The 115,343-nt window shown below is 71.7% G+C and carries 96 protein-coding genes and 3 pseudogenes (1 of these 99 running past the window's edge); 65 read left to right on the forward strand and 34 right to left on the reverse strand.

All coding sequences use genetic code 11. The features are described 5' to 3' along the window. Nucleotides 1–255: 255 nt before the first annotated feature. Complete coding sequence (locus ACGFH9_RS18300) at nucleotides 256–528, reverse strand: hypothetical protein (protein ID WP_393220486.1); 273 nt, start codon at nucleotides 526–528, stop codon at nucleotides 256–258. 428 nt (nucleotides 529–956) lie between these two features. Here ACGFH9_RS18300 and ACGFH9_RS18305 point away from each other — a divergent pair, with 428 nt between their 5' ends. Genes ACGFH9_RS18305 through ACGFH9_RS18335 form a run of 7 tightly spaced genes read left to right on the forward strand, consistent with a single transcriptional unit; the run spans nucleotide 957 to nucleotide 9,761 of the window. Next, nucleotides 957–2,495, forward strand: a complete 1,539-nt coding sequence (locus ACGFH9_RS18305) for an aldehyde dehydrogenase family protein (protein WP_393220489.1) — start codon at nucleotides 957–959, stop codon at nucleotides 2,493–2,495. Continuing rightward, nucleotides 2,492–3,622 (forward strand): acyl-CoA dehydrogenase, encoded by a 1,131-nt coding sequence (locus ACGFH9_RS18310; protein ID WP_393220492.1) that lies wholly within the window; start codon nucleotides 2,492–2,494, stop codon nucleotides 3,620–3,622. Before ACGFH9_RS18305 ends, ACGFH9_RS18310 begins: the two co-directional genes overlap by 4 nt. An 8-nt stretch (nucleotides 3,623–3,630) precedes the next feature. Continuing rightward, nucleotides 3,631–4,911: an aspartate aminotransferase family protein gene (locus ACGFH9_RS18315; protein WP_393220495.1), complete on the forward strand. Its 1,281-nt coding sequence runs from the start codon at nucleotides 3,631–3,633 to the stop codon at nucleotides 4,909–4,911. Nucleotide 4,912: 1 nt separating this feature from the next. After that, a complete protein-coding gene (locus ACGFH9_RS18320; protein WP_393220497.1) occupies nucleotides 4,913–5,401 on the forward strand; it encodes a type II toxin-antitoxin system RatA family toxin in 489 nt (162 codons plus the stop codon). Between the two features lie 2 nt (nucleotides 5,402–5,403). Further along, nucleotides 5,404–5,916 (forward strand): hypothetical protein, encoded by a 513-nt coding sequence (locus ACGFH9_RS18325; RefSeq protein WP_393220499.1) that lies wholly within the window; start codon nucleotides 5,404–5,406, stop codon nucleotides 5,914–5,916. After that, nucleotides 5,916–8,747, forward strand: a complete 2,832-nt coding sequence (locus ACGFH9_RS18330) for an FAD-dependent oxidoreductase (protein WP_393220502.1) — start codon at nucleotides 5,916–5,918, stop codon at nucleotides 8,745–8,747. The genes ACGFH9_RS18325 and ACGFH9_RS18330 overlap by 1 nt, the downstream gene beginning before the upstream one ends. A gap of 18 nt (nucleotides 8,748–8,765) precedes the next feature. Continuing rightward, complete coding sequence (locus ACGFH9_RS18335) at nucleotides 8,766–9,761, forward strand: bifunctional lysylphosphatidylglycerol flippase/synthetase MprF (protein WP_393220504.1); 996 nt, start codon at nucleotides 8,766–8,768, stop codon at nucleotides 9,759–9,761. Nucleotides 9,762–9,828: 67 nt separating this feature from the next. On the opposite strand, the gene ACGFH9_RS18340 is transcribed toward ACGFH9_RS18335, so the two are convergent. After that, on the reverse strand, nucleotides 9,829–11,688 hold the full coding sequence (locus ACGFH9_RS18340; protein WP_393220507.1) for a bifunctional metallophosphatase/5'-nucleotidase: 1,860 nt from the start codon (nucleotides 11,686–11,688) through the stop codon (nucleotides 9,829–9,831). A 126-nt stretch (nucleotides 11,689–11,814) separates the two neighbouring features. After that, nucleotides 11,815–11,964, reverse strand: a complete 150-nt coding sequence (locus tag ACGFH9_RS18345; RefSeq protein ID WP_393220510.1) for a hypothetical protein — start codon at nucleotides 11,962–11,964, stop codon at nucleotides 11,815–11,817. Between the two features lie 336 nt (nucleotides 11,965–12,300). Here ACGFH9_RS18345 and ACGFH9_RS18350 point away from each other — a divergent pair. The 3 genes and pseudogenes from ACGFH9_RS18350 to ACGFH9_RS18360 all read left to right on the forward strand — a co-directional run. Further along, nucleotides 12,301–12,429 (forward strand): annotated as a pseudogene (locus tag ACGFH9_RS18350) (Fe-Mn family superoxide dismutase); the annotation flags it as partial. A 382-nt stretch (nucleotides 12,430–12,811) separates the two neighbouring features. Continuing rightward, nucleotides 12,812–13,195: a hypothetical protein gene (locus ACGFH9_RS18355; RefSeq protein ID WP_393220512.1), complete on the forward strand. Its 384-nt coding sequence runs from the start codon at nucleotides 12,812–12,814 to the stop codon at nucleotides 13,193–13,195. Nucleotides 13,196–13,242: 47 nt separating this feature from the next. Then, a complete protein-coding gene (locus ACGFH9_RS18360) occupies nucleotides 13,243–13,389 on the forward strand; it encodes a hypothetical protein (protein ID WP_393220515.1) in 147 nt (48 codons plus the stop codon). Nucleotides 13,390–13,447: 58 nt separating this feature from the next. Here ACGFH9_RS18360 and ACGFH9_RS18365 read toward each other — a convergent pair whose 3' ends face one another. Together ACGFH9_RS18365 and ACGFH9_RS18370 are read right to left on the reverse strand one after the other, a co-directional pair. After that, the gene (locus ACGFH9_RS18365) at nucleotides 13,448–14,947 is read right to left on the reverse strand and encodes an FAD-dependent monooxygenase (RefSeq protein WP_393220518.1); all 1,500 of its coding nucleotides are present in this window, start codon (nucleotides 14,945–14,947) and stop codon (nucleotides 13,448–13,450) included. Nucleotides 14,948–15,068: 121 nt separating this feature from the next. Then, entirely contained in the window at nucleotides 15,069–15,689 is a 621-nt protein-coding gene (locus ACGFH9_RS18370; RefSeq protein WP_393220521.1) for a TetR family transcriptional regulator, read from the reverse strand. Between the two features lie 149 nt (nucleotides 15,690–15,838). Between ACGFH9_RS18370 and ACGFH9_RS18375 the strand changes: the two genes are divergently transcribed. Both ACGFH9_RS18375 and ACGFH9_RS18380 read left to right on the forward strand, forming a co-directional pair. Then, nucleotides 15,839–16,270: a hypothetical protein gene (locus ACGFH9_RS18375; RefSeq protein ID WP_393220524.1), complete on the forward strand. Its 432-nt coding sequence runs from the start codon at nucleotides 15,839–15,841 to the stop codon at nucleotides 16,268–16,270. A gap of 148 nt (nucleotides 16,271–16,418) precedes the next feature. After that, entirely contained in the window at nucleotides 16,419–17,372 is a 954-nt protein-coding gene (locus tag ACGFH9_RS18380) for a cyclase family protein (RefSeq protein ID WP_393220526.1), read from the forward strand. A gap of 84 nt (nucleotides 17,373–17,456) precedes the next feature. Here ACGFH9_RS18380 and ACGFH9_RS18385 read toward each other — a convergent pair whose 3' ends face one another. Both ACGFH9_RS18385 and ACGFH9_RS18390 read right to left on the reverse strand, forming a co-directional pair. Further along, nucleotides 17,457–18,896, reverse strand: coding sequence for a tetratricopeptide repeat protein (locus ACGFH9_RS18385; RefSeq protein WP_393220528.1), 1,440 nt, complete (start codon nucleotides 18,894–18,896; stop codon nucleotides 17,457–17,459). Nucleotides 18,897–18,919: 23 nt separating this feature from the next. Further along, nucleotides 18,920–19,690 (reverse strand): helix-turn-helix domain-containing protein, encoded by a 771-nt coding sequence (locus tag ACGFH9_RS18390; protein WP_393220532.1) that lies wholly within the window; start codon nucleotides 19,688–19,690, stop codon nucleotides 18,920–18,922. 186 nt (nucleotides 19,691–19,876) lie between these two features. On the opposite strand from ACGFH9_RS18390, the gene ACGFH9_RS18395 reads away from it, so the two are divergent. Both ACGFH9_RS18395 and ACGFH9_RS18400 read left to right on the forward strand, forming a co-directional pair. Next, entirely contained in the window at nucleotides 19,877–20,587 is a 711-nt protein-coding gene (locus ACGFH9_RS18395) for a ThuA domain-containing protein (protein WP_393220535.1), read from the forward strand. Continuing rightward, nucleotides 20,557–21,660 carry a Gfo/Idh/MocA family protein gene (locus ACGFH9_RS18400; protein ID WP_393220538.1) on the forward strand — a complete coding sequence of 368 codons (1,104 nt, stop codon included), beginning with the start codon at nucleotides 20,557–20,559 and terminating at the stop codon, nucleotides 21,658–21,660. The genes ACGFH9_RS18395 and ACGFH9_RS18400 overlap by 31 nt, the downstream gene beginning before the upstream one ends. Before the next feature lie 18 nt (nucleotides 21,661–21,678). On the opposite strand, the pseudogene ACGFH9_RS18405 reads toward ACGFH9_RS18400, so the two are convergent. Then, a pseudogene (locus ACGFH9_RS18405) lies at nucleotides 21,679–22,410 on the reverse strand (NAD(P)-dependent alcohol dehydrogenase). Between the two features lie 102 nt (nucleotides 22,411–22,512). Here ACGFH9_RS18405 and ACGFH9_RS18410 point away from each other — a divergent pair. The 6 genes from ACGFH9_RS18410 (at nucleotide 22,513) to ACGFH9_RS18435 (ending at nucleotide 31,279) form a co-directional block, all read left to right on the forward strand. Next, on the forward strand, nucleotides 22,513–23,229 hold the full coding sequence (locus ACGFH9_RS18410) for a TetR/AcrR family transcriptional regulator (protein WP_393220540.1): 717 nt from the start codon (nucleotides 22,513–22,515) through the stop codon (nucleotides 23,227–23,229). A 113-nt stretch (nucleotides 23,230–23,342) separates the two neighbouring features. Further along, a complete protein-coding gene (locus ACGFH9_RS18415) occupies nucleotides 23,343–24,797 on the forward strand; it encodes an alkaline phosphatase PhoX (RefSeq protein ID WP_393220543.1) in 1,455 nt (484 codons plus the stop codon). Between the two features lie 216 nt (nucleotides 24,798–25,013). Continuing rightward, entirely contained in the window at nucleotides 25,014–27,590 is a 2,577-nt protein-coding gene (gene lanKC / locus ACGFH9_RS18420; RefSeq protein ID WP_393220547.1) for a class III lanthionine synthetase LanKC, read from the forward strand. Between the two features lie 5 nt (nucleotides 27,591–27,595). Further along, nucleotides 27,596–27,715: a SapB/AmfS family lanthipeptide gene (locus ACGFH9_RS18425; protein WP_013734295.1), complete on the forward strand. Its 120-nt coding sequence runs from the start codon at nucleotides 27,596–27,598 to the stop codon at nucleotides 27,713–27,715. A gap of 76 nt (nucleotides 27,716–27,791) precedes the next feature. Beyond that, nucleotides 27,792–29,522: an ABC transporter ATP-binding protein gene (locus ACGFH9_RS18430; RefSeq protein ID WP_393220550.1), complete on the forward strand. Its 1,731-nt coding sequence runs from the start codon at nucleotides 27,792–27,794 to the stop codon at nucleotides 29,520–29,522. After that, nucleotides 29,519–31,279 carry an ATP-binding cassette domain-containing protein gene (locus ACGFH9_RS18435; protein WP_393220554.1) on the forward strand — a complete coding sequence of 587 codons (1,761 nt, stop codon included), beginning with the start codon at nucleotides 29,519–29,521 and terminating at the stop codon, nucleotides 31,277–31,279. Before ACGFH9_RS18430 ends, ACGFH9_RS18435 begins: the two co-directional genes overlap by 4 nt. A gap of 10 nt (nucleotides 31,280–31,289) precedes the next feature. Here the strand turns inward: ACGFH9_RS18435 and ACGFH9_RS18440 are convergent, their stop codons facing one another. The 3 genes from ACGFH9_RS18440 to ACGFH9_RS18450 all read right to left on the reverse strand — a co-directional run bounded on the left by ACGFH9_RS18440 (nucleotide 31,290) and on the right by ACGFH9_RS18450 (nucleotide 33,970). Further along, on the reverse strand, nucleotides 31,290–31,874 hold the full coding sequence (locus ACGFH9_RS18440; RefSeq protein ID WP_393220556.1) for a response regulator transcription factor: 585 nt from the start codon (nucleotides 31,872–31,874) through the stop codon (nucleotides 31,290–31,292). A 120-nt stretch (nucleotides 31,875–31,994) separates the two neighbouring features. Then, nucleotides 31,995–32,600 (reverse strand): response regulator transcription factor, encoded by a 606-nt coding sequence (locus tag ACGFH9_RS18445; RefSeq protein ID WP_393220558.1) that lies wholly within the window; start codon nucleotides 32,598–32,600, stop codon nucleotides 31,995–31,997. 203 nt (nucleotides 32,601–32,803) lie between these two features. Next, complete coding sequence (locus ACGFH9_RS18450) at nucleotides 32,804–33,970, reverse strand: hypothetical protein (RefSeq protein ID WP_393220561.1); 1,167 nt, start codon at nucleotides 33,968–33,970, stop codon at nucleotides 32,804–32,806. Between the two features lie 264 nt (nucleotides 33,971–34,234). Here ACGFH9_RS18450 and ACGFH9_RS18455 point away from each other — a divergent pair, with 264 nt between their 5' ends. Both ACGFH9_RS18455 and ACGFH9_RS18460 read left to right on the forward strand, forming a co-directional pair. Then, nucleotides 34,235–34,399, forward strand: coding sequence for a hypothetical protein (locus tag ACGFH9_RS18455; RefSeq protein ID WP_393220563.1), 165 nt, complete (start codon nucleotides 34,235–34,237; stop codon nucleotides 34,397–34,399). 273 nt (nucleotides 34,400–34,672) lie between these two features. Beyond that, entirely contained in the window at nucleotides 34,673–36,268 is a 1,596-nt protein-coding gene (locus tag ACGFH9_RS18460) for a hypothetical protein (protein WP_393220566.1), read from the forward strand. 69 nt (nucleotides 36,269–36,337) lie between these two features. Here ACGFH9_RS18460 and ACGFH9_RS18465 read toward each other — a convergent pair whose 3' ends face one another. Together ACGFH9_RS18465 and ACGFH9_RS18470 are read right to left on the reverse strand one after the other, a co-directional pair. Continuing rightward, nucleotides 36,338–37,423, reverse strand: a complete 1,086-nt coding sequence (locus ACGFH9_RS18465) for a hypothetical protein (RefSeq protein ID WP_393220568.1) — start codon at nucleotides 37,421–37,423, stop codon at nucleotides 36,338–36,340. A gap of 175 nt (nucleotides 37,424–37,598) precedes the next feature. Then, complete coding sequence (locus ACGFH9_RS18470; RefSeq protein ID WP_393220571.1) at nucleotides 37,599–39,137, reverse strand: DUF1996 domain-containing protein; 1,539 nt, start codon at nucleotides 39,135–39,137, stop codon at nucleotides 37,599–37,601. 268 nt (nucleotides 39,138–39,405) lie between these two features. Between ACGFH9_RS18470 and ACGFH9_RS18475 the strand changes: the two genes are divergently transcribed. The 20 genes and pseudogenes from ACGFH9_RS18475 to ACGFH9_RS18570 all read left to right on the forward strand — a co-directional run bounded on the left by ACGFH9_RS18475 (nucleotide 39,406) and on the right by ACGFH9_RS18570 (nucleotide 54,431). Next, on the forward strand, nucleotides 39,406–40,047 hold the full coding sequence (locus ACGFH9_RS18475) for a TMEM175 family protein (RefSeq protein ID WP_393220573.1): 642 nt from the start codon (nucleotides 39,406–39,408) through the stop codon (nucleotides 40,045–40,047). 152 nt (nucleotides 40,048–40,199) lie between these two features. Next, on the forward strand, nucleotides 40,200–40,580 hold the full coding sequence (locus ACGFH9_RS18480) for a DUF6069 family protein (protein ID WP_393220576.1): 381 nt from the start codon (nucleotides 40,200–40,202) through the stop codon (nucleotides 40,578–40,580). A gap of 76 nt (nucleotides 40,581–40,656) precedes the next feature. Then, nucleotides 40,657–41,010, forward strand: coding sequence for a YciI family protein (locus ACGFH9_RS18485; RefSeq protein ID WP_393220578.1), 354 nt, complete (start codon nucleotides 40,657–40,659; stop codon nucleotides 41,008–41,010). A 20-nt stretch (nucleotides 41,011–41,030) separates the two neighbouring features. Continuing rightward, nucleotides 41,031–42,230 (forward strand): RNA polymerase sigma factor, encoded by a 1,200-nt coding sequence (locus ACGFH9_RS18490; protein ID WP_393220581.1) that lies wholly within the window; start codon nucleotides 41,031–41,033, stop codon nucleotides 42,228–42,230. After that, the gene (locus tag ACGFH9_RS18495) at nucleotides 42,227–42,805 is read left to right on the forward strand and encodes a dihydrofolate reductase family protein (protein WP_393220584.1); all 579 of its coding nucleotides are present in this window, start codon (nucleotides 42,227–42,229) and stop codon (nucleotides 42,803–42,805) included. The genes ACGFH9_RS18490 and ACGFH9_RS18495 overlap by 4 nt, the downstream gene beginning before the upstream one ends. Nucleotides 42,806–42,923: 118 nt before the next feature. After that, on the forward strand, nucleotides 42,924–43,847 hold the full coding sequence (locus ACGFH9_RS18500) for an NBR1-Ig-like domain-containing protein (protein ID WP_393220587.1): 924 nt from the start codon (nucleotides 42,924–42,926) through the stop codon (nucleotides 43,845–43,847). A gap of 175 nt (nucleotides 43,848–44,022) precedes the next feature. Further along, on the forward strand, nucleotides 44,023–44,880 hold the full coding sequence (locus tag ACGFH9_RS18505; RefSeq protein WP_393220590.1) for a peptidoglycan-binding protein: 858 nt from the start codon (nucleotides 44,023–44,025) through the stop codon (nucleotides 44,878–44,880). A gap of 39 nt (nucleotides 44,881–44,919) precedes the next feature. Continuing rightward, nucleotides 44,920–45,693: a peptidase inhibitor family I36 protein gene (locus tag ACGFH9_RS18510; protein ID WP_393220593.1), complete on the forward strand. Its 774-nt coding sequence runs from the start codon at nucleotides 44,920–44,922 to the stop codon at nucleotides 45,691–45,693. Beyond that, nucleotides 45,671–45,823, forward strand: coding sequence for a hypothetical protein (locus ACGFH9_RS18515; RefSeq protein ID WP_393220596.1), 153 nt, complete (start codon nucleotides 45,671–45,673; stop codon nucleotides 45,821–45,823). The genes ACGFH9_RS18510 and ACGFH9_RS18515 overlap by 23 nt, the downstream gene beginning before the upstream one ends. Before the next feature lie 183 nt (nucleotides 45,824–46,006). Further along, on the forward strand, nucleotides 46,007–46,795 hold the full coding sequence (locus ACGFH9_RS18520) for an ABC transporter ATP-binding protein (RefSeq protein WP_393220600.1): 789 nt from the start codon (nucleotides 46,007–46,009) through the stop codon (nucleotides 46,793–46,795). After that, nucleotides 46,792–47,517 carry an ABC transporter ATP-binding protein gene (locus tag ACGFH9_RS18525; RefSeq protein ID WP_393220603.1) on the forward strand — a complete coding sequence of 242 codons (726 nt, stop codon included), beginning with the start codon at nucleotides 46,792–46,794 and terminating at the stop codon, nucleotides 47,515–47,517. The genes ACGFH9_RS18520 and ACGFH9_RS18525 overlap by 4 nt, the downstream gene beginning before the upstream one ends. A gap of 40 nt (nucleotides 47,518–47,557) precedes the next feature. Continuing rightward, nucleotides 47,558–48,439: a branched-chain amino acid ABC transporter permease gene (locus tag ACGFH9_RS18530; protein ID WP_393220606.1), complete on the forward strand. Its 882-nt coding sequence runs from the start codon at nucleotides 47,558–47,560 to the stop codon at nucleotides 48,437–48,439. Beyond that, a complete protein-coding gene (locus tag ACGFH9_RS18535; RefSeq protein WP_393220609.1) occupies nucleotides 48,436–49,494 on the forward strand; it encodes a branched-chain amino acid ABC transporter permease in 1,059 nt (352 codons plus the stop codon). The genes ACGFH9_RS18530 and ACGFH9_RS18535 overlap by 4 nt, the downstream gene beginning before the upstream one ends. A gap of 73 nt (nucleotides 49,495–49,567) precedes the next feature. Continuing rightward, on the forward strand, nucleotides 49,568–50,821 hold the full coding sequence (locus tag ACGFH9_RS18540; protein ID WP_393220611.1) for an ABC transporter substrate-binding protein: 1,254 nt from the start codon (nucleotides 49,568–49,570) through the stop codon (nucleotides 50,819–50,821). Nucleotides 50,822–50,836: 15 nt separating this feature from the next. After that, a complete protein-coding gene (locus tag ACGFH9_RS18545) occupies nucleotides 50,837–51,937 on the forward strand; it encodes a DUF2855 family protein (RefSeq protein WP_393220614.1) in 1,101 nt (366 codons plus the stop codon). Beyond that, nucleotides 51,930–53,246, forward strand: a complete 1,317-nt coding sequence (locus ACGFH9_RS18550; RefSeq protein ID WP_393220616.1) for a glycosyltransferase — start codon at nucleotides 51,930–51,932, stop codon at nucleotides 53,244–53,246. The genes ACGFH9_RS18545 and ACGFH9_RS18550 overlap by 8 nt, the downstream gene beginning before the upstream one ends. 134 nt (nucleotides 53,247–53,380) lie before the next feature. Beyond that, nucleotides 53,381–53,542, forward strand: a complete 162-nt coding sequence (locus ACGFH9_RS18555; protein ID WP_393220619.1) for a hypothetical protein — start codon at nucleotides 53,381–53,383, stop codon at nucleotides 53,540–53,542. Nucleotides 53,543–53,590: 48 nt separating this feature from the next. Next, on the forward strand, nucleotides 53,591–53,710 hold the full coding sequence (locus tag ACGFH9_RS18560; RefSeq protein ID WP_393220745.1) for a hypothetical protein: 120 nt from the start codon (nucleotides 53,591–53,593) through the stop codon (nucleotides 53,708–53,710). Continuing rightward, nucleotides 53,659–54,021 (forward strand): annotated as a pseudogene (locus ACGFH9_RS18565) (allophanate hydrolase); the annotation flags it as partial. The gene ACGFH9_RS18560 and the pseudogene ACGFH9_RS18565, both read left to right, overlap by 52 nt. 89 nt (nucleotides 54,022–54,110) lie before the next feature. Beyond that, nucleotides 54,111–54,431 (forward strand): AtzH-like domain-containing protein, encoded by a 321-nt coding sequence (locus ACGFH9_RS18570; RefSeq protein ID WP_393220747.1) that lies wholly within the window; start codon nucleotides 54,111–54,113, stop codon nucleotides 54,429–54,431. Between the two features lie 61 nt (nucleotides 54,432–54,492). Here the strand turns inward: ACGFH9_RS18570 and ACGFH9_RS18575 are convergent, their stop codons facing one another. Both ACGFH9_RS18575 and ACGFH9_RS18580 read right to left on the reverse strand, forming a co-directional pair. Continuing rightward, entirely contained in the window at nucleotides 54,493–54,774 is a 282-nt protein-coding gene (locus ACGFH9_RS18575) for a hypothetical protein (protein WP_355243600.1), read from the reverse strand. Nucleotides 54,775–54,786: 12 nt separating this feature from the next. Next, nucleotides 54,787–55,611 (reverse strand): hypothetical protein, encoded by an 825-nt coding sequence (locus ACGFH9_RS18580; protein WP_393220622.1) that lies wholly within the window; start codon nucleotides 55,609–55,611, stop codon nucleotides 54,787–54,789. A gap of 623 nt (nucleotides 55,612–56,234) precedes the next feature. Here ACGFH9_RS18580 and ACGFH9_RS18585 point away from each other — a divergent pair. The 3 genes from ACGFH9_RS18585 (at nucleotide 56,235) to ACGFH9_RS18595 (ending at nucleotide 60,779) form a co-directional block, all read left to right on the forward strand. Next, on the forward strand, nucleotides 56,235–57,698 hold the full coding sequence (locus ACGFH9_RS18585; RefSeq protein ID WP_393220625.1) for an endo-1,4-beta-xylanase: 1,464 nt from the start codon (nucleotides 56,235–56,237) through the stop codon (nucleotides 57,696–57,698). 171 nt (nucleotides 57,699–57,869) lie between these two features. Further along, on the forward strand, nucleotides 57,870–59,660 hold the full coding sequence (locus ACGFH9_RS18590) for a hypothetical protein (protein ID WP_393220627.1): 1,791 nt from the start codon (nucleotides 57,870–57,872) through the stop codon (nucleotides 59,658–59,660). 45 nt (nucleotides 59,661–59,705) lie between these two features. Continuing rightward, nucleotides 59,706–60,779, forward strand: a complete 1,074-nt coding sequence (locus ACGFH9_RS18595) for a glycosyltransferase family 2 protein (RefSeq protein ID WP_393220630.1) — start codon at nucleotides 59,706–59,708, stop codon at nucleotides 60,777–60,779. Nucleotides 60,780–60,796: 17 nt separating this feature from the next. Here ACGFH9_RS18595 and ACGFH9_RS18600 read toward each other — a convergent pair whose 3' ends face one another. Continuing rightward, complete coding sequence (locus tag ACGFH9_RS18600; RefSeq protein ID WP_393220633.1) at nucleotides 60,797–61,729, reverse strand: hypothetical protein; 933 nt, start codon at nucleotides 61,727–61,729, stop codon at nucleotides 60,797–60,799. 150 nt (nucleotides 61,730–61,879) lie between these two features. Further along, complete coding sequence (locus ACGFH9_RS18605; RefSeq protein WP_393220636.1) at nucleotides 61,880–63,622, reverse strand: cellulose binding domain-containing protein; 1,743 nt, start codon at nucleotides 63,620–63,622, stop codon at nucleotides 61,880–61,882. An 807-nt stretch (nucleotides 63,623–64,429) separates the two neighbouring features. On the opposite strand from ACGFH9_RS18605, the gene ACGFH9_RS18610 reads away from it, so the two are divergent. The 7 genes from ACGFH9_RS18610 (at nucleotide 64,430) to ACGFH9_RS18640 (ending at nucleotide 73,944) form a co-directional block, all read left to right on the forward strand. Continuing rightward, on the forward strand, nucleotides 64,430–65,998 hold the full coding sequence (locus ACGFH9_RS18610) for a polysaccharide lyase family 1 protein (protein ID WP_393220639.1): 1,569 nt from the start codon (nucleotides 64,430–64,432) through the stop codon (nucleotides 65,996–65,998). A gap of 150 nt (nucleotides 65,999–66,148) precedes the next feature. Next, nucleotides 66,149–66,838 carry a TMEM175 family protein gene (locus tag ACGFH9_RS18615; RefSeq protein ID WP_393220642.1) on the forward strand — a complete coding sequence of 230 codons (690 nt, stop codon included), beginning with the start codon at nucleotides 66,149–66,151 and terminating at the stop codon, nucleotides 66,836–66,838. Nucleotides 66,839–66,921: 83 nt separating this feature from the next. Then, on the forward strand, nucleotides 66,922–67,680 hold the full coding sequence (locus ACGFH9_RS18620; protein ID WP_393220645.1) for a GNAT family N-acetyltransferase: 759 nt from the start codon (nucleotides 66,922–66,924) through the stop codon (nucleotides 67,678–67,680). A 748-nt stretch (nucleotides 67,681–68,428) separates the two neighbouring features. After that, a complete protein-coding gene (locus ACGFH9_RS18625; RefSeq protein WP_393220647.1) occupies nucleotides 68,429–68,824 on the forward strand; it encodes a MarR family winged helix-turn-helix transcriptional regulator in 396 nt (131 codons plus the stop codon). 98 nt (nucleotides 68,825–68,922) lie between these two features. Continuing rightward, nucleotides 68,923–70,113, forward strand: a complete 1,191-nt coding sequence (locus ACGFH9_RS18630; RefSeq protein ID WP_393220650.1) for an MFS transporter — start codon at nucleotides 68,923–68,925, stop codon at nucleotides 70,111–70,113. Nucleotides 70,114–70,153: 40 nt separating this feature from the next. Next, nucleotides 70,154–70,633, forward strand: coding sequence for a VOC family protein (locus ACGFH9_RS18635; protein ID WP_393220654.1), 480 nt, complete (start codon nucleotides 70,154–70,156; stop codon nucleotides 70,631–70,633). Nucleotides 70,634–70,944: 311 nt separating this feature from the next. Then, entirely contained in the window at nucleotides 70,945–73,944 is a 3,000-nt protein-coding gene (locus ACGFH9_RS18640) for a glycoside hydrolase N-terminal domain-containing protein (RefSeq protein WP_393220657.1), read from the forward strand. Nucleotides 73,945–73,979: 35 nt separating this feature from the next. On the opposite strand, the gene ACGFH9_RS18645 is transcribed toward ACGFH9_RS18640, so the two are convergent. After that, entirely contained in the window at nucleotides 73,980–74,585 is a 606-nt protein-coding gene (locus ACGFH9_RS18645) for a response regulator (RefSeq protein WP_393220750.1), read from the reverse strand. Here ACGFH9_RS18645 and ACGFH9_RS18650 point away from each other — a divergent pair. Next, nucleotides 74,532–74,993: a multicopper oxidase domain-containing protein gene (locus ACGFH9_RS18650; RefSeq protein WP_393220659.1), complete on the forward strand. Its 462-nt coding sequence runs from the start codon at nucleotides 74,532–74,534 to the stop codon at nucleotides 74,991–74,993. The two genes, ACGFH9_RS18645 and ACGFH9_RS18650, sit on opposite strands and share 54 nt — an antisense overlap. A gap of 73 nt (nucleotides 74,994–75,066) precedes the next feature. Here ACGFH9_RS18650 and ACGFH9_RS18655 read toward each other — a convergent pair whose 3' ends face one another. Beyond that, complete coding sequence (locus tag ACGFH9_RS18655) at nucleotides 75,067–76,107, reverse strand: glycoside hydrolase family 11 protein (protein ID WP_393220662.1); 1,041 nt, start codon at nucleotides 76,105–76,107, stop codon at nucleotides 75,067–75,069. Between the two features lie 41 nt (nucleotides 76,108–76,148). Between ACGFH9_RS18655 and ACGFH9_RS18660 the strand changes: the two genes are divergently transcribed. The 4 genes from ACGFH9_RS18660 (at nucleotide 76,149) to ACGFH9_RS18675 (ending at nucleotide 80,119) form a co-directional block, all read left to right on the forward strand. After that, a complete protein-coding gene (locus ACGFH9_RS18660; RefSeq protein ID WP_393220665.1) occupies nucleotides 76,149–76,280 on the forward strand; it encodes a hypothetical protein in 132 nt (43 codons plus the stop codon). A gap of 312 nt (nucleotides 76,281–76,592) precedes the next feature. Next, the gene (locus tag ACGFH9_RS18665) at nucleotides 76,593–77,048 is read left to right on the forward strand and encodes a Fur family transcriptional regulator (RefSeq protein WP_355240227.1); all 456 of its coding nucleotides are present in this window, start codon (nucleotides 76,593–76,595) and stop codon (nucleotides 77,046–77,048) included. Beyond that, on the forward strand, nucleotides 77,045–79,321 hold the full coding sequence (gene katG, locus ACGFH9_RS18670) for a catalase/peroxidase HPI (RefSeq protein WP_393220668.1): 2,277 nt from the start codon (nucleotides 77,045–77,047) through the stop codon (nucleotides 79,319–79,321). Before ACGFH9_RS18665 ends, katG begins: the two co-directional genes overlap by 4 nt. A 183-nt stretch (nucleotides 79,322–79,504) precedes the next feature. Next, nucleotides 79,505–80,119 (forward strand): dihydrofolate reductase family protein, encoded by a 615-nt coding sequence (locus ACGFH9_RS18675; RefSeq protein ID WP_393220671.1) that lies wholly within the window; start codon nucleotides 79,505–79,507, stop codon nucleotides 80,117–80,119. Between the two features lie 68 nt (nucleotides 80,120–80,187). Here ACGFH9_RS18675 and ACGFH9_RS18680 read toward each other — a convergent pair whose 3' ends face one another. Next, nucleotides 80,188–81,513, reverse strand: a complete 1,326-nt coding sequence (locus tag ACGFH9_RS18680; RefSeq protein ID WP_393220673.1) for a PHB depolymerase family esterase — start codon at nucleotides 81,511–81,513, stop codon at nucleotides 80,188–80,190. 278 nt (nucleotides 81,514–81,791) lie between these two features. Here ACGFH9_RS18680 and ACGFH9_RS18685 point away from each other — a divergent pair, with 278 nt between their 5' ends. Both ACGFH9_RS18685 and ACGFH9_RS18690 read left to right on the forward strand, forming a co-directional pair. After that, nucleotides 81,792–82,784 (forward strand): PaaX family transcriptional regulator C-terminal domain-containing protein, encoded by a 993-nt coding sequence (locus ACGFH9_RS18685; protein WP_393220676.1) that lies wholly within the window; start codon nucleotides 81,792–81,794, stop codon nucleotides 82,782–82,784. Nucleotides 82,785–82,858: 74 nt separating this feature from the next. Then, nucleotides 82,859–83,677 (forward strand): SAM-dependent methyltransferase, encoded by an 819-nt coding sequence (locus ACGFH9_RS18690; protein WP_393220678.1) that lies wholly within the window; start codon nucleotides 82,859–82,861, stop codon nucleotides 83,675–83,677. A gap of 37 nt (nucleotides 83,678–83,714) precedes the next feature. Here ACGFH9_RS18690 and ACGFH9_RS18695 read toward each other — a convergent pair whose 3' ends face one another. The 3 genes from ACGFH9_RS18695 to ACGFH9_RS18705 all read right to left on the reverse strand — a co-directional run bounded on the left by ACGFH9_RS18695 (nucleotide 83,715) and on the right by ACGFH9_RS18705 (nucleotide 86,319). Further along, nucleotides 83,715–84,086 carry an ArsR/SmtB family transcription factor gene (locus tag ACGFH9_RS18695; protein ID WP_393220682.1) on the reverse strand — a complete coding sequence of 124 codons (372 nt, stop codon included), beginning with the start codon at nucleotides 84,084–84,086 and terminating at the stop codon, nucleotides 83,715–83,717. 174 nt (nucleotides 84,087–84,260) lie between these two features. After that, nucleotides 84,261–85,307: a polysaccharide deacetylase family protein gene (locus tag ACGFH9_RS18700; protein WP_393220684.1), complete on the reverse strand. Its 1,047-nt coding sequence runs from the start codon at nucleotides 85,305–85,307 to the stop codon at nucleotides 84,261–84,263. Nucleotides 85,308–86,169: 862 nt separating this feature from the next. Beyond that, nucleotides 86,170–86,319 carry a hypothetical protein gene (locus ACGFH9_RS18705; protein ID WP_393220686.1) on the reverse strand — a complete coding sequence of 50 codons (150 nt, stop codon included), beginning with the start codon at nucleotides 86,317–86,319 and terminating at the stop codon, nucleotides 86,170–86,172. A 33-nt stretch (nucleotides 86,320–86,352) separates the two neighbouring features. Here ACGFH9_RS18705 and ACGFH9_RS18710 point away from each other — a divergent pair, with 33 nt between their 5' ends. Next, entirely contained in the window at nucleotides 86,353–86,742 is a 390-nt protein-coding gene (locus ACGFH9_RS18710; RefSeq protein ID WP_393220689.1) for a PQQ-dependent sugar dehydrogenase, read from the forward strand. 242 nt (nucleotides 86,743–86,984) lie between these two features. Then, complete coding sequence (locus tag ACGFH9_RS18715) at nucleotides 86,985–88,058, forward strand: glycerophosphodiester phosphodiesterase family protein (protein WP_393220692.1); 1,074 nt, start codon at nucleotides 86,985–86,987, stop codon at nucleotides 88,056–88,058. Nucleotides 88,059–88,340: 282 nt separating this feature from the next. On the opposite strand, the gene ACGFH9_RS18720 is transcribed toward ACGFH9_RS18715, so the two are convergent. Continuing rightward, the gene (locus tag ACGFH9_RS18720; protein WP_393220694.1) at nucleotides 88,341–90,650 is read right to left on the reverse strand and encodes a BTAD domain-containing putative transcriptional regulator; all 2,310 of its coding nucleotides are present in this window, start codon (nucleotides 90,648–90,650) and stop codon (nucleotides 88,341–88,343) included. 297 nt (nucleotides 90,651–90,947) lie between these two features. On the opposite strand from ACGFH9_RS18720, the gene ACGFH9_RS18725 reads away from it, so the two are divergent. From ACGFH9_RS18725 to ACGFH9_RS18740, 4 genes are read left to right on the forward strand one after another with little or no spacing between them, the layout of a single operon-like run. Then, the gene (locus ACGFH9_RS18725; RefSeq protein WP_393220697.1) at nucleotides 90,948–93,440 is read left to right on the forward strand and encodes an amino acid adenylation domain-containing protein; all 2,493 of its coding nucleotides are present in this window, start codon (nucleotides 90,948–90,950) and stop codon (nucleotides 93,438–93,440) included. Beyond that, complete coding sequence (locus tag ACGFH9_RS18730; protein WP_393220700.1) at nucleotides 93,437–96,724, forward strand: amino acid adenylation domain-containing protein; 3,288 nt, start codon at nucleotides 93,437–93,439, stop codon at nucleotides 96,722–96,724. Before ACGFH9_RS18725 ends, ACGFH9_RS18730 begins: the two co-directional genes overlap by 4 nt. Next, a complete protein-coding gene (locus tag ACGFH9_RS18735) occupies nucleotides 96,721–99,795 on the forward strand; it encodes a type I polyketide synthase (protein WP_393220702.1) in 3,075 nt (1,024 codons plus the stop codon). Before ACGFH9_RS18730 ends, ACGFH9_RS18735 begins: the two co-directional genes overlap by 4 nt. After that, complete coding sequence (locus ACGFH9_RS18740; RefSeq protein WP_355622536.1) at nucleotides 99,788–99,979, forward strand: MbtH family NRPS accessory protein; 192 nt, start codon at nucleotides 99,788–99,790, stop codon at nucleotides 99,977–99,979. Before ACGFH9_RS18735 ends, ACGFH9_RS18740 begins: the two co-directional genes overlap by 8 nt. A gap of 307 nt (nucleotides 99,980–100,286) precedes the next feature. Here ACGFH9_RS18740 and ACGFH9_RS18745 read toward each other — a convergent pair whose 3' ends face one another. The 10 genes in view from ACGFH9_RS18745 to ACGFH9_RS18790 are tightly spaced (at most 36 nt apart) and all read right to left on the reverse strand, a layout consistent with a single transcriptional unit that may run on beyond the window. After that, nucleotides 100,287–101,489 carry a 2-oxo acid dehydrogenase subunit E2 gene (locus ACGFH9_RS18745; RefSeq protein WP_393220705.1) on the reverse strand — a complete coding sequence of 401 codons (1,203 nt, stop codon included), beginning with the start codon at nucleotides 101,487–101,489 and terminating at the stop codon, nucleotides 100,287–100,289. After that, nucleotides 101,482–102,495 carry an alpha-ketoacid dehydrogenase subunit beta gene (locus ACGFH9_RS18750; protein WP_393220708.1) on the reverse strand — a complete coding sequence of 338 codons (1,014 nt, stop codon included), beginning with the start codon at nucleotides 102,493–102,495 and terminating at the stop codon, nucleotides 101,482–101,484. Before ACGFH9_RS18750 ends, ACGFH9_RS18745 begins: the two co-directional genes overlap by 8 nt. Beyond that, a complete protein-coding gene (locus ACGFH9_RS18755; RefSeq protein WP_355622524.1) occupies nucleotides 102,488–103,426 on the reverse strand; it encodes a thiamine pyrophosphate-dependent dehydrogenase E1 component subunit alpha in 939 nt (312 codons plus the stop codon). The genes ACGFH9_RS18750 and ACGFH9_RS18755 overlap by 8 nt, the downstream gene beginning before the upstream one ends. Next, nucleotides 103,423–103,671 carry an acyl carrier protein gene (locus ACGFH9_RS18760; protein ID WP_355240153.1) on the reverse strand — a complete coding sequence of 83 codons (249 nt, stop codon included), beginning with the start codon at nucleotides 103,669–103,671 and terminating at the stop codon, nucleotides 103,423–103,425. Before ACGFH9_RS18760 ends, ACGFH9_RS18755 begins: the two co-directional genes overlap by 4 nt. Continuing rightward, nucleotides 103,664–105,544, reverse strand: a complete 1,881-nt coding sequence (locus tag ACGFH9_RS18765; protein WP_393220712.1) for an HAD-IIIC family phosphatase — start codon at nucleotides 105,542–105,544, stop codon at nucleotides 103,664–103,666. The genes ACGFH9_RS18760 and ACGFH9_RS18765 overlap by 8 nt, the downstream gene beginning before the upstream one ends. Nucleotides 105,545–105,580: 36 nt before the next feature. Next, entirely contained in the window at nucleotides 105,581–106,609 is a 1,029-nt protein-coding gene (locus ACGFH9_RS18770; RefSeq protein WP_393220715.1) for a 3-oxoacyl-ACP synthase III family protein, read from the reverse strand. Beyond that, nucleotides 106,606–108,252 (reverse strand): hypothetical protein, encoded by a 1,647-nt coding sequence (locus tag ACGFH9_RS18775; protein WP_393220718.1) that lies wholly within the window; start codon nucleotides 108,250–108,252, stop codon nucleotides 106,606–106,608. Before ACGFH9_RS18775 ends, ACGFH9_RS18770 begins: the two co-directional genes overlap by 4 nt. Beyond that, complete coding sequence (locus tag ACGFH9_RS18780; RefSeq protein ID WP_393220720.1) at nucleotides 108,249–108,479, reverse strand: acyl carrier protein; 231 nt, start codon at nucleotides 108,477–108,479, stop codon at nucleotides 108,249–108,251. Before ACGFH9_RS18780 ends, ACGFH9_RS18775 begins: the two co-directional genes overlap by 4 nt. Further along, nucleotides 108,476–109,864 (reverse strand): MFS transporter, encoded by a 1,389-nt coding sequence (locus tag ACGFH9_RS18785; protein WP_393220723.1) that lies wholly within the window; start codon nucleotides 109,862–109,864, stop codon nucleotides 108,476–108,478. Before ACGFH9_RS18785 ends, ACGFH9_RS18780 begins: the two co-directional genes overlap by 4 nt. An 11-nt stretch (nucleotides 109,865–109,875) precedes the next feature. Continuing rightward, nucleotides 109,876–115,343: the 3' portion of a condensation domain-containing protein gene (locus ACGFH9_RS18790; protein WP_393220726.1), read on the reverse strand. The gene runs 1,171 nt beyond the window's last position; the window shows 5,468 of its 6,639 coding nt (coding positions 1,172–6,639); its start codon lies off the right edge, out of view — the gene reads right to left on this strand; its stop codon occupies nucleotides 109,876–109,878.

Raw genomic sequence — 115,343 nt, forward strand, 5'->3', positions numbered from 1 at the left:
ATTCCTGCGCCTGGCCTGCGCTCTCATCTGCTACCGCCGCGCCGACCGACTCAACCTGTTGACCAGCAACAAACCCAACTGACACACGGTCTTAGGTCACCTGGCTGGGGGCGGATGCGGTGATAAGCGGTATACCTCAGAGTCATATTCATACCTCTGAGGTATACCGGTCACCAGCACATCGCCACGGCGGGCAGCCACATCGGCACGGCGCACAGCCACAGCGGACGACCAGCGCCGTCCGGTCGAGCCGGGCTACGGCCGCTCGCGTGGCAGATCGGCGCGTGCCTGACCGTCGCGTGCCTGACCGGCGGCGGCGTTACCGGCCGGGAGCCGGTAGGCGGCGAAGAAGACCGTCAGTCCCACCACGACGGTGACTGCCAGCAGAGCGTTCTCCGCGACGCTGTCCACGATCGGCATCGCCTCCGCGTGGGCCAGGTGGTACAGCAGGTGTGGCGTGTTCGCGACGACCGACGCGGCCGCTGCGGCGAGGCACAACTCCCGCACCGGCCGCGCGGCCGCGCCCACCCGAGGACCACCGCCAACGCCAGGTAGGCGTAACCCAGATCGGACAGCAGGTGCCCGTTGTACGGGCCACCGGCGGCCACCCACCCCGCGCCGAACGGGAACCAGTCGAAGAACCACCGTGGCGCCACGGCCGCCGGCACGCCGAGGGCGAGCATCTGCGCCGCCAGTAGAGATGAGCCGATCCGAATCCACCGCATGGGGCTCTTCCTCTGCGCTTCTGCCTCGTCTGTCGGCATCTTGCCTCTGCTCAAAGGTTCGTTGACACCCTTCAACGTGGGCATCTATGGTTCGACCGTTCCTCGGCCAATGAATTAGTAGCACAGACTCGCTCACGGGAGGGGGCTGAGACGTTGCGATCGTACGGGTCCTTCATCGCAGGTCAGGACGTTGCAGCGGACAAGTGGGTACATTGCCTGCGCGCCTCGGCGGTGCTCGACGACATGCTGCCCCAGCTCTCTCTCAAGCGTGACCTGGACCGCGGCCGGCGCCACGACGGCGACGACCACCCGAGCGTCCTGGCCCGCTGTGCGGTGGCCGACGACGCCGTGGTCGAGCGGGCCATCCAGGCCGCCGCGGCGGCGGCGCCCGTCTGGGGCGCGATGCCGCTTCAGGTACGGCTCCAGGTGGTGCACCGGCTGCACCAGGAGCTGCGCCGGCGGCACGACGAGGTGGTGGAAGTCCTCGTCCACGAGGGCCACCCCCGCGCGCTCGCCGAGTGGGAGCTGGCCGGCTGCCTGCACGGCACCAGCCCCGAGACGATCGGGCTGTGCGCCGAGCAGATGCACCGGGAGTACGAGGACGCGAACCGGCGCCTGCTGGTGGTCCGCAAGCCGGACGGCGTCGTGGCGCTGAGCCCACCGCAGAACGCGGCGGCGGTCAACTCGCTGCTCGGCGTGCCCGCGCTCGCGGCCGGCAACGCGCTCGTCGTCAAGGCGCCGCGCGGGAGCCCCTACGGCGTGATGTACGTGTTGCGCGAGATCGTGGCGCCGATCCTCGACGAGGTCGGTGCCCCACCCGGCACCCTGAACGTCGTCTGTGGCCCGCCCAAGCGGATCCTCGACCAGTTCCTGGCCAGCCCGCTCGTCGATGACATCTTCTACTTCGGCAGCAGTGAGCTCGGCATCCCGCTCGGTGAGGACGCGGTACGCCGGGGCAAGAAGCCGATTCTGGAGCTGGCCGGCAACGACGGCTGCGTGGTGTGGCACGACGCGGATCTCGACCGTGCCGCCGAGGCGCTCACCGAGAGCTTCTTCGGGTCCGGGCAGATCTGCATGGTGCCCAACTACGTGGTGGCCCACCCGGCCATCGCGGACCGCCTGCTGGCCCGCCTGATCAGCCACGCCCGCAAGATCCGGCCCGGTCATCCCGAGGACCCGGACGTCCTGCTGTCGCCGGTGCTCAAGAGCGACCAGTTCAACCGGTACGTCGAGCAGGCCACCGAGAACGGCGCCGAGGTGCTCGCCGGCGGCAACCGGATGGAGCTGGACGGCTCGATCTCGTCCACCGGGGTGTTCGTCGAGCCGACAGTCCTGCGGGTCGACGGCCTGGCCGGGGCCCGGGCGGTGTGGGCGGTGGCCCGGGAGACCTTCTTCCCGCTACTGCCGGTGGTGGTGCCTGACCCGGACCACGGCGACGGCCTGCTCGACGATGTCATCGACTTCCTCAACGCCAACGAGTACGCCCTGCGTAACTCCGTCTGGACCGGCGACGACTCCACCGTCGAGCAGTTCGTCGCGCGGGTGCACAACGGCGGCCTGCTCAAGATCAATGATTCGCACATCGGCTTCGTTCCGTACCTGTCCACCCACGGCGGTGCCGGCCTGACCGGCGGCCCGCTGGGCGAGAGCAACTATCCGATGCTGCGTACGTCGCACCTACAGGGGATCAGCATCGGCCGCGACGTCCAACCACGGCGGGCGGCGCTCGCCTCCCCGCTACGTGCCGAGCAGGAGGGTCTGGCCGCATGAGTTTCCTCGATACCGAGCGGGATACCTGTGAGGCGTTGCTTCCAGGCCTGCTCAAGAGGCTGGGCGAGTTTCCGCTGATGGAGCTGGAACGTCGGGGCGGCCCGGGTGTCGCCCTCTTCCGGGAGGCCGGGGGCGCGGGTCTGGTGGTGCCCAAGACGTACCACGGGCTCGGTGCCTCCGCGCTCCAGGCCGTGCGGGTCACCCGCGCCCTGGCCGCCCAGGCGCCGTCACTGGCGGTCGCCACCACGATGCACCAGTTCTCGGTCGCCGGCCTGGTGGCTCTGGCCAGGGCGAACGTGGGATTCGAGTGGATGCTGCTGGAGGCGGTCGCCACCGACCGCCGGTTGGTCGCGTCCGGCTTCGCCGAGGGGCACGCCGGTCGCGGCATCCTGACGCCCACCATGACGGCCCGGCGGGACGGCAAGAACTGGCGGGTCACCGGTGCGAAGCGGCCGTGCAGCCTCTCCGCGTCGATGGACCTGCTGACCGCGAGCGTCGCCGTGCCCACCGAGGACGGCGGTACCCGCCTGGGTGTGGCGCTCATCCCGGCGGAGTCGCCGGGCATCACGATCGAGCCCTTCTGGGCGTCGTCGGTGCTCACCGGCGCCGAGTCCGACGCCGTGCTGCTCGACGACGTCGAGGTGCACCCAGACCTGTTCGTCTACCCGGAGGTCGCGCTCGACGGCCAGCTCGACGACCTGCAGACCGTCGGGTTCGTCTGGTTCCAGCTCCTGGTGACCGCGTGCTACCTGGGAGTGGCGTCGGCGCTGGTGGAGCGCGCGATCACGAGCGGCCGGGGGCCAATCACCGAACGGGCGGACGTCGCGACCGCCGTGCAGGGCGCGGCGATCATGTTGGACGGCGCGGCACGGAGCCTCGACGACGGCGACGGCGGCAACGACGCTCTCGGCCGGGCGCTCGTGGTGCGGTTCGCCGCAGCCAACGCGATCGCCACCGCCGTACGGGGCGCGGTGGATCTGCTCGGTGGGATGGCGTTCATCTCCTCGCCCGAGGTGGCCTACCTCTCCGCCGCGTCGCACGCGGTCGCCTTCCACCCGCCGTCGCGCGTGAGCGCCGCCGCGGAACTGACGGCCTGGTTCGACGGCCAGCCGCTCGTGGTGAGCTAGGGGGAGTGGTGACCAGCAGCGTAGAGACCGATCACCAGGTCCGGGACCAGGTCCGGAACAACTACCGACGGTTCCTGTCCCGGGGCCGCGCCAAGCTCGGCGACATGTTCGGCGGACACGTCGAGGTCGGTTCCGAGGGCGCGTGGGTATACACGTCGGACGGCGACCGTTTCCTCAACGTGGGTGGGTACGGCGTGTTCCTCCACGGTGCCCGGCATCCGGCCGTGGTCGCCGCCGTCATCGCGCAGATCCAGCGCCATCCGATAGCGACCCGGATGATGCTGGAGCCGTCGGTGGCCGACGCCGCGGCGGCGCTCGTCGCGGTGGCGCCTCCCGGCCTCACCCGGGTGCACTTCGCGGGCTCCGGCGCGGAGGCGGTGGAGGCGGCCATCAAGATGGCGCGTGTCCAGGGCCGGCGCAGGCTCGTCTCGACGGTGGGCGGCTACCACGGCAAGACCATGGGAGCCCTGTCCGTCACCGGGCAGGATCTCTACCAGCGACCCTTCCGTCCGCTGTTGCCGGACGCCACCCACGTCCCGTACGGGGACGCCGAGGCGCTGGGCGTCGTGCTGGCCGACGGACCGCCCGCCTGCGTGATCATGGAGCCGGTGCAGGGTGAGGGCGGGGTGGTGATCCCACCGCCCGGCTACCTGCGCGAGGTGTCCCGACTGTGCCGGGAGCACGGCGCGATCCTGGTGCTCGACGAGATCCTGACCGGCGTCGGCCGTCTCGGTCACTGGTGGGGCGCCCTCCGCGAGGGCGTGACACCGGACGTGCTGCTGGCCGGCAAGAGCCTGTCCGGCGGCATCGTGCCGGTCTCCGCCGTGGTCGCCACCGCCGAGGCTTTCCAGGCCTTCGACAAGGACCCGTTCCTGCACACGTCGACCTTCTCCGGCGCGCCGATCGCGATGGCCGCCACCCGCGCGGCGATCGGGGCCGTCACCGAGGAGGGGCTGGTCGACCGCGCGGCGACGCTCGGCGCCGAGTTGTTGGCCCGCCTGCGGGCGGTGACCGCCGGGTACCCGCACCTCGTGCGCGAGGTACGCGGCGTCGGGCTGCTGATCGGCGTGGAGTTCGCCGGCCCGGGGCTGGCGGGCGAGGCGATCCTCGAACTCCTCAACGCCCGGGTGATCGTGAACCACTCGCTGAACGCCAGCGCGGTGCTGCGCCTCACTCCACCCGCGGTGCTCTCCGGCGACGAGGTCGCCCTCCTGGTCGACGCGTTCGACGGCGCGCTGCGCACGCTCGGCCACCGCTATCCGACAGCAGACCGGCTGGGGGTCCACTGACATGCGACGGGTCGAGATTCAGGCGTTCCTACCTGGTGGGGACGGCTCCACGGTGTTCGACCAACTGGTCGACTTCGAACGTTATCCGCAGCTGGTCGACGTGGTCCAGGCCGTGACGGTGCAGACGCCGGCAGGCGAGCGACGGGTCGTCAGCTCGTGGGAGGTCCTGTTCCGCAACGGCATCCTCGCCTGGACCGAGGCCGACGAACTGGACCGCGACCGTCTCTCGATCGAGTTCGACCAGATCGACGGTGACTTCGACGAGTTCTCCGGCGCCTGGACGCTGCGCCAGGACCCGGACGGGGTGGCGATGACGTTCGTGGCGAGTTTCGACTTCGGCGTGCCCAGCCTCGCCAGCATCATCGACCCGGTCGCCGAGCGGGTGCTCACCGAGACGATCCACCACGTTCTTCGTGGATTGTTCCCGGCGGTCGTCATCCCGGACGGCGTCCTGGCGACCGCGGCGGCGGGCGTCATCGGGAAGGACTGACGATGGACCAGCAGAACACGTTCGACACGCCGACGACCGCCCGACTGCACCGCGCGGAGTACTTCGCGGGGCTCGCGCTGGCGAGCGGCGTCTTCATCGCGCACTGGGGCGAGATCCGGTGGCTGCCGGCGATCGGCCTGTTCCTCTACATCGACCTGATCGGTTACATCCCCGGCGCGATCGCCTACCACCGCAGCCCAGACGGGCGGATTCCGAAGGCCTACTACGTTCTCTACAACAGCATGCACAGCCTGCTCAGCGCCGGCTTGGTGGTGGCGCTGTGGGCCTGGCTGATCGGGCCCGAGTGGGCGCTGCTGGCCGTACCGATCCACCTCTTCGGTGACCGTTCGCTCTTCGGCAACCAGCTCAAGCCCTTCGGTGTGCCGTTCGAGCCCAAGCGCCTGCCCGCCTTCGACGCGCTGCTGCGCGAGGTGACCGGCCGTCCGTCGCCGTCGCGTGTCGCCGACGTACCGGCTGGCGCGCCGGCCACGTCGAGACCGACCTCGGTGGTCTGATGAGCCGGCCGGGCTCCGCGCCGAGCGGTTGGCAGCGTGACGATCCACGGGTCGCACGTCAGCCCGCCCTCGCCGGCGACGACGAGGCGTCCGTCGTGATCGTCGGTGGTGGGCTGGCCGGGCTCGCGCTGGCCTACCACCTGACGAACCACCTGCCCGCGAGCGACATCCTGGTGCTGGAGGCCACCGAGGTCGGCGCGGGCGCGAGCGGGCACAGCACGGGCATCGTCGGCCCCGGGGTCGGCGGCCCGATCACCAAGCTGGTCAAACGGTACGGGCGGGACCAGGCCCGGAACATGTTCGCCGCCACGCTCGACGGGATCGCCGCGCTGCGGCGGCTGGCCCGGACACTGCCCGACGGCTGCGAGCTGACCGAGGGTTTCCAACTCTTGGCGGCGTCGGCACCCGCACACGCCGGGTCGCTTCGTCGCCAGGCGCAGACCCTGGCCGACCTCGGCTTCGACGCCTCCTACCTGGACCGCGACGCCACCATCGGACGGTTGGGCAGCGTCCGCTACCACGGCGCGTTGTGCTATCCCGACGTGGCGCTGATCAACCCGTGGCTGCTGGTCCAGGCACTCCGGGCGGCGCTGCTCACGGCCGGGGTGCGCATCGCCGAGAACACGCCGGTCACCGCGATCACCGGCGGAGACCCGGTCACGGTGACGGCCGGCGGACATCGGGTACGCGCCAGACGCCTCGCCCTGACCACCGACGGGTTCACCACCGGGCTGGGACTGTTCAGCCGCAACGTCGCGGTGATCCGTACCCATGTCCTGCGCACCGAACCTGTGCCCGCCCACCTGCTCGCGCAGACCGGCTGGGACGGACGCGGCGCCGCCATCGACAGCCGCTCGTTCTTCAACTACCTGCGGATGACCGCACGCGGCCGGCTGCTGTTCGGCGGTGGTCCCGCCCTGCTGGAGCCGCGCGTGGACGAGCGTGGCATCGCCGCGGTGCGGGACCGGCTGGTACGCGAACTCGCCGCGACCTTCCCGGCGCTGGCGGACGTGCCGGTCAGCGACTTCTGGTCCGGCGCCACGGCATCCACGTTCGACCGGCTGCCCATCGTCGGTCCGGTGCCGGGCCAGCCGGGCGTGTGGTTCGCCGGCGCGTGGTGCGGACACGGCCTGGCTCTCTCCGCGCTCACGGCCGAGCTGCTCGCCCCCCGGCTGGCTGACGGCTCGAAGCCGGAGGCGGTCGACCCGATTGCGCCGCTGCCCGAGCTGCCCTGGCTGCGCAGCAGCGCGGGCCTCATGCCGACGGGTCGGGTCGGCAACCTGCTGCTGGCCGGCTACCTACGCGGACTGGACGCGGCCGACAAGATCGCCCCCGCCCGCCCAACTCCCACGACGTCGGCCGGGCCGACGCCGGCCGCCGGGCCCACCCGGCCGTCGGCCGCTGCGACAGCGTCGCCGGTAGGTACGGCCGAGGTGCCGCCTGCCCTGGACGTCGAGCTGCCCGCCCCGGTCGCGGGGCCGCCGGCGGCGGTCACGGGCGGCTCGGTCGTGGCCGGGAACCGTGCAGAGGAGCAGCAGGTCGACGTCGTGATCGTCGGGGCGCGGGTGGCGGGCTCGGCGCTGGCCGCTCGGCTCGCGGCGGCCGGCTTGTCGGTGGCGGTGTTCGACCGCGGTGACCTGCCCGCGCCGACCCTGTCCACGCACATCCTGCACGGCACCGAGGACCTGCGCGTCGAGGGCGTGTACGACACCGTCGTCGGGCTCGGTGTGCCGCCGCTGCACGACGTCCGGGTCCGGTTGGACGACGTGCAGCTGCACTTCCGCCACCCCGACGACCCCGGGTTGTGTCCGCCGCGGGACGTCCTCGACCAGGTCCTGCTGGACCGGGCGGTCGCCGCCGGCGCCAAGACCTCCACCGGCGCCGCCGTCGTCGGTCTGCGACGCGGCTCCGACGGCACGGTGAACGGCGTGACAGTCCAGCGCGCCGACGGGTCGGTCCGGGACGTGTCGGCACGGCTGGTGATCGGCGCGGACGGCCGCAACTCGTCGGTGGCCCGCTGGGTGGGCGCCCGGCAGTACCTCACCGCGCGCAGCGAACGAGCCCTGCTCTGGCGGTACTTCACCGGCGTCCGGATTCCGCCGGCGCTGCTGTGGCACCGCATCGGGGTGCACATCGTCTCGATCCTGCCGACCGGCCCCGAGGACTTCGTGGTCATCGCACAACCGCCGGAACGCCTACAGGGCGAGCTGGCGGGTCGTGACGTGGCCGGGTTCCTGCGCCACGTGGGATCGGTCAGCCCAGAAGTGGCCCACCTCGCGGCCTCCGCCGAGCCGGTGGGGAACCTCAACCGGGTGGTGCGCTACCCGTGCTTCTTCCGGCAGCCGTTCGGGCCGGGCTGGGCTCTGGTGGGCGACGCCGGGCACGCCAAGGACGCCACCCTGGGTCACGGCATCAACGACGCGCTGCGCAACGCGCGTGGACTCGCGGCGGTGCTCACGGCGCACTGGGAGCGACCAGCGGCGCTGTCGTCGGGGCTGGCCCGGTGGGCCCGCGACCGGGACCGGGCCGAACTGCCGAACTACTGGTACGGCCAGGACATCGGTCGGGGCGGCAGGGTCACCGCGATGGAGCACGCGTTCCTCGCCGGCCTTCGGCGCGACCCACGGGCCGTGGGCCGCCTCGACGACGTGATGGGCGACCGGCTCGACGCGGACCGCCTGCTCACCCTGCCCCGGCTGGTGGGTGCCGTCACCCACCGGATCACCGGCGGCGAATCCGCCTCGACCGTCGGCCGCGAGGCCGTCGACCTTGTCCAGCTCGCGTGGGCGCGCCGACGCGCGGCGACCCGCCACGCTCCGTCCGCTCCCTGACCGGTGGAGGTCGCTGCTGTGGAACCGTTGACCGCCCTGGACGTCCTGCGCCGGCACGGGCAGCATTCCAGCGCCGCGCTGGCCCTGAACAGGGACACGCGGCACTTCACCGTGCCCGGCCTCGACGGGTTCATCGCGTACCGGCCGGCCGGCCGGCGGCACGCCGTGCAGCAGGGCAGCGTGCATGCCGACCCGGACGACCGCAAGCGGCTGCTCGGCGCCTTCCACGGCTGGGCCGCGCAGGAGGGTCGCCGGCTGTGCGCGATCCAGCTCACCCCGGACGACCTCGACCTGTACGCCGAGTTCGGTTACCAACTCAGTCAACTCGGTGCCGCGTACTCGATCGACCTGGACAGCTTCACGCTGCGCGGCCGTAAGTTCGAGAAGGTCCGCAACAAGTTGGCCCGTTCCCGGCGGGCCGGGATCACCGTCGTGGAGGCCGGCCGGGACGTGCCGTACGACGCGGCGCTCACCGCCCGCCTGGACGCGATGGACGCCCGCTGGCTCGCCGACAAGGGCCGGCACGTCAAGCAGATCGAGTTCCTGGTCGGTGAACGTGCCCGCCAGGACGACCCCGTGCGCCGGCTGTTCCTCGCGCTGTCCGACGGTGAGCCGGTGGCGTACGTGTCGTACTCCCCGGCGTTCGGCCGGGAGGGCGGATGGCTGTACGACATCACGCGCCGCGAGCCGGACGCGCCTCCCGGCGCGGTCGACCTGGCGTTCGTGGTCGCGTTGCAGCGCTTTGAGGCCGAGGGGGTGCGGTGGCTGCACCTGGGCCTCACGCCGTTCCGGGAGCTGTCGGCCGCACACCAGCCGGCGTGTGGCAGCCACCGGAGCACCGACCGGTTGGTCCGGTTCATCGCCGAGCACGGTGACTGGATCTACCCGGCCCGCAGTCAGGCCGAGTTCAAGGAGAAGTGGCAGCCGAGGGTGACGCCCGAGTACGTCGGCTTTCATCCGAGCGTGTCCCTGCGTACCGTCTGGCGGTTGCTGCGGCTGACCCGGGCGGTGTGACGCCCCGACGGTCGTCTCCGGAAGCCGCGCGGGCCTTCCGGAGACGACCGTTCGTCTCAGCCTCGCGTCACTCGACGGTCAGGCGGACGCGCCGCCGGCGGGCCGCGACGAGCGCGACGACGCCGGCCAGCAACAGGAGGATGCCGGCGCCGGCGATCGTGAGGGCCTTGACGCCGGTGATCGGCAGGCCGGGACCGCCGGCCCCGCCACCGTTGCCCGTGCCGCCGCTGGGACCGGCGGTGGGGCTGCCGCTGGGACCGCCGCTGGGACCGCCGCCGACTGGAGCGCCCGGCTGGTCGACGGTGTACGCGCGCTCCACCGTGTCGGCCGTGACCGGGGACTTCGCCCGGAAGTAGTCGACAAGCACGGTGAGGTCGTTGTCGCCGGTCGCGAGTGGGTCGACACCGCCGGCGAGGGCTGTGAAGTTGTCGCCGCCCGAGGCCAGGAACGAGTTGACCGTCACCCGGTAGGTGCCCTTCGGGTCGATGACCGTGCCGTTGAGAAAGATGCGGTCGGCGACGACCCGGTTGCCGGCGGGACCGTTCGGGTCGTAGACGTAGCTGAAGCCCTTCGAGACACCCAGGTGGAGGAAGGGCCGCGACGCGCCCGCCGGTTGCCACTGCTGCTCCAGTGTCTCCTTGATCTCCGCACCGGTGTACGTCTTCGTGATCACGTCGTTGGCGAAGGGCTGGACGGTGGCGGCGTCGGCGAAGGTGACCGTGCCGTCGGGACGCTTGACGAAGTCGGCGCGCAGGCCGCCCGGGTTCATGAAGGCGATCTGCGCGCCACCCCGGTTGGCGGCGCGGGTGCCCTCCAACTGGACGTCCGCGACGAAGTTGCCGAGGGTCGACTCGTTGCCACGGTCCTCGACGCCCTCGGCGGTGACGGCGCGCTTGATGTCGGCGGTGATCTCGCCGATCTTCACCTTGCCCTGCACGTCGGCCTCGGCCTTGGTGTCGGCGACGAACTGCGTGACCGCCGGGTCCGCCGGGTAGTCCTTGATCGGAAGGACCGCGCCCTCGGCGGCCGTCACCTTGCCGTCGGCGATGGTGAGCTTGACCTGGTCCAGCGCGTCCCCGTACCGGCCGGTCTGCAGGACGAGCCGCTTGTGCCCCAGGTTCGGGACGTCGTACGCGCAGTTGTACGGGACGTGGGTGTGACCCGAGATGATCACGTTGATGTCGGCGCTGGCACCGGTCACGATCTTGCCGAAGGGAGTGGTCGGGTCCGCCACGGCTGCGCAGGCGGCGGCGTCCGTGCCGCTGGCCTCCGAGCCCTCGTGCACGAGGAGCACGACCGCGTCCACGTCGTCGTCGGCCTTCAGCTTCGCCGCGACGCGGTTCGCCTCGGCGGTCGGGTCCTTGAAGGTCAGGCCCGGGATGCCGGCCGGTGACACCAGCGACGGCGTCTCCAGGGTGACCGCGCCGACGACGCCGATGCGGACGCCGCCGACCGTCAGCACGGTGGACTCCGCCAGGCGGCCGGGAGCGGCCTCGGTGCCCCGGTACACGTTCGCGGCCAGGTACGGGAAGCCGGCGCGGGGGATGACCCGGTCGTTGAGGTCGTCGAACCCGCGGTCGAGTTCGTGGTTGCCGATGCTCGACGCGTCGACGCCGATCATCTTCAGGAAGTCGATCGTCGGCTCGTCCTTCTGCACGAGCGAGATGAACGGGGACGCGCCGATGCTGTCACCAGCCGACATGACCAGCGTGTTGTCGTTTTCCGCCCGCAACTGCTTGATCATGCCGGCCATCTGGGCGGCGCCGCCGACTCCCGCCGTGGGCGCCTCCAGACGGCCGTGGAAGTCGTTGAAACCGAGGATCTGCACCTCGGTCGGCGCGGCCTGCGCCGGGGCCGGCGCGGTGCCCAGCACGACGAGTGTCGCCGCGGCCGTGGCCAGTGCCGCGCGGATGGGAAGGGAACGCAACTGATACTCCTCATCAAACCATCGGTGGAAGCGCCGTCCGGGCGCCCCGAAGGAGACTGCTTGATCTTCGCGCTCATGGTCAGGCATGTTTGTGAATGGCGAGTAACGTAGCCGGTCACGCGACGATCAGGTAATTTCCGGCGCTGAGCGTCGCTCGTGCAGAGCGGGCCAGACCCGGTCGGCGGTCAGTGGCAGATCGGTGAAGCGGACGCCGGTCGCGTCGCGCAGAGCGTTCGCCAGCGCCGCGGCGACCGGGTTGAACGGGCTCTCGCTCATCGACGTCGCGCCCAGCGACCCGACGGCGTCGCAGCTGGCGAAGCCGTCCCCGCCTCTGCCGTCCCCGTCGGTCCGGACGCCGGCCCGACGAAGGCCGCGCCACCCGAGCCGCCACGAGCCCGGCCAAGCCAGCGGCCACCACGGCGCAGGCGCCCGCGACCACGGCGGCCCTGACGTCGGCCGTGACGCCCGCGCCCACCCGCTTCGGCCCGGGCGGACCTGGCGGCGGGGGATACCCATGCCGGCGTCGCTGCCGCTGGTGACCGCCACGTCGTGACGTCCCCTGGGCGGTGACCGCCTCCTTGTTACAAGATAATGTCAATAGCCATAACTAGGCAGCACGCGTACTACCTGCAGTACCGCAACGTGCGTCCGGACTACGTGGACCGGCTGTGGAACCTGGTGAACTGGACCGACGTGATCTGGCGTTTCGACGCCGCCCGCGCCGCCACTCCGAAGATCTGACCCGGCGTGAGTGGGTAAACCCCCGAGGCGGCCGAGATCGTGCAGCGCGCTGCCGGGGTCATCGCCGCGAAGCATCGCGGTGACCTCGCGGGCGCGGAGGCGTTGATGTCGGCGTTCGGCTCCGAGCAGGCCCGTACCCTCGGCTTCTACCTGCTGGCGGACCTGGCGTACCTGTCGAGGACCGGGCGGCGATCTTCGACCGCTTCGTGCGGGGACGTGCCGCCCACACCCGTCGTGCCGACTACGCCCCCTCATCGCTCCACAGTGAGCCGTTCCGCTCACGAGCCGTCCGAGATTGATCGCCGGATGTCGTTTGGACCGGAGAGGTCCGTGGGTATCAGCCCGCCGGCTGATCGTCCAATCGACGGAGACCCTCGTGATAATGGCCCTGCTGCTCGACCTCGCCAACATCGTCGGCGGCTTCCTGCTCGCCATCGCCGTGCTGCGGATGCTGCCGCGCGTCGGTGACGACCTCGGCCGCCTCGCCGGGCGGGTCGCGCCGATCGCGTGGGTGGTCGGCCTCGTGGCGCTCGTGACCGGCGGTTACTACCTCATCGTGCACCTGGTCTCCGGCCCCCGGGTGTTCCACTTCGAGGTGGTCGGGATCGGTGTCGGCCTGGCCCTGTTGTGGGGCCGTCTGACCGGTCGTCGGTCGTCGGGCGTCGAGCAGTCGGACGGCGCGACCGGAGTCCGTCTGTTGCTCGCGATCTTCGGCCTGATCGCGATCGTCGTCGGCATCCAGGGGCTCTTCACCCCGGACGGCTGATCGTTTTCCCCTTCACCCCGCAACCCCCCCTGAATGAGGAGACCTCCATGTCCGCCCAGGCATTTCTCTACATCATCGCCGTCATCCTGATCGTGCTCGCCGCCCTGCCCCTGCCCACCCGGGGCATCTCGTTCGCGCTCCTGGGCGCTGCCTGCGCGTTGCTCGCCTACTCCTGGCCGGTGATCACCAACTGACCCCTGCGTTGTCGACAGCCGGTGGCCGGGAGCGCGAGGCGTTCCCGGCCACCTCTGGTCAGAGCGGCCGGCCGAAGTGGCGCGTGAGCGCGGCGCGCAGCGTGTCGGCGTCCCCGTCGGACCAGGCGACGAAGCAGTCGGGGCGTACGAGCAGCGCGGTCGCGGTCGTGCCCTCCAGGTGAGCGGTGACCACGTCCACCCGGTCCCGCCACGGCGCGGCGACCCCGGCCCAGGTGCCCGTGGAGTCCAGCAGCAACGGCCGGGCGGTGCGGGTCAGCTCGGCGAGGCGTACGACACCCTGGTCGCCGCGTACGACCACGTCGGGGGCGGACCGGCCGGCCATCTCCTCGGCCGGGTCGGCGGGGTAGCGGATGTCCGCTCCGGACATCAGTGCCGCGATGTGCCCGGTCACCTCCGGTATCCGCAGCAGCTCGGCGAAGAGTTCCCGCAGGCCGGTGATCTCGTCACCGGGGCTGATGAGCGCCGACTGTGCCCGGGTGGACATGACGACCCGTTCGGCGACCGGGCGGCGCTCTGTCTCGTACGTGTCGAGCAGGTCCTCCGGTGCCCAGCCGCGCACGGTGGCGGCGAGTTTCCACCCCAGGTTCACCGCATCCTGAAGGCCCAGGTTGAGGCCGGGGCCGCCGATCGCGGGGTGCACGTGCGCGGCGTCGCCGACCAGCAGCACCCGGCCGGCGCGGTAGCGGGCGGCGATCCGGGTGTTGCCGCCGCTCAGCCGGCGGAGCAGGCCCGGCCCGTCCGGGGGGCCGAGGGGAAGGTCGACACCGAGCACCCGGGTGACGCTGGCGCGCAGCTCCGCCAGGGTCATCGCGGTCTCGTCGCTCGTCGACGCGTCGGGCCACTCCGTGGTGCTGACCAGCGCCGGGCGACCAGGGAACGGTGCCCAGGCGATCACGCCGCAGGGGGTACGGGTGTGCTGGAACGGCGGCACGACGCCGTAGCCGGGGGCGAGCAGGCCACCGGTCCCGGGGTCGAGGGAGGACGCCGGGACGGTCACGGTGGCCGTGCGGGAGACCGACCGGTCGTTGGTGACGCCGGGGAACTCGATGCCGGCGATGCGGCGTACCACGCTGCGGCCGCCGTCCGCGCCGACGAGGAAGCGGGCGGTGAGCTGCGTACCGTCGGCGAGGTCGACCTCGACCGCGTCGGGCCGTTGGCGCAGGTCGACGACCTCGTGGCCACGGCGCACGTCGACACCGAGTTCGGCGGCGCGGGCGGCGAGGGTGGCTTCGAGCTGGGCCTGCGGTACGCCGAGCACGTAGTGCGGGTTGTCCGCGAGCACCGTGAGGTCCAGCGGGAACGCGCCGAAGGTGAAGGCGGGTTGCGGGGTCGGCGGGGTGTTCTCGCCGGTGAGTCGCGCATACAGGCCGCGCCGGTCGAGGAGGCGGACGACCTGGCCGACGAGGCCGTTGGCGCGGGGCTCGCCTCCCGGCGTCGATTGGCGTTCGAGGACGACGGGGTGGACGCCGGCGAGGGCCAGCTCGCAGGCGAGCATGAGGCCGTTCGGGCCGGCGCCGACGATGAGGACGTCGATCACGGTCGTGATCCCTTCGCGGCGTGCGTCATCGCCACGGCGGGCGCGGCGGACGACCGGCCCGCCGCGGGGTGTGACGCGGCGGAGGAGATGGGTGAGCGGTGCCCTGGTCGGGGCCGGGATGTCAGCGCGGTGGCGCGGGAAGGCCGGCGGCGACCCGGGCGAAGGCGTCGGTGATGAGGTTTTCGATCGGGGTGGGCGGGTCAGCGCTGGCTAGGTAGTGCTGCATGGCGACGGCGACGGCCGCGCTGGCGGCGGCCGCGACGAGCCTCGGGTACATGTCGGTGGCGAGGTCGGTCCCGGTGCGCTCGGCGACCGCGGCGGCCAACTCGGCCTCGGCGGTCGCGACGGCGCGCAGTCGCTCGCCCTGGAGGGCGGGCTCGGCGAGCATGGTGCGGACGCCGGCCACCCACTGGGCGTGCGCGGGGGAGGGCATCGCCTCGACCTCGGGGCCGCGCGTGAACTGCTCCAGCGCGGCCTGGGTGAGCGCCTGCCACAAGGGCTCGTCGGCGGGGCGTTCGCGCAGCGCGGCGGCGGTGCGCAGGCTGCGGTCGAGGTGGCGCGAGGCGATCGCCTCGGCCTTGCTGGAGAAGTAGTTGTTGAAGGTACGTGGGGAGACGCCGGCCGCCTCGGCGATGTCCTCGACGCGGACGTTGTCGTAGCCGCGCTCGGCGGTGAGGTGGATGGCGGCCCAGCCGAGTGCCGCCCGTGTCTCGGCCTTCTTGCGCTCCCGCAGCCCCGTCATGCCACCACGCTAGCACTTCTTGCGTGACCCGCAAAGATGCGCGCTCCGCAAAAACTCTGCCGTTGCCTCGTGTTCCGCGTCGCGTCGATCGGGGTCGATAGGGTGCGCTGGTCGCCGTCGACGGCGGTCATCCGTGCGAAGGGGAGTCGATGTCGAGGACAACGCACCGCCCAGCCCGCGCCCTCGGTGCTCTCGCCGCGGCTGTCGTGCTGGTGGTGGCCCTGCTGCCGGCCACGCCGGCGATCGCCGCGACCACGGCGTTCAGGGCGGCGACACTGAACACCTACAACGGGCTGAGTCAGGCCGACTTCGCGCACGACCTGAACCTGATCGCGTCCCGGGCGGACCTCGTCGGTCTCAACGAGGTCGGCAACCGCAAGGACTTCCTGGAGAGCTGGGCCGCCGACAACGGCTGGTGGCTGTACGCGCCCGGCGGCACCAACCAGGCCGGCGAACGTCGACTTCAGCGCCGACCGCGGCTACGCGTACGAGAAGTTCCCGTGGCGGGTCTTCGAGGCCAACGAGCTGCCGCTACGTCTACTTCTGGAAGCGGCTGTCCGAGTACCAGCTCATGTGGATGACCGGCTACGACATCGTCGGTGGCACCGCGTCCGACCACAACGGCGTCGTCGCCACGTTCACCATCCAGAGCTGACGCGTCGGCTCACCGTGGCCCCCGGGATACCCTGCCCGGGGTGCCCCGACGGCCTGGATGGAGGAGCCGAAACGATGACGGCAGAGCGGACGTTGCCGACGCAGGAGGACGTGCTCGGATACTTCGACACGCTGTCGAACTGGGGCCGCTGGGGCGAGGACGACGAGCGCGGCACGCTCAACCACGTCACCGACGACGTCCGGCTGGCGGCAGCGCGGGCCGTGCGTCACGGCAGGAGCGTGTCCTGCGCGTGGGAGGTCGCCGTACCGGGGGAGATGGAGCGGTCCACGACCGTGTGCCCGTACGCCGTGGACATGCCGGGCGCCGAGAACATGCCGGCCGCCTTCCACGCCGACCGGCGCTGGGGCTTCTCGACCGAGCGACTCGGCATCACGTACCACGGCAACACCATCACCCACCTCGATTCGCCGTGCCACCTGTTCTGGGACGGCACGCTGTACAACGGGCGGTCGCACTCGGTGGTCGACGAGGTGACGGGCTCGGCGTGGGCGGCCGTCACGGCGGCGCCGGACGGCATCGTCACCCGCGGTGTCCTGCTGGACGTCGCCCGGGCCCGCGACGTGCCCTGGTGGGAACCGGGGCAGGGCGTGTTCCCCGCCGACCTCGAGGAGGCCGAGCGCCGCCAGGGCGTGCGGGTGCGTGCCGGCGACGCGGTGCTCCTGCGGACCGGCCATGGCCGATTCCGGCGCGAGGGTCGCGAGGCCAGCGGCTTCGCGCAGACCGGCTGGCACGCGTCCTGCCTGCCGTGGCTGCACGAGCGCGGCGTCGCGCTGATCGGCGCCGACTCCCCGCAGGACGTCCAGCCGTCGGGGTACGACGGCGTGTTGATGCCCGTGCACGCCGTCGGCCTCGTCGCGATGGGTCTGTGGATGCTCGACAACTGTGACCTGGAGGCGTGCGCGGCGACCGCCGCCGAGCTGGGTCAGTGGGACTTCCAGCTCGCCGTCGCCCCGGTCCGCTTCGTCGGCACGTCCGGCAGCCCGGTCAACCCGATCGCCACGTTCTGACCGGAACGCGGGACGACCGCCCCGGCCGGAGCCGGGACGGTCGTTGGCCGAACACCCCCGATGTGACGTGCGCCCCGCGCGTACTCAGCGTGCTGACGCGAGCTTGGCGTCGAGCGCGTCGGTGTCGGCCTCCCCGAGCGAGACGAGGATGTCCCGCGCCTGCTCCCAGGCCACGCGGGCCGACGCGGCGTCGCCGGCGGCCAGGTGAGCGTCGCCGAGGCTGACCAACGCGTCCGCCTCCAACCGGCGGTGACCGATCTCGCGGCGCAGGCGGACCGCGTGCCCGAAGCAGGTGACCGTCTCGGTGAACGCGTCGAGCTGGAGGTGCGCCTGCCCGAGGCTGGCCCAGGTGATCGCCTGGCCGAGCACGTTCTCCACCGACGTGAACAGGGCCAACGCCTGCTCACAGCTCTCGATCGCGGCGTGGTGGTCGCCGAGTTGGCCCTGGGACCAGCCCACCGCGTTGAGCGCGAAGGCCTGGCCGGTGACGTGGCCGGCCTGCCGGTGCAGGCGCAGCGCCTCCCGGGCGTGGCCGAGGGCCAGCTCCGGCTCGCCCGTCTGGTCGCGGATCCACCCGAGGTTCAGTTCGACGCGGGCCTGGCCGGCGAGGTCACCCAACCGCCGGTACCGGTCGTACGCCGACTCCAGGTGGCGCTGCGCGTCGGCGTACTGGTGCAGCGCGATGTCGGCGAAGCCGAGCATCCCGTGGGCGTACGCCTCGGCCCGCTCGTCGGCCAGCCGGACCGCCGCCGACAACGCCGCCTGCAAACTGCTGGTCCAGTCCTCCCAGTAGCCGCCCTGGTTGAGGTAGGTGGTGATCGCCCAGGCGAGGTGGCACGTGTGGCGGTCGAAGCCGTGGTCGGCGGCCAGCCGCAGCGCCGAGAGCAGCACCGGGTGCTCGTCGGTGAACCACGCCATCGCCGCGTCCCGGTCGGCCAGTGGCACCGGCGCGACACCGGGCCCCGGCGGGTCGACCGGCAGCCGGTCCCGCTGCGAGTAGAGCAGTTCGTCGGCGGCGTACGCGACGGCGAGGTAGTGGTCGAGCAGCCGGGTGCGGGCGGCGTGGCGGTTCGCCGCGCTTTCCTCGGTCGCGGTCAACTCGGCGGCGTACGCGCGCAGCAGATCGTGGTACGTGAACCGGCCGGGGCGATGTTCGCTGAGCAGGTGTGCCCGGGTCAGCTCGGTCAGGTGACGCTGGGCCTGCGCGGGCATGATCCCGGCGAGACTGGCCGCCGCCGGGACGGCGAAGTCCGGGCCGGGATGCACACTCAGCAACCGGAACAGCCGAGCGGTGTCCTCGTCGAGGGTCCGGTACGACCAGGACATGACCAGCCGCAGGTCGGTGACGGGTTCGCCGCCGTCGAAGGCGTCCAGGCGTCCGGCCTCCGGGCGCAGGTGCGCCGCCAGGTCCACCAAGCGGAATTCGCCGTGGATCGCCGCCCGGGCGGCCACGACGGAGAGCGCCAGAGGCAGTCCGGCGGACGCGCCGACGATGGCGTCGACGGCGTCGGGCTCGGCTGTCACCCGCTCCGCGCCGAGGCGTCGGGTCAGCAGTTCGCGGGACTCGTCCCCCGACCGTCCAGGGTGACCGGGTGGGCGCCGTTGACGCTGACCAGCCCCAGGAACTGGTGCCGACTGGTGACGAGGACGAAGCAGCCCGGCGCTCCCGGCAGCAGTGGGCGTACCTGGTCGGCGTCGCCGGCATTGTCCAGGACGACGAGCACCCGTCGGCCGGCCAGCAGGCTCCGGTACCGGGCGACCTGCTCGTCCAGCCCGGTCGGCGGACGGCCCACCGGTCCTGCGAGGGCGTTGACGAACCCGGCGAGCGCCGTGCTCAGGCCGAGCGGGACGCCGCCCGGGTCGAAGCCGCGCAGGTTGACGTAGAGCTGGCCGTCCGGAAAGTACGCGGCGACGCGGTGTGCCCAGTGCACCGCGAGCGATGTCTTGCCCACCCCGGCGGTGCCGGAGACGATCGCGAGTCCCATCGCGGTCGGCTGGTCCACCGCCCGGGCCAGGATCTCGTCGAGACGGGCCAGCGCGCCGTCGCGACCGACGAAGCCGAACCCGTCCGCCGGCAACTGCGCCGGAACACCGTTCGGCGGGGGCGGGGTGGGCGCTCCGGCGAGGAAGCGGTCGCGCCGGGACCCCTGAAGGCCGAAGGCGTCGGCCAGCAACAGCATCGTCGCGGGGCGCGGCCGGGCGATCCGGCCGGCCTCGAGATCCCGCAGGTGCCGGACCGAAAGCCCCGTCTTCGCAGCCAGATCCTCCTGGGTCAGCGCGCTGCTGCGCCGAAGTTCCTGCACGGCCTCCCCGAACACGGAAATCACCGTATCGACGGCGCTCAGCATGGACAATCGGCCATCCGACGTACGTTCCGGACGTGCCGTCGGGCCACCCGCAGCGCCTTCGCGTTGTCACCTTCCGCCGCCTTGGACAGAATGGTGGTGATCACTGCGGCCGGTCGTGGCCGGTCCGGTGACGAACGGACGGTGGGAGGAGCGACGGTGGCGCAGCCGAGAGCACTGGTGGTCCGCGGCGGATGGGAGGGACACCAGCCGGTCAAGGCGACCGAGCTGTTCATCCCCTTCCTCGAACGGAGCGGCTACGCGGTACGGGTCGAGGAGTCGACGGAGATCTACGCCGATGCCGACGAGCTGGCCGGGACCGACCTGATCGTGCAGTGCATGACGATGTCGGAGATCACCTCGACCCAGGTGGCGGGCCTCAGGGCGGCGGTCGTCGCGGGTACGGGCTTCGCCGGCTGGCACGGCGGCATCGTGGACGCGTTCCGTGCCTCGTCGGACTACCTGCACCTGGTGGGCGGCCAGTTCGCCACCCACCCGGGCAAGGAGCCGTGCGAGCGGCACGGTGGGGAGGAGGACAACTTCCTGCCGCACACGGTGCGCATCACCGACCTGGGCAGGGAGCACCCGATCACCGCGGGGATCGAGGACTTCGACCTGGTCACCGAGCAGTACTGGGTGCTGCACGACGACCTGGTCGACGTACTGGCCGTCACCACCCACCCCACTCAGGAGTGGCATCCGTGGCACCGGCCGGTCACCTCGCCAGCGATCTGGACCCGCCGCTGGGGCGCCGGCCGGATCGTCGTCACGACCCCGGGCCACGATCTCGACGTGCTGGAGCACCCGGCCGTGCGTACCGTGATCGAAAGGGGAATGGTGTGGGCGACCCGCACGGCGTCGGCATCGTAGGTCTCGGGGTCATCTCCCGCGCCTACCTGGGCACCCTCGCGCAGCACCCCGCGGTCCGCATCGCCGCGCTGGCCGACCTCGACGCGTCCCGGTCGGCCGCGGCGGCGGCCACGATCCCCGGCAGCGAGGCGGTGAGCGTCGAGGGGCTGCTCGCCCACCCGGACGTGCAGACCGTGCTCAACCTGACGATCCCGGCGGCGCACGCCGACATCTCGCTCGCCGCGATCGACGCCAGCAAGAACGTGTACGGCGAGAAGCCGCTCGCCGTGACGTTCGCGGACGGCCGCTCGATCCTGGAACGGGCCGCGTCGGCGGGCGTCCACGTCGGGTGTGCGCCGGACACCGTGCTCGGCACGGGTACGCAGACGGCGCGTGCGGCGATCGACGGTGGGCTCGTCGGACGCCCGATGTCCGCGACGGCCGTCATGGTCACGGCGGGTCACGAGCGCTGGCATCCGCACCCCGACTTCTACTACACCTCGGGCGGCGGCCCCCTGTTCGACATGGGGCCGTACTACATCTCGGCGCTGATCCACCTGCTCGGGCCGGTACGCGCCGTGGTCGGCGCCGCCAGCCGCCTGCGCTCCGAGCGCGTCATCGGTTCGGGCCCGCGGGCCGGCGAGCGCATTCCCGTGGAGGTGGACACCCACGTCACCGGCGTCCTCGAACACGTCGACGGCGCACTGTCCACCATCACCACGAGCTTCGACGGCACCACCACGACGGCCGCGCCCATCGAGGTGCACGGCGAGACCGGCACGCTCGCCGTACCCGATCCGAACTACTTCGACGGCGAGGTCCGCCACTTCGCGCTCGGCGGCACGGAGTGGCGGCCTCTCGAACCGCAGGCCGGGTACGCCGAGAGCGGCCGGGGCATCGGTCTGCTCGACTTCGTCCTGGCCGACGGTCAGCGTCCACCCCGCGCCGGCGGCGACGTCGCGTTGCACGTCCTCGAGACGATGACCGCGCTGCTGGAGTCGGCGGCGAAGGGCCAGCGGATCGAGCTGACGACGACGGCGCGGCGGCCCGACGCCGTGCCACTCACTCCGGCCGAGGAGTGGAAGGGGCGCTGACCGGTCACGCGGCGGGCGTCAGATGGTGATGACGACCTTCGCCCGGGCGTGCTCGCCCTCGACGTACCGGATGGCGTCGGGGACCTCGTGCAGCGGGTACGTCCGGTCGATGACCGGGGTGAGGTGGCCGGCCTCGACGTGGGCGCGGAGCGTGTCGAGGTGTCGACTCGGTGGGTGAGCGGTTGCCGACCAGGTCGAGCACGACGTCGTGGCGGCGTGTGCCGTCGGCGAAGTCGTCCCGGCGGTAGTCGACGACGTCGTCGGCGCCGAGGGAGCGGACCAGGTCGACGTTGCGGGTGCTGCACACGCCGGTCACGGTCGCGCCGAGCGCCCTGCCCAGTTGCACGGCGAGGGTGCCGACGCCTCCCGAGGCGCCGTTGACGAGCAGGCGCTGACCGGGCTCGACGCGACCTGCGTCTCGGGCACGCACGCGTACTCGGCGAACGCGCCGTTGGCGTCGCCGAGGTCGCCGAAGACGGCGTCACCCACCCGGACGTCCCGCACGTCGGCCCCGACGGCCTCGACACGACCGGCGATGTCCCGGCCGCGGATGCGCGCGCGAGGCCGCGAGGGGCCCATCGCCAACCGCGCCATCCGGGGATCGCCGCGCATGGCATGCCAGTCGTACGCGTTGAGCGAGGCCGCCTGCACCCGGACGAGCACGTCGTTCGGGGCGGGTACCGGCGTGGCGACGTCGGTGAGCGCGAGGGTCTCCGGGCCGCCGTATCGGTCCTGCACGATCGCCTTCATGGCCCCTCCTCGGGGTGTACGCTGTACACCAGCGCTAAGTGTACGCCGTACACCTGTCAAGACGGTTATGGTTCAACGACCGCCGGACAGGACGAGGACGAGATGGCCGAGCAGGCTGAGACGCTGCGCCGTACGCCGCTGAGCAGGGACCGCATCCTGCGCGCGGCCGTCGCGCTCGCCGACGAGGCCGGCATCGAATCCCTCAGCATGCGCAACCTCGCCCAGGATCTCGGCGTCGTACCGATGGCTCTCTACAAGCACGTGGCCAACAAGGACGAACTGCTCGACGGCATGATCGACGTGATCGTCGACCAGATCGACCCGGTCGCGCCCGACACGCACTGGAAGGACGCCACCCGCCGGCGCATCCTCTCGGCACGGGAGGTGCTGCGCCGTCACCCCTGGGCCCCGCTGGCGATCGAGTCCCGGAACATGGCGACGCCGGCCGTCCTCGCCTACCTCGACTCGGTGGTCGCGACCTTCCGAGCCGGCGGATTCTCGGCCAACCTCGCCCACCACGTGATGCACACGATGGGCAGCCGGGTCCTGGGCTTCAGTCAGGAGTTGTTCGACGACGCCCGCCGCGTCGGTCGGTCCGGAGCGGCCAGCCCCGAGCCTGCCGCCGCCCTGCCGCCGGAGTTCGCCGACCGGTTCCCGCACCTGGCGGAGATCGCCACGGCGGCCTCGCACGACGACCAGTCGGTCGTGGGGCAGGGCTGCGACGACCAGTTCGAGTTCGAGTTCGCGTTGGACCTGCTGCTGGACGGCATCGAACGGCTGCACGAGCAGGGCTGGACGTCGCCGCGACGACCCCGGTGACGCCGAGTCTTCACCGGGATGTCACCGCCCGACCCCACGGGTGACGCGTCGGCGTCTGTCGGCGGGGGTTGGCTGTCGGCCGTCGCACTTGTCCTGACCAGGAGCTGATCCGCGTGCCTTCCTCCCGTCGTACCTTCCTCGCTGGCGGCGCCGCCGCCGGTGTGGGCCTCGCCGTCGCCGGTGGCCTGCCGTCCCTGGCGCAGGCCAGCCCCGGTCGGTCGCACTCGCCGGGCTCGGGCGGTCACGTCCCCTTCCCGCCGCTCGTGGACGACCCCGAGGGGGTCCTGGCCCTGCCCGAGGGCTTCAGCTACACCGTGGTCACCCGGGCTGGCGTCACCAGACTCGACCGTGGACAGGGTGTGACCCCGTCGGACCACGACGGCATGGCGGTCTACGACGCCGGGCACGGCCGCTACACCCTGATCCAGAACCACGAGATCGACCCGGGCGCCGAGTTCGGCGTGCCGCACGTGAAGGGCACCGTCTACGACGCCAGCGCCGTCGACGCCGGTGGTTGCACCGTGATCAGGACCGACCGTGCGGGGCGCAACCTCGGCGAGTTCGTCGCGCTCTCCGGCACCATCTCCAACTGCGCCGGCGGGCCGACCCCGTGGGGCACCTGGCTGACCTGCGAGGAGACCGAGGACCGCGCCGGCGACAGGTGGGAGGCCGGCGACCGCTCCGGCGTCTTCGCCAAGGACCACGGGTACGTCTTCGAGGTCTGGGCCGACGGCAGCGCGGACCCGAGGCCGATCAAGTGCCTCGGCCGCTACTCGCACGAGGCCCTGGCGATCGACAAGGACCGCACCCACGTCTACCTCTCCGAGGACGCCGACCAGCCCAACGGCCTCTTCTACCGCTGGTCCGCGCCGCGCGGCGTGAAGCTGGGCCCCGGCGTGCTGACCCGCCTCGCACCGAACGCCGGTGTCCTCGCCGCGATGCAGATCATCATGGACGACGGTTCGGTGCTGCCGGACGTCGCCTACCTGACCTCCGCTCAGCTCGGCCGCCCGTTCGCCGTCCGGTGGATCGAGGTGCCGGACCGCGACGCGCGGCACACCTCCGTCCGCGAGCAGTTCACCGACGGTCAGGTCACCCGTGGCCGCAAGTTCGAGGGCGTGTGGAGCACCGACGAGGGCGTGTACGTCGTCAACTCCTACGCGTGGGACGAGGGTGACCTGCCGGCGGACGCGGCGCCGCACGACGGCATGGTGTGGTTCTACAACTTCAAGGACCAGACCATCCAACTCGTCACGTACTTCCCGCACCAGGGCGCCTCCGAGGAGGGGACGCCGGTCAGGTACACCGACATCACCTTCGACGGCCCGGACAACGTGACGGTCACCCCGTGGGGGAGCCTCGTGCTCGCCGAGGACGGCAAGGGCGCCTCCCACGTGCTCAGCACCATCCCGGGCGGGCCGACGTACGCGATCGCCCGCAACCAGCTCAACGACTCGGAGTTCTGCGGGCCGACCTTCAGCGCCGACGGGAAGGTGCTGTTCGTGAACATGCAGGACCCGGGTCTGACCCTGGCCATCACCGGCCCGTGGGAGAAGTACCTGGGCTGACGACGAACACGACCGACAGGTGGGGACCAGGCGGCAGCCCGGTCCCCACCTGCGGTTTTTTCAAACCTCCGCAGTGCCTGACTAATGTCACGAGTTCGCGTGCACCTCGCACCGGAGCCGGTGACTAAGCGCACTGGAGCCCACCCAAGCCCGTCGATGAGACTCGATGCAACGCCGGAAGACAGCAGCCGGCCGGATTCGAGAGGTGGCGGGACAGTGGACGAACGCTACGACAGCTACTGCGCCGCGGATCGCCTCTTCTACGACTCGCTCGGCAGCGCCGTCGCGCAGCCCGTCTTTCCGGCCGCCGAGCGCCCGATCCCGACCGGTTGGCGACGCGAGCCGCTCGACGACTGGCTGATCTACGCGCCGGACGGCGGCTCGCTCCCGCAGCAGGGCTGGAAGATCCACGTGTCGGCGGGGCTGGAGAACGCCGAGCGGGTGCTCGACGCGGTCTGGGACTACTGCGTCCCCCGGGGCCTGTCCTTCAAGTTCCTCCGCGGGCCCCGCACGCTGCTGCTGCGCAACTCCAAGTACGCCTCCCGGGCGGCCAGCGGCAAGTTCATCACCGTCTACCCGCACGACGACGCGGAACTGGAGCTGGTCTGCAAGGAGCTCGACGAGCTGCTGACCGGCGAGTCCGGGCCGTACATCCTGAGCGACCTGCGCTACGGCGCCGGCCCGGTCCACGTGCGCTACGGCGGCTTCGCGGCCCGCTACTGCCACTCGCCCGACGGCCAGGTCGTGCCGGCGATCGAGGACGACTCCGGCACGCTGGTGCCGGACCGCCGCGATCCCGTCTTCCACGTACCGGCGTGGGTCACCCTGCCCGACTTCCTCGGCCCGCACCTGGCGGCCCGCGGCGACACCAGCACTGACCAGGTGCCCTACCGGATCGAACGGGTCATCCACTTCTCCAACGGCGGTGGACTGTACGTGGGCCGGGACCTGCGCACCGACACCGAGGTGGTACTCAAGGAGGCCCGTCCGCACGCCGGCCTGGACGCCGACGGCACCGACGCCGTCGCCCGGCTGGCCCGGGAGGCCGACGCCCTGCGACAGCTCGCCGACCTGCCGCAGGTGCCACGGGTGCACGACGAGTTCGACCTGGGGGAGCACCGGTTCCTCGCGCTCGAGTTCATCGAGGGTCGACCGTTGAACAAGGTGCTCGTCGACAGGTACCCGCTGATCGACGCCGACGCGACGGACGACGACCGGGCGGCGTACGCCCGCTGGGCCCGACACGTCCACGAGCAGGTCGAGACCCTCATCGCGGCGATCCACGAACGCGGTCTGGTCTACGGGGATCTGCACCTGTTCAACATCATGATCCGCCCGGACGACCGGGTCGCCCTCGTCGACTTCGAGGTGACCGCCCCGATCGACGGGCACCGCCGCCCCGGGCTGCGCAACCAGGGTTTCGCCGCGCCGCGGGACCGCACCGGGCCGGCTGTCGACAGGTACGCCCTGGCGTGCCTGCGGTTGGCGCTGTTCCTGCCACTGACCCAGCTGGTGCGGCTCGCCCCGGCGAAGGCGGCGCACCTGGCCGACGTCATCGCCGCCAACTTCCCGGTGCCGAGGTCCTTCCTCGACGCCGCGGTCGCGGAGATCACCGGCGGCCCGCAGGTCGCGGACCTGCACCACGCGCCCGTCACGCGGGAGAAGCTGGCGACGGCCATCCTGGCCAGTGCCACCCCGACGCGCGACGACCGGCTCTTCCCCGGCGACATCGAGCAGTTCCGCAGCGGCGGCCTCAACCTCGCGCACGGCGCGTCGGGAGTGTTGTACGCGCTGCACACGAGCGGCGCCGGACGCTGGCCCGAGCACGAGGACTGGCTGGTACGACGGGCGACCGCGCCCCCGTCCGGTACCCGCTGCGGCTTCTACGACGGGCTGCACGGCGTCGCCCACGTCCTCGACCGCCTCGGACGTCGCCAGGACGCGCTGGACGTGCTCGACATCTGCCTGCGTGAGCCCCTCGACGGGCTCGACCACAGCCTGGCGAGCGGGCTGTCCGGGATCGCGCTCAACCTGGCCGAGCTGGCCGCCCGCACCGGGGAGGTGTCGTTGCGCGACGCCGCGTGGCGAGCCGCCGAACGGGTGATCGGGCAGCTGGCCGACGACCCCGGCCCGGATGTCAGCGGGGGTCGGAACCCGTACGCCGGGCTGCTGCGCGGCCGGACCGGGCCGGCGTTGATGCTGCTGCGGCTCTACGAACTCAGCGGTGACGAGGACCTGTTGGAGCACGCCGCCACGGCGCTGCGCCAGGATCTGCGCCGGTGCGTGCTGCGCCCGGACGGTGCCCTGGAGGTCAACGAGGGCTGGCGGACCATGCCGTACCTGGCACAGGGCAGCGTCGGTATCGGACTGGTCCTCGACGCGTACCTGCGCCACCGCGACGACGACCGGTTCACCGAAGCCAGCGCCGGGATTCGCCGCGCGGCACGCTCACCGTTCTACGCGCAGTCCGGGCTCTTCGCCGGCCGGGCCGGCATCATCGCCTACCTCGCGGCCTCGGTCCACGACGGCGACCGCCGGGAACTCGCCGCGCAGGTGGACCGGCTGGCCTGGCACGCGTTGCCGTACCAGGAGGGGACCGCGTTCCCCGGTGAGCAGTTGCTCCGGCTCTCCATGGACTTCGGCACCGGCACCGCCGGCGTGCTGTACGCGCTGACCTGCGCGCGGCAGGACGACCCGCCGGTGCTGCCCTTCCTCGCGCCCCTGCCGGGCGCGCAGAGACTCCCCCGCGACAGCGGGGGCGACCGGATCGACGAAGGAATGGAAGGGAGGTGAACGACATGGCGCTTCTGGACCTCCAGGGCCTGGAGATGGCTCCGGCCGACCGCACGGGTGGCGGTAGCCGGGCGAGCCTGCTGCTCTGCGGCGACAGCTCGCTCTCCGTCACGACCTGCAACTGATCCGTCGCGACAACGTGATCGCCCTGGGTGGGTAGACGTGCCCACCCAGGGCGACCGCGTAGCACCGGGAGGACCGATGTCGACGTTCGACGCGGGGGACCGGCTGCTGCGGCGGACGGTCCTTGCCGGCGGAGGCTGGACGGCCGGCCTCGCGGCGGTCGCACTACTGGGCGCGGCCGCCGAACTGTTGCTTCCCGCGGCCCTGGGCCACGCCGTCGACGTCGCCCTCACCGGCGGCTCGATCTGGTGGGCGGTGTCCGCCTGCGGCCTGGTCGCCGCCCTCGTCTGCGTCGACGCCCTGACGGATCTGACCAGCGGATTCGGTGCGGCACGCGCCACCGCCGGGCTACGCCGCCATCTGCTGCGCCACCTGTTCGCGCTGGACGTCCGTGCCACCCGTCGGTACCCGGTGGGTGATCTCGTCGGCCGCCTGGTCGGCCAGGCCGCCGACGCGGGACAGGCCGGCAACGCCGTGGTCCTGACCGTCGTGGCGGTGCTGCCGCCCCTCGGTAGCGTCGTCGCGCTCGCCATCCTGGAGCCGGTCCTGGGCATCACCCTGCTCGCCGGCCTCGTCCTGCTCGCCGTGCTCATGCGTGCCTTCGTGGCCGACGCCTCGACCGCGACCGCCGGGTACCAACGGGTGCTCGGCGTCATCGCCGGCCGGCTGCTGGAGTCGCTGACCGGGGCACGGACCATCGCCGCCGCCGCCACGCTGCGCCGCGAGGAGAACCGGGTGCTGGCGGCCCTGCCGGAGCTGGGTCGGCACGGCCGACGCACCTGGGACCTGTTGGCCAGGGCGAGCGCCCGCACCTCCGCCGTCGCGCCACTGCTGCACCTGAGCGTCGTAGCGGTCGGCGGGTACGCCCTGACGGCGGGCTGGCTCACGCCCGGCGAACTGGTCGCCGCCGTCCGGTACGCGGCCATGGGTGCCGGCCTCGGTGCGGTCCTCGCCACGCTCAACCACCTGGTACGCAGCCGTGCGGGGGCACACCGGGTGGCCGAGCCGCTGCGCGAGCCCGCCACCGCGACGGGCGACCGGCCCCTTCCCCCCGGCGGCGGCGCGCTGCGACTGCGCGGGGTGTGCGTGTACGGCGACGACGGCAGAGCCGTCCTGGACGGCATCGACCTGGACGTACCGGCGGGCGCGACAGTCGCCGTCGTCGGAGCGTCCGGCGCCGGCAAGTCGACACTGGCGGCCGTGGCCGGTCGACTGCACGACCCGGACCGCGGTGAGGTGCGCCTCGACGGTGTACCGCTGCGTGACCTCGACGCGTCGGCGTTACGCCGAGCCGTCGGCTACGCGTTCGACCAGCCGGTGCTGATCGGCGCCACCGTCCACGAAGCGATCGGCCTGGCGATGCCGGCCGCGTCCGCGACACCACCACCTGCCGACGGGCGTCCGGCCACGCCGGCGGTCCTGCTGGCGGCGCGCAGTGCGGCGATCGACGACGTGATCGACCGCCTGCCCGAGGGGTACCGGACCCCGCTGGCCGACACACCGCTCTCCGGTGGTGAGACGCAACGCCTCGGCCTGGCCCGGGCATTCGCCGCCGAGCGGCTGCTCATCCTGGACGACGCCACGTCCAGCCTGGACACCGCCACCGAACACCGGATCACCGAGGCGGTCGTCGGGCGCGCCGGCGAGCGGACCCGACTGGTGGTCACCCACCGGACGGCGGCCGCGGCACGCGCCGACCTCGTCGCCTGGCTGGACGGCGGTCGGCTGCGTGGCCTGGCACCGCACCGGCGACTCTGGGCCGACCCGGACTACCGGGCTGTCTTCGCGCCGGCCGGCGGTGGGTCGTGAAGCCGCTGACCGTACGCGGGGTGACCTGGCGGGCGCTGCGGGCCCGCCAGCGTGACCTCGCCCGGCTCTGCGGGTGGTCGCTCGTCGAGGCGCTGCCCGCGCTGCTCGCGGGTCTGCTGGTCGCCCGTGCCGTCGACGACGGCTTCCTGGCCGGGCGCCTGGTCGACGGCCTTGCGTGGTTGGGGGTCCTCGCCGTGACCGTGCTGGTCGGCGCGGCGGCGACCGGGCGGACGTACCGGAGCCTCGGCGCGGTGGTTGAGCCGTTCCGCGACGAGGTGGCCGCCCAGGTGGTGCGGGGCGCGCTGCGCGACGCCACCCGTGCCGGTGGGCGCCCGGACAGCGCGGCGATGACGCGGCTGACCCACCAGATGGAGATCGTCCGGGACACCTTCGCCGGTCTGCTGATGGTGACGCGCGGCTTTCTCTTCTCCGCGGGCGCGGCTCTGCTCGGCCTCCTCGCCCTCGCGCCGGTGGCGGCGGCGCTGGCCGCCGCGCCGCTGGTCGCCGGCCTGGTCGTGTTCCTCGCCGCACTGCCGGCGATGGTCACGCACCAGCGGGCGTACGTCCGCGCGGGCGAGCGGTTGGGCCAGTCGGCGGCGACGGCGCTGGCCGCTCACCGCGACGTGCTCGCCTGCGGCGCGCAGGCGCGCGTGACGTCCGAGGTGGAACTGCGGGTGTCGGCGCAGGCCGCCGCCGAGCGCACCCTCGCGCGGATGGCGGTGATCCGCAGCCTCAGCCTCGGTATCGGCGGCTGGTCCCCGCTGGTGGTGCTGCTCGTGGCCGCCCCGTGGCTGGTCGACCGCGGCATGACGGCGGGCGCGATCCTGGGGGCGCTGATCTATGTGTCCACCGGGCTGCAACCCGCCCTGCACACCCTCGTGCAGGGCCTCGGCGGCGGCGGGTTGCGCTATGCCGTCACCCTGGAGAACATCCTGCGCGTCTATCCCCACCTGCCACCGTCCGCCGGGGAGACCCCTGGCCCGCGCCCGCCGACCAGGTCGGTCGGCGGGGCACCGGCCGCCGAGGTCCGGGGACTGACCTTCCGGTACGGCCCGAACGCCCGGCCCGTCCTGCGGAACTTCTCGCTGAGCCTGCACGACGGCGAACACCTGGCCGTCGTGGGGCCCAGTGGCGCCGGCAAGTCCACGTTGGCCGCCCTGCTGGCCGGTCTGGTGCCGCCGCAGCAGGGCACCGTCCATCTGGCCGGCACTCCGGTCGCCGCCGCTGCGCCGGCCGTCCTGGCCCGGCTGCGGGTGATGCTGCCCCAGGAGGCGTACGTCTTCACCGGCACACTCGCCGACAACCTGCGCTACCTGCGGCCCGACGCCGACGACGACACCCTTGAGGTCGCCCTCGACGCGCTCGGTGCGCGTCCCCTGGCGACCAGGCTGGGCGGCCTGGACGCGCCGGTCGTACCGGCCCTGCTCTCCGCCGGTGAGCGGCAGCTCGTCGCGGCGGTCCGGGTCTGGCTCGCGCCTGCCCCGCTGGTGCTCCTCGACGAGGCGACCTGCCACCTCGACCCGGCACGGGAGGCGACGGTCGAGGACGCCTTCGCCCGGCGACCCGGCAGCCTCGTCGTGATCGCCCACCGGATCAGTTCGGCCCTGCGTGCCGGCCGGGTGCTGGTCCTCGACGGCGACGTGCCCGTCGAGGGGACGCACGAGCAGTTGCTCGACCGCTCCGCGACCTACCGGACGCTCGTCGGCTGTTGGGACGAGCCGATGACCCCGTCCCGGACGGTGGAGCGGCAGGGCTGAGACCCGTCGCTCAGATCCACCCCGCCTCGCCGGCCATCCGTACGGCCTCCACCCGGGTGCGCGCACCCACCTTGCGGGCGATCCGACCGAGGTGGTTGCGGACGGTGCCCCGGCTGAGCCCCAACGCCGCCGCGACCTCGGCGACCGGCGCCCCCGCCGCCGTCAACGTCAGCACCTCCCGCTCGCGTTCGCTCAGCGGGTCGTCCGAGTGCAGGGCCGCGACGACGAGGTCCGCGTCCACGACGGGTTCTCGGCGCGCGAGTCGTCGGATGCCGTCGACGACCCGCTGGGGTGCGGCGTCGTTGCGCAGGACGCCGACCGTGCGGCCGGGGCTGAGCATGCCCCGCAGTCGCCGGGCCTGCTGCGGGTGGACAAGCATCAGGACGGGGCACAGGCCCAGCCGGCCGGAAGCTGCCGCCTCGACGAGGTCGAGGTCGGCCACCACCACGTCCGGGCGCTGGGCGTGGACGGCCGCCGGTACCGCGTCGCCGCGATCCACCTCCGCCACGACGCGGATGTCCTCCTCTGCGGCGAGGACGAAGGAGAGCGCCCCCAGCATCAGGGCCCCGTCCAGAGCGAGCAGGGTACGGATCACGAGGAACCTTCCCGCGCATGGATAACGATCACTCAACGTCAATATTCAAACACGCATCCTCCGGGGTCGCACGGCGACGGGGCGGGTCCGCACCCCGCTGAGGGACCCGCCCCGAGACGCCTACAACCAGCCGTTGCGCCGGGCGTGCCACACCGCCTCCAGCCGGTTGCGGGCTCCGACCTTGCGCAGGATCGCCGACAGGTGATTACGCACCGTCCCGTGGGCCAGGAAGAGGCGGCCGGCGATCTCCTTCAGTGGCAGCCCTTCGGCCGCCATCCGCAGCACGTGCATCTCCCGAGGCGTCAACGGCATCTCCGGGGGACTGAGCACCGCCACGGCGGCGGTCGGATCGATGGCCCGCTCGCCAGCAGCGAGCGCGCGGATCGACCGCACCAACTCCACCAGTGAGTTGTCCTTGCCGACCAGACCGCGCGCACCGGCAGCCAGCGCCGCCTCGACCAGCGCCGGGTTCCACCGAGGGCTCATCGCCAACACGGCGGCGTGCGGTGCCTCGACGTTGATCCGGGAGACCATCTCCACCGGGTCGGGCAGCTCCGGATCAAGCGCCAGCACCACCACCTGGGGTCTGCACCGGCGGACCGCCGTCAACAGCTCGCCGACGCCCTCGACGTCGGCGACCACCTTCATGTCCTCCTCACGGGAGAGCGCGGCGCAGAGCGCCCCGCGCAGCAAACCCATATCCTCGGCGACAACAACGTGGATCACCGTGTTTCTCCGATCTCAGGTGCACGTCACGACGGTCACCGAACCCGGTGTGTCCACGGGTCGGCCTGGATTGTCGTGCGCGAAAAGTCGGACGGCCATGGGCCCACCACGCCGTCAGGGCGCGCGGGCGCGGGCACCATCGACCAGGCCAGCGGGGTGGGACCGACCGCGCGGGCGAGCAGCCCGGAGGTCGGCGGCCGGCCTCAGCCCGGGCGGGCGATCCCAGACGGAGTTCGGCTCTCGACGGAGAGCGGCACGAGGTGGCAGAGCGCGGCGATGCCGGGGTGTGACTGCCGGTGAGCCGGCCGGATCAGACCCGGCGCGGGCGCAGAGCCCTCGTCGACACCGGCGGCGTCCGAATCGACCGGCCCGACGGGTTGACCCGGCGGGTACGCGTCGACGGGCGGCGGCGCGGGGTGTGCGACGAGGTGAGCCGGCGGGGCCGTCGGACGCGTGCCCACGGGCGCGGGTCTGGGCGGTGGCGCGGCCGGTGACGGCGCCGTCGGGGCGCAGACGGGCGACAGCGCCAGACCGGGCGGCGGCGTCGGTGGGGCTGGCGCGGGCGGCGGGATGGGCACCGGCGCGGCGGCGGGCCCGAGCGGGGGAGCGATCGGCGAGCGCCACGCCGGCGCGATCACCTCGCCGAGGGCGAGCGGAAGGACGACGTGGACAACACGCAGGAGCGCCGTGCGGACGGGTTCGATCGGCAGCACGCGCACGATGCCGACGGCGGGCCGTAGTCCGGCGGTCAGCGGGCCGGTCACCGCAGGCGAGGCGATCGGACCGATCAGCCCCGGGTGGCCGGGCGCGGTGGCGCTCGGCCGACGTGTGGAGTCGGCGGCCACGCGGGGCGCCCGGGCGCGTTGAGCGGGACGGTGGGTCGCACGTGCCGGCGCAGGAGGCCGTAGCCGTGCGTGCCGTGTGGCCTCGGCCGGGACGCTCAGCCGCAGCGGCGGCACGGCCACTCGACCGGCGGTCGGGGGCCGTCGGGAGTCGCTCGGAGGCGGTACGTCACGCGCGCCGACGGCACCGACGACCGCGCCGGTGAGCGGGATGCGACGTCCGTCGGATCGGCGGTCGTCGGCTCGGGTGTCGCGTCGAGGGTCCTGGTATGGGCGTTCGGTGACCGTGACCCGCCGGACCGGCTCCATCAGGGCGCCGATCTGCCGGTGCAACTCCTCGCCGGCACCGCTGCGCGCCCCGTCGGCCCTGGCCGGGCCCTGGAACAGCAGGGCCAGGAGGACACCGCCACCGACGGCGGCCGCGACCAGCGCCAGGCGACGGATGAGCCGGCGTAGTCGGTCGGCGTCGGGCAGCGTGGATCGGCCCGGCACTGACGTCGGCGCGGTTCCGTTGACGGGACTTGGCACGCGGGCACGACCCCCTCTCCGTCTGGATTGCTGACCCATAGTAGCGATGCCCTCACGTATGTGCATCAGCTGATGTGTTTGGCCGTGAATTGTCCGCGCCGACCGCGATCGGCCGTCGCGGCGAGCGCCGGGGGCAGCACCGCCGGCCAGCCGACCGTCCACGCGCGAAGGCGGTGACTTCTGCGGCAAACGCCCCCGCCACCACCGCATCGCCGGCAGGATGAGCGGGATTTGCCAGCACCACGGTGAGCGAGGGGTCGGTTCATGAACGACGGATTGGTGGCCAGGCGGAGCGCCCGCGATGTTCCGGAGACGTTGGCGGCGCATCAGCGGATCATCCTGATCAGCGCGGTTTCCGGCACGGTCGTCGACCCGGCCGTTGCTCTGTTCGGCCAGATCCGCGCTGAACTGGAGCAGCCAGCTCAGTGACGTGGGCCGCAAGCTCGGCTGAGAGTCGTCGCCTCGCCTGAGCCGTGGTCAGGCCATGGGGCGAGTGGGATCGCCCCGGTCATGGGCGGGCCTAGCCCTGCCCTCGCTTACGGCCGATACGGACCTCGTGTACCGAATGTAGGACTTATTCGCGTAAGAGCGGTTGATGTGAGTTCGGCTCTACTACGTTTCCCTGTGGGCGCGACAACCGATTTGTCGCTGTCTGCGCCGATTCTGGCGTGCAGAGACACGGCGTACGGAGAAGGGCCAGACATGTCCAACCATCGACAGCCGAACGTCAGCGATGCGGCGGCAGACCAGCCACGTCCGCCGAGGAGGCGCAGGGCCCGCTGGCTCGTCGCCGGGGTGGCCGGACTGACCGGGGTCGCCGGTCTGGCGGCCGTCGGCGTGCCCGGAGGCCTGACCGGAGCGCTCGGAGCGGGCGGAGGACTGCTCGGGAAACAGGTCCTCGCCGGCAGCAGTCGGGCGGCGGACGACGACAGCGGCAAGCACGATCCGGGCGGTCGCGACAAGGAGCGCGGGGGCGACAAGGAGCACGGCGATGACGACTGGAGCGGAGGCGGTCGGGACGCCTGGGACGTGCCGTGCGGTGCCAACGAGCTGATCGCGGCGATCGTCCGCGCGAACGCCGGGCACGGGGCGACACTCCGACTCGCCAAGGGGTGCACCTACACGCTCACCGCGTCGGCCCCCCAGCCACCCGTGCCCCACGGCCCCGTCGGCCTGCCGATCGTCACCCAGCCGATCACGATCGACGGAAACGGGGCCACTATCGTCCGCGCTGCCGCCGCCACCCCGTTCCGGATTCTCGAGGTGGGGACCGGCGGTGACCTGAAGCTCCGCGACGCCACCATCAAGGGCGGCGACGACACGAGTGGGCTCGGCGGCGGAGGTGGCGGCATCCGCGTCGACGTCGGCGGCCGGGCAACCCTGGAGAACATCGACGTGGTCTTCAACCACACCAACGGCCCCGGTGGCGGGGTCGCCAACTTCGGCGACACCCGGATCCTCGGCCGCAGCGATCACGGTGGCAAGGACAAGGGTGACAAGGGCCAGGACGGCAAGGAGAAGGACGGCAAGGACCGGGACCGGTACGGGGACGACGAGAGCCGGATCAGCGACAACGGCGCCCTGTTCGACGGTGGGGGTGTCTTCAACAACGGCAACCTCACCGTGAAGAACACCAGCCTCAGCGACAACAGCACGATCGGAGTCGTCAACATCCTGCCGATCGGTGGCGCGGGCGGTGGTCTGTCGAACTCCCGCACCGCGGTGCTCGACGACGTCCGCGTGCACCACAACAGCGCCGGTTTCCGGGGCGGTGGCATCCGCACCGGCATCAACGCCACCACCACGGCCAGGAACATCGAGGTCAGCGAGAACACGACCGGCAGCGAGGGCGGCGGCATCTTCACCGACGGCATCTTCCAGCTCCAGCACGGCAAGATCTTCCGGAACGACGCCGGCCAACGCGGCGGCGGCGTCTTCAACCAGATCGGCCGGTTCGTCGCCGAGGACAGCCAGATCAGTGAGAACGCCGCCAGCACGAGAAGCACCATCGAGAACGGCGGCGGTGTCTACAACGGCAGCGGTGTGGTCGTGCTGCGGCACACCCTCGTCAGCCGCAACAAGGCCTTCGGCACCAACTCACGCGGCGGCGGAATCTACAACAACGCCACCCTCACCCTCACCGAATCCACGGTGACGGAGAACGTCTCCGTCGTGGCGCCGGGTGGGGTCTTCAACGACGGTGGCCAGGTGTCCGTGGATGACAAGTCCGTCGTCAGCGGCAACCGACCCACCAACTGCACGCCCAGCGCACCACCCGTACCCAACTGCTTCGGCTGACCACCGCGGCACCCGGTCCCGCCCACGGTCCGACAGAATCGGACCGTGGGCGGGACTCGCCGCGTGCGGTCAGAGCCGGGAGGTGAAGGTGGCCAGGAAGCGGTGCGGGGTGACCGCGCCGGTGTTGTCGAAGCAGATCACGTCCACGTCGGCGTTCGTGGTGTACGTCCACGCCTGGGTGAGGTGGCAGTAGTTGCTGCCGGCGCCCTGCGCCACCACCTGGGCGTGCGTCTCCTTGAGGCCGACCTGCGGAAAGGTCGCCAGATAGCGGCCGGCGGGCACCAGCGCCGCCACGGTGTTCGCGCCGACGCCGAGCACCGAGTTGTCGTTGGTGGGCCCGCCCACCGCGGTGCCCAGGTAACCGAAGTACGACGGCGGGCCCAGGGAACCGATCACCGGCCGGCGACGGTGGTACGAGAGGGCGAAGTCGGTGTTGACGAACGCGCCGGCCTGGTCGTAGCAGAAGACGTAGACCTGCACGTCGGTCCCGACCGCGCTCCACGAGTAGACCTTGCAGCGGCGGGGTCCGGCGTTCGGCTGTACGGCGGTGACCTGCACGTTGCCGGCGAGCACGCCGGCCAGCCCGACGCCGGGCAGCCGCACCAGGTACTGCCCGACGCCCACCGGTCCGGCCGTGTTCACCACCCCCGTCGAGTTGTACCACTGCGCCACCGCCCCGCTGGCCCACTGCACGTACGCGTGCGAATTGCCGACCGGCAGCGCGCCCGAGCTGGTCGTCCAGAGCACGGTGAACGGGGTGTCCTCACGTGTGCCGCCGGGTCGGTGGCACTGCACGTCGACGACCTCGTCGACGCCGGACTGGAACCAGCGGACCACCTCGCAGTAGTGCCCGGTCCGGTTGACCGGGGTCACGTGCGGCACGCCGCGCGCACCGGCGCCCACCTGCGGGAAACGGACCTGGAACCGGCCGGGCGCGAGCTTGACGCCGTCGGCCCAGGCGGCCGGGAATGCCGTCTTCCAGCTACCCCACTGCCGGCTGGTGTCCAGCACGGTCCAGACCGTGACGGTGGGGTCCTTGACGTACGCGAATCCCCAGCGGTCGGCGGTGGCCGCGGCGGCCGGCGCCGGTGGCGCGAGTGCGCTGGCGGCCAGGACGGCGGCCAGCGCGGCGGTGACGAACGAGCGGAGACGCATGTGTTCCTCCATTCGACAGGGACGTGTCGGAGAGGAGTGTGCGGTTGGTGATGCCTCGGTGACAGTCGGCTACTACGCGCTGCGGTGTCGGGTGTCGGCCACCGGCCGCCCGCCAATGCCGGACGGCCCCCACGATCGAGCGTGAGGGCCGTCCGTCGGTGTGGTGCCGGTGGGGTCAGCCGCCGGCGAAGGTCACCTCGGTGCCGCACTTGGCGTTCTGGTTCAGGCAGGACTTCACCAGGGGGCCGAGGTGGGCCGGGTCCCAGGCGTTCATGAAGTCACCGTGCATGGAGGACGGCTTGCCGGAGGAGAGGCTGAGGCCGTCCCCGCCCAGCGACTGGTAGTTGACCATGAAGGACAGGTCCGGCACCGCCACCGGGTACTTGCCGGTGCAGACGCCGTTGACCGGGTCGCCCATGTGCGACTTGTGGTCGGGGGAGTCGATGTTCTTGCCGTCCCAGCAGTCCTTGAAGACGAGCTGGAAGATGAGGTTGCCGCCCGGGGCGCAGACCGGCCAGTTGCCGTCGGCACTGCGGCCGGTCTCGGCGCTGCCAGCGCACCAGAACTGGTTGCCGCCGGCGTTCTTCGGGGTGTCGACCTGCTTCTTGGCGTCGCCCTCGACCATCCGCAGGCCCGGCGGGAACGGCTTGACGGTGGACGGGTCCTTGACCCGCGAGCCGTAGTAGACCCGGAAGCTCTTCATCGCTACGGGCTTGCCGTCCTTGCGCAGTTCCGGCGTCCAGTAGGCGCTCAGGTCACCGGGGGCGTTGCAGGTGGTCTTGGAGGACAGCAGCTGGTCGGTCGTGGTGAACGCGTCGACCTTCGGGCCGAAGAAGGTGTGCATGTGCGAGGCGCCCGGCAGGCCGGGGACGACGATCGGGTCGTCCGGAGCCGAGTTGGCGAACTCGCAGTCGGTGTGGAACTCGGGGACGCGGGTGGTCCCCGGCGTCACCGGCTTCGGCTTGATCGCGTTGAAGGCCGCCAGTTCCTGGTTCCACCGGGCCTGGTCGACCGGCACCCAACCGGCCGCCGGCGGCGTACCCGGGGTGGTCGGCGTGCCCGGGGTGGTCGGCGTGCCCGGGGTGGCCGGCGTCCCCGGCGTCCCCGGCGTCCCCGGCGCGCCCGGGGTCGGGCTGGCGTTCGGAGTGGGCGACGTGTTCGGCGTCGTGGCCGTCCCGGAGCCGAACGTGAACCAGTTCAGGTTCACGAAGTCCGACCGGGAGGTGCTCTTCATGACGGCGAAGACGGTCTGCGGACCGGACGGCACGCTGGTCGCCGTGGCGGTCACCGTCGTCCACTTCTGCCAGCCGCCGGTGTGGGCGATCGGGAAGCTGGCCAGCAGGGTGCCGGTCTGCGTACCGAGGCGCAGCTCGACGGCGCCGCCGTCGGTGTTGTTCGCGGCGACCCGGGCCTTCAGGTCGGCTCCGGTGATCGACACGCCGTCGTAGCGCAGCCAGTCTGCGTTGCCGAGCCAGCCGACGTTCTTGCCGCCGTCGGCGTCGCCGGTGCTCTCGGTCTGCGCGCCGGACTGCGCCGCGAAGCCCTCCGCCTGGATGCGGCCCGGCACGGCGACCTCTTCGGCCTGGGCGCCGGCGATGTAGATGCCGCTGCCGGCCAGGGCGGCGGCGACCGCGGAGGCGAGCGTGATGCGGGCGAGGCGGCGGCGCTTTCGCGCCCGGTCCGGCGGTGCGACGTGCGCGGGGGGAGTCCGCATTACCAGTGATTCCTTCGAGTCGGCGACAACGCTCCTGTCGACTGAATTATGTGCACGTCCAGAGCTTGCGGCAACGTACGGAAAAAGAATTAAGGAGGGTGGTGGGCAAGTCTCCTGGTAGCCGCCGTTCCGACTTCGGATAACAATTTTTTGGCCCGCGCAGCCTTAAGTTTGTATTAAATCCGTCGACCGGGGGTCGCCTGGCGTCCCGATTCGGTAATGACGAATTCTCCGGTTACGAATCGTGTTCGCGTCGAATACTGGGGGCATGCCTTCGAGGACGGGCGGTCCCCGGCTCACGCGCCAGCCGGGTCGGCTGGTGGCCTTCAGCGACGCCGTCTTCGCCATCGCCGTCACGCTCCTCGTGCTGGAGATCCAACCGCCGAGGGACTTCGGGCACCTCCTGCGGGGCCTCGGGGCGTTGTGGCCGTCGTACCTGGCGTACGCGTTGAGCTTTCTACTGGTCGGGCAGGTCTGGGTCAACCACCACGTCATGTTCGACCGTGTCCGGCACGTCGACCGTCAGGTCCTGTTCCTCAACACGCTGCTTCTGATGGTCATCGCGTTCCTGCCGTTCTCCACGTCGCTGCTCGCCGACGCGCTCCGCGCGGAGCAGGGACTGCGCACGGCGGTCGTCGTCTACGGCACCACGCTGTGGGCGGCCGCGGCCCTGTTCAACGTCATCTGGGCCCGTCTTCGCCGGGCGCGGCTGCTGGACCCCGACCTCGGCCCCCTCGGCGTCCGGGCCATCGGTCGCCGATTCGCGCTCGCGCTGGCCTGGATCGGCTCCGGCGTCCTCGTCGGCGCGTTCGTGCCGATCGCGGGCGTCGTCATCATCGCGGCCTTCCTGCCCGCCTACTACCTGCCCATCCGCGGCGAGGACGGCGAGAGCGCTCACCGCCCCGGCTGAACCGGACCCGAGAACCCGCGGACCGGCTCGGCGTACACCGGCGACGAGGCCGCCAAAATAATGTGGGTGCGGCTGTCGATCGGGACCGGCTCTGTTCGTAGCCAGGGTGAGAGCCCGGCATCGAGACGGGCACACACCCGCCGGAGGGCATGATGACCACCACTGCGAACACCACCCGCACCACCGCGTCGGCCTTCGGCGCGCTGATCGGGGCCGGTGTCGTCGCCACGGTCGCCGCGAGCGCCGCCACCATGGCCGTCGCCGCCGCAGGTCGCACGGCAGGAATCAGTCTCGACGTGAGCGGTGCCCCGATCCCGGTCGCCGGGTTCGGCGTGCTGACGACCGCCTTCTCGCTGGTCGGCGTCGTCCTCGCCGCGCTGCTGTCCCGATTCGCGCGACGCCCCCGTCGTGCGTTCGTCCGTACGACTGTGGTGCTGACGGTCCTGTCCCTGGTGCCGGACGTGATCGCCGACGCCGACACGGCCACCAGGGCGCTGTTGATCTCACCCACCTGGTCGCGGCCGCGATCGTGATTCCCGCTGTCGCGCGCCGCCTGGCCGCCTGAACCGTCACCGACCATCCCGCCGCCGAACTACCGAAAGGATCGTCATGAAGCAGTATCTGCTGTCCGTGCACGTCGTCGAGGGCGCTCCCGCCATGTCGGACGAGGAGACGGAGACCATGTTCGCCGAGACCGGCCGGATCAACGACGAGATGCAGGCCGCGGGCGTCTGGGTCTTCGCCGGGGGCCTCGTGTCGCCGGACAGTGCCACGGTCGTCCGGATCGAGAACGGCGCCACGACCATGAGCGACGGGCCCTTCGCGGAGACGAAGGAACACCTCGCCGGCTTCTGGATCATCAAGTGCACGGACCTGGACGAGGCGCTCGCCTGGGCCGAGAAGTGCGCGGCGGCCTGTGGACCTGTCGAGGTGCGCCCCTTCGGCGACCTGTCCCAGGCCTGACCACGAGCCGGTCGACCGACATGGACCTGGCGGGCATCTACCGCGCGGAGTACGGCCGCTGCGTCGCCACCCTGACCCGCGTCCTCGGTGACATCAACCTCGCCGAGGAGGCGGTCCAGGACGCCTTCACCACGGCGGTGCAGAAGTGGCAGACGCCGCCGCCGAACCCGGGCGCCTGGATCGTGACGACCGCACGCAACCGGGCCATCGACCGGCTTCGGCGGGAATCGACCCGCGAGGCCCGGCACGCCCAGGCCCTCCTACTCCAACAACAGGACGCGCCCCAGGAGGTGGGACCAGTGAAGGACGACCAGCTACGACTCATCTTCACCTGCTGCCACCCGGCGCTCGCCCCGGAGACGCGAACGGTCCTCACGCTGCGTCTGCTCGGTGGTCTCGAGGTCCCGGAGATCGCCCGGGCCTACCTGCTCCGGGAGACGACCATCGCCCAGCGGATCGTGCGCGCCAAGAAGAAGATCCGGGACGCCGCCATCCCGTACCGGGTACCCGCCGACCACGAGCTGCCGGATCGACTGCCGCCCGTGCTCACCGTGCTCTACCTGATGTTCAACGAGGGCTACGCGTCCACCTCGGGGCCGTTGATCAGGACCGACCTGTGTGCCGAGGCGATCCGGCTCGCTCGCGAGCTGGCCGCGTTGATGCCGGACGAGCCGGAGGTCCTGGGCCTGCTCGCCCTGCTGCTGCTGACCGAGGCGCGGCGCCCGGCCCGCCTCGGTCCGACCGGCGACCTGGTGCTCCTCGCCGACCAGGACCGCTCACTGTGGAACCGGGATCTCATCGCCGAGGGGCACGAACTGGTCCGGCGGTGTCTGCGGCGCAACCAGCCCGGTCCGTACCAGATCCAGGCCGCGATCGGCGCTGTGCACACCGACGGCGCGGCCACCGACTGGCGGCAGGTCCTGGCACTGTACGACCAGCTCCTCGCGCACACGCCGACCCCCGTCGTGGCGCTCAACCGGGCGGTCGCGGTGGCCGAGGTGCACGGCCCCGAGGCCGCCCTCGCCGCGGTCGAGGCGATCGACCTTCCCGGCTACCACCGGCTGCCCGCCACTCGTGCCGAGCTGCTGGCCCGACTCGGACGCGACGCGCAGGCCCGCGCCGCCTACGACGAGGCCATCGTACTGACCGGCAACGACACCGAACGCGCCTTCCTGACGGCGCGCCGGAGCGAACTCACCCACACGAGGAGACAATCGTGACCGCGACCTACACCTTCGACGTCTTCATGAGCCTCGACGGCTTCGGCAGCACCACCGGCGACTGGGGTGGCTACTGGGGCAAGCAGGGCCCGGAGTTGCTTCAGCATCGCCTCGCCACGTACGGCGAGGACCACCGCATGGTCTTCGGCGCGCGGACGTTCGAGCTGTTCGGGCAGATGCTTGCCGACAGCACCGAGGAGTCCGACGTCCGGGACGCCTGGGTCACCCGGATGACGAACCTCCCGGCCACTGTCGTGTCGAACACCCTTCAGGGACCGCTCGACTGGCCGGACGCGACCCTCGTACGCGGTGACGCCGTCGACGTCGTCGCCGGGCTCAAGAAGGAGTCCGAGGTGCCCCTGCGGTCGCACGGCAGCCTGTCGATGAACCGGGCACTGATGGCCGCCGGCCTGGTCGACCTCGTCCAGGTGACCCTCTTCCCGGTGGTCACCGGTCAGACCGGGACGGAGTCGATCTTCCACGGGGCTGCGGACTTCGACCTGGAGCTGGTCGAGAGCCGCACGCTCGACGGTCGGACCCAGGAACTCCTCTACCGACCGACCCGGCACACCTGAGTCCTCCCCACCACGCGGCGGTGGCGCGGTGCATCACATCGGTGCTTGCCGTGGCTCATTCGGTAGCCTCTGACACGTTCTGACAACGTCTGACGGAGCCGTCTGACATGGGGGACTGATGAGGGACCAGCGTGCCGCCGCGGAGTCGAGTCAGGACGGACGGGCCGCCGCTGAGAGGTTCGCCGAGCAGTTGAGAGCACTGCGCAGCACGGCGGGGAACCCGTCCTTCCGCAAGATGGCGGGGCGGTCAGGACGGATCTCGCACACGACGCTGCACGAGGCCGCCGCCGGGACCCGTTTTCCCTCGTGGGAGACCACGCGGGAGTTCGTCCGAGCGTGCGAGGCGGACGAGGCCCTGTGGCGGCGCCGATGGGAGGACGCGCAGCGCACGGGGACGGTCGTCCGGCCCGGCGGAGGCGATGACCCCGTGCCGGTCGTCGCCGCGTCCGCGCCGAAGGAGCAGGGCGTGTCGCAGGCCGTGGAGGACCCGCGGGCCGGCGATGACGTCGTGGGTCCGCGGCGGCGGCGTCTGCTGTGGCTCAACGCCGCAGTGGTGGTGCTGGTGGTGGCGGTGGCCGTCGTCCTGGGCGTGACCGTTCGTGGCCGGTCGGGCTCGGGCGGCTCCGGCACACCGACGGCGTCACCGACCACGTCGCCGTCCACGACGGCATTCTCGGACTCCCTGATCCCCGGCGACTCGAGCAGGTTCGTCGCCGACGTCACCATCCCCGACGGCACCAAGGTGAAGGTGAACGCCCAGTTCGACAAGGTGTGGGCGCTCGCCAACGTGGGAGAGGTCGAGTGGCACAACCGGTACCTGGCGCGGATGGAGCCCACCGCCGACGGTGCCGGCTGCCGCACACCGGATCGGGTGCCGATCGGTGACACGCCGCCCGGCGAACAGGTGATGATCCGTGTTCGGGTCACCGCGCCGAGCCTCCCTGGCAAGTGCTGGGTCAGTTGGAAGATGGTCGACGAGGCTGGCCGGGAGTACTTCCCGACCCGACGGCCGGTGTACTTCATGGTCACCGTGACCGCCTGAGGTCAGGTCGCGATGTCGGACACGGGCGTCGAGCCAAGCTGACAACACCGCATTCATCGAGGTCGGTGACCGTCTGACGGATCTGACAGGCCGCCGGGGGTACCGAACAGCAGGGCACTTCTCGCAGGGTGAGGTCGAACCGAGAGCGACTCACCAGCTACGAGGAGGAGCCACCTTGCGCCGTCCCTGGTTAACTGTCGGACTCGCCGCGCTCTGCGTGGCCGTCGGCGTCCCGGCCCACGCGGCGGCATCCGGTGCCACAACGCAGCGGACCGCCACCGCGGCCGCGCGGCCGATCGTGGACATGGAGGCCACCGTCCTGGCCGCCCAGATCGACCCCCGTCGGGCCGACAACACCCTGACTCCGGGTGCGAAGAACTCCGTGCTCGCCGTGGAGCAGGCGTTGCAGGCACAGGGCCTGCTGAACGCGCAGTGGGTCGACGGCTACTTCGGCACGGTGACCGTCTCGGCGTACGCGGCGTACCAACACTCGCTGGGCTACACCGGCCTGGCCGCGAACGGCCTGCCCGGTGTGACGTCGCTGACGAAGCTCGGACAGAACCGCTACACGGTCGCCAACACGATCGGACCGGGCACGAAGGTCCCGCGCGACGGGTACGTCGTGAACGCCCGAACCCAGGCGATGCTGGCCGAGGCGCAGCGTCTGCTGGGCCAGACGCTGGTGCTCGAGCAGGGCTCGTACAACCCCGGGGGTGACCCGACCTCGGCCGGCACGCATGACGGCGGGGGTGTGGTGGACATCGCGGTCCCCGGTATGACCGCGACCCGACGCACCGCCGTCGTCCGGGCGCTGCGACGGGTCGGCTTCGCCGCCTGGCTCCGTGACCCGAGTCAGGGCGACTGGCCGTGGCACATCCACGCCGCGGCGATCAGCGACACGGACCTGTCCAGCCAGGCGCAGCACCAGACCGGTGACTACCGCCTCGGCATGAACGGCCTGGCCAACCGTGGCCCGGACGACGGCCCCCAGATCCCGATCCAGACCTGGGAGCAGTACCAGCGCGGGCAGTGACCCGCACCCACCCCCCTCACCGTTTCCGGAAAGGACACCATGAACATCCGTAGAAGCCTCGGCTCGGTCGGCGTCGCGCTGGCCGCGGCCACCTCGATCCTCAGCGTCGCATCGCCCGCGTCGGCGGCGGCCCGGGACGGGGTCTGCGACAGCGGCGAGTTTTGCTACTACTACAACAGCGACAACGCGGGATCGCTCTCGGACTTCACCGGTTCGCTCGACGACTACGGCACCGAGCAGCCCTCGTGCTACGACTTCAAGGGCGCGGGCGCCGGCAAGGGCCTGTGCGTGAAGAACAACGCGGCGTCGGTGTGGAACCGGACCGGCAGGACCGTGCGGGTCTACTTCAACAGCAACTTCGCCGGTACGACGCAGGACTTCGCGGCCGGCGCGACTGGCAACCTCAACGCCACGTTGAAGAACAACAACGCCTCGCACGAACTGCTGAGCGGGCCGACGGGCTGTAGCACCGACGGCACCAACAGCAAGCTGCCGAGCACCATCCTCGTCTACCGGGTCGGTCTCGGGCGCGTCGACCGGGTCGACTTCAAGACGTACGTCAAGAACGTCCTCCCGAACGAGTGGGTGTCGAGCTGGCCGGCTGCCTCGCTGGACGCCGGTGCGATGGCCGTGAAGAGCTATGGCTGGTACTGGGCGCTGCACTCGACCCGGAAGACCTCCGGCGGCCAGTGTTACGACGTCCGGGACGACACGGGCGATCAGGTCTACCGGCCGTCGTCGGCGCAGTCCTCGACGTCGGCGGCGGTGGACCGGACCTGGTCGACTCTACATGGCGATCAACCTGCGGCGTGAGGTGGAGGCGGCGCAGCCGTCGGACGGGGTCCACCGGCACGAGCGGTTGTTCGAGGCGGTCGCCGGGGGAGACCCCGAGGAGGTTCTCGCCGCGCTGTCCGGGCACGGCACCCGCTCCTACCTAGACTAGTTGGTAGTGCCTACGGCCCTCGGCTGGACGACACCGACACCCGGATGATGACGGCGGGTGATCGGCGGCTCGACACTGGGATTCAGTCGCCGTCCAGCAACAGTCAATTCGGTCTGTCTACTGTGGCTCGTCGGACGGTTGCGTCGATGATGACCGCTTCCAATCTGACCAGTGGAGTGGAAGATGGACTCGTCGGGCCTGACTGTGGAAGGGATCAGTGTCAGTTTCGGTGGACTCGCCGCGCTGACCGACGTGTCCCTGCGTGTGCCTCCCCGGCAGGTGGTCGGCGTCATCGGCCCGAACGGTGCCGGAAAGAGCACATTGTTCAACGTCGTCTGCGGACTGCTGCGTCCGGACTCTGGACAACTGGCCATGGACGGGCGTGTCCTCCAACGGCTGCGCCCGCACCAGCTCACCCGACTCGGCGTCGCACGGACCCTGCAGGATGTCGGTCTCTTCGACGGGCTCAGTGTGTGGGAGAACGTCGTGGCCGGCGCCACGAACCATGCCCGCGCCGGGTTCGCCTCGGCGCTGTTCGGACTGCCCGGCAGCGAGCGTGACGAGCGGCGACTCCGCGACCACGCGCGTGAGGTGCTCGACGAGCTCGACCTCGCACCGTACGTCGACGCGCAGCCCCGGTCCCTTCCGTACGCCATTCGCAAACGGGTGGCGCTGGCCCGGGCGCTGGCCGCGCGTCCACGTTTGTTGCTGCTCGACGAGCCCGCCGGCGGACTGGGTCCGGACGAGGTGCGAGAGCTCGGCACGCTGATCGAGAACCTCCCCCGCCGGGCTGACCACCCCTGCTCGGTCCTGCTCGTGGAGCACCACATGGACCTGGTGATGGGGGTGTGCGACGACATCGTCGTCCTCAACTTCGGCCGGGTGATCACCTCGGGCACTCCGGAGCAGGTGGGCAACGATCCGCGCGTCGCCGAGGCGTACCTGGGTGTCGCCACCGAAGCGGCGGCATGAGAGCCGCACCCCTGTTGTCCGTGCGCGACCTGGTCGCCGGCTACGGTAACGCCGCTCCCGTCCTGCGCTCGGTCAGCTTCGACGTCGAACCCGGCAGCATCACCGCGGTCGTCGGCGCCAACGGGGCGGGCAAGACGACTCTGATGCGCGCCCTGTCCGGCCTGATCCGTCCCACCGCGGGCGAGCTGCTGTTCGACGGCGTCGACCTGCGGAAGGTGCCGGTGGAGCGGCGGGTCCGGTATGGACTCGCACACGTGCCGCAGGGACACGGCGTGGTCGCCGAGCTGACCGTCGACGAGAACCTGCGCCTGGGCGGCCTGTGGCGGCGCGACCGTGCCGACGCCCGCCGGGCAGTCGCTGAGGTATACGACATGTTCGAGCCACTGGCCCGCCGACGGCGGCACGCCGGGCATCAGCTCTCCGGAGGTGAGCGGCAACTGTTGGCCCTGGGACGGGCGCTCGTGGGTCGCCCCCGGCTCCTGCTGCTCGACGAGCCCTCCCTCGGTCTCGCGCCCAAGGCGGTCGCGCAGACCCTGGCGCTGCTGCGCCGGCTTCGGGACGAGTCTTCGGTCGCCGTGGTGCTGGCCGAGCAGAGCCTGCACGGCGCGCTGTCGGTCGCTGACCAGGGTGTCGTCCTGTCCCTGGGGCAGGTGACGTACGCGGCACCGGCCACGAGCCTGCGCGACGACGCCCGACTACGCCGGCTGTACCTCGGCTTCTGATCCGCTGGCGCCAACCGCGCCCAGCCTGGAGGGGGATGTGATGCAACGGTTCGTGTTCCTGACGTTGGACGGCCTGGCCAGGGGGGCGGCCTACGCAGCCTTCGCGCTCGCGCTGGTGCTGATCTGGCGGGCGGCCCGAGTCGTCAACTTCGCCCAGGGCGCGATGGCGGTCGCCTGCGTCTACGTGGCGCACAGCGTGACGGGAGCGACCGGTTCCTACTGGGCGGGCTTCGTTGCGGCCGTGACCACCGGGCTGATCCTGGGCGCGGCGGTGGACTTCTGCGTCATGCGCCTCGCCGGCAGCGCGGCCGAACACCTGAACTCGGTGATCATCGCGCTCGGGCTGGTGCTGATCATCCAGGCGGTGCTCGGGATCGTGTACGGCAACGACTTCCTGCCGACACCCGCCCCGTTCGACCGTACGTCGTTCACGGTTGGTGGTTTCGTGCTGCTCTCACCGTTCGACGTCTTCGTCATCGCTGCGGTCGGTGCTGTCGTCGCGGCGCTGGCATGGCTGTTCGGTCGCACCTCGGTCGGGCTGCGGATGCGGGCCGGTGCGTTCGCCCCCGAGGTGTCCCGGCTACTCGGTGTCAACGTCGGCGGGATGCTCACCCTCGGCTGGGCGCTGGCTGCGGCGCTCGGCGCCGTCGCCGGCATGCTCGTCGTCCCGACCGAACTGGCGCTGCACCCCCACGCCATGGACCTGGTATTCGTCGCCTCGTTCACCGCCGCGGTCATCGGCGGACTGGACAGCCCACCCGGGGTGGTCATCGGTGGGCTGGCGGTCGGCCTGACGCTCTCGTACGTCTCCGGATACCTCGGCGGTGATCTCACTCCGCTGGCCACGCTGCTTTTGCTGCTCGCCGTCCTTCTCCTTCGGCCGCAAGGTCTGATCACCAGCGCCCGGACGCGCCAGGCATGACCATCCTCGTCGGGTCGAGCCCGCTGCGACGTGCGCTGCTCACCGCGTTGGCCGCTGCGCTGGTACTCGTCGCCAGTTACGCCCTGGACCCGTTCCGCGACTTCCAGCTCGCCACCGTCGCCGCCTACCTCTGCGCCACCGCTGGCCTGACCGTCCTCACCGGGCTCAATGGCCAACTCTCGCTGGGGCACGGAGCGCTGATGGCCAGCGGCGCGTACACCGTGGCCCTGGCCCAGGACGCGCTCGCGGGCGCCGCCGTGGCCCCGGTCTGGATCCTCGTGCTGACGCTGCTCGGCGCGCTGACGGTCGGCGTCGCGGTCGGCGCCGTCGTCGGGCTGGCCGCCGCCCGACTGCGGGGGCCGCACCTTGCCGGACTCACGCTCGGCGTGGCGGTCGTCGTCCCCTCGCTGGCGACCACGTTCGGCGCCACCCTCGGCGGGGAGCAGGGGCTACCGGTGTCCGCGGCGGCGCCACCATCCGCTCTCGGTCCGACTGTCCCGTACGAGCGGTGGCAGGTCTGGCTGGCCTGGGCGGTCACCCTGCCGCTGCTGCTGCTGCTCACCAACCTCGTCAACTCCCGCTTCGGCCGCGATCTGCGGGCAGTACGCGATCACGAGGTCGCCGCGCGTCTCAGTGGCATCGACGTGGCACGCACCCGCGTGGTCACGTTCACGGTGAGCGCCGGCTGCGCCGCCGTGGGCGGCGCGCTGATGGCGATCCTGACGCAGGTCGCCTCACCCGGCTCCTACCCGCTCACGCTCTCCGTGTTCCTGCTCATGGCGGTCGTGATCGGTGGTTTGGACAGCCTGGCCGGCGCGGTCTGGGGCGCGCTGCTCCTGGTTGCCCTGCCCGACCTCGCCCGGTCGGTTACCGCCCTGCTGCCGTTTCCGCCGGCGCAGGCGCAGCGGTGGGAGGGGAACCTCCCCACCGCCGCGTTCGGGCTGATGCTCATCACCGTGCTGGCGCTCGCGCCCAGCGGCGTCGCCGGGCTGCAACGCCGAGCGGTGCGGGCCGTCGTCGAACGGCGGTACCAGCGTCGGGTGCGGACCCGCTGAACCATCCCTGGTTTCCCGAACACCGTCCGGTGACGGACGGAGGAAGAGAGTGATCATGTTGGCTGTCCGACGAATGTCTGCCGCGGCCTTCGCGGCGGCGACGCTGCTGACGGTGGCTGCCTGTGGGACGGGCGGATCGGGAGCGTCGTCCGCCGTGCCCGGAGTGACCGACACCGAGGTGGTGATCGGCACGCACACCCCGTTGACTGGCCCGGCGGCAGCAGGCTACTCCAGCATTGCTCCGGCGACCCGCGCGTACTTCGACTACGTCAACGCCCAGGGCGGTGTGCACGGGCGCAAGATCACCTACAAGATCAAGGACGACGGCTACAACCCCGCGAACACGCAGCAAGTCGTCCGGCAACTGGTCCTGCAGGACCGGGTGTTCGCCATCCTCAACGGCCTGGGCACCCCGACCCACACCTCGGTGCTGGACTTTCTCACCAGCAACCGCGTGCCGGACCTCTTCCCGGCCTCCGGTACCCGCAACTGGGACCAGCCCGCCAAGTATCCAAACACCTTCGCCTTCCAGCCAGACTACGTGGTCGAGGGCAAGATCCTCGGCGCTCACCTGAAGTCCCAGTACCAGGGGCGGAAGGTGTGTTTCCTCGGCCAGGAGGACGACTTCGGCCGTGACAGCCTCGCCGGGCTGGAGAAGGTGCTCGGACCGGTGGCAGTCAAGCAGACGTACGTCACCAGCAACACCAACGTCGAACCGCAGATCGGCGCCTTCAAGCAGCAGGGCTGCCAGGCCGTGGTGCTCGCCACCATCCCGGGCTTCACCGCCCGCTCGCTCAGCGTCGCAAAGCAGCTCAGCTTCACGCCGCGCTTCTTCGCGTTCAACACCGGCGGCGACTACCAGACCCTGGCCAAGCAGCTCGGTGCGGACGCGAAGCTCACCGAAGGGCTCGTCGGCCTCAACTACCTGCCGCTCTACACGGACACCGCCGACCCCTGGATCCAGCTCTTCACGAAGATCAACCAGGAGTACAACGGCGGTGCGCCGTTGGACGGCAACGCGATCTTCGGCATGTCGATCGGCTACCTGTTCGTACAGGAACTGCTCGCCGCGGGCCGAGACCTCACCCGCGAATCACTGATCAAGGCGGTCGAGCGGGGCGGCTACCAAGGGCCGGGTCTGGCGCCGTTGCGGCACTCGCCGACCGACCACTCCGGCTACGGGGGCGAGCGTCTCACCCTGGTCACCGGCGGGGTGCAGGCGTACTTCGGCCCCGCCTACCAGACCGACGAGGCGGACGCCCCCGTCACCGAGTACAACGCACCCCGCGCCGCGCCCCCGGCCAACGGCGTTCCGCAGGCCGGCTGAGGAGACATCCACCACATGGGTACGCAATGGACCATGGCGGTGGCGCGCGACGAAGTCGTGCGTACCCGTCTCCTCGAATCATCCCGGCCGGTGCTCCGTGCCGGCGACGCCCTGCTGCGGGTGGATCGCATCGGGCTGACCTCCAACAATGTGACGTACGCGTTGACCGGGGACGCCTACCGCTACTGGGATTTCTTCCCCACCGAACCGGGCTGGGGTGTCGTGCCAGCCTGGGGCTTCGCCACGGTCGTCGCGTCCGCCGCACCCGTGCTGAGCGCCGGGGACCGGGTCTACGGCTTCCTGCCGTGCGCGAGCCACCTGTTGATCCGGCCGGGTGCGCTGGACGTCGGCACCTTCTCCGACCTCAGCCCGCACCGCGCCGGACTGCCCTCGATCTACAACGGCTACGACCTCGTCGACGCCGGACAGCCCAGCGCGATCACCGACGACATCCAGGTGCTCTACCGTCCGTTGTTCTCCACCGCGTTCCTGTTGGCCGATCAGCTCAGCACAGATCCCGACCACGGCGACGCGGCGGTGGTGCTGTCCTCGGCATCGAGCAGGACCGCGTACGCGACCGCCTGGCAACTACGCCGATCCGCGGTCGAGGTCATCGGCCTCACCGCGGCGCGGAATCGTGCCTTCGTCACCGAGCTGGGCTGCTACGACCGGGTGCTCACGTACGACGACATCGGAGAACTGAGGGCCGGCGCCGCGACCCGCTACGTCGACTTCGCCGGCGCCGACACGACGCGTGCCCGGATCCGGCAGCACCTCGGTGAACACCTGGTCGGGCAGATCGTTGTCGGTCTGACCCATCAGCAGCGGGGTGACGCCTCCCGGGACGGCGCCGAGGTTTTCTTCGCGCCGAGTCGGCTGGCGAAGCGGACGGCCGACTGGGGGCTCGGGGGCGTCGAGGCGCGTCTGTCGGGCGCGTGGCGGGAGTTCACCGCGTGGGTGGCGAGTCGTGCCGACGTCGAGACCCACAGCGGCCGCGAACAGCTGGCCCGGGTGTGGCAACGGCTGGTCTCCGGCGCGGTCCCACCGACGACCGGTCAGGTCGTGCTTGTGTCCCAGTCCGCCGTGGAGCATAGGGAGAACAGCGCACATGGGTAAGGTGATCATCGGGGCGCACCCCGCGTACGGCCACGTCGTCCCCGTGCGGGCGATCGCCGTGGACCTTGTCCGGCGGGGCCATGACGTCACGTTCGTGACCGGTACCGCGTACCGGGACGACATCGAACGCTACGGCCTCACGTTCGCCCCGCTAACCGGTGCGGCGGACGTCGATTCGCGGACCCTGCACCAACGGCATCCCGAGCTGCTCGGGTTACCCCGCGAGGAGGCTTTCGACCGGGCGATGTCCCACGTCTTCATCGAGACGCTCGCGGCTCAGCACCACACGATCCAGGCTGAGATCGCCAAGGCGGGTGACGCGCCCGTCGTGGTCCTTCAGGAAAACATGTTCCTGGGCATGTGGCCGGCGCTGCTCGGTGCGCCGGTGAACAGACAGGTTCCCGTTCTGAGCATCGGTGTCCTGACGATCACCATGACCAGCGTCGACACGGCGCCGTTCCGCTCCGGTCTCCCCCCGGACAGCTCCGCGCAGGGTCGGGAGCGTAACCGGGAGCGTAACCGGGTCTTTCGGGAGCGGGGAATCCCGCACACCCAGCGTGGACTGGAGGAGGTACTGCGTGGCCTCGGCGTGACGCGGCGGCCTCCGTTCCTCCTCGACGGGGTGGTGACCCTTCCCGACCAGTACCTGCAACTCTGCGTCGAGGCGATCGAGTACCCCCGCAGCGACGCCCCGGCGAGCCTGCGGTTCGTGGGCGCGCTCCCCATCGGCGCTCGCGACGGTCATCACCACCCACTGCCCGAGTGGTGGCACGACGTCGTCGCCGGCGACCGGCCGGTGATCGCCGTGTCGCAGGGCACGCAGGCGAACCACGACCTCAGCGAACTGATCGAGCCGACCCTTGAGGCGCTGGCCGACCTCGACGTGCTGGTTGTCGCCACGACCGGACGGGACGCGGTGCCCGCCCGTGTGCCCGCCAACGCGCGCGTGACGCCGTTCATCGACTTCGACCTCCTGCTGCCACACGTCGATGTCTTCGTGCACAACGGCGGTTACGGCGGGGTGCAGCAGGCACTCGCCCACGGCGTGCCGCTTGTGCTGGCGGGGCAGAGCGAGGACAAGACCGAGGCAACCGCCCGCGTGGCCTGGACCGGTGCGGCCATCAACCTGGCGACGTCGCGCCCCGACGTGGCGATGATTCGACGGGCGGTGCAGACCGTGCTCGGCGGGTCGCGCTACCGGGAGCGCGCCGTTGAGCTGAGCATCGAGTACGCGCGCCACGACGCGCTCGGCGAGATCGCCGCCACGGTCGAGCAGTACCTGGCGATCAGTGCGGCGCCCGTGCTCTGACCCACATCCCGTTCGCTGCTGTCGAAGGACGTCTGACCTGACGCCCGACGGGGACATGACGGCACATCCCCGCCGTCATGTCCCCGTTACAGAACGCGCCGCTCGCTGTATCAGAACGGTCGACAATCGACAGTATGCGAGAACCAGTCGGATCGATCTCCGACCTGCGGACGGCGTACCGCGAGGGTCGCCTGAGCCCGACGGACCAGGCCGAACGCGTGCTCGACGGGCTGGCCTCCAGCGGCGGCGGACCGGTCTGGATCAGCACCGTGCCGGCCGGCGACCTGCGGACCTGAGCCGAGTCGCTGACCCGCCACGGTGATCCCGCGTCACCCCTGTATGGCATCCCCTTCGCGGTCAAGGACAACATCGACGTGGCCGGCATGCCGAGGACCCGATCGGGCGCAACGCCATGCTCGGCCGCTACACCCAGTTCGCGAACCTGCTCGACCTGGCCGCGGTGACCGTACCCAACGGCTTCACCTCCGCCGGCCGACCGGCGAGCCTGACCCTGCTCGGCCCGGCGTTCAGCGACACCACCCTGGCCCGGCTGGCCGCGACCCTCGCCACGGGCAGCGACGCGATACCCGGACCGGCGGTCGGCGCGACGTCCGCCGCGCCCCCGGCCGAGGTGCTGATCGCCGTGGTCGGCCGGCACCTGGCCGGCGAGTCCCGCAACGGCGAGCTGCTCGGGCGCGGCGCGGTCCTCGCCGGCGTCGCCCGTACCGCTGCGCTCTACCGGCTCTACCGGATGGACACCGCCGACGGCGAGGGGCTGCCCGGCCTGGTCCGGGTCGCGCCGGAGACCCCGACGGGCCACCCGATCGAGGTCGAGCCAGGCGTTCCAGGCGACCCCACGGGCGCATGCGGCGGCCGTGGTCGCCACGCTGGTGCCGAACATCGCGGCCTGGGCGACCGGGCAGATCGACAACGCGTTGGCGGCGGCCGGCACCAGCGCGGCCGCGGTCGGCGACGACGCGCTCAACGGGGCCGGCGTCGTGTACGACGGGCTGCTGGTGCTCGGTCGGGGCGCCATCCTCGCCGGCCTGGTGCTGGGCGCGGTGGTGGTCTTCGTCATCGACAAGCGCTTCGTCCGGGCGGCAGACCCAGACCTGGGTACGTCTGCCCGCCGGTTGGCGCATCGTCACCGCCCACGTCTCCGCGCCCGCGCCGAACGTCGACTGAGCTGGCCGGCAGGCCGTACGACGAAGCGCCCCGTCCAGACTGGACGGGGCGCTTCGTGGCATCAGCCGAACGGCGTGCCGGGCGTCCGGTGGTCCTCGTCGGCGCGCGACAGCGGCGCGGCCACCTCGATCCGGGGCGACCGGTCCGGCGGAAGGTGGGCGGGGTCGGCGATGACGACCACGTCCACCTCGCCGTCGACCATCTTCTGCTCGACGGTCTCCCACGATGCGCGGACGATCCCGTTCAGCCGGTACTCATGTCGGCGCAGGTGGGTCAGACACGTCGCGATGGCGTGTTCCGACGGCTCGATGTGGGCGGGTACCCAGATGACGGCTAGCTCCATGATCTCTCCTGATCAACGTCGTGGACGTGAATGGGTGATCAGGAGCTGCCGTGGTGGCGGGGGACCCCGCTCCACGGGTCGACCGGTGGCTCGATTGTCGAAGGGGAGGACGGCGCGTCCCCGGTGCAGCGGCCCGACGGCCGGCGGCCCGTCGGTCGCCGACGCCGCCAGGTCGGCGCCACCGACGTTCGTGCTGGTCGGTGCGGACACGAAGGCCAGGACCAACGCCGGTGGTCCCGGTAGCGGGGGAGCGGGAGGGACCGGCGTCGGCGCAGGTGCTGCGGTCATGGACGTCCGCTCGCGCACCGGCAGACGACGGTCGACGCCGTCGGCGCGGGACGCCTGCACCGTCTGGGGCGAGGCCGCCGGCGGCGTGGCGCGGGTGGCCGACGAGGCGACCGGTGTGGGCGCGGCGGGTGGCGAGGACGGCTGTCGCGTACGAGGCGGTCGAGTGGGCGCGGCTGCGGACGGTTCCGTCGTCGGCAGGCGAGGCGCGGTGGCCGTCGGCAGGGGCAGCGGAGTGGCCGTCGGCAGCGGGACAGCCGTCGGCAGCGGCAGGGGCAGAGCCGTCGGCAGGGGCAGGTCGATGTGCAGCGGAGTCTCGAGCACGCCCCGCAGCAGCGACCCGACGATGCCTGGTGCCCCGGGATCGTCCACCGAGCCGGTGGTGCTGGGCATCGGCACCGGCGCCGGGGAGACGAGATCGACGGAGACGAGTTCCGCTGCGGAGGGCTCCGCTGCGGCGGGCTCCGCGCCCAGGGCCGCCGCGAGCGCGGCCGCGCCGAGCGCCACCGCGCCGAGCGCCACCGGTGGCGGGCAGTGCTTCGGGCGTGTCACGCGGATGCCCGCGACGATCGCGCCCGGCCCGGCTCGACACGCCGGTGCCGTTGTCCGAGCAGTCGCTCGTCGACCCGTGGCGTCCCACCCATGCGCGGGTTGTTGCCCCCTCGGGACTCCGGCTACACCTGCCACCGGCGGATCGACGCCGGTCAGGGTGCCCGGCCCGCCCTGTGAGCGATAACAAGGCTCGCGTTCGGCCCGTCCGCCGCGTCCGAGACGCACGGCCCGCCGGTCCGATCCCGTACCGGCATCGAGTGGTGGCGATGAGCTGCGTTCCGCGAACCGGTGCAGTGCGGGGCGTCGTGTGGCCGGCTCGTTACGTCTTGACGAACAGCATGTTATCGCTCACTCTCGATGCAGAGGTCGGCGGCGTCGGTGGCTCACCGGGCGGGTCCCGCGGTCGCGCCTCGACGTACGGCGTCCCCACGGGCAGCGGACGCCGTCTCAGGACTCGTGTGGTTCCCGGTGAACGCCGGTCGATCCCGCGTGCGTCGGTGCGCGGTGGGCCAGGATGACCGTCCCGGATTCCGTGGCCCAGCCGACGTGCGCCGCCGGGAACAGGTCGTCCTGAGCGAAGTGGCACCTCACCACCGCCGATGCACCCACCGAAGAGGACCGACATGACATTGAGAAGGAATCTGCTGGCGACGGCTACCCTCGCGGTCACGCTGACCGCGGGTATCACGGTCGCGCTGGCACCCATGGCCAGCGCCGGAACGACGTTGAAGGCATCGGCGGCCGAGAAGGGCCGCTACTTCGGCGCCGCCGTCGCGACGGGCAAGCTCTCCGACGGCCAGTACACCAGCATCCTCAACGGCGAGTTCAACAGCGTCACCCCCGAGAACGAGATGAAGTGGGACGCCACCGAGCCCCAGCAGGGTCGGTTCAGCTACACCGGTGGTGACCGTCTCGTCAGCCATGCCCAGGCCAACGGCATGATCGTCCGTGGGCACGCGCTGCTGTGGCACGCCCAGCAGCCGGGTTGGGCCCAGAGCATGTCCGGGACCGCGCTGCGGAACGCCGCCATCAACCACGTCACCCAGGTCGCCACCCACTACCGGGGCAAGATCTACGCCTGGGACGTGGTGAACGAGGCGTTCGCCGACGGTGGCAGCGGTGGGCGGCGCGACTCCAACCTGCAGCGCACCGGCAACGACTGGATCGAGGCGGCGTTCCGCGCCGCCCGCGCCGCCGACCCAGGCGCCAAGCTCTGCTACAACGACTACAACACCGACGGCATCAACGCGAAGTCCACCGGCATCTACAACATGGTCCGCGACTTCAAGTCCCGCGGCGTACCGATCGACTGCGTCGGCTTCCAGTCCCACCTCGGCACCACGCTGGCCAGCGACTACCAGGCCAACCTGCAACGCTTCGCCGACCTGGGCGTCGACGTGCAGATCACCGAGCTGGACGTGATGACCGGCTCCAACCAGGCCAGCATCTACGCCTCCGTGACCCGCGCCTGCCTCGCCGTCACGCGCTGCACCGGCATCACCACCTGGGGTGTGCGGGACAGCGACTCGTGGCGCGGGGATGACAACGCCCTGCTGTTCGACCGGTCCGGCAACAAGAAGGCGGCCTACACCTCGGTCCTGAACGCCCTCAACGCGGGCAGCGGCACCCCGACCACGCCCCCGCCGGGCTCGCCCGTCGACACCACCGCCTGGTACGTCCTGGTGAACCGCAACAGCGGCAAGGCCCTGGACGTGTACGAGCGGGCGACCAGCGACGGTGCCCGGATCGACCAGTGGACCCGCAACGACGGCGCGTGGCAGCAGTGGCAGTTCGTCGACTCCGGCAGCGGCTACTACCGACTGAAGTCCCGCAACTCCGGCAAGGTGCTGGACGTCTACAACCGCTCGACCGCCGACTCCGCAGCGGTCGTGCAGTGGACCGACGGTAACGGCACCAACCAGCAGTTCCGGCTGGCGGATTCCGGGGGCTACGTACGCCTCGTCAACCGCAACAGCGGCAAGGCCGTCGAGGTGCAGGGCGCATCCACCGCCGACGGCGGCAACGTCGTGCAGTACGCGGACTGGGGCGGCACCAACCAGCAGTGGCAGTTGATCAAGATCGGCTGATCATCCGTCGGTCGAATCGGCGGCGCGGTGGCGCGGACGCTCGTCGTCCGTGCCACCGTCGCCGCTCCCCACGACGTCTGTTGGTGTGTGGACGTTGCGTCGTGCGCGAGAACACGCCACGCTTCGGACAGCAGATGGACAAGCCCGGCACTATTGGAGAGCATCGATTTCATGATTATCCGGTCCGCCACCCCTCCACCAACCTCGACCTCGGAAGACGTGACCGCCGACGAGATCCCCGAGGATCGGCCGCCGGCCGACTGGGGGCGATGGAGTTGGGCGCGTTCCGAATGGACCGTGGCGGTGGCGGCAAGCCTGCTACTGGCGGTGGTGCTGACCTGGCCGACCATGCGCCATCCGGCGACGACGATCCCCGGCGACCTGGGTGATCCGCTGTTGCAGGCGTGGCAGGTCGCCTGGTCGGGGCACGCCCTGTTGAGCAGCCCGGCCGATCTCTGGAACTCGAACACGTTCTACCCCGAGACGTACACCTACGCCTACAGCGACACCCTGCTCGGTTACGCCCCGATGGGGATGCTCGGTTCCGGCCTCACGGCCTCCGTGATCCACTACAACCTGCTGTACGTGCTGCTGCACGCGCTGGCGTCGTTCGGGGCGTACGCCCTGGCGCGGCAGCTCGGCGCGAACCGGTGGGGCGGCGCGGTCGCCGGGATCGCCTGGGCGTACGCGCCCTGGCGGCTGGCGCACTCGGGGCACCTGAACATTCTGTCCAGCGCGGGTATCGCGCTGTCGCTGGCCATGTTGGCCCGTGGTCACGGCTGGTCGCTGCGTCACGGGTACCGGCCCGAGCTGCGCAGGCCCGGCTGGGCGGTGGCCGGGTGGCTCGTGGCCGCCTGGCAGGTCAGCCTCGGCTTCGGCATCGGCCTGCCGCTCGTCTACTTCCTGCTGGCCACGGTCCTGGTCGCGGCCGGTTGTTACGGCTGGTCCTGGTGGCGCAAGCGGGAACGGCCTCCGTTCGGCCGGCGACTGCTGATCGCGGATCTCGTCGGCGGCGGGGTGTTCGGCCTGGTGACGCTGCTGCTGGGCATGGTCTACCTGCGCGTCGTCGACCTCAACCCGCAGGCCGAGCGGACGCTGGACTGGACGAAGATGTTCTCGCCTCCGCTGATCGGGTTCGTCACCGCGCCGGCCGACTCGTGGTTGTGGGGTGAGCGGCACGCCGCCGCTCGCGAACAGCTCTCCTGGCCGCCGGAGATGGCGCTGCTGCCGGGCATGATGGTGATCGGGCTGGCCGCGGCGGGGCTGTTCCTCTCGGCGTACCCGCTGCGGCACCGGGTCGCGCTGGGGCTCGGCGCGGTCGGCACGGTGCTGCTGGGCCTGGGCGCCACCCTCGGTGGCGACGGCGACCCGGGCTACCTGACGCTGTCGACGCTCCTGCCGGGTTGGGACGCGTTGCGGACGCCCGGCCGGATGATGCACTGGACGAGCCTGCTGCTGGCGGTGCTGGCGGCCGGCGCGGTGACCGCTCTCGCGGAGACGTTGCGCCAGTCCACTCCCCGCCGTTGGGCGGCGACCCTTACGCCGCTGGTCCTGCTGATCCCGTTGACAGTGGTCACCCTGGAGGGCGTGAACAACACGCCGCACCCGACCGTGCCACAACCGCCGGCCGCGATGCGGACGGTGCAGGACCCGATCCTCGTGCTGCCGGCCGGGGGACTGGGCGACCTGACGTACATGCTGTGGTCGACCGACGGTTTCCCCCGGCTGACGAACGGTCTGGCCGGCTTCGAACCGGTCAGCCAGGCGCAGACCCGGACGGCGGTGGCGTCGTTCCCCGATCCGGTGAGCATCGCGCACCTGCGGGGGATCGGCGTGCGGTCGGTGATGGTCGTGCCGAGCCGCGTCGTCGGCACGCCGTGGGAGAGCATCGCGACCCGGCCCATCGACGGGTTGGGCATTGCCCGGGAGGATTTCGATGGCATGCTGGTCTACCACCTCTGACCGGGTGGGCGCCGGCGACGGACGTCCGGGTACGGGCAGGGTGAGGTGACGAGCGTGCGACTGTCCGTCGTGGTGCCCTGCTTCAACGAGGAGGCGTCGGTCGAGCGGCTGCACGAGACCGTGTGCGCGGCCCTCGCCGAGCTGCCCGACGTCGAGGTCGAGGTCGTGTACGTCGACGACGGCAGCGAGGACGGCACCCTGGAGGCGCTGCGGCGGCTCGTCGCCGCCGACCCCACCGTCTGCTACACGTCGCTGAGCCGTAATTTCGGCAAGGAGGCGGCGATGCTCGCCGGGTTGCAGCGGGCCACCGGCGACGCGGTCGTCATCATGGACGCCGACCTGCAGCATCCGCCGCGCCTGCTGCCCGAGATGGTGACGCTGTACCAGCAGGGCTTCGACCAGGTGATCGCCCGCCGGGACCGGCGCGGTGACCGGTTCGTCCGCATGGTCGCCTCCCGGTCGTTCTACCGCATCATCAACTGGTGGATCGACGTGCGCCTCCAGGACGGCGCGGGCGACTTCCGCCTGCTGTCCCGGCTCGCGGTGGACGCGATACTGGCGATGCCGGAATACAACCGCTTCTCCAAGGGGCTGTTCTCCTGGATCGGCTTCCGCACGGCGGTGGTGGCTCACCCCAACGAGACCCGGCAGGCCGGGCGGAGCAGGTGGACGCTCAGCAAGCTGTTCAACTACGCGTTCGACGGCCTGCTGTCGTTCAACAACCGGCCCCTGCGCCTGGCCATCTACGGCGGGCTGTTCCTCACCCTCATCGCGCTCGCCTACATGGCGTGGGTCGTGGCGGACGCCGTCGAGAAGGGGATCGACGTCCCCGGGTACACCACGATCATCGTCAGCGTGATCGGGCTCGGCGGCATCCAGATGACGATCCTCGGCGTGATCGGGGAGTACATCGGCCGGATCTACTACGAGACCAAACGCCGACCGCACTACCTGGTGCAGGAGACCGAGTACCTCGTCGCGGAGACGGACGGGACGCTGCGGCGTCCCGCCCCGACCGCGCCGCGCTCGCCGGTACGGGGTCGACGGGTGCCGCCCGCCCGGGACAATCCCCACCCCGGGCCCGGCCGACGCGAGGTCGGCGACGGCGACGGCAGCTGACCCGGGCCTGCGACCGGTCAGCGGCCGCAGGCCCGGCACGCGCTGCGGGTACGCAGGTGGTAGTCACTGGACGTGACGAGGAGGCCGAGCCCCAGCAGGCAGTACGCCGACATGGCCACCCAGAGGAACGCGTCGGAGAACTCACTGGCCGATCCGGAGGCCACCTGCACCATCCCCATGCCGAAGTAGGCGACGATGGCTGCCCCGAGCCCGAAGCCCGGCACCAGCAACAGCCGGCGGGGAATCGTACGGCCGGCGAGCAACGGCACCCAGCCCGGCCAGACCTCACCCCAGGAGTGCACAAGCGCCAGCGGCAACAGCACCCCGGCCAGCACCAGACCGATCTCCAACCCGATGATGGAGGCGTCCTGCGCGATGTCGTCGAAACCCACCACGGCCTGTGCCGCGAAACGGGTCACGAGCCCGGCCACCGCCACGTACGCTCCCCAGCGCGCCCACGGCGCGGGTGCCGGGCGTCGCTGACCGGGCCGGATCGTCCGGCAGCAGTCGGAACAGTCGCCCCGCGTACGGCGCTGATAGGCGAAGACGGCCAGGCCGAGAAGCACCGCGCCGGTGGCACAACCGAGCCGACTGGCGAACGCCAGCGGGTTGAAGGACGGGCCGGGCGCGAGCAGGAGCAGGCTTACCAGTTCCGGCAGCAGGATCGCCGCCGCCGCGACCAACGCGCCGGCGACCGTCCAGGCCAGTCCCGCCAGCGCCGGTCGCCAGGTCGACGCACGGTCCAGGGCGACCGCCACCGCGCCTGCGGCCAGGCACAACGCCACCGACCGCCAGCCGGTGAATCCGAGCAGGTCCAACCCGAACGGTCCGAACTCCGGCGTCCCGCCGATCGTCCAGGCCAGACGTACGCCCCCGTAGGCCACGGCCCAGGCGAGGACGGCGCACGTCAGAGCGTGGCCGCTGCGGCGCGTGTGGGATGCCGTCGTCATGCCTGCGATCCTCGCGGGGCGGCAGGCCGTCAGGCCTCCCTCCGGTCGGGGAAGGCGCTCCCCGGATCGGGGGAACCGACCCCGCCGGGGCGTGGGGTGCGCGCGATCCGTGCACACCCCACACCCCGCCGGTTCGCCGCCCTGGGACGGTCAGAGCGTGAACACGAGGGTCGAGATGCTGCGTGCGCCGACGTTGATGGTGGCCTGTCCTCCGTTCACGCTTGTCGGCTGGCTGGCCGCGTTGGCGTTCTGTGAGGTCAGGTAGTACTCGGCCCTGCTGACGTTCTGCGGCGCCTGGATCACGGCGTTGTTGACCGCGCTGTTCGACCGGTTGAGGATGACCAGCGTGATCTTGCCGTCACCCTGGTAGGCCGTCACCTCCAGCGGGGACGCCTTGGAACTCTTGGTCAGGGCGATGCGCTGGTAGCCCGGCCGGACGTACTTCGCGTACTGCGAGAACGCGTACCCACGCTTGAGCGGCGTGCCGGCGGTGGTGCCGTAGGCAGCCTCGCCGTCGCCGATGAAGGAGTAGTAGCGCTTGCCGTACCACCAGATGTAGGCGCTCCAGTTGGCCTCCATCGACCTGTGCACCGTACGCATGATGTCGTCGAGCGTTTCGTTCCAGACGGCCAGGTTGCTGGGGTTGCCCCAGATGTTCGAGCCGCCGCCGTCCGCCGCGTGCAGGTTCCACTCGGTCATCCACACCGGCTTGTTGTGCGTCGCGGCCAGGGGGTACGGGGCCAGCCGCCCTGCGGACTCGGTGCCGTACAGGTGGCCGCCGATGTAACCGATGTTGTTCCGGGCGGTCGCGTCGTTGAGGGTCGGGTCGGTGTAGCCGTAGTTCAGGTTGACCGCCTCGGCCACCATCAGCTTGGTGTTCTGCACCTTCGCACCCTGGTCGCGGACGAAGGTGCGCAGCTCGGTGCCGCTCCAGTCCATCGAGTCGTAGTCGGGGTGCCAGTCCGGCTCGTTCTGCACGGACGTGACGTCGATGGTCACGCCCTGACCCCGCATGTACTGGACGTAGCTGTTCAGGTGGTTCGCGTAGTCGTCGTAGTAGTCGGTCTTCAGCTTGCCGCCGTTGGTCCTGCTGTTGTTGGTCTTCCAGGCCGCGGGCGCGGTCCACGGCGAGGCGAGGATCTTCACGTTCGACCCGTACGCCTTCGCGGTCTTCAACGAGTTGACGTGGGTCGCCCACTCGCTGGACTCCGGTGAGAGGCCGGTCCGCACGATGGACAGGCCGAGCTGGTTGGCGCCCAGCCCGACCAGCGTCTGGGTGTCGGTGGTCGACCAGGCGCTACCCCAGATCGACTGGGCGGCCCCGAAGCCGTCGACGGTCTGGTACCTGGTGGCGCTGGTCACCGTGATGTCCGCCGGTCCGTTGGGCGGCGGTGTGGTCGGGGGTGGCGTGGTCGGCGGCGGTGTGGTGGGCGGTGGGGTGGTCGGGGGCGCCGAGGTGGGCGGCGATGTCGTCGGTGTCGTGTCGCCGGTGCAGGTCACGCCGTTCAGCGCGAAGCTGGACGGGTCGGGGTTGCTGCCCGTCCACGAGCCGTTGAAGCCGAACGACGCGGTCCCGTTGGTCGGGATTGCGCCGTTGTAGCTGACGTTCTTGGCGGTGACCGCTGCGCCGCTCTGCGTCAGTGTCGTGTTCCAGGCCTGCGTGACGGTCTGGCCGGCGCTGTAGGTCCAGTTCAGCGTCCAACTGCCGACCGCGTCGCCGAGGTTGGTGATGGTGACGTTCGCGCCGAAGCCGCCCTGCCACTGCGATGACACGGCGTAGTTCACGGCACAGCCGGCGGCTGCGGCGCCGGCCGGCGCGGCCAGGGCGACCGCCGTCGACGCCACCAGGACGGCGCCTGCCGACATCAGGGCGGTGTTGGTTCGTTTTCTCATCAGACTTCTCCCGAGGTGGTGGTGGCCGACGCGTCCGGGCTGGTCGTTCGGGGGAGCGTCGGGCGGTACGTCGGGCATCGCCGGGAGCGCTCCCAGGCGTGCGACGGCGGGTGTCGGATGTCGGCTGTCCAGATCAGCCGGCCGGTCACCTCGACGTGTCTCGCGGCCGCCGAGTCCGGGGCTGCGCGAACAGTCGCGGAGGGGGCACCGGGGGAGCGCCGGTGCGGCGGCCGAAACGTCGACGCCGGACCGAGGCTCGCGTCGGCGGTGATGCGGGTGCGGCGACGCGAGGGTGACGGTGGCGGCGAACGGGTCCGGCGGGACTGCGGCACCCTCCTTTGTCGACCGGCTCGGCGGACGGCCGGGCGCTCTGCTCATTCGCGGGCCCGCGGGTGAGTGCCGCACTGCGAGCGCACGAAACAGTTTCTCGTAGCAAGGAATTTATTTCCTTCGATGCCCCCTTGTCAACGCCACATCCACCCCGCCCTAGCCAGCCCTCACCCGCCCCGCAGGGCCGGGGCGGTCGGGGGCTGCAAAAAACCTGCAAACGGCAGCTATTGCTTCAGGGAAAACGCTTTCCCTACGATTGCTGCACGTCGATGGTTTTCCCCGGATCGGCCCGGCACGCCTTGGAGCGTTGCCGGCCGTGTGCCGCTTGGCCAGCGGCTCTTCCTCAGGCGTCAGGGTGAGGATATTGCCGACGATCGATTAGTAATTGATTGTTGCCTATTCCGGGTTGCGTGACGGCGGTCATCCCGGACCGTCCGACATCGGCGCATCACTCGATTTCTTCGAAGGTGAGGCGAGATGAGACGAACAGTCGTACGGCGACTTCCGGCCGCGCTCGTGACGGTGGCCGTCGGGGTCGCGGCCGGCGTGGCCCTTCAGGGTCCCCGGCCCGCGGCAGCGGTGGGTGCCGCCACCGGCTACGCCACCCAGAACGGCGGGACCACCGGGGGAGCGGGAGGGCAGACGGTACGCGCCAGCACCGGCACCGCGATCCACGCCGCGCTCTGTGGGCGTGCCAGCAGCAGCACCCCGATCACCATCGAGGTCACCGGGACGATCAACCACGGCAACACCACCAAGGTCTCGGGTGCGAGCTGCAACACGGCGGACGGCGTGATCGAGCTGAAGCAGGTCAGCAACGTCACCATCATCGGGGTCGGTAGTGGAGCGGTCTTCGACCAGCTGGGCATCCACATCCGCGATTCCCGCAACATCATCATCCAGAACGTGACGGTCCGGAACGTCAAGAAGTCGGGGTCGCCGACCTCCAACGGTGGGGACGCCATCGGCATGGAGAGCACGGTCCGCAACGTGTGGGTCGACCACGTGACCCTGGAGGCGTCCGGCGGGGAGTCCGAGGGGTACGACGGCCTCTTCGACATGAAGGACGACACCCAGTACGTGACGCTGTCGTACAGCGTTCTGCGCAACTCCGGTCGTGGGGGCCTCATCGGGTCCAGTGAGAGCGACCTGTCGAACGGCTTCGTCACGTTCCACCACAACCTCTACCAGAACATCGACTCCCGCACGCCGTTGCTGCGCGGGGGCGTCGCCCACATCTACAACAACAGCTACGTGAGCCTCAACGAGTCGGGCATCAACTCCCGAGCCGGCGCCCGGGCCAGGGTGGAGAACAACCACTTCCGCGACTCGACGGACGTGCTGGGCACCTTCTACACCGACGAGCGCGGTTACTGGCAGGTCGGCGGCAACATCTTCGACAACATCACCTGGTCCACCCCCGGCAGCGAGAACTACCCCGCCGGCCCCAACCCGACGTCCACCACCACCGTCGGCATCCCGTACGCGTACCGCCTCGACGGCGCGAGCTGCGTCCCCAATGTCGTCGGTCAGACGGCGGGCGCCAACACGGGTCTGCGGGTGTCCGACGGAAGCTGCTCGGCGCAGACACCGCCGCCGACCACGGCCCCGCCCACCACGCCGCCCCCGACCACCGCACCGCCCACCACGCCGCCCCCGACCACGCCCCCGCCGGCCGGCGGGACGAACCTCAGCCTGGGCGCCGGCGCCGACGGCTCCAGCAAGGCCAGCGGAACCAGCTACGGGAACGTGCGCGACGGCGACATCAGTACGTACTGGTCGCCGGCCGGATCGACCGGCTCCATCTCGATCAAGTGGGGAACCGGCACCCGGGTCTCCCGCGTGATCATCCGGGAGCCCGCCGGAACCCAGGGTTCCATCGGGTCCTGGCAGCTCGTCAACCACGACACCGGCGCCGTCCTGGCCTCGGGGGCGGGCGCGGGCGCGATCAGCTTCGCCGCGACGACGCTGAGCAAGATAACCTTCAAGATCAACAGCTCCAGCGGTACGCCCCGGGTCGGCGAGTTCGAGACGTACGCCAGCTGATGCGGTGGTGAGCGGTATACTTCAGAGGTATGGATAATCCTCCGAGGAATATCGCTCCGGGGCATCGGCCATGGCAGCGGGGGCGGCGGGTCCTGGCCCGCCGCCCTCAATAACGCTCGGTGTCCACCTGCTCACTGTTAGCATGCGGCAATGTCCACAGGTGAACGGGGGATCCAGGCAGACGACAGCAGTCTCGCGGTGACCGACGCGGGCCGCCTGGCGGCCTTCAGCGACGGGGTGTTCGCCATCGTCATCACGCTGCTGGTGCTGGATCTGCGGGTGCCGGATTTCCACGAGGGCGGGCTGTCCGAAGGGCTTCTCGGTGAGGGGCCGTCATATCTGGCGTTCGTCGTGTCGTTCATCTACGTCGGCGTCCTCTGGCTGAATCATCACGCGGTGCTTCAACTGGTGCGGGGCACCACCCCCGCGTTCAGCTCGATCAACCTGGGCATCCTCTTCGGCGTGGTGATCATTCCGTTCCCCACCGCCGTCCTGGCATCGGCGTTGGCCGACGGCAACACCGACGACTTGCGAGTGGCCGTCGTCCTGTACGCGTTCGCCGCGTCGCTGATGTCGGCGCCCTGGTGGGTGCTCTTCGCCTACGTGCGTCGCCATCCGGCGCTGCGGGCCGACACCGTCACCCCGGACCAGGTACGGGTGCAGGAGCTTCGCCCGATCGTCGGCCTGGTTCTCTACGGTCTGACCGGTGTGCTCGGCTGGCTGGTGCACCCGCTCCTCGGTCTGATCGGCGTTGTCGTAATGATCATTTTCCATGGCGCCACCAGTCAGGGACTCCGCGCCGGGCGCTGGTGGCCCGGGCGTGGCTCCCGCCGATCCTGACCCCCGCCGTACCTCCGTTCACGCAGGTCGCGAGGCTGCGGCTATCTTTGCCCGCTTGGGGGAGATCGTCAGGGGGGAAGGGCATGAACGTCATCGGAGATCGGATGGCGGCGGCGTACGACGTCGCCTTCGAGGATCTGTGTGCGGCGACGCCGAAGGGCTACCACGCGCGGCGGGGCACCGCCCGTGCGGCGGTCACCCATGCGGGAGCGGCCACGCTGAACGTGGCGTACGACCTGTCGCCGACGCCGGATCTCGAGGCGCTCGACGAGATGGCGGCCGAGGTGGGCCGGCAGGTCGAGGCCTGGGCGATCATGGTCCGGGGCGACGCCGACAGCGCGGTGGTCGAGCTGGCCGCCCGCCACGGGCTCTCCGCGCGCAGCGCTCTGCCCCTGCTCGCCTGTACGGCGGACGAGCTGGTCTACCGGACCGACGAGGCGCAGCGCGAGCGCGTACGACGGGTCGGCGCGGCGGACAGTGACCGGTACGCAGACGTCCTCACCAGGGGCTTCGAGGCCCCGGACGGTCTGTTCGGGTCGTTGATGGGCGGCGCGGTCCTCGACGCCGAGCGCATCGACGGCTACCTGTACGAAGAGGACGGCCAGTTCCTCGGCACCGGTCTCGGCATGCACACCCGGGGTGTCGTCGGGGTGTTCAACATCGCTGTCGTCCCGAGCGCACGCGGTCGTGGCGTGGGGCGTGCGATCACCGAGGAGGTGCTGCGCGACGGCGTCGCCGCCGGCGCGGACGCGGCGTACCTCCAGTCGAGCGCGCTCGGCCGGCCTCTGTACGAGTCGATGGGCTTCCGCTTCCAGGAGAACTGGACGGCCCTGCATGCGTAGGCAGCGCCGCGAGGGTAGGCGCGACGGTGCACGACACACGACAGGGGGCACCGACCGTGAGCTTCAGCGAGGACGTCCGTTCGGCCTTCCGGTGTGGGGAGACCGACGCGGTGGTACGGATGAGTGCGGCGGAGATCGAGCGGGCCCGGGCCGTCGGCGACGCGGCGGGCGAGGTGGAGGCCCGCTACAGCATGGCCCGGGTGGCGATCCGTGGCGGTGACCTGCCGCTCGGGGAGGCGCGGGCGCGCGAGGCGCTCGACGTCGCGGTGCGCTCCGGCGACCGCGCGTTGCAGGAGCGACCCCGGCACGTGCTGGCCGCAGTGGCGCGGATGGCGGGCGACCTGACCCGGGCGCGGGACCTGTACCGCGAGAGCATTGCGCTGAACGAGACGCTGGGTCGGCCGGAGATCGTCAACTCCGGAACGCACAACCTGGCCTTCTGCGAGCTGGGCCTGGGCAACCTCGCGGAGGCGAGGAGGCTGTTCACCCTCAGCCGTACCCGAGTGTTCCGGAACGGCTGGGACGACTTCGTGCCGTACGTCTGCGTGGCGGGCGCGGCGCTCGCCTCCGCCGAGGGCGACCACCCACGGGCGGCGCTCATGGTCGGTCTGGCGGACGCGGCGTTCGCGGCCCTCGGCCAGGTACCGGACCCGGACGACGCGGCCGACCTCGCCGCCGCGCGTGACGCAGCGGTCGAGGCGCTCGGCCGCGACGACTACGCCGCCGCGTCAATTACCGGGAGCTTTCGATGGTCGACGCCACACCCGAGCGGCGGAGGGGCCGCCAGCTGCCGACGATGGAGGAGCTGCGGATCTGGCGGAACTTCGTCGAGACGACGGAGACGCGGACGCGCTCCTCCGCCCTCGCCGCGCACATCGGGTGGGAGCGGAGCCGGCTCTCGCACCACCTGGGCCGGATGGAACGACGCGGGCTCATCCGTCGCGAGGAGTGCGCGACCGTCCCGCGCGGGTCGCAGGTGCTCCTCACCCCGGTCGGGGCCGAGGCGTTCCAGCGGGCCACCTTCGGGCATCTGCGCACCATCCGGGAGCTGTTCGTCGACGCCCTCACTCCGGACCAGCTCCGCGCGGCCGGCGACATCGCGGCGGCGCTGCGCGAGCACCTCGGGCCGCGCGACGACGCGTAGTCCGCACGCGCCGCGTCGGCGCATGGAGGGCGACACATCGGGTACGCCGCTGCGGCCGTCGAGCCCGACGCCCGCCGCGCAGCACGAGGAGTACCGACATGTCGATCGCGGGTCGGGCGCGACTCGCGCCGAACGCCTCCCTGGTGCTGCTGGCGTCGATCCTCGTGTCGTTCCTGGCCGCCTCGGCGGCGCCGACCCCGCTCTACCGGATCTACCAGGAGCGCTGGCACTTCTCGCCGGTCACGACCACCGCCGTCTTCGCGGTCTACGCGCTCGCGGTGCTGGCATCCCTGCTCACCTTCGGCAAGCTCTCCGACCATGTCGGCCGGCGACCGGTCCTGGCCGCCGCGATCGCCGTGCAGATCCTCGCGCTGGTGGTCTTCATCCTCGCCAACGGTGTTCCCGCGCTGGTGGTCGCCCGCCTCGTGCAGGGACTCGCGGCGGGCGCCGCCACGGGAGCCGTCGGCGCGGCCATGCTCGACATCGACCGTGCCCGCGGCACGCTCGCGAACTCGATCGCCCCCGGTCTCGGCACCGGCAGCGGCGCCCTGCTCTCGGCGCTGCTCATCCGCTACCTACCCGCGCCGACCCGGCTTGTGTACGTCGTCCTCGTCGCGGTCCTACTGATCCAGGCCGTCGGGGTCGCGCTGATGCCGGAGACCGTGACGCGGATGGCGGGCGCGCGGCGTAGTCTACGACCGGAGATCAGGCTGCCGCGCCCCGTACGCGGGCCGGTGCTGGTCGTCGCTCCGGTGCTGTTCGCGGTCTGGGCGTTGGCTGGCTTCTTCGGCGCGCTCGGCCCGGCGCTCGTGCACAGTCTGATGGAACCGTCGATCGTGGTCGCCGGTCTGGTCCTCTTCGTCTTCGCGCTCTTCGGGTCGGTCGCTGTCCTGGTGCTGCGGGACACCCCGGCGCGGCGGGTGATCCTGACCGGGATCATCGCCCTCATCCTGGGCATGGTCGTCACGGTGGTCGCGGTCATGGCCGAGTCCGTACCCGGGTTCTTCGTCGGCCTCGCGCTCGGCGGCGTCGGCTTCGGCGGCGGGTTCCAGGGCAGCCTCAAGACGATCATGCCGCTGGTCGAGGCGCACGAACGCGCCAGCGTGCTGTCGCTGCTCTACGTCGTCTGTTACGTCGGGTTCGGCCTCCCCACCGTTATCGCCGGCTTTCTCGTGGTGTACGGCGGAGGGCTCCCACGGACGGCCGACGAGTACTCCGTCGCCGTCATCCTCCTCGCGCTCGTCGCCCTGTTCGGGCTGCGCCGGGCGACGCGGGCGGCACCCGGCTGATGCCCCGAACGCCGTACCTCGGCGAGGCGCAGGACGTAGCGTGGTGACCGTCGGTGGTGGTGCGAACGACCGGGAGATCGCGATGAGCCCGACGGCTGGCCGGGGCGACCCGAGCGTCGCGAACCTGGACGTCAAGGTCGAGGTGATCGTCGTCCCGGTGTCGGACGTCGACCGCGCCAAACGGTTCTACCAGGGCCTCGGCTGGCGACTCGACCAGACACCGCCCGGGATCGTCCAGTTCACGCCGCACGGCTCCGCGTGCTCGGTGCAGTTCGGCGCGCAGCTCAGGTCGGCGACGCCGGGCTCGTCGACGGCGTACCTCGTCGTGTCGGACATCGACGCGGCCCGCGACACGCTGGTCAGCGCCGGTGTCGACGTGGGTGCCGTCTTCCACGTGACGCCGGACGGGCCGGCCGACGGCCCCGACCCGGAGCGCCGTAGCTACGTCTCGCGCGCCACGTTCCGCGATCCGGACGGCAACACGTGGCTGATGCAGGAGATCACGACCCGGCTGCCGTAATCATCGAATGTATGCGGAGCCGATTGCCTGACGCGTGCCGTCGTCGTGTCTGTCGATCCGCAGCACGCTTCCGATCGGGCCGGGCCTCGGCCGATCGAGGTCGGGCCGCCGGGCGGCGGTGATCCCGCAGCTATCGACCGTTGCCTATTGCGTGACGCCGGAGTAATCTTCCCGAAACACATCGGACGTTTGGTCGTCCACGGGTCTGCCTACGACCTGCGCTGCACGGTCGGTGCCACCGCGCGGATCCACTATCGGGGGTCGTCGTTGTCGCGCTTGGGTGGCCGCATCGGTCACCGTTTGGAGGATCGATGTCAGACCTGACCCGGCGGCAGGCCCTCAAGATCGGCGCGGCCGGCGCGGGTGGCGCCCTGCTGCCGCTGCCGTGGACGGCGACCGCCAACGCCGACTCCGTCGCGCCGCCGCAGGTGCTGGCGGCCAACGACCTCGCCCTCTGGTACGACGAGGGCGCCGGCACGGACTGGCTGCGCGGCCTGCCGATCGGCAACGGTCGACTCGGCGCCATGGTGTTCGGCAACGTCGACACCGAGCGACTTCAGCTCAACGAGGACACCGTCTGGGCCGGCGGCCCGCACGACCCGAGCAACACCAGAGGTGCCGCCGCTCTGCCGGAGATCCGGCGACTGGTCAACGCGAACCAGTGGACCCAGGCCCAGGATCTGATCAACCAGACCATGATGGGCAACCCGGGCGGGCAGTTGGCGTACCAGACCGTCGGCAACCTCCGGCTCGCCTTCGGCTCGGCCAGCGGAGCGTCCCAGCACAACCGCATGCTCGACCTCACCACCGCGACCGCCACGACGTTGTACGTCCTGAACGGCATCCGCTACCAGCGTGAGGTCTTCGCGAGCGCGCCGGACCAGGTCATCGCGATGCGGCTGACCGCCGACCGCGCCACCTCGATCAATTTCACCGCCACCTTCGACAGCCCGCAGCGCACGACGGTGTCCAGTCCGGACGGCACGACGATCGGCCTCGACGGCGTGTCCGGCAGCCAGGAGGGCGTCACCGGTCAGGTCCGCTTCCTCGCCCTGGCCAACGCCACCGTCACCGGCGGCAGCGTGTCCAGCTCGGGCGGCACCCTGCGGGTCACCAACGCCACCAGCGTCGTCCTGTTGATCTCGATCGGCTCCAGCTACGTCAACTACCGCAACGTCGGTGGCGACTACGCGGGCATCGCGCGGCAGCGCCTGAGCGCGGCGCGCGCCTACAGCTACGACCAGTTGCGCACCCGGCACGTCGCCGACTATCAGGCGCTGTTCGGCCGGGTCACCCTGGACCTGGGCCGCACCTCCGCGGCCGACCAGACGACGGATGTCCGGATCGCCCAGCACAACAGCGTCAACGACCCGCAGTTCTCGGCGCTGCTGTTCCAGTTCGGCCGGTACCTGCTGATCTCGTCGTCGCGGCCGGGCACCCAGCCGGCGAACCTCCAGGGCATCTGGAACGACTCGCTGACCCCGTCCTGGGACTCGAAGTACACGATCAACGCCAACCTGCCGATGAACTACTGGCCGGCCAACACCACCAACCTCGCCGAGTGCCACAACCCGGTCTTCGACATGGTCAGGGAGCTCGCCGTCGCCGGAGCGCGGACCGCCCAGGTGCAGTACGGCTCGGCCAGTGGCTGGGTCACCCACCACAACACCGACGCGTGGCGGGCCACCGCGGTCGTCGACGGCGCGTTCTGGGGCATGTGGCAGACCGGTGGCGCCTGGCTGTCCACGTTGATCTGGGACCACTACCTGTTCAACGGTGACATCGAGTTCCTGCGGACGAACTACCCGGCCATGAAGGGCGCCGCGCAGTTCTTCCTCAACACCCTGGTGACCGAGCCGACCCTCGGTCACCTGGTGACCAACCCGTCGAACTCACCGGAGCTGAGCCACCACTCCAACGCCAGCGTGTGCGCCGGACCCACGATGGACAACCAGATCCTGCGGGACCTCTTCGACGGCGTCGCCCGCGCGAGCGAGATCCTCGACGTGGACAGCACCTTCCGGGCCCAGGTACGAGCCACCCGGGACCGCCTCCCACCGATGAAGGTCGGCTCGCGCGGCAACATCATGGAGTGGCTCTACGACTGGGTGGAGACCGAGCCCAACCACCGGCACATCTCGCACCTGTACGGGCTGGCTCCCAGCAACCAGATCACCAAGCGCGGCACCCCACAGTTGTTCGAGGCCGCCCGGCGGACCCTGGCGCTGCGCGGCGACGACGGCACCGGCTGGTCGCTGGCCTGGAAAATCAACTTCTGGGCGCGGATGGAGGAGGGCAAGCGGGCCCACGACCTGATCCGCTACCTCGCCACCACCGCCCGGCTCGCCCCCAACATGTTCGACCTGCACCCGCCCTTCCAGATCGACGGCAACTTCGGCGCCACCGCCGGCATCGCCGAGATGCTGCTCCAGAGCCACATCGGTGAGCTGCACATCCTGCCCGCGCTGCCGCCGGCCTGGCCCAGCGGACGGGTGACCGGCCTGCGGGGTCGTGGTGGGCACACGGTCAGCATCACCTGGGCGAGCGGCGCGGCCACCGAGGTCCTCGTGCGACCGGACCGTGCCGGCGCCGTCCGGCTGCGGTCGCGGTTCCTGACCGGCACCGTCAGCGTCGTCGACACCGCCGACGGGACGTCGCCCCGGGTCACCCGGATCGAGTCCGACCTGGTCGAGGTGACCGTGCAGGCGGGACGCACCTACCGGGTGAGCAGCACGGGTGTCGCCACGCCGACGCTGGAGCAGAGCTTCACCAACGCGGGTATCACCAACGACAGCAACACCAACGTCGGCAACTTCGACGGCAACGGGGCCTCCCTCTCGGCGCAGGCCCTGGCGCAGGCCGGTGCCAGCCCGGGCAGCACGGTGAGCCGCAACGGTGTGAACTTCCGCTGGCCCAACGTCAGCCCCGGCACGGCCGACAACGCCATCGCCTCGGGCCAGACCATCGGCATCAGCGGCACCGGCAGCACCCTCGGCTTCCTGATCACCGGCACCTACGGCGCGGTCTCGGGGACCGGCACGGTGGTGTACGCGGACGGCACCCGCCAGACGTTCACGCTCAGCACGCCCGACTGGTACGGCGGTCCGCAGTCCGGCGCGACCGCCGCCGTCGTGTCCGCGTACCAGAACCGGCCCAACAACGGTCGCCAGGCCACGGCGGCCTGCGTCTACTACGTGGGCGTCGCGCTGCAGAGCAAGGCGGTGACCCAGGTCGTGCTGCCCAACATCAGCGCACGGGCCGCGGCGAACGTGCCGACGATGCACGTCTTCGCCATCGCGATCGGGTCCTGACACCGGCTCGCGCCGCGTCGCCGGTGACGGCACGGTCACCGGCGGCGCGGCGTGATCAGTCCCGATTCGTACGCCCACACGACCAACTGGGCGCGGTCCCGGCAGTGCAGTTTCGTCATCGCCCGGTTGACGTGCGTCTTGGCGGTCAACGGACTGATCACCATCCGCAGGGCGATCTCGTCGTTCGTCAGCCCTCGGGCGACCAGCTCGACGATCTCCTGCTCGCGGGCGGTCAGCACGTCCCGACCGGCGGCCGGCACCGCGGGCGGTGGCCCGGCCACGAACTCGCTGATCAGCGTACGGGTCACGGCCGGCGCGAGCAGCGCGTCGCCACGGGCCACGACGGCGACGGCCTGCAACAGGTCGGCCGGGTCGGCGTCCTTGAGGAGGAACCCGCTCGCCCCCGCGCGGAGTGCGGCGAATACGTAGGAGTCGAGCCCGTAGTTGGTCAGGATGAGGATGCGGATCGCGGCGAGGTCGGGGTCGGCGGCGATGCGTCGGGTCGCCTCGATCCCGTCGAGTCCGGGCATCTGCACGTCCATCAGCACGACATCCGGGCGCAGACGTCGCGCGAGTTGTACGGCCTGGTGTCGACGGAGACCGGCGGGTGGCCCGTACTCGATCCGCTCACCTACGGCCAGCCGGCGGCGGTGCCCTGGTCCCGGTTCGACCGGACGTTCACCCTGGTCCTCGATCGTGGCCTGGACCTGCGCGGACTGCTCCCGCGGTACGCCCACACCGTCAACGGCGCGGCCGCTCCGGACATCCCGCCGCAGGTCGTCCGCCGAGGGGACGTCGTCCGGTTCACGATCGTCAACCGGTCGCAGACCGTGCACCCGTGGCACCTGCACGGCCATCACGTCCTCGTGCTGTCCCGTGATCGTCGGCCGGCGGCCGGAAGTCCGCTCTGGCTGGATTCGTTCGACGTCCGGCCCGGCGAGGTGTGGGAGGTGGCGTTCCGAGCCGACAACCCGGGGATGTGGGCCAACCACTGCCACCACCTGGGGCACGCCGACGCCGGGATGATGCTGCACCTCGTGTACTCGTGAGCACCGGTGCGCACGGTCCGGCCCCCGTCGCGTGGCGGCGGGGGCCGGACCGTGCGGTGTGGTGGAGAGTGCGTCAGCTGGTGCGACAGGTGATCGTCGGCCAGGTCCAGTTGCCGTTGGCCATGACCGTGATGCCGAAGTTGTTGCCGTTGCCGTTCGGCCGGGCCGTCACGGTCCCGCTGGTGCCGCTGACGGACGCGTTCCAGCTGTTCTGGATGCTCTGACCGCCGTTGAGGCCGAGGCTGACGATCCAGTTGCTGGTGCCGCTGACCGCGACGTTCAGGTTGAACCGGTCACCCCACTGCTGGCCGGCGGAGAGCGTCGCGGTGCAGTTGCCGCCGCCCGGGTTGTCGGTGGTGGGTCCGGAGGTCGGCCCGGAGGTCGGGTTGCCGCCGCCACCCTCCTGCACTGTCACGTCGGAGCTGCCGGCGCTCTGGTAGCCCTCGGTGGCCATGATCTGGTAGGCGTGGTTTGTGCCGAGGTTCAGGCCGGCGCGGGCCCAGGCGTCGAAGTGGTTGGCGGTGGTGATGGTGCCACTCGAGCGCTTGTTCTGACGGACGCTCCAGTACTGGTAGAACGTCTGGTTGCCGTCGATCGACGGGGCGTTGGTCCGCAGGCTGCGCAGGATGTCGTAGGTGCCGCCGTCGGTGGTGACCGTGCCCAACCGGGTGGCGCCGTTGCTCGGGTTGTAGCTGCCGAAGTTCTCCACCACGTAGTACTCGATGAGCGGGTTGCGCGTCCATCCGTACAGGGCGAGGTACGTGTTGTTGTTCCCCGGGTTGTAGTTGGCCGAGTAGCTGACCGTCCGCCGCGAGCCGGTGGCCCAGCCCTTGCCGCCGACCCAGTTGTTGGTGCTCCGGTCCCAACTGCTGGAGTACCGGCCGTTTTCGCGCAGCGTCATGCTGGCGTTGCCGCCGTCCTTCCAGAACGAGAAGTAGTAGCCGTTGTGCGTGCCGGTCAGGCTCGAGGTGAGCGTCCGGTCGGCCTCGGCGTACGCGCTGGTGGCCGTGACCGTGCCGGTGACGGCCAGGACGACCGCACAGGCGGCGCCGAGGAGCAGCCGCAAGCGGCCGCGCCTCGGCGCTGCGGTGGGGGTGTGCTCGGTGTCGATCATTGAGGTGTTTCCTCCTCGTCACGGCTGGCACGAGGCCAGCGGTGCGGTACGACCCGTTCGGCTGTCGGGTGTTCGTGACGGCCACGGCGTCGTACCGCGTGGTGGTGGTGGACCGGATGTCCCGCACGACGACCGGAGGCGGCAGTAGCGGTGCGAGCGGCGGCGGCAATTGAATGCCGTCGATGTGGACGGTATTGAGCCAGTCGTCCACTTGTCAATATTTTCCGGAAGGGTGACGGCAGCGGTGAACCCGTCGCCATGCTCGCGACGAAAAGCGTCTGTCGAGGTCAGAAGTCGATCAGAGGGGGCGGCCGGGCCGCTGCCGACCGGCCGGCCCGGCGGCAACATCTGATGAATGTTGCTCGGAACTTCCGGAGACTTTCCGGACCTGCCGCCGGCTGAACCGGAGGTGAAAGGTGCGCCACGCCGACGCGCCGGTGCCCGAAACTTGATTCGTTCCAAAAAAGTGAGCTAGTGTGCAGCGCGTGGTGCCCGACCTCGAAGCGCAGCTGAGAGGGGTCTCGTTGCGAGTGACGCGACCCCGGCTTGCCGTGCTCGCTGTTCTGCGGGATCACCCCCACGTCGACACCGACACGGTGATCGCGCTGGTCCGGGCGGAGCATCCCACCATCTCCCACCAAGCGGTCTACGACGTGCTGCGCGCGCTCACCGACGCGGGTCTGGTGCGGCGCATCCAGCCCGCCCGCGCGACCGCCCGCTACGAGTCACGGGTGGGGGACAACCACCACCATGTCGTGTGCCGCTCCTGCGGCGCCATCGCCGACGTCGAGTGTGCCGTCGGCCACGCACCCTGTCTCACCGCCTCGAACGACCACGGCTTCGTGGTCGACGAGGCGGAGGTCGTCTACTGGGGCATCTGCCCCGATTGCGCAGCCGACCGCACCTCCCAGCGATCCGCCAGTTCGGAAGGAAGTACATGAGCGACACCCAGGACAACGGCCCCATCAGCGCGCAGGGCGTGGACCAGAAGGCCGCGGCCGGCTGCCCGGTCGCGCACGACTCGGTCACCGCGCAGGGCAGTGAGAGCGAGAACCCGGCGATCGACTCGCCGACCCCGAAGACCGGTGGTCGTCCGCGCACCAACCGGGACTGGTGGCCCAACCAGCTCGACCTCTCGGTCCTGCACGCCCACTCGTCCAAGGGCAACCCGCTCGGACCGGACTTCAGCTACGCCAAGGAGTTCGCCAAGCTCGACGTCGAGGCCCTCAAGCGGGACATCACCGAGGTCCTCACCACCTCGCAGGACTGGTGGCCGGCCGACTTCGGCCACTACGGCGGTCTGATGATCCGGATGAGCTGGCACGCCGCGGGCACCTACCGCATCGAGGACGGCCGCGGTGGCGCCGGCGACGGCGGCCAGCGGTTCGCCCCGCTCAACAGCTGGCCGGACAACGCCAACCTGGACAAGGCCCGTCGCCTGCTGTGGCCGGTCAAGCAGAAGTACGGCCAGCAGATCTCCTGGGCCGACCTGCTGGTGCTCGCCGGCAACGTGGCCCTGGAGTCGATGGGGTTCAAGACCTTCGGCTTCGGCTTCGGTCGTGAGGACGTGTGGGAGCCCGAGGAGATCTTCTGGGGCCCGGAGGACACCTGGCTGGGCGACGAGCGGTACTCCTCCGAGAAGGAGATGGCGGCCGGCGTCGGCTCGACCGAGATGGGCCTCATCTACGTCAACCCGGAGGGCCCCCGCGGCAACGCGGACCCGGCCGCGGCGGCGCACTTCATCCGCGAGACCTTCGGCCGGATGGCGATGAACGACGAGGAGACCGTCGCCCTCATCGCCGGTGGTCACACCTTCGGCAAGACCCACGGTGCCGGTGTCGCCGACAACCACGTGGGCCCGGAGCCCGAGGGTGCCCCGATCGAGGCGCAGGGCCTGGGCTGGCTGAGCACCCACGGCACCGGCAAGGGCGCCGACGCGATCACCAGTGGCCTCGAGGTGACGTGGACCGACGTGCCGACGCAGTGGAGCAACCGCTTCTTCGAGATCCTGTTCGGGTACGAGTGGGAGCTGACCACCAGCCCCGGTGGCGCGAAGCAGTGGGTCGCCAAGGACGCCGAGGAGATCATCCCGGACCCGTTCGACCCGTCGAAGAAGTACAAGCCGACGATGCTCACGACCGACCTGTCGCTGCGCGTCGACCCGGCGTACGAGAAGATCTCGCGCCGCTTCCTGGAGAACCCGGACCAGTTCGCGCTGGCCTTCGCCAAGGCCTGGTACAAGCTGCTGCACCGCGACATGGGTCCGATCGAGCGCTTTCTCGGACCGTGGGTCGCCGAGCCGCAGCTGTGGCAGGACCCGGTACCGGCCGTCGACCACGAGCTGGTGGGCGACGCCGACATCGCCGCCCTCAAGGCGAAGGTCCTCGACTCGGGCCTCACGGTCGAGCAGCTGGTCTCCACCGCCTGGGCCTCCGCCGCGAGTTTCCGCCACACCGACAAGCGCGGCGGCGCCAACGGCGCGCGCATCCGCCTGGAGCCGCAGCGCAGCTGGGAGGTCAACCAGCCGGAGCAGCTGGCGACCGTCCTGAGCACGCTGGAGGGCATTCAGCAGGAGTTCAACGCCGCCGGCGGGGCGAAGGTCTCGCTCGCCGACCTGATCGTGCTGGCCGGCTCGGCCGCCGTCGAGAAGGCGGCGCGCGACGGAGGTGTCGAGGTGACCGTGCCGTTCCGGCCGGGCCGCACCGATGCCACCCAGGAGCAGACCGACGTCGACTCCTTCCGGGTCCTCGAGCCGCGCGCGGACGGCTTCCGCAACTACCTGCGCGCCGGCGAGAAGACCCAGCCGGAGGTGCTGCTCATCGACCGCGCCTACATGCTGAACCTGAGCGCACCGGAGATGACCGTCCTCGTCGGCGGCCTGCGCGCGCTCGGGAACAACGTCGGCAGTGCGTCGCACGGCGTCCTCACCGACCGGCCCGGCGTGCTCACCGGGGACTTCTTCGCCAATCTGCTCTCCCCGGGCACCCGGTGGAAGGCGTCGGAGTCCGACGAGCACGTGTACGAGATCCGGGACCTGGCCACCGACGAGGTGAAGTGGACCGCCACGGCGGTCGACCTCATCTTCGGCTCCAACTCCCAGCTGCGCGCCCTCGCCGAGGTCTACGCCAGCCAGGACGCGCGCGAGAAGTTCGTGCGGGACTTCGTCGCCGCGTGGACCAAGGTCATGGAGCTCGACCGGTTCGACATCGCCTGATCCTGCGTCACCTGACGAGCCCCGGCCGCGATCGGCCGGGGCTCGTTCGCGTCGCGCGCCGCAGGTCTCTCGGGACCGATCGGTCGGCGGCGCGCGGCTGCAGAGGGCGGAAACCGTCGGAGGAGTTTGCGATGCTGTGCCCGTCGATGAGCCCGACAGCACCTCACGCAAAGGAGCACCGCGATGGCGAAGGTCATCTCCACGCTGTTCATCTCGGCCGACGGCGTCGCCGAGATCGACCCCGACTGGCACTTCCCGTACTTCGACGAGAACATGGGCCGCGCCGTCACCGAGGACTACGACACGTCCGACGTGCTGCTCATCGGTCGGGTCACCTACGACAGCTTCGCCGGCGCCTGGCCCGACCGGGAGGCCGCGGGTGGCGAGGACGCCGGGTTCGCCAAGCAGCTCGGTGACGTCCGCAAGGTCGTCGTCTCCCGCCAGCCGCTGGACTTCTCCTGGCGCAACTCCGAGCTGATCGCCGGCGATCTCCCCGAGGCCGTCGCCGCGCTCAAGGCCGACTCCGGGATCAAGGGCATCCTCATCCCCGGGTCGATCGCGGTCGTGCAGCAGCTCCTCGCCGCCGGCCTGGTCGACGAGCTGCGTCTGCTGGTGCACCCGGTGGCGGCGCGCAAGGGCCGCCGGCTCTTCGACGACGGCGATTCGCCGTACCACCTGCGGGTCGTCTCGACCGAGGCCTTCCCGACGGGCGTGCTCCGCGTGATCTACGCGCCGACCGAGGCACCCGGCGCGGTCGGCTACGACGAGGTCGTCGACCGGGTGCCCGCCGGCAACTGAGTCGTGCCGGCCCCGCCGCCCGCGGGCGACGGGGCCGGCACGATCTGGTCGGAACGGCTCGCTGTCGGTCAGGCGACCGTGCAGGTCGCGCCGTTGAGGGTGAACGAACTCGGCTGGGCGGTGTTGCCGGTGTGCGTGGCCTGGAAGCCGACGGTCACCGAGCCGTTGGGCGGGATGCTGGCGTTGTAGGACGCGTTGCGGGCCGTCACCTGGCCGGACGTGGGGGAGTAGGTCGCGTTCCAGCCCGAGGTGATGCTCTGTCCGCCGGGAAGGGTGAAGACGAGCGACCAGCCGTTGACCGCGCTGGTGCCGGTGTTGGTGATGGTGATGTTCTCGGTGAGGCCGCTGTTCCAGGCGTTGATGGCGACGCCCACCCGGCACGCTCCGGAACTCGGCGGCGGTGTGGTCGGGTTGGGCGGCGGGGTCGTCGGGTTCGGCGGCGGCGTGGTCGGGTTCGGCGGGGTGGTCAGGCCGAAGAAGGCGACCGCGACAGCGGCCATGCCGCCGGACGGCAGGCTGTGGCCCGCGCCCTGGATGCTGTACGCCTCGACCTGGACGGTTCCGTTGGCGTCGGCGTACCGGCGGCGGTTCCAGTTGGCCTGCGGCGTGTCGGTGGAGGTCGGTGTCTGGCTGAGCCCGAACACGTTGGTCCACTGCTCGATCGTCTCCTGAAGCAGCGAGTACGGTACGAGGGTGTCGCTGGTGCCGTGCCACAACTGCACCCGGGGACGGGGACCGGAATAGCCGGGGTAGGCCCCGCGCACGGCGTCACCCCACTGCTGCGGGGTCCGGTTCATGTTCCCGCCGGTGCACTGGCTGCTTCCGGGCGGATAGTCCGCCGCGTTGGCGAAGCAGTTGTAGGGGACTCCCATGAACGCCGCGCCGGCCTTGAACACGTCGGGGTACAGGGCGAGCATGTGGTTGGTCATCATGCCACCGGACGAGCTGCCGGTGGCGTACACCCGGTCGGGGTCGCCACCGTACTGCTGCTGCGCGTAGCGGATCATCGAGATGATCGACACGGGATCGCTGCCGCCGTTGCGGCGCTTGGCGGCGTCCGACCAGGTGTCGAAGCAGTTGCCGAAGCCGGCCTGCTGGGTCGCGCTCGGGTAGATCACGATGAACCCGTACCGGTCTGCCTGGGCGGCGAACTCGCTGCCGGAGTAGAAGCCGGGGCCGGACCCACCACAGCCGTGCATGGCCACCACGATCGCCGGCTTGGCCGGGCGGGCGTCCGGCACGTAGACGTGCATGCGCATCCGGCCCGGGTTGTCGCCGAAGGTGGTCACCTCGGTGAGTGAGGCGGCGTACGCGGGTTGGAGCGCGGGGGCCACCAGGCCGGCGGCCACCAGTGACGTGACCAGGCCGAGCAGCAGTTTCCTTCGAATCTTCACGGGGATGACTCCTTCGATCGCCTGTGCGGGGTGGGTGTGGTCGCGCGCGCTGTGCGGTCACGGGTGCGCCCGACTCCCCGTGGTGATCGCGCCTCGCCCACTACGTGTGCTCGCCCTGTGCCCGGCTGCGTACGGCGTCGCGTAGCAGATAGTGTTCCTCGCGGTCGCCAAAGTGTCAATCGATGTATCTCGATCAAAGCGCGATGACGTCGACACCGCTGCCCGGACGGCCCGTCTAGAGTCGGTGCACCCGTCCCTGAATCGAGCCGGGAGCGCCTGTGGCAGACCCCTTCACCATCGAGGAGATCTATCCCGACCACGGGGACGACCCCCCGCGACTGCCTCGGCGGCAGTCCGGCAGCTCCCCGCAGGACCTCGCGGTGACCCTGCTGGCCGACTACACGTTGCGGACCCGTGCGCGGGTTCCGTCCGCGGCCCTCGTCGCGCTGCTGGCCGAATCCGGTGTGAGTACGGCCGGGGCGCGCGCGGCGATCAGCCGGCTGGCCCGTCGCGCCGTGCTGGAGGGCAGCCGCGAGGGACGGCGGAGCTCCTACCGGCTGAGCCGTGCCGCCGCCGCGAACCTGTCCAGCGGCGGGAGTTGGATCCTGGCCGCCACCACGGAGGTGACCGCGTGGGACGGCTGCTGGACCATCGTCGCCTTCTCGCTGCCGCAGGATCGCGGCGCGCAGCGGCGGGCCCTGCGCGGTCAGCTCCGCTGGCTCGGGTACGCGCCCCTGTACGACGGACTGTGGATCTCGCCGTACGAGCTGGGTGCGCAGGGCAGGGCCCAGCTCGCCCGGTTCGCCCCGGGCGCCGTGACGGTGTTCCGCGGGCGACAGGCAGACCTCGACGCCATCGCCCAGCGCGCACCGATCGACGCCTGGGACGTCGAGGCGATCAGCCGGCACTACGAGGAGTTCCTACGACGATGGACGCCCCTGGTGCCGCAGGTGCGTTCCGGTGGCGTCGACGGCGCGGCGGCGGTGCGGACGCGTACCGAGGTCATGGACACCTTCCGCCGCTTTCCCACCCTCGACCCCCGACTGCCCCTGGACCTCCTGCCGGCCGGATGGTCGAGACGGCCGGCGCGGGAGCTCTTCGAGACCGTCTACGACGGCCTCGCCGCACCCGCCGAGCGGCACGTCCGGGCGGTCGTCGCCCGGTTCGCCGAGGACGCGCAATCCGGCATCCGGGCGCACACCGCCGCCGACATCCTGGCCGGCGTACGCGGCGCGGAGGCGGCCGAGGCGGCCCGGGGCTGCGCCTCCTGACCGGCGTCGGCCGGTACGCGCCTCGCCACCCGGATGTGTACCTTGTGGAGGACGCGCGGCGACGGGGAGGTCGGATGACGTCACACGGCGGGAACCCTTCGGCCACCGACCGGATCGACACGTCGGTCGCGCACCCGGCGCGCAGATACAACTACCTGCTGGGCGGCAAGGACAACTTCGCCGCGGACCGGGCGTCCGGTGACGCCCTCGCGGCGGCGATGCCCACCATCCGGCTCGCCGCGGTCGAGAACCGGATGTTCCTGCAACGCGCGGTGCGTTTCCTGGCGCGGCGTGGTGTCCGACAGTTCCTGGACATCGGGACCGGCATCCCGACCGCCGACAACACCCACGAGGTCGCGCAGGCCGTCGACCCGTCAGCCCGTGTCGTCTACGTCGACAACGACCCGATCGTGCTCGCCCACGCCCGCGCCCTGCTGTCCTCGACCACCGAGGGTCGGACGGCGTATCTCGACGCCGATCTGCGGGAGCCGGCCGAGATCCTCGCCCATCCGGAACTGCGGGCGACGCTAAACCTGACCCAGCCCGTCGCGCTGATGCTGGTGGCCATCCTGCACTTCATCCGCGACGACGAGGACCCCAAGGGCATCCTCGACCGACTCGTCGCCGCGCTGCCGTCCGGCAGCTACGTGGTCGCCTCGCACGTGACCTGGGAACATCTGCCGCCCGCTGTCACCGCCGAGCTGGATGCCAACAACCGAGACGGCCGCTTCCAGGCCCGGAGCACCGAGCAGTTCGCGGCACTCCTCAAGGGCCTGGACCTCGTCGAGCCGGGCATCGTCTCCGTGGCACACTGGCACGCCGACGACGCGCCACAGCCGCGCCCGTCCGTGCGGGACGTGTCGTTCAACGGCGCGGTCGCCCGGGTCCTCTGACAACGACGGCCGTCGCCGACGTCGGCGGGGCGATCGCTCAGCGGGTCTTCTTCGTCGGCCGTTTGCGCGGCGGGGTCAGCAGGTCGGCTATCGCCGCGATCGCCGACGGCACGATGCGGTAGTACGCCCAGACACCGCGCTTCTCACGCTCGATCAGACCGGCCTCGGTGAGGATCCGCAGGTGATGGCTCACGGTCGGCTGAGAGAGGTTGAGTGGCGCGGTGAGGTCGGTGACCGAGGCCTCGCCCTCCGGGGCGGCCTGGATCAGACTGAGCAGTCGCAGTCGGGCCGGATCGGCGAACGCCTTCAGCACTCCAGCGAGGCGTTCGGCGTCGGCGCGCTTGATCGGCTCGCCGGCAAGAGGCGAGATGGCAGGCATGGCGGTATTGGCAGTTCCCACGACAGTCATCGTTCCACCTACCTGTGGATTCGAGTGGCCGAACCGGACAAATCGCCGGACCGATGATGTGCTCCTCACGACACCAGCGCGTGCCGGCCACAGCGACGCGCTCCCCGGCGCGGTCACCGCAGAGCGCTTCCCGCGCGGCGCCGCCGTGCGCGCCACGCGGGACGATTCTGCGTGTCAGCCGGCGGTGCAGGAGCGGATCTGCGGCCGGGCGCTGCTGTTGCCGTTGAACATCGTGGTGAAACCGAAGGTGTTGCCGCTGCCGTTGGACCGCACGGTCATCGCCGTGCCACTGCTGTCCCAGGTGGCGTTGCCGTTCCAGACGGTGGAGACCCGCTGCGGCGAGGTGAGGGCCACGACGACCGTCCAGGTGCTGCTTCCGCTGACCGTCACCGAGGTGTTGTACCGGTCGCCCCAGACGTTGGGGGTCGTCGCGGTGGCGGTGCAGGAGCCTCCGCTGGGCGGCGGAGTCGTCGCACTGGGTGGCGGGGTCGTACCGCTGGGCGGTGGGGTCGCACCGTCGGGCGCGACCGCCCGGCCGGTGGACGGCGAGATCATGCCGGGGCAGAGGTTTCGGCTGTTCAGGTTGGCCATGATCTGGCCGATGGCGTCCCGGGTGTTCTGGATGCCGTCGTGCATGAGGATGACCTGGCCGGCCTGGAGGCGACTGGCGTTCGACACGATCTGGCTGACGCTGGCGCCGTTCCAGTCCTGGGAGTCGACGTCCCAGATCACCTGCCGCATCCCGAGCGAGGAGGCGACGGACTGGAGAGTGGAGTTGGTCTCCCCGTACGGAGGTCGGAACAACTGGGGACGGGTGCCGGTCGCCGACTGGATGGCCGAGCTCGTCTGGGAGAGGTCGGACTGCATCTGGGACTGACTCATCGACGTCATGTGGGCGTGGTTCCAGCTGTGGTTACCGACCCACATACCTGCGGACACCTGTGCCTGCGCGGCAGAACTGTTGTTCTGCACGTTCTGCCCGATGTTGAACATGGTGGCCCGTACGCCGTTGGCGCGCAGCACGTTCAGCAGAGCGCTGGTGCTGCCGGTCGGGCCGTCGTCGAAGGTGAGGCCGACGTAGCCGTTGCAGGTGGCGGCGTTCGACGGAGTGGCGGTGGCCACGACGACGATCCCGCACGCTGCGGCGGCGGTTACGAGAATGGACAGCGCCGCCCGTAGTGGCCTGGACCGTACGAGCGTTCCAGCGGAGACAGTGCTCATCTGTGCCCCTTCTACCGGCCCGGGCCCGTCCCGGTGTGGAAGGACAGCACGGTCCGGACGTGTGGGTGGTGGGTGGGGAGATCGACAGCAACCTGACGGACGCCGAGTCGCATTGATCGCGGTGGATCGGAGTATTACAGCGGGAATTCGAGGACGTCAATGAGTTCCGGAAGTCCTCCGATAGCCCGGACGGGTGTACGTGTGCCCGGTGTCCCCGCGCGGAGCAGTGGCGATCCACTCGTGGTGGAGGCTGCCCTGGGGGTGGTTTGCCCACCAGGTGCTGAACTGCGGGGAGCGTGATCCGGAAATTCATCGGAACTATCGGCGTCAATCCGACGGGCTGGCGAGCAGGCTCGACGTCGACAGCCGGTTCAATCGCCTGGCCAGTGCCCCGGCCAGTGATGATGAACAGTCGGCGGGATGATTGGCCCGTCTGACCTTTCGCAAAGTTTCCGATAAACGTTGACACTGCGTCCGTGTCGTACCAATACTTTCGCCACCGACGGACCTCGATGGACGTCGATCCGGGTCGCCCGCGGCGAACCCGGTGTACCGGTCGCCGTTGGCGGGGTGGCCGGTCGACGCCATCGCGTCGCACGACGTCGGTGCGCGCAGTGCTCCGCCGCCGGGAGGCCCGCCCGGCCAGGTGGAGGCTGCGCTGCCGGGCCGCCCGGAGCGGCGGACCGGGCGGTCCGGCTTCGGCGCCGACAGGCGCCGGTGGCGCGGCGGTTGCTGGGCCGCCGCGCCACACCGCCGCAGCCCGCCTGCCCCACGCCACGCCGTGCCGCAGCCTGAGCTGCAACTCGGTGACGTAAGCCTGGAACGCCTCGACGGACAACGTGGCGGTGGCCTTCTACGACATCTACCACGACGGCCAGCTCATGACCTCGGTGAGCGGCAGCACCCTGTCCGCCAACCTCACCGTGGTGCCCGGCGCGACCTGGGGGCTGTACGTGAACGCGCGGGACGCCGCCGGCAACGTGTCGCAGGCCAGTTCCACCGTGACGATCACCCCGCCACGGGAGCGAAGACCACCGTCGGCACCGTGCCGAACGTGCAGAGCACCGACGGTGAGGGTGGCCTCATGGGCCTCGCGATCTCGTCGAGCTTCGCCAGCGACCGGTGGCTCTACATCATGCACACCTCGCCGAGCGACAACCGGATCGTGCGGATCAAGATGGAGAACGACCGGCTCACCACGTCCAGCGAACAGGTCCTGCTCAGCGGAATCCGGCGCAACAAGTACCACAACGGTGGTCGGTTGCGGTTCGGCCCGGACGGCAAGCTGTACGCCAGCACGGGCGACGGGCAGAACGGCTCCTACGCCCAGGACCGCGCCAGCCTCGAAGGCAAGATCCTGCGGCTCAACGCGGATGGCAGCGTGCCGGGGGACAACCCGTTCGGCAACTACGTGTGGAGCTACGGTCACCGGTGACAAGGACAGCATCCCGAACAACAGCAACGAGAAGATCCTGCACGTCACCCTCGGCGGTTAGCCAGGGCGTACGCCGACGGCCACCGCAGCACGCGGGGGCCGTCGGCGAACCCCGGCGGCCCCCGGCGCCTCTGAGGTTCGGCGAGCGTTCACGCTGCGCTCGTGGCGAGGTCATCGGGGTCGACCGTTGCCCACCTAGCCTCACCAGGGCATCTGCACCTGAAGAGCTGAGGTTTTGCACCATGTCCCTGCGTCACGTTCTGGCGGGCCTCGCCGTTCTGCCCGCGCTCGCCGCTCCGGTAGCCGCGCACGCGTCGACCGTCGACAGCGCCAGCGCGCTGCATCCCCGGAAGACCCACTTCGACCTCCAAGCGCACCGCGGTGGCATCGGCATGACCACCGAGGAGTCGCTGGAGGGCTTCGCCAAGGCCATGCGCCTCGGCGTCACCACGCTGGAGCTGGACACCCAGATCACCAAGGACCGGAAGGTCGTCGTCAACCACGACCGCCAGGTCAGCGCGCAGAAGTGCGCGGACACCGCGCCGGTCACCGTCGGCGACCCGATGTACCCGTACGTCGGCAAGTACCTCAAGGACCTCACCCTCGCCCAGGTCAAGACCATGGACTGCGGCTACCAGCAGCTCCCTGGCTTTCCCGAGCAGGAGCAGGTCAAGGGCTTCCGCATGGTCGAGTTGAAGGACGTCCTCGGCCTCGTCAAGAGTTACAAGGCCAAGCAGATCACCCTCAACATCGAGACGAAGGTCGAGGCGGGAGCGCCCGAGCAGACCGCACCCCGGGAGCTGTTCGTACGGCGGGTCTTCGAGGAGATCCGTGCCTCCGGCATCGAGAAGCAGGTCAGCATCCAGTCCTTCGACTGGGGTGCGCTGAGCCAGATGCACCGGCTCGCGCCGACGTGGCCGCTGGTGGCGTTGACGAACTACGACTTCCTCCAGGTCGGCAAGCCCGGAGCATCTCCCTGGCTCGGTGGGATCGACGTCGACGACTACGACGGTGACTTCGTCAGGGCGGCCGCCGCCATCCCCGGCGTCACCGCCCTGTCGCCCAACTACGGGTTCCCGCAGAACGGGACCATCGGCGACCCGAACTTCCGCTTCTACCCCGACGCGACCATGATCTCCGAGGCGGACGCCCGGGGCCTGAAGGTCATCCCCTGGACCTGCGACGACCCCGCCACCGTGTCGGCGCTGATGGACATGGGTGTCGACGGGATCATCACCAACTACCCCAACCGGGTACGGGCGATCATGGCCGAGCGCGGCATGCGCCTGCCGAAGAGCTACCAGCCCCGCCACTGATCCGCACCCTCGACCGGGACCGACCCGGTGGGCAGCCCAGGCGCGCCCACCGGGATCGGGGCATCGAAGGCCACCGTCCGCCGCCTCGACAGGCAGAGCGAGACCCGGCGGTGGCGCAAGGCCGAAGGCTCCGGCAACTGGGAGAGGTGCCAGGGGATGAGACGCCCGCGCTGGAGAGCTGGAGGCGCACCGGCCGGAGCTGGTGACGGCGCTCGTGCTCCACCACGCCCGCAGCCACGTACGGGAGTCGTCGGGGAGGGCATGAGCCCGGAACCAGACGGGTCAGGCCGGGTGCTCGATGAGCCTCCTCGGCGGCCGCTGCGCCGGCACACCGCTCGGACGGTGGGCCAAGTCCACCTCCGCCGTCCACGGGGGTTGGGGGGCCGGGGTCCTCCACCGGGTCACCCGCGTGCCCGGCCCGGCCGACGGGTCCGCGCCCTGGCCGGTGGAACCGGTGTCGACGCCGGTGCTCGGGCCGTCAGCCGGCGCGATGCCCAACTCCCGCATCCGCTCGACGTACGTGCGGTAGCGCCGCTGCGCCTCCCCGTGCCGCCCGGCGGTGCGCAGCACCTGCACCAACTCCAGGTGTGCGTCCTCGTCGTACGGGTCGCGGTGCACCAGACGCATCAGGTAGACCAGCTTCTGGTCGGTGTCCGAGGAGTGCTGAGCCAGGGCCCGCAGCACGCTGGTGTGGGCAACCTGCGCCTCCTCCCGCAGTGGCTGGGCCCAGTCCTCGTACGGGTCGTCGGCGAGGAAGTCCCCGCCGTACAGCTCGTCGGCGCGGACCAGCGCGCGGGCCGTGTCGGGGTGCCCGGCCCGCAGGGTGGCCTGCGCCTCCTCGGCCGCGGTGAGGAACGTCTCGACGTCCACGTCGATCACGTCGAGGTCGATCGCCACCGAACCCCGGTCGGCCAGCACCGCCCCCCGGCCGCTGGTGCGGTGTCCGGAGCCGAGCACCCGGCGCAACGTGGACAGCAGCACCGACAGCCGGTTCGCGGTGCGCGTCGGCGACTCGTCCGGCCAGAGCAACTCCATCAGTCGGGCCCGGGGCACGGCGCGGCCCCGATGTGCGACGAGGATCTTCAACAGGTCCCGGGCCTTCTTGGACTGCCACTCGCCGTACGGGACGACGGCGCCGGCCCGGAACACCCGGAAGTCGCCCAGAGTGTGGATGACCACCGCCGGTACGCGCAGTGTGATCGCGGTGAGCCCGTCGGCGACGCCCGGGTCGAGGCGTACCCCGCAGCGGCGCAGCTTCTGCTCGGCGCCCTCGGCGCCGCGACGGGCCTGGCGTCCCTGCAACCGGGCGGCGATCAGCCGGACGGTGGCCTGGTCGGCCGGGTCGCCCAATTCCCGGCAGAGCGCCGCGGCGTCGTCGAGCAGCCCGGCGGACGCGCGCGGGTCGTCCGCGGCGAGCACGGTGAGCTGGAGCGCCTCGACGAGGGTGGCGCGTCGTCGCCCGACTGTCGCGCCGGTGCGGGCCTCGGCGGCGTCGAAGTGGGCGGCTGCGGTGTCACCGCGCAGCAGCGCCACCCAGCCGCGCGCCAGCAGCGCGTACGGCCGTTCGGATTCGCGCGCCGTGGTGACCGCCCGGTCCGCGAGATCCTGCGCGACGGTCAGGTCGTCGGCGGCTCGGATGCGCGCCAGTTCGGCGAGCACCCAGGCCGGTGAGGCGGGGCGCGACTGACCGTTGCCCAGTGCGGCCAGGGCACCCTCCAACGCCTGCCGGGCCTGGCGCGGCTCCCGCCGGCGGCGGTGCACCATCCCGAGTGCGGCCAGCGAGAACGCCTCGTCGGCGGCGATCCCCGCCAGCTCCCGCAGCCGTTGCCCGGCGGCGCCGTCGGCCAACGCCTCCTCCAATCGGCCGAGCTGGCACTTCGCCACGGCGGCCACGGTCAGCGCGTACGGCTCGTAGCCGGTTTCGCCGGCCACCTCGGTCAGTCGTACGGCCGCCTCGGCGTGCCGCAACGCGTCGGCGGCGTCGCCGGCCCGCAGCAGGTGGCTGGCCAGATCGAGGTGGACCATCAGCCGGAACAGGTCCGCGTCGGCGCGGCGCAGCCCTTCGGTCGACTCCGCCCGTGCGAGGGTCGCGGCCGCGTCGCCGGTGGCGGCGGCGAGCAGGACGACCACCCGGGAGTACGCCTGGTGGGCCGTCGGGACGCCGCACGCGTGAGCGGCACGCGCCGCCTCCTCGACGTCCGCGCTGGCCCGCTCGATGTCGTCGTCGAGCAGGTGGTGCACCGCCGCGTGGCAGTACGTCTGCACGGCGTGCGGCCCGGTCGCGCCGATGGGCGCGGTCGCCAGGAGGGCTGTCGCCAGGTGTGGTTCCCCGGCGAGGTGGTGCCGCAACGCCGCGCGCCAGATCTTGGCGATCGGGGCGTCGGCCTCGTCGGGTGTCGCGGCGAGCAGGTCGGGTTGGGTGGCGAGCCACAGGTGCGCTGCCGTGCGGTCACCGGCGGCGGCGAGGTGACGCAGCGCCCGTCCCGGATCACCGATCGTAGGTTGTCGCTCCGCTGTCGACGCGTCACCCCCGCCTTCTCTGCGAGCCGGCGTCGACGCGCGCCAGGCATGGTTGACAAGGTCTCCGGACATTCACCGCTCCTGTGTTCTCTCGTGGAGGCTCAGGCGAGCGAAGAGACAGCCGGGCCCTACGAGTCGTCCCCCGGCGTGGCTTCCCCCGGCACGATCATTGCCCTCATCGAGCGGCATCGCCATAACCAAAAGAGTCGGTGTACTTACTGACTGCAATGCGCTATCGGCATAAAGCCGCGCTCAGGTTTCCCTCAGACCGCCGCAACGGCACCCGAACGGCCCGTACAAGCAACCAGCACGGATGGTGGCCAAACTTCCCGTCATTGCGTGTCGCCCGCCGATCGGAGCTGAGATCCGATGACCGAACAGACAATTCTTCCTGCCCTTTCCACTTTCTGGGAACGGCAGCTCACCGCCCTCCCGGAGCCGCCGGACCTGCCCTTCACCCCGACGACCGACCCGGCCGCCCACGCCCACACCGACCTGGGTGACGACGTCGAGCCGCAGGTCAGCGCGTTGGCGGGGCTGTTCGCGTTGCTGCGTCGCTGGACCGGCGGCCGGGATCTGCTCGCCGAGACGCCCGCCGCGCCCACCCGCGCCGTGCGCTGGCTGCCGATCCGTGTCCGGTTGCCCGAGGATCCCACCTGGATCGAGCTGCGGGACCTGGTCCGAACGGCGCTGCGCGAGGCCCGCGAGCACGACGGGGAATTGCCCGAAACGGTTCCCGACTATCAGCCGGTGGTGTCGATTGGACCCGATCGGATGCCGTCCGGTAATCGGGGCGTCCTGCGGCTGCTGGTCGACCACAGCGGCGAACGGTCGACGGCAACGGTGGGTGCGCATCCGCACGCGCCGTTGGTCGCGGCGGCGCTCGCCGTCCTGCTCGACCGGGCGCGGGAACGACCCACGGCGCGCCTGTCCGACCTGCCGCTGCTCGACCCGGCGACCGAACGGCGGGTGGTGCTCGACTGGAACGCCACCGACACCGACTATCCACGCGACTCGTCGGTGACCGACCTGTTCGCCGAGTGGACCCGGCGCACCCCGCACGCGCCGGCGCTGCGCGACGGCGACCAGACGCTCGACTACGCCGAGGTGGACCGGCGTGCCAATCACCTCGCCGGGCGTCTGCTCCGGCTCGGGATCGGCGCGGAGACGCTCGTCGGGATCTGCCTCGCCGACACCACCGCCTGGGTGATCGCCGCCCTGGCGACGCTCAAGGTCGGGGCCGCCTACCTGCCGCTGGACCCCGGTTACCCGCCCGAGCGGCTGGCGCTCATGTGCCAGGACGCCGAGCCCGGCGTCATCCTGCACGCCGCCGCGCTGGCCGATCGGCTGCCGGACGACGGCACGCCCCGCATCGCCGTGGACCGGCTGCCCGTCGCGGACGGCCCGGCGGCGCCCCCGGCGGTGCCGGTCCACCCCGACCAGCTCGCGTACGTCATGTACACGTCGGGCTCCACCGGCCGTCCCAAGGGCACCGGCGTCAGCCATCGCAACATCGTCCGGCTGGTCCGCGACACCACCTTCATCGACGTACGCCCCGACGACGTGATGGGGCAGGCCGCGACGATGTCGTTCGACGCGGCCACCCTGGAGGTGTGGGGCGCGCTGCTCAACGGCGCCTGCCTCGTGGACCTGGACATCAACGACGTGATCGTGCCGGACCGGCTCCGCGCCCGGCTGCGCGACACCGGCGTGACCATGATGTTCCTGGCCACCTCCGTCGCGCGGCAGGTGGCGACCGAGGCACCGGACGCCCTGGCCGCGCTGCGCTACCTGACCTTCGGCGGCGAACAGGCCGACCGGGTCGCCGTTGACCGGCTCCGCGCGGCCTGTCCGGACACGACGCTCGTCAACGGGTACGGCCCGACCGAGGCCACCACCTACAGCACGACGTACGACTGCGCCCGGCTCACCGCCGCGGACCCGATCGTGCCGATCGGTGGCCCGGTCGCCAACACCCGGGTGTACGTGCTGGACCGGCTCCTGCAACCCGTGCCGCACGGGGTGCTCGGTGAGCTGTTCATCGGCGGGGACGGGGTGGCCCGCGGCTACCTCGGCCGCCCCGACGCGACAGCCGAGAGGTTCGTGCCCGACCCGTTCGGACCGCGCACCGGGGGTCGGCTCTACCGCACCGGCGACGTGGTCCGGCAACGCCCGGACGGGTTGATCGAGTTCGTCGGCCGCTCCGACCACCAGGTCAAGATCCGCGGGTACCGGGTCGAGCCGGGCGAGGTGACCGAGGCGCTGCGCGCTGGCGGGCTGCTACGTGACGCGATCGTGCGCGCCGACCGCGACGCCGCCGGGGACGCCCGACTCGTCGCGTACGTCGTGCCCGACGAGGGCGTACGCGTCGATGAGGTTAGGGAACGGGCCCGCGAGCAGCTACCCGACCATCTCGTGCCGGCCGTGTTCGTGGTGCTGCCCCGGCTGCCGCTCAACCGCAACGGCAAGGTGGACGTGGCGGCCCTGCCGGCCCCCGAAGCCGCCGAGACGGGCGACGACGACGGCCCGCGTACGGCCACCGAACGGGTGGTGGCCGAGATCTGGCAGGACGTCCTCGGTGTACCGGTGCGTCGCCGCGCCGACGATTTCTTCGACCTCGGTGGGCGGTCCCTGAAGGCGACCCGGGTCCGCTCCCGGCTCGCCGCCGCGCTCGGCGCGGAGGTGCCCTTGCGACTGATCTTCGACCACCCGAGCGTGGCCGGGCTGGCCGCCGCCGCCGACGAGATCAGCGGGGCGCCTGTCGAGCCCGCCGAACCGGCCACTCCGGTCGCGCTGGACGGGCCGCCACCCGCCGACCTCGCCGGCCTGCTCGACCAGCTCGAACAGGGGATCGGCCGATGATCGACGCCCTTACGCCCGGGCAGCTGCGCCAGCGCGTGGATGCCCTGCCGCCGGAGCGGAGGCGGGCGTTCCTCGCCGCGATCCGCGCCGACGGCGACCGGTACGGCATCCACCCGCTCACCGCCGCCCAGGAGTGGATGCTGCTGCTGGCACAGCTCCGCCCGGACAGCCCCGCCTACCACGTGCCGTACCGGGTGGACCTGCGCGGCGAGCTGGACGTGGCCGCGTTGCGCGGCGCGCTCGACGAGGTCGTGGCGCGACACGAGGCGCTGCGAACGGTGTTCGTGCCGCTGGACGGTCAGTCGTACCAGATGGTCCTGCCGCCGACCGGCCTGCCGCTGACCGTCGAGGACGTCGCGCCGGACCGGATCGACGAGTACGCCGCCGCCGAGGCGGTACGCCCGTTCGATCTCGCCCGGGGGCCACTGGTGCGGGCCACCCTGTGCCGCACCGGCCCGACCGACTTCTCGCTGCTGCTCAGCCTGCACCACGTGGTCTGCGACGGCTGGAGCATGGGTCTGCTCTTCGAGGAGCTGTCGACGGCGTACGCGGCCCTGCACGAGGGACGTACGGTGGCGTTGCCGGCGGTGCCCCGGGACGTGCCGGCCGCGCTGGCCCAGGACCGGCTGCTCGGCCCGGCCGAGCTGGCCCGGCGACTGGACTGGTGGCGTGACGCGCTGACCGGCGCGCCGCCCGGGCTCGACCTGCCCACCGACCGGCCCCGCCCGGCAGAGCTGGAGGACGCCGGACACGAGATCGAGTTCTCCTGGCCGCCCGCGCTGGCCGACCGGGTCGCCGAGGCGGAACGGCGTACCGGTGCCACCCCGTACATGATCTTCGCGGCGGCCTGGGCGGCGTTGCTGCACCGTCGCAGCCAGCAGCCGGACCTGCTCATCGCCACCCCGGTGGCGAACCGGCAGACCCTCGACAGCGAGACCGCCGTCGGCTTCTTCGTCAACACGCTGGTGCTGCGCAGTCGGGTCGACGGTGGACTGACCTTCGCCGCCCTGCTGGAGAGGCTGCGGGACTCGGCGCTGACCGCGCTGACCGACCCGGTGCCGTTCGACGCCCTCGTGCAGGATCTGCGCCCGGCGCGCGACCCCGGACGGCACCCTCTCGCCCAGGTCATGTTCGCCGTCGAGGACGGCTGGGAACAGCGGCTGACGCTGCCCGGAGTGACCGTGCTGACCAGCGGTGAGACGCACACCGGCACGTCCATGTTCGACCTCACGCTGACAGTCGTCGCCCACGAGGGACGAATCGACGGGCGGATCGAGTACCGGACGCGGCTCTTCGACGAGTCCACCGCCCGCGCGCTCGCCGACCAACTCGACACCATGCTCATGGCCGCGCTCGCCAACCCGGACACCCCCGTGGACCGGCTGCCGCTGCTGGACCGGGCCGCCGCTCGGGACCTCGTGGACCGCTGGGCCGCCACCGCGCCCGCCCCACCGGACCAGCCGACCCTGGGTGAGCTGGTCGCCCGCCAGGCCGCGGTGGCCCCGGACGCCGTCGCCCTGGCGTACCGCGATCAGGCCGTGACCTACCGGGACCTGGACGCTCGGGCCGACGCACTGGCCCGAGTCCTGGCCGCCCGGGGCGTGCGGGCCGAGACGACAGTCGGCGTCTGCCTGCCGGCCGGCCCGGACTGGGTGATCACCTTCCTCGCCGTACTCCGGGCGGGTGGGGTCTATCTGCCCCTGGACCCGCAGCTACCGGCGGCGCGGCTGGCGCACCTGCTCGCGGACTCCGCCGCCGCGCTGGTGGTCACCACGGCCGACGCGCAGCTCGCGCTCCCCGCCACCGCCGTGCCGCTGCTGCACCTCGACGACGCCGCGCCGCACGACGAGGCCCCGCCCTCGGTGGCCGTTCATCCGGACTCCGCCGCCTACCTGATCTACACGTCCGGCTCGACCGGGCTGCCCAAGGGCGTCGTCGGCACCCATCGAGGGCTGGCCAACCTCGCCGAGGCGCAGGCCCGGCTGGTCGGCGTCCGGGCCGGCGACCGGGTCCTGCAGTTCCACTCGATCAGCTTCGACGTGGCGCTGTCCGATGTGGTCACCGCGCTCACCGCGGGGGCCACCCTGCGGCTGCTCGGCCCGGACGAGCGCACGCCCGGCCCCGACCTGGCCGCCGCGCTCACCCGGCACCGCGTCACGGTCGCCGACCTGCCGCCGGTGGTCCTCGACGCGCTGGACCCCGCGGCCGTGCCCGACCTGCGGATCCTCACCGTCGGTGGGGAACCGTGCGCACCGGACGTCGCCGCCGCCTGGTCGCGCCACCGGCTCCTGATCAACGGGTACGGCCCGACCGAGGCCACCGTCACCGCCACCGCCGCCCACTGCGCACCCGTGGACAGCGAGTTGCCGATCGGCCGGCCGCTGACCGGGGTACGCGCCTACGTGCTCGACACCGAGTTGCGGCCGGTGCCCCCCGGGATCCCCGGCGAGCTGCACCTCGGTGGCGTCGGAGTGGCCCGCGGCTACCACGGGGACCCGGCGCTCACCGCCGGGCGCTTCGTCCCGGACCCGTACGCGCCGACGTCGGGGGCGCGGATGTACGCCACCGGTGACCTGGTCCGCTGGCGTGCCGACGGGCAACTGGTCTTCCTCGGCCGGGCGGACAACCAAGTCAAGATCAACGGTTACCGGATCGAGCTGGGCGAGGTGGAGGCCCACCTGCGGCAGTGCCCGGGTGTGCGCCGGGCCGCCGCCGTGGTGCGGACCGACTCGCCCGGCGGTCGGCGGCTGGTCGGCTACCTCGTCGGCGACGGGTTGGTGGTGGACGAGCTGCGCCAGAGCCTGCTGCGGCGCCTGCCCCGCTATCTCGTGCCGAGCGCCTTCGTGGTGGTGCCCGACCTGCCGGTCACGTCCAGCGGCAAACTCGACCCGTCCCGCCTGCCCGCCCCCACCGTGGCCCGCGCCGACCTCGGCGCCGCGTACGTGGCACCCGACGGTGCCACCGAACGGGCCATCGCCGACACCTGGAGACAGGTGCTCGGGCTCGACGACATCGGGGCGGACGACAACTTCTTCGACCTCGGCGGCACGTCACTGCTGCTCGCGAGGGTGCAGACCCGACTCGCCGACCGACTGGGTCGACCGGTGCCCGCGGTGGAGCTGTTCCGCTACCCGACCGTCGCGCTACTGGCCCGCTTTCTCGACGGCGCGGCCGCGCCGACGGCGGCGACGGGTGGCGGTCGCCGACGAGACGAACGCAAGCAGGCACTTGCCGACCGGGCCCGCCGGGCCCGCCCGGTGCCGGCGGGGGAGGGACGAGCGTGACCGACCAGGAGACCGGACTCGAGATCGCCATCGTCGGGATGGCCGGTCGCTTTCCCGGCGCGGCCGACGTCGACGAACTGTGGCGGCGGGTCCTCGCCGGACAGGAGACCATCACCCGGTTCACCGACGCCGAACTGGCCGCCGCCGGGCTGAGCGTGCAGGAGCGGAGGCACCCCGACCACGTGCCGGCGCACGGGGCGCTACCGGAGGTCGACCGCTTCGACGCCGGCTTCTTCGGCTACTCGCCCCGCGACGCGCGGCTGCTCGACCCGCAGCAGCGGCTCTTCCTCCACGTGGCCTGGACCGCCCTGGAACGCGCCGGTCACCTCGCCGGGGACCCCGGCCGACTGGTCGGCGTGTACGCCGCGGCGGCGGCCAGCGGCTACCTGCTGCACCACCTGTTCCGCAACCCGCGACTCGACTCGGTCTCCGAGTACGAGCTGCTGCTCGCCAACGACAAGGACTCGCTGCCCACCCGGGTCGCGTACCACCTGGACCTGCGTGGGCCCGCCGTCGCGGTGCAGACGGCGTGCTCGTCGTCGCTGGTCGCCGTACACCTCGCCGCACAGGCGCTGCTCTCCCGCGAGTGTGACGTCGCGCTCGCCGGCGCGGCGCACGTCCTGTTGCCCGCCGGTACCGGCTACCGCCACGAGGCCGGCGGCATCATGTCCCGCGACGGGCACTGCCGGCCGTTCGACGTCCGCGCCACCGGAACCGTGGGAGGCGACGGCGCCGCCGCGGTCGTCCTGCGCCGGCTGGCGGACGCCCGCGACGACGGAGACACGGTGTACGCGGTCATCCGCGGTTCCGCCATCAACAACGACGGCCGGGTGAAGGTCGGCTTCACCGCGCCCGGCGTGGACGGTCAGGTGGCCGCGATCCGCGCCGCCCAGGAGGTGGCCGAGGTCGACCCCACCACCATCGGGTACGTCGAGGCGCACGGCACCGGCACCGAGCTGGGCGACCAGATCGAGCTGCGCGCCCTGACCGAGGCGTTCCACAGCGCCGACGGGGGCCGGGGCGCCGACGGGGGCCGGTGTGCGCTCGGGTCGGTCAAGTCGATAGTCGGTCACCTCGACGTCGCCGCCGGCGTGACCGGGCTGATCAAGGCCACGCTGGCGCTGCACCACCGGGTGGTGCCGCCCAGCCCGTACTGCACCGAGCCGCACCCCGAGCTGGCCGGCGGACCGTTCCGGGTGCCCACCACGCCGCAGCCCTGGCCGGACCTGGACGCGCCGCCGCGCGCGGCGGTCAGCTCCTTCGGCATCGGGGGCACCAACGCACACGTCGTGCTCCAGGCCGTCGAACCGGAGGACCGTGCCCCGGACGACGAGCGGTCCGCGCACGTGCTGGTGCTCTCCGCCCGCGACGCCGACGCGCTCGACCGTGCCCGCGCCCAGCTCGCCGCCCACCTGGACGCGAACCCGGACGCGCCGCTGGCCGACGTCGCGTACACCCTGGCCCGCACGCGACGGGCGTTCGGCCACCGCCTGGTCGCCGTCGCACCCGACGCCCGCACCGCCGCCGCCCGGCTCGCCGACCGCGACTCGTCGCTGGTCCGCACGGGCGTCGCCACCGGTACGCCGGCCGGGGTGGCGCTGCTCTTCCCCGGCCAGGGCGCACAGTACGCGGGAATGGGTCGCACCTTGTACCGCACCGAACCGGTCTACCGGGCTGCCTTCGACAGGTGCGCCGACCTGCTGCGCCCCCACCTCGACGTGGACCTGCGGACGCTGCTCTGCCCGCCCGGCGAGGCGGTCCCCGCCGCACCCGAGCTGGACGAGACCCGGCTCACCCAGCCGGCCCTGTTCGCCGTCGAGTACTCCCTGACCGAGCTGCTGCGCCACCGTGGCGTACGTCCGGCCGCGCTGGCGGGGCACAGCCTCGGCGAGTACGTCGCCGCCTGCCTGGCCGGCGTCCTCACGCTGCCGGACGCGCTCGCCACCGTGGCCGTACGCGGCCGGCTCATGCAGGCGCAGGCCCCCGGCTCGATGCTCTCGGTGGCCCTCGGCGTCGACGAGGTCACGGCGCTGCTGCCCGACGGCGTGGAGGTGGCCGCACTCAACGCGCCGCGCCTCACCACGGTCTCCGGGGCGACGGCCGCCGTCGCCGCGTTCGCCGCCGACCTGCGCGGGCGCGGGGTGGCCTGCCGGGAGGTCCGCACCTCGCACGCGTTCCACTCGGCCATGATGGAGCCCGCCCTGGCCGGCTTCGCCGCGCACCTGCGTGAGATCCCACTGCGCCCGCCCAACATCCCGGTCGTGTCCAATGTGACCGGACGCTGGCTGACCGACGACGAGGCCACCGATCCCGACTACTGGGTACGGCAGCTCCGTCGCCCGGTCAACTTCACCGCGGCCGCCGACCTGCTGCTCGGCGAGCGGTACGCGCTGCTGGAGGCCGGTCCGGGACGCACCCTGGCCACCCTCGTCCGCCAGCACGAGGCGGCCCGTAAGGCGCCCGTGGTGACCAGCCTGCCCGTCGACCGCACCCCGTCGGGAGAGGACGACACGGTCGCGCTGGCCGTCGGCCGGCTCTGGCTCGCCGGGGCGCCCGTCGACTGGCCCGCCGGGCGACGGCGGGTGCCCCTGCCCACGTACCCGTTCGCCGGCGAGCGGTACTGGGTCGACGCGTACCGGCCGGGTCGGGTCGTCGTGGACGCGACCGCGTCGGACACCGTCGCGCCGCCACCCACCGCACCGGACGTCGTCACCGCGCCGACCGACGAGCCGTACGAGGTGGTGCGGCGGATCTGGGTGGACCTGCTCGGGGTGGACGAGATCGGCCCCGACGACGACTTCTTCGAGCTGGGCGGCCACTCGCTGCTCGGCACCCGGGTGGTGGCGCGACTGCGCGACGCGTTCGGCGTCGACCTGCCACCCGGCGCGATCTTCGAGTCACCCACCCCCGCCGCTCTGGCGCGGACCGTCGCGGCGCTGGTCCGACCCGCCGCGCCCGCACCGGACGACGACCTCACCGACCTGCTCGCGGAGATCCGGGCGATGTCCCCGGAGAGTCTCGCCCGCGAGCTGCACCTGGCCCGACACGAGGAAGGACAGACAGATGGCTGACGAGCACCGCGTGGTGGTCAACGACGAGGAGCAGTACGCCCTGTGGCCCCGGCACAAGGAGGTGCCGGACGGCTGGCGGGACGCCGGCTGCGCCGGCAGCCGCGAGGAGTGCCTGGACTTCGTGACGCGCACCTGGACCGACATGCGCCCCCGCAGCGTCCGCGACCACCTCGCGGCCGGCTGAACGGCCGGTCACCGTCCTGCCCGGAAAGGGCGGTGGCCCGGCCGGCGGTGGCCCGGTGCCGCCCGTACTGGTGAGCGGTATTCCTCAGAGGTATGAATATGACTCTGAGGAATACCGCTCACGACCGCATCCGCCCCCACACAGGTGACCGAGACTCGATGACGACGCCGTTGGCCCGCTTGGCTGACGTGCGTGCCGCTCTCGTACGCACCTGGACGAGCAGGAGGCCGGCCCACCGCTGCTCAGCCGCCAACGATCACGACAGACAGTCATCCCCGAGCGGATGACGCTCGACCCGACCGTCGCGTCACTCCTCGGCGAGGTGGTCGGGGGACTCCAGCGCGGCCTTCACGGCCTGCAGGAAGGCGACCGCCTCCCGTCCGTTGACGATCCGGTGGTCGTAGACGGCGCTGAGGTTGACGAACCGCCGGCTCACCACCTGACCGTCGACGTCCAGCGCCAGCTCGTCCTGGGTGCCGCCGATCGCCACCACGCAGGTCTGCCCGGGAAAGACGATCGGCCCGGCCAGCACCACGTCGGGGTCGGTGTGCAGGGACACGACGATGGTCCCGCCGGCCAGCTCGGCGGCCCGGAAGCCCTCGCCGCCGGCCCGGGTGCGGAAGTCCATCAGCGTCTCGGCGATCTCCGCGTAGGTCAGCTCCTCCACGTCGCGGACCACCGGGATGAACAGGCCCGTGCCGACGTCGATGGTGACGCCGACGTGCGCCGCCTCGGCCAGACGTACGCTGCTGCCGTCGCCGGGTGAGGCGAAGAGCAACGGGTGGTCCTCGCGCGACCCGCCGATGACCTTGACCAGCAGCTCCGGCAGACCGACGAGGGTGCGGGTGGCGCGGGTGAGCTGCCGTGCCACCGCGAGGGCGGCGTCGGCCCGGACCTTGACGACGGCGAGCGCCGCCGGCACCTCCCGGTGCGACTCGGTGACCACGGCAGCCACCGCGCGCTGGGCGCGGGAGAGCGCGTGCACCGGGCGCGGGTCGTCGGGCTCCGGGCCGTCGCCGGCGGCCAGCGCGGCGGCCGCGGCCACCACCACCGGCTCGGTCGCGGCCGTGGGCGCCGCCGACCGGTCGGCCAGCAGGCGTTCCACATCGGTACGTCGCACGACCGCCTTGCCGAGCCCCCGCAACTCGTCGTCGCCGAGGCCGTGCGCCGCGGCCAGTTCCCGGGCCGAGTCGGTGAGGACGGGCCCTCCGGGCCGCACGTCGGGCGTCGAGGCGGCCGGCGTGACCGCCTCGGCGAGGAACCGCTGCCGGGCCTGCTCGTTCTCGAAGACGTGACCGATGACGTCACCGGGAGCGCACTCCTGGTTGACCTCGACGAGCCGGTGCAGCACGCCGTCCCCGTCGCTGAGCAGCTCCTCCGCCGCCTTGGAGGTCTCCACCTCGGCGATCGGTTCCCCGGCGCGCACCTGCTCGCCGTCCTCGGCCAGCCAGTCGAGCAGGACGTACGTCGTGTCGTTGTTGTTGAGCTTGGGGACGACCAGGTCAGTCACCACTGACGACCTCCTTCACGGCCTGGTGGATGTCGGTGTCCTGCACCAGCACGGTGCGTTCGAGATGCGCGGCGGTCGGGATGACGCTGTCCGCGGAGTGCACGAGGCGTACGGGCGCGCGCAGCGATCCCCAGAGCCGCCGGTGCACGGCCTGTGCCACCTCCGCACCCCAGGTGCCGCCGGCGGTGCTCTCCTCGGCCACCACCACCCGTCCGGCCCGCGCGATCGGCGGCAGCAGGGTGTCCACGTCCAGCGGCCAGAGCCGCGACGGCACCAGCACCTGGCAGACGATGTCGTCGCGCAGCAGCAGCTCCCGGGCCACCGACACGGCCCGGGCGGCCAGCCCACCGGGTACGACGAGCACGCAGTCGGCCTGTTCCTCCTCGTCCACCCGGACCCGGGCGACGTCGGCGTCGGGGCCGATCAGGTCGTAGCGGAACAGTTCGTCCACCACACCGTCGGCGTACATCCGGGTGGTGTAGAGGACCTTGTCCTCGAAGAGCAGTCCCGGTCGGCCGGTGGCGAGCATGCCGGCGAGGACCGTCTGGTTGTCGTGGAACGGCGACACCTCGTGCACGCTCAGGCCGGGGATGCCGATGAAGTGCTTCAGCGGGCTCTGGCTGTGCGTCGGGCCGTACCCCCGGTTGCCGCCGCTGGGGCAGCGCACCACCAGCCGCATCGGCACCCGGCGGCCGTACATCGTGGTGGACTTGCTGGCGAAGTTGAGGATCTGGTCGAACGCCAGCGCCACGAAGTCACTGAACATGATCTCGACGATGGCGCTCTGCCCGGCCAGCGCCAGCCCGCCGGCCACGCCGACGATCCCGCCCTCGCTCAGCGGGGTGGACAGCACCCGCTCGGGCCAGCGCTCGGACAGTCCCCGGGTCACCTTGAACGCCCCGCCGTACGGGTCGACGAGGTCCTCCCCGAGCACGGTCAGCGCGGGATCGTCGGTCAGCAGCGCGTGCAGCGCCTGGTTGAGGTTCTCCACCACCCGCTCAGCCACGGTTCTCCTCCGTCCAACGGCTCGCCGGTCGGCCGGCGACGTCGGCGACCACCTGCGCCACGTACGCCCGTTGCCGCTCGTCGTGCGCCTCGAACTGCTCCGGGTACGCCTGCGCGTAGCGGGCGTACCAGTCGTGCGCCCGCGCGTGCGCGATCTCCTCGGGGCGGCGACTGTCGTCGCCCTTGCTGTGCGGGCCGACCCGGTGGGTGAGCAGTTCCACCACGTGGGGCGTGGACCGCTCGCGGACCCGGCCCAGCGCCGGCGTCAGCGCGGCCCGGACGACCTCGGTGTCGGTGGAGGTGATCCGCAGGTGGTCCACCCCGAAGGCGCGGGCCCGGCCGCCGATGCTGCCGGCGAGCTGCGCGGTGGTCGGCGTGGACTGGGCGATGCCGTTGTTCTCCACCACCAGCACCAGCGGCAGACCCCACAGCGCGGCCATGTTCAGCGCCTCGTAGACGGCGCCCTCGCCCCACGTGCCGTCGCCCAGGTAGACCAGCGCCAAGCGGCCCGGCTCGGTGCGTTTGAGGTGCAGCGCCACCCCGGCGGCCACCGGCACGCTCTCGCCCTGCACCCCGGTCGACAGGTAGCGGTCCCGCAGGATGTGCTGGCTGCCGCCGACGCCGTGGCACACCGCGCCCTCGCGGCCCATCACCTCGGCGAGCAGGCCGTGCGGGTCGTCGAACCGGGCCAGGTAGTGGCCGTGACCCCGGTGGTTGCTGAACACGAAGTCGCCGTCGTCGAGCAGCGGGCGCAAGGCCACCGGCACGTACTCCTGCCCCAGGCAGGTGTGCGTGGTGCCGTGCAGTTCGCCCCGGCCGAACATGTCCAGCAACGCCAGCTCGAAGTGCCGGATCAGCAGCAGCAGGTCCAGGTCGGCGTCGGTGAGCCGGGTCGGCGCGATCGGTGCCGCCTCGGTGCGGGTGGCGGTCACCGTGTCGCCCCGTCCCGTTCGGCGGCGACCAGGTCGACCAGCTCGCCGACGGCGGTCACCGCCAGGTACGCCCGCAGGTCCAGCCGTACGCCGAGGTCGTCCTCCAGCGCGGAGAGCAGGCGTAGCGCCTCCAGGCTGGTCCAGTTGGACAGCGACGCGAACCGGACGTCGGGCGCGATCTCCTCGGCCGGTACGTCCGCGACCTGCTCGATGAGGCCCGCGACGGTGGTGAAAAGGTCAGGCACGGATGTCTCCCTCCAGGGCGATCCACGCCGGCAGCAGCCGGGGCGGGGGATGCAGCGGCAGCACGTGCCGGGTGGTGCCGTCCTCGACGGACGCCACGGTGAAACCGGCGGACGGCCACACGGCGCCGCCGGGCTTGTTGCGGGCGGTGGGCCGGAACAGCGCCTCCAGGCGGGACGCGCCGGCGGCGTGGGCCAGCTCGGCCACCCGGTGCAGCGCGGCCTGCTCGACGCCCCGGGAGAAGACCCGGCAGCTCAGCACGAAGTTCTCGATCACCCAGGCGTCCGGGTCGGTCCGGTCCAGCCACAGGCCGCCCACCAGCCCTTCGGCACCGAACCGGTCGGCCACCTCGACGGTGAGCACCAGGTGGTCGGGGGAGTCGGCGCGTGCTCGCGTCTGCGCCTCGGTGTGCGCCCGTTCGGCCATCGTGAACTGGTTGGTCCGCAGCCCGAGCTGCGCGACCCGGGGCAGGCTGTGCGCGTCGACGTCCCGGACGCTGACGCGCAACTTCAGCTCGTGCAGGTAGTCGGCAGCGGTGTCGAACGTGGCGGCGAAGCGTTCCCGCCCGGCGCGGGCCCGGTACAGCTCGGTGCGTTCCCGGTCGGTGACGCCGGTGGCCAGCACGGTGAAGTGCCCCTCGGTGAGCAGCCTGGTGGAGAAGCCCGCCGGGTCGCCGGCCAGCTCCACCACCCGTACGCTCGGCAGCTCGCGGCGTACCAGCTCGCACTCGAACGGGCTGTCGTCGGCGAACACGACGGCGTCCAGACCCAGGTTGAGGCCGGTGGAGAGCTGGCGCAGGTTCTCGTCCTTGCGTCCCCAGTTCACCGCCTGCGCGACGAAGTCGTCGGCGCGTAGTAGCAGGTCCGGGTGCTGCGCGAACGCCTCGCTCACCAGGTCCGGGTCGTTCTTGCTGCACACCGCGAGCAGGACGCCCTGCCGGCGCAGCGCCAGGGCGCGACGTTGCACGTCCCGGTGGCAGTTGCCCGGGTAGTCGGTGCCGAGCCGGATGCCGGTGAGCCCGTCGTCGCCGAGCACGCCCGCCCAGAGGGTGTTGTCCAGGTCCAGCGCGAGCACCTTCGCCGTCCGGCCGAGGACGGCGCGGCAGAACGTGGCCGCCTCGTGGGCGTACCGGCGCTCCACCGACGGCGTCCACGCCATGCTGGCGAACCGGTACAGGCGCTCGTCGCGCACCGGGCCGTCGTGGTCGACCAGCAGCGTCTCCAGGTCCAGGGTGTACGTCGTGTCCCGCTCGCCCAGCTCCAGGAGTTGGGCGTTCAGCTCCCGCCAGACGCGGCCCAGCTCGGCCCGACCCCGGAAGCTGACCAGGCTGCGGTGCTCCAGCGGGGACAGCGGCACGGTGTGCAGCAGCACCGCGCCGTCGCCGCGCGCGGCGTATCCGCGTAGCGCGGCGGTGAGCACGCCGGTCCGCTCGCGCAGTACGTCGGCGAGGCCGGCGAGGTCGCCGGGGTCCCACTCGGCGGGCAGGAACCAGCCGTCGTGCAGCAGGCACAGCGTGACGTCCGGCCGGAACTCGGCCACCGTCGAGCCCGGGTCGCTGAGGTCGAGCACAAGCTGGTCGAAGCCGGAGACGTGGATCTCGGCGGCGATGCCGATCCGCAGGAGCGCCACCCGCAGCAGCGGTTCCAGCGTGCCCGGCGTGAACGTGCCGGTGACCGCGACCCGCAGCGGGCGGAGCGGGAAGTCGGGGCTGGCCAGCTTGTCGACGGGTACGTCGGCGAGCAGCCGGCCGGCGGACGCGACGGTGGTGACCGCCGCGTCGTCCAGGTGGACCAGGCCGGGCGCCAGCTCCGGGTCGGCGGTCGCGTCGGGTCGGCGCAGCCGGCGAATCCGGTGCAGGACCTCCTCGACTCTCATGGTCGGTGTTCCTTCCCGTGGTTGGGGTGCGGCCGGTCAGACCCGCAGCAGGGTGCAGACCCAGTGCATGCCGCTACCGGTGCTGGTCAGGGCGACCAGGTCCCCGGCGGTCAGCTCGCCGGTGTCGAGGTGGTGCTCCAGAGCGATGAGCTGGTCCGCGCAACCGACGTGGCCGTGTGCGAGGGCCAGCTCGACGTTCGTCCGTTCCAGCTCCACGCCGAGGTCCTTGGCCAGCTCGGCGAACTGTCGGGCGTTGTCGTGGAAGTGCACGAACCGGCGGACGTCGGCCAGCGTGACGCCGGCCCGCCCGCAGGCCGTCTCCACCACCTGCCGGTTGCGTTCCCGGATGGTCGCGACGAACCGGAACATCCGCCGGACGTCCCCGGCGAAGAACTCGTTGAGCCGGTCCGCCGGGTCACCGACGCGGGGTGTGCCGCTGTCCGGCGTGAACGGCTGGGCCGCGCCACCGGCGGGCATCCGCATGAAGCCCGCGTACCGGCCGTCGGTGATCGTCTCGGTGGTCAGCCAGCGGCACCGGTCGTGGTCGCGTACCAGCACCGCCGCCGCGGCGCCGTCGGAGAAGACGCTGGTGTTGACCTCCATGCGGTTCCAGTACGGCTCGCACACCCGGTTCGCGCCGATCACCAGCGCCGTCCGGTACCCGGGGTGGGTGGCGAACCGCCCGGCCACCGTGTCGAAGGCGGCGACCCCGCCGCCGCACGCCTGGTTGAGCAGCACCGCCTCGGCCCGGTGCGCACCGAGGCGGGCCTGGGTGTGTGCGGCCGGATCCCAGTAGAGGTATTCGGCCAGGTCGGGGATGGCCAGCACCACGAGGTCCACGTCGGCGGCCGTCAGCCCGGCCCGGTCCAGCGCCGTGCCGCCGGCCACCACCGCCAGGTCGGTCACCCCGACGCCGGGGCCGGCCCGGTGGAACGTCCGGTACTCCCAGGACCGCAGGCGGTCCAGATCCTTCGTGTACGCGGCCGCGGCCGCCGCCACGTCGACGGGCTCGCCGAGGACGTGGGCCAGGGCGGCCACCCCGACGTCGACCGGCGGCGCGCTCACCGTCGTACCCCCGTCGTGTGCTCCGCCGGCGCGGCGGCGGTGCGCGGCGGCTCGTCGCCCGCGTCGGCGCGGGTGGCATGCAACCGGACCCGGACATCAGCGGGCACGACACCGTCCACCTCGGACAGGAAACGCCGGGCCGTGCCGTTGCGGCCCGTGTCGGTCCAGGCGACGACCACCTCACCCGCGCCAGCCTCCCCGGCCCGCCGGGTCACCTCCCGCAGTACGGCCGCCTCGACGCCCTTGCCCAGCACGGGGCACGAGAGCGAGAAGACGTCGACGGTCCAACGGTCGGCGGTACGGTCCAGCGCCACGAGACCCGACGTGCCGTAGTCGCCCAGCCGGTCGCGGACCCGGATCGCCAGCAGGTCGGCGGCCCGCTCGGCCAACGCGGCGGCCGGTGGGGCCGACGTCAGCGCGAAGTCGTGCGCCCGGGCGACCACTTCGGCGACCTCGGCGACGTCGTCCGCGACCACCGGGAAATAGTCGACCTGGACGTCCAGGCCGGCCACGAAGTCGTCCAGGGACAGTTCGGCGTGCGGCGCGTCGGCCGACCGGACCGGTCCGCCGCTCCACCGCTGCTCCGGCAGCCGGTCGGTCAGCCCGGCCGCCCGCAGCTCGTCCGACCAGGCCGCCGGTTCGGCCCCGAGCGGTACGCGTCGCGCCGGCCCCCCGAAGGCGGGCCCCTCGGCCGCCGGCCCCTCGCCGGCCGGCCCGAGCTGGCCGAGGCCGACCAGGACGACCTGGGCCGGGACGACGCCCAGTTCGGCGGCGATCTCCGCGAGTTGCTCGTCGATCGGGCGCGCGTCGGTGACCCAGCCGTCCAGCACGCTCAACAGGTCGACGGCGTCGCCGTCCGACCAGCACCCGTCGCCGGTGGCGCGCAGCGCCACGCGTACACCGGCGGCGCGCAGCTCGCGCAGCGCCGGCAGCAGGTGCGCCGCGCCGGTCAACCCGTCACCGTCGACGACAAGCGCCCGGCAGCCCGCGCCGAACCAGAGGGCCACCAGCGTGGCGGCGGTCGCGCCGAGCCGCGCGAAGACCTCCTCGGTGTACGGCACCTTCGCGAGGCGGAACAGCACCGGGTGGTACGCCCGCTCGTCGCCGACTGCGCGTACCGCCTCGTCGGCGTCGACGAGCAGCACCCACGGGTCACCGGCCAGCCGGTCGCGCAGGCGTTGCCGTACGACGGTGGCGCTGGCGGCCACCCCATCGGCGCGCATCGCGTCGGCCGGCCCGCCGGGGCGGGCGGCGGGAACGGCCGGCAGGACGTACACCAGCAGGGCGCCGTGCCGCCGTGCGGCGGTGACGGCCGCCTCGGCCCCGGCCAGCAGCTCCGCCGCCCACGCGTCGCCGGCCGCGCCGGGGTCGCCGGCCTCCTCCAGGCGCTGCGCCACGACCAGCACGTCCGGTCGGACGTCGGCGAGGAACCCGTCGGTTGTCAGGCACTGCTGCACCACCTGCTGGAACGGGCCGACGGTGAGCGTGGCGGGCAGACCGCGCTCGTGCAGGTCCAGACCCAGGTACGGCACCAGCGGGTCCACCGTGTAGCTGGCCAGCAGCGCGACGCGCAGCGCCGGGGCCGGCCGCTGTCGGGTGAGCGCCTGCCAGCGGGTGCGTCGGGTGAACAGGACGCCGCTCATCGGGTCTCCGTGCCCTTGGCCCGCAGCACGGTCCGCAGCTCGCCGACGCTGCGCACGTCGCGGATCTCGTCGAAGGCGAAGGAGAGCCCGTAGACCTCCTCCAGGGTCACCACCAGTTGCAGGTGGCGCAGGCTGGTCCAGGTGCCGATGGTCTCCGGTCCGGACTCTTCGGTGACCTCGGCCGGGTCGACGTCCAGCACCCCGGCCACCACCTCGGTGAGCGTCACTTCGCCACCACCGCGCGGTCGTCGGTCAGCTCCTCGGTGCCCGAGGGCGACGGCAGCGGGGCCGGCGGGTCGGTCGGCTCGTCGTAGTCGGGAAGGTCGACCTCCATCCGGCGGATGCTCGGCGAGGCGAACCCGGCGGCCGCCACGCCGATGCCGAACAGGCCGACGATCACGAAGATGAGGCCCATCCCGGCGCCCGGTCCGCTGCCGACCAGCCACCCGAAGTACGGCACGCCCGGGCCGCCCTCGCGCATCATCGGCTCGAACCAGCGGTCCGCGGCGATGCCGGCCAGCGCGGTGCCGCCCGGGTACGCCAGGTCCTCGATGAACTGGCGGGCGGCGAAGACCCGGCCCTGGTGTGACGGCTCGACCTTCTCCTGCCACACCGACTGGGCGTACCCGTCGATGAAGGGGATGGACAGGTGCAGGAAGAGCAGGGCGACCGACCAGACGATGATGCTGTCCCCGACGCCGTAGACGATCCGGCCGAGGACGCTGAAGACCAGGATGGCGATGAGCATCCGGCGGATCTTGTGGCGGGTGTTGGGCAGCAGCCCGAGCAGGAGCGCGCCGGCCACACCGCCGACCGCGCCGATGGTCTGCACCAGGCCGACCGCGTTGGTGCTGCTGTCGGTGCGGGCCAGGATCTGCGGCACCAGCAGGGCGAAGCCGACCGCGGCGAGCACGTTGATGGCGAACATGATCGCCTCCAGCCCGGTGAACGCCCGGCTGGCCAGGATGTAGCGGAAGCCGTAGATCGTGTCGTACCAGAAGCCGCCCTCGTCCGGCTGGGTCGAGCGGGGCCTGGGTGGGAGCTGCACCAGCAGCACCGCCCCGATCGCCACCACGTACGACAGCGCGTCGACGAACAGGATGACCTTGATGTCCATGAAGCCCAGCAGGGCGGCGGCGAAGCCGGGGGCGAAGATCACCGGGATGGTCCGGACCGCGAACATCATCGCGTTGGCCCTCGGGTACTGGCCCTTCTCCATCATCACGGTGATGGTCGCCTGGTACGCCGGGAGTTGGAACGCGAGGAACGCACCGGTGACCAGGTTGACCAGGTACAGGTGCCAGACCTCGACCGAGCCGCTGAGGAACAGCAGCAGGACGACGGCGGTGGTGAGGGCCGAACCGACGTCGCTGAGCACGATCGTCAGTCGCCGTCCCCACCTGTCGACGAGCGCGCCGGCGATCGGGCTGAAGATCACTGTCGCGCCGAACGCGAACGCCATCAGCATGGTCAGGTCGAAGGCCCGGCCGGTGGCGTCCCACACCCAGATGCTCAGGGCGAAGTTCGTCATCCGGGTGCCGAGCGCCGACAGCAGCTGGCCGAACCAGATCGTGGTGAACCCGGCGAACCGGGACGGGCGTCGGAACGCCATGGGGTCTCCTCCTACTGCCGTGGCGGGTGCCCGGGGTTACCGGTGAGGCGCAGCAGGCCTCGCCGGATGCCGTCGAGCAGGTTCTCAGCGGTCTCCGGCCGGAAGGCCGGAGTGGCATAGCTCAGATCGACGCGGAGCGCGGCGCCGGTGAGCGACCCCGTCACGTCGAAGGCGAAGGGCCAGTGCCCGTCGGGGTCCTCGGTCGGGCCGAACGGCGCCGCGCAGACGTCGAGGAGCTGGTTGGCCGGGGCGACATCGTCGAAGCCGTACCCGCCCATGTAGTTGACCGCCACCGTCGGCGACGGCGTCGCGGTGAGTCGGGCGCGGACCTCGTCGTCGGGGCAGAGGTGGCGCAGCAGCGCGTACCCGATGCCGTTGTCCGGGACGCGGCCGAGCTGGCGGATCACCGAGCGGACCGAGCGGGTCGCGTCGGTGGTGGCGGGCAGCTCCAGGCGCAGCGGATAGAGCACCTGGAACCAGCCCGTCGTGCGGCTGACGTCGACATCGTCGAAGAGCGCTTCCCGCCCGTGGCCGGTCGTGGCGACGGTGACCGCGCCACCGGTGCGCGCCGCGACGGTGTCCACCACCGCCCACACCAGCAGGTCGCGCACGCTGGCGCGCAGCTTGCGGGCGACGGCGTGCAGGCCCCGGGTCGCTGCCTCGTCCAGGGTCACGGTGGCCAGGCCCAGGTCACCGAGGCGGAACGGCGCGGCGGCCGGCTCGTCGGCCAGCCGGGGCAGTACGCCCTCGTCGGCCTGCGCCAGCCAGAACGGCACCTGTTCGCGCAGTTCCGGCGAGCCCGCGTACGCGGCCAGTCGCCGTGCCCAGTCGCGGTACGAGGTGGTCTTGGCCGGTAGCGTCGGCTCGACACCACGTTCGAGCTGGTCACAGAGCGTCTCCAGGTCGGCCAGCAGCACGCCCCGGGAGACCGCGTCGACGACGAGGTGGTGGTTGACGAGCAGCAGCCGGTCGGGCAGCTCCGGGCCGAGCCGGAAGTGCGCCACCCGGGCCAGCGGGCCGGCCGTGAGGTCCAGACCGGTCTGTGCCTCGGCGCAGTGGGCCTCGACGGCCGCCTCCCGCTCGTCGGCGGGGAGCCCGGTCAGGTCGTGGCTGACGAACGGCACGGCATCGGCCGGGTCGGCGTGGTGCTGGCGCCAGCTCCCGTCCGCCTGCCTGTTCAGGCGCAGCCGCAGCGCGTCGTGCTGGGTCACCAGTCGACGTACCGCCTCGCGGACCAGGTCGGTCTGGAGCGGCCGGGTCAGCTCGAGGTAGTAGGGGTGGTTGAACAGGGCGGGCCGGCCCATGGTGGGGGCGATGACGTCGGTGAACCAGCGCTGCGCGCCGGTCAGCGGGGCGTCGCCGTTCACCTCGCCCTGCTCGGCCCGCGGTGTCGCCGTCGCCTCTCCGAGGCTGGCGGCCAGCTCGGCGACCGTGGGGTGGCGTACGAGCTGGCGCGGGGTGATGTGGATGTCGGCTGCCGCACAGCGGGCGACGAGCTGCATCGCGAGCAGCGAGTCACCGCCGGAGGCGAAGAAGTCGTCGGTGACGCCGAGCTGGTTGGTGCGCAGCAGCTCCGACCAGATCGCCACGAGCTGACGTTCCCGGTCCGTGCGCGGGGCGGCGGCCTTCCGGTCGGCCGAACGCCGGTACCCGTCGCTGACCGCGCCGCGCAGCACCGTCGCGTCGCCCAGCTCGGTGGCCACCTCGGCGAGCAGACCGGCGGGAATCCGGTCGACGGGCGCGTCGCCGTCCACGGTGGTGCCGGCGTCGAGCGACCAGAGACCCCGCAGCATCTCCACCGGCCCGACCCGATCGTCGACGGGCAGCGCCAGGGCGTCGGGCGGCGCGGGCTCGGCGGCGGGGTGCAGGAGCAGCGTGGCCGCGTCGGTGGGAGGCGTCGGGGCGTACCCGATGATCTCGGCGGTGACCAGCGCGGACAGCTCCGCGCTCTGCGGCGTCGTGGTGAGCAGCACCTCGCGCCCGGCGCGGGCCTGGGCCACGAGCAGCCGCGCCAGCTCCGCCTGGCGGTGCGCCGGCCCGGCCGGTACGACCAGCCGGCGCAGGGCCGGGTGTCGTACCGCCCGCCGCACCAGCAGTGTCGCGGTGACCGCCGCCAGCTCCGGTGACCAGGCGTCGTCGGGCGGCTCCGGCACCCGGTAGCGCCGCGCCCACGCCTCGACCGTCACGACGTCGACGTCCGGTCGGGCCTCGGCCAGCCGGGCGGTCAGCTCGGCGAAGACGGCGTTCCACGGTGACGTGCGGTACGGCGGCGACGGCGGACAGACCGCGATCGTCAGCGCCGCCGCGCTGTCCGACCGGTGCACGTCGAGTGCCGCCAGCAGCTCGGTGCAGAAGTCGCGTAGCCCGACGATGCCCGCGCCGAGCGGACCGGTTGTCAACCGGTCCTCCCAGCGCAGGACCAGCGCGTTGCGGTCGCGCCGGCCCGTCGCCAGTCCGGCGGCCGGGTCGCGCAACAGCCGCAGCAGCGCGCCGGGCGCGAGCTGGTCGAGGGTGTGCGGCAGGCCGAGCAGTCCGGTCCAGAAGCGGACGGTGTCCGCGAGCCGCGGAACCTCGACGGTGCCGCCGACCACCAGTCGGGGCGCGGGCGGCGCGGGCCGACGGGACGGGCGCGTACGCCGACCCGCACCGATCGGGGCGTCCGGTCGGCGCACCCCGTCGTCGAGCACCTTCGCCAGCCCGCTCAGCAGCCGGACCATCCGCTCCGGGACGAACAGGTCGGCCCGGTACGCCAGGTCGGCGTGCAGGTCGTCGCCCTGCCAGGTGACGCTGAGGAAGAGGTCGAAGTCGACGCCGACGCTCGGCACGTCGACGGGCGTGGCGGCCAGCCCGGCGAAGTCCGGCAGCTCGTCGGGGCCGTCGAGGACGTTGAGCACGCACTGGAACAGCGGGTGGTACGCGGCCTGCCGGGGCAGACGCAGCGCCTCCACGATGGTCGCGAACGGCAGCCCCTGGTGCCGGTACGCCTCCCGTGCCGTGCGGTGTGCCCGGGTCACGAGCTGCCGGAAGGTGGGCCGTCCGGCCACGTCCACGCGCAGCGGCAGCAGGTCGGCGAAACACCCGATCAGCGGGGCGAGTTCGGCGCGTTCCCGGCCGGCGGTGGGTGTGCCGAGCACCAGGTCCGGCTGACCGCTCTCGGCGTGCAGCAGGGCGGCGAAGCCGGCCAGCAAGACGGCGAACGGGGTGACCCCCTCGGCCCGGGCCAGCTCCCGCACGGCCGCGCCGAGCCCCGCGCCCAGCCGCTGCGCCTGGTAGCCGGCGACGTCCGAGCGCTCCTTCGGGCGGGGGTGGTCGGTGGGCAGGTCCAGCAGCGGCGGCGCGTCGGCCAGCCGCTCCCGCCAGTACGCCAGGTGCGGCTCGACGGCGGTGGACGCCAGCCAGTCGCGCTGGTGCCGGGCGTAGTCGGTGAACTGCACCGGCAGCGCCGGCAGCGGCCGGTCGACGCCGGTGGCGTGGTGGGCGTACCGGTCGGCGAGTTCGTCGAGCAGGATGCTCCACGAGGTGTTGTCGCAGACGATGTGGTGCATGCCGAGCAGCAGGTGCCAGCGCTGCTCGGGTAGCCGCACCAGGCGGGCCCGCACCAGCGGCCCGGTCGCCAGGTCGTACCGGTACGCGGCCAGCTCGGCGGCCGCCCGGCGCAGGGCCCGCGCGTGCTTGGTCACCGGCAACCCGGTCAGCTCCAGCGTTTCCAACCACGGGTCGACGTCTGGGTGTACGACGGGTTCGGGTTCGCCGTCGCGTCCCCGGAAGGTGGTCCGCAACACCTCGTGCCGGGCCAGCACGTCGTCGAACGCCCGACGCAGCGACGTCGCGTCGAGGTCGCCGCGCAGCTCGACGGCGGCCGTGGTGTTGTGCCGGACCACGTCGTCGCCGAGCTGATCGAGCGCCCAGAGTCGCACCTGTGCCGAGGACGCCACCGCCGGCGTACCCGCCTCGGCCGGAGTGAGCGGGGCGAGCGCGGTGGCGTCCTCGTCGGCGTCCAGCACGGCCGCGAGCCCGGCCACGGTCGGGTTGGTGAACAGGGTGTAGAGCGACACCTCCCGGCCGAACTCGGCCTGCACCTGCGACAGCAGGCCGGTGGCGAGCAGCGAGTGTCCACCGAGACCGAAGAAGTCGCTCGTCACCCCGACCTGTTCGACGCCGAGCGCGGCGGCCCAGAGACCGGCGAGCCGCTCCTCGGTGGGGGTGCGGGGCGCGACGACCTCGCTGTCGGCTGCGGCGCGTACGGGGGTCGGCCGGCTCCGTTCGGCGACCGCGGCGGCGGTGCTCAGCTCCTCGACGACGTACGCGGCCCGCTCCGACCCGATCGACGTGCACAGCTCAATCGGGCCGGCGCTCGTCACCGGCGCGGGTGGGTCCAGCGCCCAGACGTGGGTGAGCAGCCGGCGCAGCTCGTCCCACCCGGCGGGGACGGCCAGCGCCAGCACGCCCGGGTGCGCCTCGCGCAGCGCCGCGACGGCCTGCGGGTCGGTGTCGAGCACCACAGTGGTGGCCGGGTCGGCGGCGGCGAGCGCTTCCGTCGAGTACGCCCGCACCTCGTGCCCGGGCAGCGCGTCGGCGAGCCGGTCGAGCGGCAACCGCTCGCCGTCGACGAGCACGAGCCGGTGCGGCTGGCCGGTGAGCCGGCGCAGCTCGCGCAGGACGATCGTGCCGAGCGCCGCGAAGTACTCGCCCGTGTACGGGACGTGGCCCAGCTCGTCCGCGCGCTCGTCGCCCACCTCGCTCACCGGGTAGGCGCCGGCATGGTCGGCGGCCCAGACCGCGTGGACCCCCGGGGTACGTGCCGCCAACGCGGCCAGCCGATCGTCGAGCCGGCCATCCCGGTCCTGCCGGCCGTCCTGGCCGTCACGTCGGGCGGCGACGCGCGGCGAGGCGGGGCAGACCACCAGCAGCAGCGGGGCGTCGGTCCGCCGCCGGTACGCCGCCACCGCCGCATCGAGGTCGTCCATCGCCGCGTCGAGGGCCGCGTCCCCGGCCGTGTGGTCCTGGCGGCGCAGCCAGTCCTCGAACCGCAGCAGGCAGACCGTGGCGTCGGCCGTCGGCCCGGCCAGCAGGTGGGCCACCAACTGGCCGTACCCGACCAGCTCCACCGACGCCGGTACGCGCAGAAAGCGCAGCCAGAACTCCACCGGGTCGCGCAGCGGGTCCACGGTGAACGTGGCCGCCAGGGCGACGCGGTGCCGGCACAGCCCGGGCACCCGCGACAACGGCCGGTCCGGGTCGTCCACCATGGCGCGCAGCAGCTCCGGCAGCCGCCCCACGGTCGCGGCGATCGTCTCGTCGAGATACAGGTCGGCGTTGAAGTCGACCGCGCCCTCGATTCGGTCACCGTCGACGGTCAGGCTGACGAACAGGTCGAAGTCGGTGAGGCCGCTCTCCGCCGGCACCGCACGGAACGTCACCCCGGCCGCCTGCCGCTGCCGTACGCCGCCGTCGGTCATGGTCGCCAGCACCTGGAAGA

Source organism: Micromonospora sp. NPDC049102, assembly GCF_043197485.1.
Lineage (GTDB): Bacteria > Actinomycetota > Actinomycetes > Mycobacteriales > Micromonosporaceae > Micromonospora.

Bases quoted from the DNA above. Each gene is read 5' to 3' on its own strand.
- ACGFH9_RS18545 (WP_393220614.1), top strand. From the start codon at position 50,837: ATGGGTACGCAATGGACCATGGCGGTGGCGCGCGACGAAGTCGTGCGT.
- ACGFH9_RS18555 (WP_393220619.1), top strand. From the start codon at position 53,381: ATGCGAGAACCAGTCGGATCGATCTCCGACCTGCGGACGGCGTACCGC.
- ACGFH9_RS18630 (WP_393220650.1), top strand. From the start codon at position 68,923: ATGTCGATCGCGGGTCGGGCGCGACTCGCGCCGAACGCCTCCCTGGTG.
- ACGFH9_RS18675 (WP_393220671.1), top strand. From the start codon at position 79,505: ATGGCGAAGGTCATCTCCACGCTGTTCATCTCGGCCGACGGCGTCGCC.
- ACGFH9_RS18380 (WP_393220526.1), top strand. From the start codon at position 16,419: ATGACGGCAGAGCGGACGTTGCCGACGCAGGAGGACGTGCTCGGATAC.
- katG (WP_393220668.1), top strand. From the start codon at position 77,045: ATGAGCGACACCCAGGACAACGGCCCCATCAGCGCGCAGGGCGTGGAC.
- ACGFH9_RS18610 (WP_393220639.1), top strand. From the start codon at position 64,430: ATGAGACGAACAGTCGTACGGCGACTTCCGGCCGCGCTCGTGACGGTG.
- ACGFH9_RS18720 (WP_393220694.1), bottom strand. From the start codon at position 90,650: ATGTCCGGAGACCTTGTCAACCATGCCTGGCGCGCGTCGACGCCGGCT.
- ACGFH9_RS18570 (WP_393220747.1), top strand. From the start codon at position 54,111: ATGCGGCGGCCGTGGTCGCCACGCTGGTGCCGAACATCGCGGCCTGGG.
- ACGFH9_RS18585 (WP_393220625.1), top strand. From the start codon at position 56,235: ATGACATTGAGAAGGAATCTGCTGGCGACGGCTACCCTCGCGGTCACG.
- ACGFH9_RS18465 (WP_393220568.1), bottom strand. From the start codon at position 37,423: ATGCGTCTCCGCTCGTTCGTCACCGCCGCGCTGGCCGCCGTCCTGGCC.
- ACGFH9_RS18700 (WP_393220684.1), bottom strand. From the start codon at position 85,307: ATGAGCACTGTCTCCGCTGGAACGCTCGTACGGTCCAGGCCACTACGG.
- ACGFH9_RS18375 (WP_393220524.1), top strand. From the start codon at position 15,839: ATGTCGAGGACAACGCACCGCCCAGCCCGCGCCCTCGGTGCTCTCGCC.
- ACGFH9_RS18460 (WP_393220566.1), top strand. From the start codon at position 34,673: ATGTCCAACCATCGACAGCCGAACGTCAGCGATGCGGCGGCAGACCAG.
- ACGFH9_RS18640 (WP_393220657.1), top strand. From the start codon at position 70,945: ATGTCAGACCTGACCCGGCGGCAGGCCCTCAAGATCGGCGCGGCCGGC.
- ACGFH9_RS18480 (WP_393220576.1), top strand. From the start codon at position 40,200: ATGACCACCACTGCGAACACCACCCGCACCACCGCGTCGGCCTTCGGC.
- ACGFH9_RS18540 (WP_393220611.1), top strand. From the start codon at position 49,568: ATGTCTGCCGCGGCCTTCGCGGCGGCGACGCTGCTGACGGTGGCTGCC.
- ACGFH9_RS18520 (WP_393220600.1), top strand. From the start codon at position 46,007: ATGGACTCGTCGGGCCTGACTGTGGAAGGGATCAGTGTCAGTTTCGGT.
- ACGFH9_RS18525 (WP_393220603.1), top strand. From the start codon at position 46,792: ATGAGAGCCGCACCCCTGTTGTCCGTGCGCGACCTGGTCGCCGGCTAC.
- ACGFH9_RS18485 (WP_393220578.1), top strand. From the start codon at position 40,657: ATGAAGCAGTATCTGCTGTCCGTGCACGTCGTCGAGGGCGCTCCCGCC.
- ACGFH9_RS18600 (WP_393220633.1), bottom strand. From the start codon at position 61,729: ATGACGACGGCATCCCACACGCGCCGCAGCGGCCACGCTCTGACGTGC.
- ACGFH9_RS18360 (WP_393220515.1), top strand. From the start codon at position 13,243: ATGTCCGCCCAGGCATTTCTCTACATCATCGCCGTCATCCTGATCGTG.
- ACGFH9_RS18695 (WP_393220682.1), bottom strand. From the start codon at position 84,086: ATGACTGTCGTGGGAACTGCCAATACCGCCATGCCTGCCATCTCGCCT.
- ACGFH9_RS18345 (WP_393220510.1), bottom strand. From the start codon at position 11,964: ATGAGCGAGAGCCCGTTCAACCCGGTCGCCGCGGCGCTGGCGAACGCT.
- ACGFH9_RS18590 (WP_393220627.1), top strand. From the start codon at position 57,870: ATGATTATCCGGTCCGCCACCCCTCCACCAACCTCGACCTCGGAAGAC.
- ACGFH9_RS18690 (WP_393220678.1), top strand. From the start codon at position 82,859: ATGACGTCACACGGCGGGAACCCTTCGGCCACCGACCGGATCGACACG.
- ACGFH9_RS18655 (WP_393220662.1), bottom strand. From the start codon at position 76,107: ATGATCGACACCGAGCACACCCCCACCGCAGCGCCGAGGCGCGGCCGC.
- ACGFH9_RS18310 (WP_393220492.1), top strand. From the start codon at position 2,492: ATGAGTTTCCTCGATACCGAGCGGGATACCTGTGAGGCGTTGCTTCCA.
- ACGFH9_RS18510 (WP_393220593.1), top strand. From the start codon at position 44,920: ATGAACATCCGTAGAAGCCTCGGCTCGGTCGGCGTCGCGCTGGCCGCG.
- ACGFH9_RS18410 (WP_393220540.1), top strand. From the start codon at position 22,513: ATGGCCGAGCAGGCTGAGACGCTGCGCCGTACGCCGCTGAGCAGGGAC.
- ACGFH9_RS18455 (WP_393220563.1), top strand. From the start codon at position 34,235: ATGAACGACGGATTGGTGGCCAGGCGGAGCGCCCGCGATGTTCCGGAG.
- ACGFH9_RS18475 (WP_393220573.1), top strand. From the start codon at position 39,406: ATGCCTTCGAGGACGGGCGGTCCCCGGCTCACGCGCCAGCCGGGTCGG.
- ACGFH9_RS18320 (WP_393220497.1), top strand. From the start codon at position 4,913: ATGCGACGGGTCGAGATTCAGGCGTTCCTACCTGGTGGGGACGGCTCC.
- ACGFH9_RS18355 (WP_393220512.1), top strand. From the start codon at position 12,812: ATGGCCCTGCTGCTCGACCTCGCCAACATCGTCGGCGGCTTCCTGCTC.
- ACGFH9_RS18605 (WP_393220636.1), bottom strand. From the start codon at position 63,622: ATGAGAAAACGAACCAACACCGCCCTGATGTCGGCAGGCGCCGTCCTG.
- ACGFH9_RS18500 (WP_393220587.1), top strand. From the start codon at position 42,924: ATGAGGGACCAGCGTGCCGCCGCGGAGTCGAGTCAGGACGGACGGGCC.
- ACGFH9_RS18470 (WP_393220571.1), bottom strand. From the start codon at position 39,137: ATGCGGACTCCCCCCGCGCACGTCGCACCGCCGGACCGGGCGCGAAAG.
- ACGFH9_RS18550 (WP_393220616.1), top strand. From the start codon at position 51,930: ATGGGTAAGGTGATCATCGGGGCGCACCCCGCGTACGGCCACGTCGTC.
- ACGFH9_RS18730 (WP_393220700.1), top strand. From the start codon at position 93,437: ATGATCGACGCCCTTACGCCCGGGCAGCTGCGCCAGCGCGTGGATGCC.
- ACGFH9_RS18725 (WP_393220697.1), top strand. From the start codon at position 90,948: ATGACCGAACAGACAATTCTTCCTGCCCTTTCCACTTTCTGGGAACGG.
- ACGFH9_RS18775 (WP_393220718.1), bottom strand. From the start codon at position 108,252: ATGAGCGGCGTCCTGTTCACCCGACGCACCCGCTGGCAGGCGCTCACC.
- ACGFH9_RS18785 (WP_393220723.1), bottom strand. From the start codon at position 109,864: ATGGCGTTCCGACGCCCGTCCCGGTTCGCCGGGTTCACCACGATCTGG.
- ACGFH9_RS18530 (WP_393220606.1), top strand. From the start codon at position 47,558: ATGCAACGGTTCGTGTTCCTGACGTTGGACGGCCTGGCCAGGGGGGCG.
- ACGFH9_RS18765 (WP_393220712.1), bottom strand. From the start codon at position 105,544: ATGAGAGTCGAGGAGGTCCTGCACCGGATTCGCCGGCTGCGCCGACCC.
- ACGFH9_RS18575 (WP_355243600.1), bottom strand. From the start codon at position 54,774: ATGGAGCTAGCCGTCATCTGGGTACCCGCCCACATCGAGCCGTCGGAA.
- ACGFH9_RS18740 (WP_355622536.1), top strand. From the start codon at position 99,788: ATGGCTGACGAGCACCGCGTGGTGGTCAACGACGAGGAGCAGTACGCC.
- ACGFH9_RS18615 (WP_393220642.1), top strand. From the start codon at position 66,149: ATGTCCACAGGTGAACGGGGGATCCAGGCAGACGACAGCAGTCTCGCG.
- ACGFH9_RS18425 (WP_013734295.1), top strand. From the start codon at position 27,596: ATGGCGCTTCTGGACCTCCAGGGCCTGGAGATGGCTCCGGCCGACCGC.
- ACGFH9_RS18370 (WP_393220521.1), bottom strand. From the start codon at position 15,689: ATGACGGGGCTGCGGGAGCGCAAGAAGGCCGAGACACGGGCGGCACTC.
- ACGFH9_RS18620 (WP_393220645.1), top strand. From the start codon at position 66,922: ATGAACGTCATCGGAGATCGGATGGCGGCGGCGTACGACGTCGCCTTC.
- ACGFH9_RS18325 (WP_393220499.1), top strand. From the start codon at position 5,404: ATGGACCAGCAGAACACGTTCGACACGCCGACGACCGCCCGACTGCAC.
- ACGFH9_RS18330 (WP_393220502.1), top strand. From the start codon at position 5,916: ATGAGCCGGCCGGGCTCCGCGCCGAGCGGTTGGCAGCGTGACGATCCA.
- ACGFH9_RS18535 (WP_393220609.1), top strand. From the start codon at position 48,436: ATGACCATCCTCGTCGGGTCGAGCCCGCTGCGACGTGCGCTGCTCACC.
- ACGFH9_RS18715 (WP_393220692.1), top strand. From the start codon at position 86,985: ATGTCCCTGCGTCACGTTCTGGCGGGCCTCGCCGTTCTGCCCGCGCTC.
- ACGFH9_RS18625 (WP_393220647.1), top strand. From the start codon at position 68,429: ATGGTCGACGCCACACCCGAGCGGCGGAGGGGCCGCCAGCTGCCGACG.
- ACGFH9_RS18490 (WP_393220581.1), top strand. From the start codon at position 41,031: ATGGACCTGGCGGGCATCTACCGCGCGGAGTACGGCCGCTGCGTCGCC.
- ACGFH9_RS18515 (WP_393220596.1), top strand. From the start codon at position 45,671: ATGGCGATCAACCTGCGGCGTGAGGTGGAGGCGGCGCAGCCGTCGGAC.
- ACGFH9_RS18430 (WP_393220550.1), top strand. From the start codon at position 27,792: ATGTCGACGTTCGACGCGGGGGACCGGCTGCTGCGGCGGACGGTCCTT.